Below are 115343 nucleotides of genomic sequence, written 5' to 3'. Positions count from 1 at the left end.
CGCGGGGAAGATCGGGTTCTGCAGCTCCGGCAGGACCAGCCCGACGAGCCGGGCGCGCTCGCCGCGCAGCTGGGTCGGCCGCTCGTAGCCGAGCACGTCCAGGGCGGTCAGCACGGCCTGGCGGGTGGCGTCGGAGACGCCCGGCTTGCCGTTGAGGACCCGGCTGACCGTGGCCTCGCTGACTCCCACCTTCTTTGCAACTTGAGCAAGTCGTCGCGTCATGGACGCAAGACTAGCGCAAGCCATGCAAGTGGCTTGCGCCAGTCTCGTCGACGTCCTCCTGGGGGGTGATGTTGACCTTGAAGGTGGAGGTGGTGTTCCTGATGTCCTGGGCGTTGTCGCCGAACGTCAGCCCGTTGAAGGCGACCTCGCCGACCGCGGGTCCCTGGCCGGCCTCCGGCATCTCGTTCGCCCGGAGCCCGAAGCCGGACTTGGCGTCGAAGGCGTCACCGCTCTTCCTCGCCCCGCTGACGGACACGTCGGTCAGGACGCTGTCCCTGATCGGCTTCAACGGCCGGGTGCCGTTGCACTTCGACTGGAACATGATCCCGGAATAGGTCGGATCCGTGATGTCGAGACCCGTGATCCGGATGCCCTGGAAGTCGTACTCCGCCGAGTACATCCACAGCGCCGGAAAGGTCTGGTCGCCCCAGAAGTGGCCACCGGTCCGCTCCAGCGTGATGTTCTCGAACCTCGACGGGGTGGTGCCGAAGCCCAGCGCCGGGATGGAGCCGAACTGCAGCGTGGCGATGCCGTGCCGTGTAGTTGCCGAAGAAGGCGAATCCGGAGAACGAAGAGCCGTTCGCGGTCGCCCGGACGTCGAATCCGGCGTCCGTGTTCTCCTGATCGGCCGGGGTCGCGAAGCGGCTGAACCACGGGCACGCGCCGACGACCTCGACCGGCTTTCCGTACACCTGGAACTTGTTGGACGTCTGGTACGTGCCCGGTGGCAGATACACGCCGACGAGCGTGCCCGTCGTGTCCATCCGTACCTTGTCCAGGGCGTTCTGCACGTCCTGGTGACTGGTTCCGGCCGGGACGGTGTACGCCGCCGGGTCCGGGTTCGGCGCAGCCGTGACCTCTCCAGGTCGATGAAGTCGATCGCGTACGTGTGGGGGTTCGCGGCGTCCTTCTGCAGCCTGATCCTGCTGCCGGCGGGGACGGTCTCGCCCAGCATCACGTTCGCCTCGTCGTAGATGTGGCGAGGTGCTCCCGCGCCCGGCGATTGCCGGAGCTCGCCTCGGCGCCGTACTGCCACATGTACTTGGAAGTGAGGTCGATGCTCTTGCCGAATGTCCCGTCGACGTAGATGTTGAGGGTGGAGTTGATCCCCCCGCCGCCGGGCGCGTCGGGGATGGAGAAGCGGGTGACCAGGGTGTTGGTGGCGGCCCCGGCCGTGAACTCGACGTAGTTGCCGGTGTTGTCGAGGGTGACGGCCCTGCGTCCCGACGCCTCGCCCGCGAGATCGCCGATGGTCCCCTTCGGTCCGACGACCCGGGCGCCGCCGCCCGCGACACCGTCCTCCGCCTCGTACATGTCGTAGGGCATGTTCGCGCCGCGCCCGACGAAGAGCGGCTTGGTGCTGGTGTTGTTCGCGCGTTTCACCGGCAGTTCGTTGGTGTCGTCCGCGATCACGACCTTGACGGTGTACTTGCCGTTGGCGGCCGCCCAGGTACCGAGGTTCACCGGGGCCGCGGTGGCTCCAGGGGCGATGGGTCCCGTGTGGGCGCCTGTCAGGGTCTTCACGATCGCGCCCGCCGCGTCGGTCACGGTCAGCGTGATGCCGTGACTGCCGCCCAGGGACACCACCGTGCCCTGGTTCCCGACCGACGGAGAAGCTGACGGTGTCACCGCCGGCCGGGGCGCTCGGGGACCAGTTCACCGCGGCGGCGACCAGGTCGGAGCTGTCGACCGGCTTGACGACCAGCGGAGCCGCGGCGGCGAAGGAGTTGCGGGTCTCGTTCTGCTCGATGACCGTGTTCGCCTCGTCGACCACCGCGCTCAGTGGGTAACTGCCCGCGTCTCGCGCCCCGATCCCGGCGCTGACCGTGGTGGACGCACCGGCGACGAGAGTGCCGACCGACGCCGTGGCGACCTTGGATCCGCCGAGCTGGGACGCCACGGCCGTGGCGCCGGAGGGCGCCGGGCCGGCGTTGCGCACGGTCGCGGTCAGGGTGACCGGGTCCGACTCGACCGGTGCGGCGGTCAGCACGGTGACCTGGAGGTCGGGGTTCGGCGCCGGGACGCCGATCACCTGGAACTCCGCGATCTGTCCGGCGGGGGCTCCGGTGTTGGAGGTGACCTTCAGCTGGAACTCGGCGACGCGCGCGGAGACGTCGATGGCCACCGTGTTCCCGCTCGCCGGGTCGAACGTGTAGTCCTTCGCCTGCACCAGGCTGCTGTAGCCGGCATCGTTCTGCTCCCGGCCGAGGACCTGGATGTTCCCTGGGTCGACATGCATTTATGCATGAAAGAACTTAGCTATTTGCCGTCAGAGGTTGGAGAGTTGCCGCGATCTGCCTGGAAGGCTACAGCTCCGGGCCACCTCCCGTGGCCCGTGTGAAGCGTGAGCGCAGCGGCTGCGAGGTCGGCACATCGCGCACCAGCAGCTTTCCGTGGCCTCATACGAGACATGACAACCCGCTTGCAATTCACGCAAGCTGCTTGCGTGACTTGCGGAGAGTGATGCAGAGGGATTTCCCGAAGCGTGTCCCGGCCCCTTACCGTGCATATGTATGAGCCCCGCACCGACCGGCCCCGCAGGCGCACCCGCGAGACGGCGGCAGTTCGGCTGGCCGCGGCGAGTCTTCGCACAGGTCCTGCTGATGCAGCTGGCCATCGCTTCCGGCGTCACCGTGCTGGCCACCGGCCTTTTCCTGGCCCCGCTGAGCGACCAGCTCGACGACCAGGCGATGCGGCGTGCCCTGGCGATCGCCGAGACGACCGCCTCGCCACGGGTCGCCGAGGACCTCCTCGGCTCGCAGCCTTCCGTCCGCGGCCCGGTGCAGCGGGAGGCGGAGCGCATCCGCCGGACCGCGGGCGCCGAGTACGTCGTGGTCATGGACACCCGTGGCGTGCGCTGGTCGCACACCGACCCCGGGCAGATCGGAAGGGTCGTCTCCACCGACCCCAGCCAGCCGCTCGCGGGCAGGCACGTCATGGAGATCGACAACGGCACACTCGGCCGCTCCGCCCGCGGCAAGGTCCCGCTCCGCGACGACCGGGGCCGGATCGTCGGTGCGGTCTCGGTGGGGATCGAGTACGACAGCGTCCGCGGCCGCCTCCTCGCCGCGATCCCCGGGCTGCTCGCCTACGCGGGCGGCGCCCTGGCCGTCGGTGCCCTCGCCGCGTACATGATTTCCAGACGGCTCCAGCGGCAGACCCACGACCTGGCCTTCTCGGACATATCGGCCCTGCTCGCCGAGCGCGAAGCAATGCTGCACGGCATCCGAGAGGGCGTGGTGGCCCTCGACGGGGCCGGCCGGATCCGGCTGATGAACGATGAGGCGCAGCGCCTCCTCGGCCTCGGGCCGGAGGCGGCGGGGCAGCCGCTCGACGAGGTGCTCGGCACAGGCCGCACGACGGATGTGCTGGCCGGCCGGGTCACCGGCGAGGACCTCGTGACCGTACGCGGCCACCGCGTACTGATCGCCAACCGGATGCCCACGGACGACGGCGGCGCCGTCGCCACGCTCCGCGACCGCACCGAGCTGGAGCAGCTCGGCCGTGAGCTGGACTCGACGCGCGGACTGATCGACGCGCTCCGCGCCCAGGACCATGAGCACGCGAACCGAATGCACACGCTGCTCGGGCTGCTGGAGCTGGAGATGCACGAGGAGGCCGTCGATTTCGTGACCGGGGTCGTCGGAGTGCACCGGGCCACCGCGGAGCAGGTCACCGAGAAGATCCACGATCCGCTGCTGGCCTCGCTGCTGGTCGGCAAGGCGACGGTCGCGGCGGAGCGCGGCGTCTCGCTGCGCATCGCGCCGGGGACGCTGCTGCCCGACCGGCTGGTCGACCCGCGCGGGCTCGTCACGGTCGTGGGCAATCTCGTCGACAACGCGCTGGACGCGGCCGCCGGCTCCGACGATCCGCGCATCGAGATCGAGCTGCGCGGCGAAGGGCGTACGGTCGTCCTGAGGGTCTCCGACAGCGGGCCCGGCGTCCCCGCCGAGCAGCGCGAACTGATCTTCACAGAGGGCTGGTCCACGAAGGAGCTCCCCGCACACGGAAAGCGGGGCCTCGGGCTGGCCCTGGTCCGGCGTTTCGCGGAGCGGCAGGGCGGCAGCGCCCGGGCGGGTGCGGCCATGGGCCGCGGTGCCGAGTTCACCGTCGTACTCCCCGAGGCGCTGGCCGACCCGGGGCTGGAGCCGGGACTCGCAACCGTGGGAGAGACACGATGACCGCGCTGCCCGAGGCACGACCCGAGGCGCCGATCAACGTCCTGGTCGTGGACGACGACGTCCGGGTCGCGGAGATCAACGCCGCGTATGTGGCGAAGGTACCGGGCTTCCGGGTCGTCGCCCGGGCCCACACGGCCACGGAGGCACTCGCCCGGGTCGCCGAGCTGCCTGTGGATCTGATCCTGCTGGACCACTATCTGCCCGACGAGAACGGGCTCTCGGTGGTCCGGGAGCTGCGCCGCCGGGGCCACCACACCGACGTGATCATGGTGACGGCCGCCCGTGACGTCGCCACCGTCCAGGCGGCGATGCGGCACGGCGCGCTCCAGTATCTGGTGAAGCCGTTCACCTTCGCGGGCCTGCGCACCAAGCTGGAGGCCTACGCCGGGCTCCGCAGGACCCTGGCCGGCGGCGGGGAGGCCGAACAGGCCGAGGTGGACCGCATCTTCAGAGCCCTCTCCGCCACGAGCGCCCCCGACCTCCCCAAGGGCCACTCGCCGACCACGGCCGAACTGGTCCGCAAGGTCCTCCAGGCTGCCGACACCGCACTGTCCACCCAGGAGATCGCCGAACGGGCCGGCGTGAGCCGCCAGACCGCCCAGCGCTATCTGAAGCTCCTGGAACGCTCGGGCAGGGTCCGGTTGTCGCTGAGATACGGCGAGACCGGGCGTCCGGAGCACAGGTACACATGGGCGGCGGCCCCTCCGGGGCGGTGACGCCCACAGCTCACACCGCGCCCGCGCCCGTCAGCGCGCGCACCTCCGTCTCGGCGTGCTTCGCCTTGTCCGGCTCCTCGGAGGAGGCGACCGTGCCGATCCAGCCGGCCAGGAAACCCAGCGGGATGGAGACCAGTCCCGGGTTCTGCAGCGGGAAGAGATGGAAGTCCACCCCGGGGAAGAGGGAATCGGGGCTGCCCGACACCACCGGCGAGAGCAGCACCAGCAGCACTGCGGGGATCAGCCCGCCGTACACCGACCACACCGCGCCACGTGTCGTGAAACCGCGCCAGAAGAGCGAGTAGAGCAGCACAGGAAGGTTGGCCGAGGCGGCGACCGCGAAGGCCAGGCCCACGAGGAAGGCCACGTTCAGATCGCGGGCGAGCAGGGCGAGCGCGATCGCGACCGCGCCGATGCCGACCGCGGCGACGCGTGCCACGGCGACCTCGCTGTGCTGCTTCGCGTGGCGGCGCTTCAGCGAGACATACAGATCGTGGGCGACCGAGGCCGATGAGGCGAGCGTGATCCCCGCGACGACGGCCAGGATCGTCGCGAAGGCCACCGCCGCCACGACGGCGAACAGCACCGTGCCTCCGGTGGAGCCCGCTCCCCCGCCGAGGTCGAGGGCGAGCAGCGGGACCGCCGTGTTCCCCGCGGCGTTCGACGCACGCACCTCGTCCGTGCCGAGGACGGCCGCGGCGCCGAAGCCGAGCACGATCGTCATCAGGTAGAAGCTGCCGATGAGACCGATGGACCAGACGACCGAGCGGCGGGCGGCCCGGGCGGTCGGCACGGTGTAGAAGCGGGACAGGATGTGCGGCAGGCCGGCGGTGCCGAGCACCAGCGCGAGCCCGAGGCTGATGAAGTCGAGGCGCGCGGTCCAGTCACCGCCGTAGCGCAGACCCGGCGAGAGGAAGTCCTTGCCGTGGCCGCTCTGTTCGGCGGCGGAGTTGAGCAGCTCGTTGACGTTGCCGTGAAAGCGTGCAAGGACGAGCACGGTGAGCGCGATCGCGCCCGCCATCAGCAGCACGGCCTTGACGATCTGGATCCACGTGGTGGCTCGCATCCCTCCCAACGACACATAGATCACCATCAGGGCGCCGACACCGATCACGGTCCATGAGCGCGCGGCCTCGCTCGTCCCGCCCAGGAGCAGCGCGACCAGGCTGCCTGCCCCCACCATCTGTGCCAGCAGATAGAGAACGGACACGGTGACCGAGGAAGTTCCCGCCGCGATGCGGACCGGCCGCTCGCTCATCCGCGCGGCAACGACGTCGGCGAGCGTGAACCGGCCGCAGTTGCGGACGAGTTCGGCAACGAGGAGCAGAACGACCAGCCACGCCACGAGGAAGCCCACGGAGTAGAGCATTCCGTCGTAGCCGTAGAGCGCGATGAGCCCGGAAATGCCGAGGAAGGAGGCCGCCGACATGTAGTCGCCCGCGATGGCGAACCCGTTCTCCATGGGCGAGAACAACCGTCCGCCGGCGTAGAACTCCTCCGCCGAGCCGTGCCGGTTGCGGCCGACCCAGGTGGTGATGGCCAGGGTCACCGCGATGAAGGCGCTGAAGAGCAGCAGCGCGAGGGTCTGGTGGTCGCCGGTCAACGCTCGTTCCCCCGCGTCGTCTCCGCGTCCCTGGCCGGCTCCTTCGCGCGTGTCCGGTCGAAGACCGTCCACCTCAGGTCGAGCGCGGCGCGGTCCCTGCGCAGCCGGGCGTGCCGGGCGTACGCCCAGGTGAGCAGGAAGGTGCTGAGGAACTGCCCGAGCCCCGCCACCATGGCCACGTTGACCGCGCCGGCCACCGGCCTGGCCATCAGCCCCGGTGCTGCGGTGGCGGCCACGACGTACGCCACGTACCAGACGAAGAAGGCGATGGTGGCCGGGACGACGAATCGCCGGTAGCGGCTGCGGACTTCCTGGAAGGCCGCACTGCGCTGGACTTCCTGGTAGATGTCCGTCGCGCTGTGCCGGGGCTCGGGACCTGCGGTCCCTGCGGCGGCCCCCAGGGGCGCCGCGGGCACGGGCACGCCCGTCCCGTCCAGTTCGCCCCAGCCGGAGGCCAGCGCGTCGTACCACGGGTCGTCTAGCCGCACGGCTTCGGCGTCCCGGCCTTCCTGCTTCTCCACGCTCTTGCTCTCCTTGTCGGCGGACCCGTTTCGGCCGCGTGCCCAAGGATGGACAGAACGGGGAGATCCAGGACTCTTCTCTCCTTTTCTTCACCCCATCAGGTGACGGAAAACGAGGACTCCGCCCCGCGGTGGCCGCGGGGCGGAGTCGTCATGAGCCGTCAGGAGCTGTCAGGCGTCGATGCGCGAGCGGTCCAGGGTCGCGGCGGAGCTGGTGATGAACTCCTTGCGCGGGGCGACCTCATTGCCCATCAGGAGATCGAAGACCTGCTCGGCGGCCTCCAGATCGCCGATGTTGATCCGGCGCAGGGTGCGGTGGCGCGGGTCCATCGTGGTCTCCGCCAGCTGGTCCGCGTCCATCTCGCCGAGGCCCTTGTAGCGCTGGATGGAGTCCTTGAAGCGGACACCCTTGCGCTGGAACTCCAGCAGCCTCGCGCGCAGTTCGCTGTCCGAGTACGTGTACACGTACTTGTCCTGCCCCTTCTTGGGCTGGACGAGCTCGATCCGGTGCAGCGGCGGCACGGCGGCGAAGACCCGGCCGGCCTCGACCATGGGCCGCATGTAGCGCTGGAAGAGCGTGAGCAGCAGACAGCGGATGTGTGCGCCGTCGACGTCGGCGTCGACGAGGAGCACGATCTTGCCGTACCGCGCGGCGTCGATGTCGAAGGTGCGGCCTGAGCCCGCTCCTATGACCTGGATGATCGCTCCGCACTCGGTGTTCTTGAGCATGTCGGAGACGGACGACTTCTGGACGTTGAGAATCTTGCCGCGGATCGGCAGCAGCGCCTGGAACTCCGAGTTCCGGGCGAGCTTGGCCGTACCGAGCGCGGAGTCGCCCTCGACGATGAAGAGTTCGCTGCGCTCTACGTCGTCACTGCGGCAGTCGGCGAGCTTGGCCGGCAGGGACGAGGTCTCGAGGGCCGTCTTCCGGCGCTGCGCCTCCTTGTGCTGGCGCGCCGCGATACGGGTACGGGCCGCGGCGACGGCCTTCTCCAGGACGGCCCTGGCCTGCGCCTTCGCGTCCCGCTTGGTCGACGTCAGGAAGGCCTTCAGCTCCTTCGCGACGACGTTGGCGACGATCCGGTTGGCCGCGGAAGTACCGAGGACCTCCTTGGTCTGGCCCTCGAACTGCGGCTCGGCGAGTCGTACGGTCACGACGGCGGTGAGACCTTCGAGCGCGTCGTCCTTGACGACGTCGTCCTCGGCGACCCGCAGCAGCTTCGTGGAGCGGAGCACCTCGTTGACCGTCTTCGTGAGGGATCGCTCGAAGCCGGTGACGTGGGTGCCGCCCTTGGGCGTCGCGATGATGTTCACGAACGACTTGACCGACGTGTCGTAGCCGGTGCCCCAGCGCAGCGCGATGTCCACGGCGAGATCGCGCGTGACCTCGGTCGGCGTCATGTGGCCGCGGTCGTCGAGGACCGGCACCGTCTCCTTGAAGGTGCCGTGGCCGGTGAGGCGCTGGACGTCGCAGACAGCCTTGTCCTGGGCGAGGTACTCGCAGAACTCGCTGATGCCGCCGTCGAAGCGGAAGATCTCCTCCGACTTGCCCTCGCCCTCGAGATCGCGCTCGTCGCGGACGACGATCGTGAGGCCGGGGACCAGGAAGGCGGTCTGGCGGGCGCGCTGGTGGAGCGTCTCCAGGGAGAGCTTGGCGTCCTTGAGGAAGATCTGGCGGTCCGCCCAGTAGCGCACGCGGGTGCCGGTGCGGGTCCTGGGCACCCGCTTGCCCTTGATCAGCCCGTTGGCCGGGTCGAAGGGCGCGTCGGGGCCGGACTCGGTGAAGATGCCGGGGACACCACGGCGGAAGCTGATCGAGTGGGTCGCGCTGTTCCGGTCGACCTCGACGTCGAGGCGGGCCGAGAGGGCGTTGACGACGGAGGCGCCCACGCCGTGCAGACCGCCGGAGGCCGCGTACGAACCGCCGCCGAACTTTCCGCCGGCGTGCAGCTTGGTCATGACGACCTCGATACCGGACAGGCCGGTCTTGGGCTCGACGTCGACGGGGATGCCCCGACCGTTGTCCCGGACCTCGACGGAGCCGTCGTCGTGGAGGATCACATCGATGTGGTCGCAGTAGCCCCCGAGGGCCTCGTCCACGGAGTTGTCGATGATCTCCCAGAGGCAGTGCATCAGGCCGCGACTGTCGGTCGACCCGATGTACATGCCGGGCCGCTTGCGGACCGCCTCGAGCCCTTCGAGAACCAGCAAGTGCCGCGCGGTGTAGTTGGAACCGTCACGGTCTGCGGTCAGCAGCGCACTGGACGGCACGGACGTTTCGGCGGTCACGCGGTTCGCTCCTCGCTGAATTTGGATCTGGCCCCTGTGGGGTAAAGGCCCGGCGTCGGTCGCCGGTCAGAGGGTACCGAGGCCTGGTAGAGCCGATGTAACGCCACCCTCGTGATTCGTCATGTTAGTCCAGACTCGCATGTACGTTCGATCCCTCGTTGGAGTGACGTGCACATCACGTTCCCTTCCAGGCATGAACCATTTAGGCTCCGGGCACGTCCTCATGAACAACCGGCAGCCCAGCCGGGAGGGCGAACGAGACAAGCAAGCCCAGCAAGCCAAGCGAAACCGTAGAGCGATGCAGCGATACGGCACATTCGCCGCCAACCGGCAGCAGCCAGCCACCTGGACGAAGAAGTTTCAGGGAAAAGGCCCGAGCGGGAACGTTTTCGGCCTGGTTGGATGTTGACCCTGGTACGACAGCTCGTCGAGCTAGAGAAGAGGCGACGTGACTACTGTTCTGACCCCCGCGAGCCCAATGACGGCCGCTGACCGCTGCGACCGCTGCGGCGCCCAGGCGTACGTGCGCGTCGTCCTGACAAGCGGCGGTGAGCTGCTCTTCTGCGCCCACCACGGGCGCAAGTTCGAGCCGGAACTCAAGAAGATCGCCGCCGAGATACAGGACGAGACGGACCGGCTGACCGCCGTACCGGCAACCACCGGAGACGACGAACGCTGACCTTCGCGTCCGACGACGAGCCAAGGGCCGGTCCCGGACCGGCCGATGGGCGGCCGCCCCTCTCGTAGGGGCGGCCGCCCATTCTCATGACCCAATGCATTCGCGCAGTCACCGTACGCGTACGGGCAATTGGCGCAAAAGCTGATCAACTGCCGTGCCGTCACAGCAGATCGGCCGCCGAACGCAGCGCTGCCGAGATCCGGGTGTACACCCCGGGGCTGTCCGCCCGCCCGCAGCCGCTGCCCCACGAGACCAGCCCGATCAGTCGGCCGCCCGCCACCAGCGGTCCTCCGCTGTCCCCCTGGCACGCGTCGTGCCCGCCTCGCTCGTCTCCCGCGCAGAGCATCGTGGACGATTCGTAGCGACCGCCCACGCCGCCCGGGTAGGCCTTCGCGCACGTCTCGTCCGGCAGCACCCGCACCGGCGCGGCACGCAGCGCATGGGCGTAGGTGCCGACCCCGGTCGTATCGCCCCACCCGTAGACCTCGGCGGCGGTGCCCACCTTGTACGCCGGGTCCCCATCACGCGCAGTCCCGATCACATGGCTTGCGGGGAGGGCTTTCGCGAGCGTCAGCACGGCCAGATCCGTGGTGTTCGTGTGCGAGTCGTACGCGGGCGCGATCCGCGCCTCCTGTACGGGAACCTCCTGGCCGCCCGCGCCGAGCAGTTCCTCCCGGCCCGCGATGACGCGCAGATCGGGGATCTGCTCCACGGGCATCCCCAGCACCGCCACACTGAGGCAGTGAGCCGCCGTGAGCACCTTCGTCGGCGCCACGAGGACCCCGCCGCAGAACTGCCCGGCCCGCATACCTCCGAACCGGTCACGGCTCGACAGGGCGACGACCCACGGGCTGTCCACGGACCGCGCCGGACGACCGCCGATGATCACACTGTCGGCGGACGCCGGAGCCGGGTGGGCGAGTGGCACCAGGACCGCTGCAGCCGCCAGGGCCATGGGTCCTGCCAGTGCTCGGGCGATGGGGCGACTCATACCGATCTCCTGACTCTCCGGTGGACTCCGTCCACTCAGAGTCAGCCAGCCCACGTCGGCCCGCACCCGGTGCACGCCGACAGGACCCGACGGCCGAACCCGGCAGCCGACGCTGGCCGCCGTGCCCCTGCACAACGCCGAGGGCCCGGCTCCCTCTCGGGAGCCGGGCCCTCGGTCATGCAACTGTCCTGCGCAGTGCCACGGACTCAGTCGAGATAGTCCCGCAGCACCTGCGAACGGGACGGGTGGCGCAGCTTCGACATCGTCTTGGACTCGATCTGGCGGATCCGCTCACGCGTCACGCCGTAGACCTTGCCGATCTCGTCCAGCGTCTTCGGCTGGCCGTCGGTGAGGCCGAAGCGCATGGAGACCACGCCCGCCTCACGCTCCGACAGGGTGTCGAGCACCGAGTGCAGCTGCTCCTGGAGAAGCGTGAAGCTGACCGCGTCGGCCGGAACGACCGCTTCGGAGTCCTCGATCAGGTCACCGAACTCGCTGTCGCCGTCCTCACCCAGGGGGGTGTGGAGGGAGATCGGCTCGCGACCGTACTTCTGGACCTCGATGACCTTCTCGGGGGTCATGTCGAGCTCCTTGGCCAGCTCCTCCGGGGTGGGCTCGCGGCCCAGGTCCTGGAGCATCTGGCGCTGCACACGCGCGAGCTTGTTGATGACCTCGACCATGTGCACCGGGATACGGATGGTACGGGCCTGGTCGGCCATGGCGCGGGTGATCGCCTGACGGATCCACCAGGTGGCGTACGTGGAGAACTTGTAGCCCTTGGTGTAGTCGAACTTCTCGACGGCGCGGATCAGACCGAGGTTGCCCTCCTGGATCAGGTCCAGGAAGAGCATGCCGCGGCCCGTGTAGCGCTTGGCGAGCGAGACGACCAGTCGGAGGTTGGCCTCCAGCAGGTGGTTCTTGGCCCGGCGCCCGTCCTCGGCGATGATCTCCAGCTCGCGCTTGAGCTTCGGGGCGAGCTTGTCGGAGTTCGCCAGCTTGTCCTCGGCGAACAGACCCGCCTCGATGCGCTTGGCCAGCTCGACCTCCTGCTCGGCGTTGAGCAGGGGGACCTTGCCGATCTGCTTGAGGTAGTCCTTGACCGGGTCGGCGGTGGCACCGGCCGCGGCGACCTGCTGCGCAGGAGCGTCGTCCTCGTCCTCGTCGGAGAGGACGAAGCCCGCACTCTCGGCGCCCTCGGGCTCGTCGGCACCGCCCTTGCCGGGCTGCGCCTCCTCGATCGCGTCCTCGCCCTCGAGCAGCTCGTCGCTGTCCTTCTTGGCGGCGGCCGTGGTCTTCTTCGCGGCCGTCGTCTTCTTGGCGGCCGTCTTCTTGGTCGCCACAGTCTTCTTGGCCGCGGTCTTCTTCGCGGCCACCTTCTTCTCGGGCGCCCCGGTCTCGTCGGCCGTGGCTGCCGCGATGTCTTCGGTCGTGGCCGCCGGTGCGGTGGTGGTGGCCGCGACGGTCTTCGCCGTGGCCGTCTTCGCCGCGACGGTCTTGGTGGCGGTGCGCTTTGCCGGGCTCTTAGCTGCGACGCTCTTGCGGGTGCGCTTGGGCGACTCCGCGGCACTGACCATCAGCGTCACACCCTCTTCCTCGAGGATCTGGTTGAGGCTGCGCAGAACATTCTTCCACTGGGTTGGCGGAATTTGGTCAGCCTCGAAGGCCCGACGCACGTCATCGCCGGCAATCTGCCCATCAGCCTTTCCCCGCTCAATGAGCGCCATCACAGACTCGGACTCGGCGATCTCCGGCGGGAGCGTACGGGATGTGCTGGCCGACACGAACAACCTCTCGGAACGATGGAAACGGCTTCCGGCCCCGCCCATGATCGGGCCGGAGCCGACGACCGCCGGTTGGGGATGTACCGACGGCGCGGGCTGAGCCTCAGAGCTGGACAGCGCCATGAACGACGTCTGTATTCCCTCCGTGGCTGTCACCTCTTAGGTCATCGCACTGTTTCGAGGAGTGTTACGCCCAATCCGCGTGGCCCGAGTCACACCTCATTTGCGACAAAACGAAGAAATGGGAAGTTGACTCCCCAATTGCCCCGACAATCGCCTGCCCCGGGCGTCACTGCCGGGCCGTCGCCCGCTGGCGCGCTCCTCCGACGGCGCTCGCGCGGCGTTTCGCACAGCCTTCCGCTGGAACGTTTCCATGATCGTGTCGCCGGACCCCGGGGTCCGGCGACACACGATGGGTACGCCGTGGAACACCTGCCGTGTCTGCGGTCAGTGCTCGCGCGGGGCGGGCACGACGCGCTCCACCTCGGGATGAACGGTGAGAAGTTGACGCATGGCCGCCTCGGCACCGTTCGCGTCGCCGGCGGCGAGGGCGTCGACGATGCGGGCGTGGTGCGTCAGGGACGCCTCGGAGGCACGGTCGCACCCGACGGCCGGCCCGCCCGACACCTGAAGGGCGGCGGCAACGATTCCGGACAGGTGCTCCAGCATGCGGTTGCCGGCGACCTGGATCAGGAGGGAGTGGAACTCGACGTCGGCCCGCGCGAAGGTGATCCCATCACCCTGAGTGAGCGCGTGACCCATGATCTCCACCATGTCGCCGAGGCGCTGCTGCACGTCCTCCCTGCCGTGTCCGGCGGCAAGACGGGCGGCGAGGGGCTCGATCGTCCAGCGGAGCTCGGTGAGCTCGCGGCGCTGGTCGTCGCGCTGCGGGCCGAAGGCGCGCCACTCGATGATGTCGGGGTCCAGCAGATTCCAGTCGCTGACGGGACGGACCCGGGTGCCCACGTTCGGGCGGGCGCTGACGAGGCCCTTGGCCTCGAGGACGCGGAGCGATTCCCGGACGACGGTCCGGGAGACCTCGAAGCGCTGGCCGATCTCCTCGGGTACGAGCGGACGGTCGGCCCCGAGGTCGCCGGAAACGATCATCTGGCCGAGCTGCTGGACGAGTTGGCCGTGGAGTCCGCGGCCCCGGCTGCCCGCCGCGCGGCGGCCGGCCGCCCGGCCCAGGTCGGAGTCCGAGGTGTCCCAGGCCGAGGGTCCGACGCGGTCCACACGGTCGACGCCGGGCACCTCCGGGTAGGGGTAACGGTCGAGATCGCCCGGACCGGCGAGGCCGGAGTCGGCGGGGCGGGCGGCGGTCATCATGGTGTGCGCAAGGGTACTCACGCATCCTTTGTCGGCGTGCCTCTCCCGCCCCTTGAGGTCTTTGGTGAAAAGCACACGAAAGGGTGATCGCAGCCCACTCCACAATTGACGACTTATCAGGAGAAAACGGTTATTCCCCGGGGAGTTGCGTGGCGCTCATTGCTTTCGGACGCCGTTTCTGCCACCAACGGGCCCTGCGGCGAGGGCCCGTGAGCAGATATCCGCAGAGCAGCGCGGACAGGGACAACGCGAGTGCCGCACCCACGGGTTGGGCGACGATGCGCAGTCCTGCGAGAAGCCAGCGGTCCGTCTCGTACGGCCACTGCAGCCAGACCAGCTCGCGCAAGCGGGCCGGGAGTCCGGCGATCGAGCGCGCGGATGGTCCCGCGAGCGCCTTCTGCACCAGCGGCACGACCATCAGCGGTACGGCGAGCACGGCCGCCACTCCCGCGGCGGTGAACCGGAAGATCCCTGCGGCGAGCAGCCCCGACCACGCACAGCCCACCACCAGGCCGGACCAACTCGCCGACAATGCGTCCCAGTTTTCGGGCACGGACCCCAAGTCACCTCCGTACGCGAGGCGGAGCATCTGCAGGTCGATCACGGCGACGAGAAAACCGAGCACGAGCGCTGCCACCGCCGTGACCCCGAGCTTCGCGAGCAGCAGCCCGAGGCGGCGCGGCACGGTCCCGCAACCGGACGCGAGGGCGGGGTAACGGAACTCGTCGCCGAAGGAGAGGGCGCCGAGCAGTCCGGCGCCGAGGGCGGCGGGCGGCAGCGGCAAAAGCTCCGGCCAGGCGGCGAGGAGGCTCGGCTGCGCAGTGCCGCCGGTGCGGGCGAGCAGGACCGAGATGCCGGCCGAGACGACGAGAACGGCCGCCCCGATCAGATGGGTTGCCGGGACGCCGATGAGACGGCGGAGCTCGTAGCGCACAGGCTGCAGGGGTGTGCGCGGCGGACGGAGATGGAGCGGAGGCAGAGGCGTCCCGGCATCGGTGCCGGTGCCGGTGGTGGTGGTGCCCATGTCTGCGGACTCGGAAGGTGGCAGCGTGGACGTGGAGGTGTAGGTGGGGATCACAGGGACGTCCGGCGCCGGGGCGGGCGCGGGACTCGGAGTGGGGGCGGGGGCCCCGATCTCGTCGGCGAGCTGATGGACGAGAACGCCGTGCCGGTAGGCGGTCTCGCCGATCTCGGCACAGCTGCTGCCGAAGACGGACAGCCGGTTGCCGTGTTCGGTGACCACTTCGACGGAGCGTCGTGCGGCCCGGGCCTCGCGGCTGACGATCGCGGCGAGCCGGGCGGCGTGCGGGGTCCCGACGACGACGCGCGGCCGCAGCCGAATGCGGGCGAATTCGGCGACGTCCTGGTCGGCGACGAGTCGGCCTCCGTCGAGGGTGACGACGCGATCGGCGGTCCGGGCAGCCTCCTTGGGGTCGTCGGTGGTGTACAGCACCGTGCCACCGTGCGCCGCATGGGCCCGAAGCAGCCCGAACAGCCAGCCGCTCTCCCCGGGGGACAGCCCCTTGACGGGATCGTCGAGCAGCAGTGTGTGCGGGTCCCCCAACAAGGCGCAGGCCAGGCCGAGTCTGCGGTCCATCCCGAGGGAGAGGCTGCCCAGCCTGCTGTCGCGCAGGGATCCGATCCCGACGACCTCCAGCATCTCGTCGGCGCGTGATGCGGGGACCCCGGCGGCGGCACAGAGCATACGGAGCTGACCACGCACCGTACGGGCCGGATGCCCGGGTACATCGCCGAGCAGCGCCCCCACCTCATGCTCGGGGCGGGCGATGCGGTGCAGGGGGCGGCCCCGGAAGCAGGCGACCCCGCGGCCCGCCTCGAGTTCCAGCATCAGCCGCAGGGCCGTGGTCTTGCCGGAGCCCGGCGCGCCCAGCAGTGCGGTGACGGTGCCAGGCAGCGCCTCGAAGGTCAGGTCGTCCACGGCGCGCGCAGCGTCCCGGCCGGGGGTGCTGGTGAGTCCGATGACCTTGAGCATCGCTTCTCTCGCAGGAGGTGAGACCGCTCAGCGGGCAGGGCGGGTACGCGGTCGAGTGGAGCTACCGCAGAAAGATAACCCGACATTTCCGACTTTTCGGGCAAGTTGACCCGAGTGGAGGAGGCAGGCCGACGGTCCGGGCCCACCACCTCGTCGGACGCGGTCGGCGCACGTCGGGCCGCAGCCCGGCCACGACAGAACGGCGATCCGACGGACTCAGACCTCGGGCCGCAGCATGGGCGGGTTGAGCAGCGTTGCTCCACCGGCCCGGAACAGCTGGGCGGGTCGGCCGCCCTGGCGGGTCGTCGTCCCGCCCGCCGGAACCAGGAAGCCCGGCGTCCCGGTCACCTTCCGGTGGAAGTTCCGCGGGTCCAGTGCCACTCCCCACACCGCCTCGTACACCCGCCTCAGCTCGCCCACTGTGAACTCGGGCGGGCAGAACGCCGTTGCCAGGGAGGAGTACTCGATCTTGGACCTGGCCCGCTCCACGCCGTCCGCCAGGATCTGCGCATGGTCGAAGGCGAGCGGCGCGGGCGGCTCGTCCTCGCGCCCGCCGTTCTCGGGGTTCAGCAGCGTCTCGACGGGCGCCCAGCGCGCACTGTTCGCGTCGCCGCCCGGCCGGGGCGACGGCAGATCCGGGGAGAGCGCGAGGTGGGCGACGCTCACCACTCGCATGCGGGGGTCGCGCTTCGGATCGCCGTAGGTGGCGAGCTGCTCCAGATGGGCACCGTTGCCCGGCTCGGGCGAACCGGGGTCGTGCACACACAGCCCCGTCTCCTCGACGAGCTCTCGCGCCGCAGCTGCCGACAGATCCTCGTCGGCCCGTACGAATCCCCCGGGCAGCGCCCAGCTCCCCTGGAAGGGCGGCTCCCCGCGGCGTACGACCAGGGCGCAGAGGGCGTGGCGACGCACGGTGAGCACGACCAGGTCGACGGTGACTGCGAAGGGCGGAAAGGCCGACGGGTCGTAGGGCGACATGCCGCGATCATAGTCGTCTTCCTGACGATAAACACTCCCTTCGTGATCCGTGACAACGACTTCTTCACGGACTCCGTTGCCCATGCCGATCGTCGGGGCCATCCCGCTCACCCTCCCTTTTCACGCACCCGACTGAAGTCCGTCGGCGGCTTCGTCGATCACGCGGCGACCCAGCCTGCCGACCGTTAAGGAAGATGGGCCCTCCGGCGTCCCGAAGCCCGGCCTGTGCCAGGGACCGGCTCCGGGTGCGGCCCCGTGGCACGCAATGCCCGCCCGGAGGTAGCGGCCGGCACGGAGGACCGGAGCGAGCGTGCGCGGGCACCTGGAGCCCAACCCAGGGCTGGCGCCAAAGCGGATGGCCGACCCTGGGCCGAGGACGGAAGATGATCGCCGAGGACCATGGGGACTCTGCTGCCTTCTGTGCGCTCACGACAGCCGCTGCGCGGACGGCGTCACGGGTCGAACGACACCGCCACACATATGAACGGCAGCGCACCCGGAAAGGTCACGCCCGTCATCGCTGATCTCCCGAATCGCGCCGCCCGCCGCCCTGACCGATCGTGCGTGCCCGGTTCCTGCCGACCGCCGTGCCTGAGCTCGGCGCGGGGCGCCGCCGAGCCGGGTTGGCCGCCCCGGGCGCCGAAGGGGCGGACCGCGCGATCTTCCTTTTCCTCATGGCGTGTTCCAGCGGACGTCCCGTCCCCGCGCTGGGCCGGGACGACGGCGTCGCCGTCCGGCCACCCGAATCGGACCCGGCCCCTGACCCGGCTCGGTCGGCGGCCTCCTCCGATGCGTGCTCCCCGCGCAGGCAGCGACGCAGCGACTCCGGATCCAGCCCGTCGTTGCACGCCTGGTGGAGCAGCCGCGCGAATACGTACTCCGGGTCGGCGCGCAGGGCGAGACTGAGTGCGACCCGGGCAGCGGGCTCATCGCCCGTCGACCAGGAGACCCACCCGGCCAGGGCGAGCGGTGCGGCCGCGTACTCCGCGTACCGCCTGACGCAGCGCCGGGACAGCGCCCGCCAGAGCCGCAGTGCCCGGTCCGCCTCGGGCCCCTCCATCCAGGCCGCGGCGCGGTCCCGGGTGTCGCGGTCCTGGAGCCCGAGGATGACGGCGGCCGCCTCGTCGTGCGAGAGGAGTCTGTCGTCCGTCGAGTCCGCTTCCGGCCATCCGACCCCCAGGGTGGCTTTCTCCCCCAGCCGCTTCATCAGCCGGCGGGCGAGCCGCAGCGTCTCCTCACCGACCTGCTCCCGGCTTCCCTGATCCAGAATCCTGGGCACCAGGGCGGAAGCCGTGTCGTCCAGCGCGCGCTCCTGCTCGAGCGAAAGGGACATCCGCGCCTCCAGACGTGACTCCATGTCCCGCAGCGACCCCCTGACCTGGATCCCGGCATAGGCGGCGGCCGCGGCCATCACGGAAGTGCCCTGCATCGCCATGGCCGTCCCCTCCGCCGGACAGCACCGGGAATCCGGGCAGCAGTAGGACCAGAAGCGGCCGTCGGAGATGCACAGCGCCTCGTACACCGGCACGTCGAGCGAGCCGCAGGCCGTCCGCAGCCACTGCGCAAGCGGCCGAAGCCGCTCCATCACCACGCGGCCCGTCTCCCCTTCCACTGGGTCCTGGCACAGGAAGACGACAATGCCGTCCGGCCTGGCTCCACGCCGCTCGCCGGCTTCGACGAGGCACTCCGCCAGCTGCTCGGCCACCGGCAGCCACTCCCGCTGAGTCGCGGGAATACCGACCCTGAGCCGCCCTCCGAAGCGACCTCGCGGGCCGTGGAGCGCGACCATGACCACCGAATCGGTCGGGTGAAAACCCATCAGATACGGCAGGGCATCGGCAAGCTCGGCCGGTCCACGCAGGGTGATGGACGGCTCGTCGGCGCGTCCGCCGGGCTCAGTGGCCGGGCTGAAGGGCTCACCTTCCCCGCCGTGGGGCTCACCGGCCGGCCCGTGAGGCTCGGTGGGCAGGCTGCGGGGCACGCCGGCCTGAGACTCGGCGGCCCGGCCATGGGACTCCGCGCCCCGGCCATCGGACTCAGCGGCTCGGCCGTGGGACTCTTGGGATTCATGAGACTCGTTGGGTTCGTTGCTGTTTCGCATGCCTCGACGGTCCCGTGATCAAGAAATCCCCGCCAGCCCTGTGGATAACGTTATCCACAGGCGCAGCGGCAGCGTTCGCGCATTGTCCGTGCCATCGGGTTGCATGGGGGCATGACCAACACAGACCGCGCAGATCTGAGAGCCTCCGCCGACTCCGTCCTCACGCGCCTCGTCGGAGACACCACCGGCTCCGCCAGGCTGCGCGAGGACCAGTGGCGTGCGATCGAGGCACTCGTCGCCGACAAGCGCAGGGCGCTGGTGGTGCAGCGGACCGGCTGGGGCAAGTCCGCCGTCTATTTCGTCGCCACCTCACTGCTGCGGGAGCGCGGCAGCGGTCCGACGGTCATCGTCTCGCCACTGCTCGCGCTCATGCGCAATCAGGTGGAAGCCGCGGCCCGGGCGGGCATCCGCGCCCGGACGATCAACTCGTCGAACACGGAGGAGTGGGACACGATCCAGGCGGAGGTCGCCGCCGGCGAGGTCGATGTGCTGCTGGTCAGCCCGGAGCGCCTCAACAACCCGGACTTCCGGGACCAGGTCCTGCCCAAGCTCGCCGCCGCGACCGGGCTCCTTGTCGTCGACGAGGCACACTGCATCTCGGACTGGGGCCATGATTTCCGGCCCGACTACCGGCGGCTGCGCACGATGCTCGCCGATCTGCCGCCGGGAGTTCCAGTGCTCGCGACGACAGCCACCGCCAACGCCCGCGTGACCGCGGATGTCGCCGAGCAGCTCGGGACGGGCGCGGGCACCGACGCGCTGGTCCTGCGCGGTCCGCTCGACCGGGAGAGCCTCAGCCTGAGCGTGCTGCAACTCCCTGATGCCGCACACCGTCTGGCCTGGCTGGCCGACCACCTCGGCGACCTGCCCGGCTCCGGCATCATCTACACGCTCACGGTCGCGGCGGCCGAGGAGGTCACTGCGTACCTTCGGCACTGCGGCCACACCGTGGCGTCGTACACGGGGCGTACGGAGAACGCGGACCGGCAGCAGGCCGAGGACGATCTTCTCGCCAACCGTGTGAAGGCCCTGGTGGCCACCTCCGCCCTGGGCATGGGCTTCGACAAGCCGGACCTCGGATTCGTCGTCCATCTGGGCTCACCCTCCTCCCCCATCGCCTACTACCAGCAGGTCGGTCGCGCCGGGCGAGGCGTGAAGCACGCCGATGTGCTGCTTCTGCCGGGCAAGGAGGACGAGGCGATCTGGCAGTACTTCGCCTCGGTCGCCTTCCCACCGGAGGATCTCGTGCGGCGCACCCTGGACGTGCTGGCCCAAGCGGGCAGGCCGCTTTCGCTGCCCGCGCTCGAGCCCCTGGTCGAGCTGCGGCGCACGCGGCTGGAGACGATGCTCAAGGTGCTCGACGTCGACGGCGCGGTGCGCCGCGTGAAGGGCGGCTGGATGACGACCGGCGAGCCCTGGGCGTACGACGCGGAGCGCTACGCCTGGGTGGCACGGCAGCGTGAGGCCGAGCAGCAGGCGATGCGTGATTACGCGTCGGCGGTGGGCTGCCGGATGGAGTTCCTGCGGCGGCAGCTGGACGACGAGGAGGCTGCTCCGTGCGGCCGCTGCGACAACTGCGCGGGGGCCCGCTTGGACGCCGGCGTGTCGACCGGGGCGCTGGACGCGGCTCGCGGGGAGCTCGGCCGGCCCGGTGTCGAGGTGGAGCCACGCAAGATGTGGCCCACCGGACTGGCGGCCGTCGGCGTCGATCTGAAGGGCCGTATCCCGGTCGGCGAGCAGTCCTGCACGGGTCGGGCGTTGGGGCGGCTCTCCGACATCGGATGGGGGAATCGGCTGCGCCCGATGCTTGCCCCGCAGGCCCCGGACGGAAAGGTTCCGGACGATGTGGTGAACGCGGTCGTGAGTGTGCTGGCCGACTGGGCGAAGGGGCAGGGCGGCTGGTCGTCAGGAGCCGCCGATGCACCGCCCCGCCCGGTCGGAGTTGTCACCATCGCCTCGCGGGGCAAGCCGCGGCTCGTCGCCTCGCTCGGGTCCCGGATCGCCGAGGTCGGTCGTCTGCCGCTGCTGGGCACCGTCGAATACTCGCCGGATGCGCGGGACACACATATTTCAAGGACGAACAGTGCACAGCGGGTACGGGGATTGCACGATGCGCTGATCGTTCCGCCTGCACTCGCCACGGCCGTCGAGTCGGCGGCCGGGCCGGTGCTGCTCGTCGACGATCTCTCGGACAGCGGCTGGACCCTGGCCGTCGCGTCACGGCTGCTGCGCCGAGCCGGGGCGAAGGGGGTGTTTCCGCTGGTCCTCGCGGTTCAAGCCTGAAAGGGCGTGGCACTTGGCCCGATTGGGCAGGGATATGAGCGCCATACCTGCCCATTCCAGTCAGCGGACTCAATTGCTCGTTGCCGCTCGCCCGCAGGCCCGCAAGAATTGGAGCCATCCCCGCACGGCTCGCCCGCGGTCCGCAAGGGCTGTGCTGCGGTGCGCCTCACCGACCCCTGCCCGCACTGTGGGCGCGTATGCGAAGGGAGGAACGTGACCTTCGGATTCGCTTCGTCCGCAGCCACTTCGATCAACGGATCGGCCAATTCCGCGAGCCTCGCGAGGATGCTGGAGCCCGCCGAGTGGGCGGCAGCCGGGATACCTCTGCTGCGCAATCCCCGTGACGTCGTCAGCGGCCTGCACAGCCGGCACAGGCCGACTCCGTCGACGGCCGTCGTGGCCGTGCTCGACCAGGAGGAACGACTGTCGGCCAGCGCCTCGTTCGCCCGGCGCGGCGTCCCCGCCGACGGCTGGGAGTTCCGTAACGCCCTGCTCGCCCAGCTGCGCCGGGTCATCCCGCACGATCTGCGCCGCCGCACCCCGGTCCGCACCGCCGTGTTGCTCTACTGCCGCGACGGCGACGAGCGCTGGACGGAGGAGGACGGAGCGTGGATGTGGGGACTGCGCGACGCCTGCACCCTGCACGGGCTCCGCTGCGGCGCGTACATCACGCTGACGCGCGCGGGGTGGCAGGTGCTCGGTGAGGGGCGCGGCGGGCGCCGGCCCAACTCCGAGTCCAGACCTGGCGGCTTCGGTGAAGAGGTACCGGATCCGGCGGTGCTCCCGCTGCGCACGGCGAGCGGGGCGGCCGAGGTCCTACGCCGCACGGCGGCCCGCTGAGCCACGCGGCCACGGGCGTCGGCACCGGTACCAGCACCGCTCCGGGGGTCCCGTACCTCGGGGCCGGTCCGGGCGGGTGCGTCGAAGCGACCGGCCGCGGTGCACGGCCGGCCAGGGCACGACGACCGCACCACGCACAGGGCGCGGGCGGCGCCGTGACACCGGCGCGGCGCCGCAGGCTCAGACGCCCGCGCCGAGTACGGCGTTGATGCGCTGCGGGTCGCCGCACACGATGAGCAGCGCTCCTGCGCGGCTCATGGCGACAGGCAGGGCCTGGGCGGTCACGTCGTCGCTGCCGCCATTGACGGCGACGACGACCACGGGCCGGGTCGACGCGCGGGCCGCCGAGGCGGCGTCCGCGTAGAACACGTCGTCACGAGCGTCGTGCTGCGCCCAGTAGGCGCTCTCGCCGAAGGACAGCTCGTGCGCGGCCCATGGGTGCTGCTCACCGGTGGTGAGCACCAGGACGTCGCCGGGTGCCCGGCCGGAGTCGAGCAGCAGGTCGACGGCCTCGTCGGCGGCGTCGAGCGCACCCGTGGCGGTGGCCGGGATCAGCTGGATCTGCGGTGCGGAACGTTTCTCCTGCCGCGACGACGCGCTCTGCCCGGCAGGGGCATGGGTGCGCTGCGCAGGTGGTGTGGGTCGGGCCGGGCCGGGGCCCGGGCGACCGGGACGGGGCGCGGCCGCGGTACGCGGACCGGGTACGGGACGGGGGGTCGGCGCGGTGCGGCCGGCGGCCGGAGTGGCGCGGGGACCCTGGGCACTCTCGTGAATCTGAGGCTCCTCGGGGATGAGAGGCATGGGTGGATATCTATCAAACGCCGCTGCGTCTGGCATCGGCGGGTGGGCACATGAGTGCGACCGGACTCGTAGTCCGGCTCGCACGGCGGTCGGTCGACCGGCCGGATCAGAAGTCGAAGCCGAGCTGGCCCCCGCTCTCCAGGGCGGCCGCCTCCGGGGAGATCCGGACCTTCTTCAGGTGCCGCCATTGCGGCAGCGCGTCGAGGAAGGCCCAGGAGACCCGGTGGTACGGCGTGGGGCCCAGCTCGGCGAGTGCCGCCTTGTGCACCGGCGAGGGATAGCCGGCATTCTCCGCGAACCCGAAGGATTCGCACACCGGCTCCAGCCCCAACTCGGTCATCATGGCGTCCCGCCGCACCTTGGCGATCACCGAGGCGGCCGCGACCGCGACGCAGGACTGGTCACCCTTGATGACCGTACGAACGCGCCAGGGCAGACCCAGGTAGTCGTGCTTGCCGTCGAGGATGACCGCGTCGGGACGCACCGGCAGGGCGTCCAGGGCACGCACGGCCGCCAGCCTAAGCGCCGCGGTCATCCCGAGCGTGTCGATCTCCGCCGGGGACGCGTGCCCGAGGGCGTGCGACGTGACCCACCCCTCCAGCTCTCCCGCCAGCTCCGTACGGCGCTTGGGGGTGAGCAGCTTGGAGTCGGTGAGACCGGCAGGGGGCCGACGCAGCCCTGTGACGGCGGCGCATACCGTGACCGGCCCGGCCCACGCCCCGCGCCCGACCTCGTCGACTCCGGCAATGATCTTGGCACCGGTGGTGGCCCGGAGCGAGCGCTCAACGGTGTGGGTGGGTGGTTCGTACGGCATGGCGCCAGACAGGTTACGCCGCCCGGACGTGCCGCAACACCCCGGATCCCGTTCCGAGGACGCTCCCCCGGGTTCAGCCGGCGCGAGGGCGCAGCAAGGGCACCATGACCTGATCGATCATCGCCGCGATATCCGCATCATCCCATTCGCTTCCGCACACTTTGGAGCGATACATCATCATCGCCGGGATCACGTCGCAGACCAGGCTGCCCGTGGCGTCGGCACGCACGTCACCCCGCGCGACACCCCGGTGCACCACCTCCTCGAAGAGGCGGATCGAAGGTTCGATGACTCCGCCGAGGATCAGTGCGTGGAAGCGCTCGGCCGTCGACGTATCGCATTCGTGAAGGACCGAGCGCAGCGCGTACCCCGGCTTGGAGTACATGGCCGCGCGCATCCTCCGACAGAGCTGATAGAGGTCCTCGCGGACGCTCCCGTGATCGGGCGCGTCGCCGAGGCTGGGGATTCCGGCCTGCAGGGCGTCCGCGACAAGATCCTCCTTGGACGGCCAGCGGCGGTAGACCGCGGCCTTGCCGGTGCGGGCGCCGGCGGCGACTCCCTCCATGGTCAGCCCGTTCCAGCCGACGGTGCTCAACTGCTCGAGCGCGGCGTCGAGGATCGCCCGCTCCAGCACAGGTCCGCGGCGTCGACACGACATCGACCGCGGCCGAGCGGTGGCCGCGGATCGCGAAGTATCCATCAACAACTCTCCATCGCAGCAATGCGGTAGCTCCAGTGAACGCTTGCGTTCACTGTCGGGGACTCACTACCGTTGAGGACACAGTGAACGGATCCGTTCACTAACTCAAGTGTGGGGGGACCATAGTGACAACCTCTCAGCTCCAAGCACAGCCAAAGCCGGGCGCGGCCCGCCGGGAGGGGCGTCCGGGAATAGCCCTCACCGTCATCGCCGCCTGCCAACTCATGGTGGTACTCGACGCGACGATTGTGAACATCGCGCTTCCGGATATCCAGGACGCGCTCAGATTCTCCACCACCGACCTCTCCTGGGTGCTCAGCGCCTACACCTTGACCTTCGGCGGCCTGCTGCTGCTCGGCGGTCGCGCGGGCGACATCCTGGGCCGCCGACGGGTGTTCATGGCCGGCATCCTGGTATTCACGCTCGCCTCGCTGCTCGGCGGACTCGCGCAAGAGCCGTGGCAGTTGCTCGCCGCACGGGCGCTCCAGGGCGTAGGCGGCGCGATCGCATCGCCCACCTCGCTCGCCCTGATCACGACGACGTTCCCCGAAGGACCGGAACGGAACCGGGCGTTCGGCGTCTTCGCCGCCGTGTCCGCGGGCGGTGGCGCGATCGGCCTGCTGGCCGGCGGCATGCTCACGGAGTGGCTCGACTGGCGCTGGGTGCTGTTCGTCAACGTACCGATCGGCATCCTGATCGCGTTCCTCGCGCCGCTGTACATCAGCGAGTCGGAGCGCCACCCCGGCCGCTTCGACATAGCGGGCGCACTGACCTCCACCGCCGGTATGGCCTCGCTGGTCTACGGATTCATCCGCGCCTCGGAGGAAGGCTGGCGGGACTCGCTCACGCTCGGCTCCTTCGGCGCCGCGGTGGTGCTGCTCGCAGCCTTCGCGGTCGTCGAGTCGCGGGCGCGGGAACCGATCACTCCGCTCAGGATGTTCGCCGACCGGAACCGGTCGGGTACGTACGTCATCATGCTGAGCCTGGCCGCGGCGATGTTCGGCATGTTCTTCTTCATCGTGCTGTTCGTCCAGAACGTGCTCGGCTACAGCCCGATCGAGGCCGGTCTGGCGTTCCTCCCCGTCACGGTCGCCATCATCACCGGCGCAGGGCTCTCCCAGCGGCTGCTGCCGGTGCTGGGCCCCAAACCGTTCATGGTCACGGGTTCCGCGATCACCGGGATCGGCCTGTTCTGGCAGACCCTGATCAGCCCGGACAGCTCGTACGTGAGCGGGGTCCTCGGCCCGATGGTGCTCTTCGGCTTCGGGATGGGCCTCAACTTCGTGACGCTGACCCTGACCGCCGTCTCCGGCGTCGCCCAGCACGAGGCGGGCGCGGCATCGGGGCTGCTCAATGCGACCCAGCAGGTGGGCGGATCGCTGGGGCTGTCCATCCTGGTGACGGTGTTCGGCACGGCCGGCCGGAACGAAGCGGAGAAGCAGGTTCCGTCCTTCCTGGCACAGGCGACGCCTGAGCAGCAGGCGGAGTTCGCCAAGACGCAGGAGCTGCCCGCGCCCTGGGGCCACGAGGTGCTGACCGAAGGCATCTCGACGTCGTTCACGGCCGCGGTGGCCATGGTGCTGCTGGCTCTGCTCACGGCGGTCGTGGTGATACGTGTCCGCAAGAGCGACCTGGAAGCGCTGAGCGGCACGGCGGGGGCAGCCGGCCCCGCCGCGTAGCGAGCCGGCTGAACGACGGTGTGCGGTCCGTCCGCGGAGGGACGGACCGCACACCTGTCGTCCGTCGGTCCTCAGTCCATGCCGGTACCCGGGTCGTATTCGTCGCCGCTGCCGCCGTCGCCGAACTCGGCGTCCTCGTCGTATTCGTCGCGCTCCTCGCCGTACAGTCCGTCCGCCCACGGGCAGCCGGTCCTGTCGAGCTTGGCAGGCCGCTCCTTGAAGATCGACCGGGCCCTCACCTCGCCCCAACTGGTGGCGTACCAGGGTTCGTCCTCGTGCGAGCGAGTCTGGATCGACTGCAGCGTGCAGGAGCGCACCGGCTCGGGCAGCCGGTCGAGGGCGGGCACGGCATCCGCCGAAAGATCGCGCAGATAGTCGACATCGATCTTCTTGGTCGCCTCGTAGCGCTGTACGTTCCGCTCGGCGATCAGGGCGTCCGGGGACGCGAGGCCGAAGGCCAGCACGGCGGCCGCGGCACTGCCCGCGACGGCTCGGGGCAGCCGGCGGCCGCCGAAGAGCCCCGCCGCGATGATCAGCACGATCACCAGGCCGAGCCACAGTTCCATCGCTGCCACGGATACGCGCAGCCGTGTCAGCCCGTACGCGTCGACGTACAGGTCCATCCTGCGCAGCGCGGACGCCACGACGACGAGGGTGAGCACGCACAGGGTGCCGAGCACAGCGCGCACCAGGGCGCGGTCGCGGGCGCCGTCGCGCGGGGCCCAGCGCAGGGCGAGCCCTATGACAACCAGGGTGAGCAGGGTGGCCCAGAGAAGCTGCCAGAAGCCCTGCCGGGCGTATGCCGCGTAGGTCAGCCCCGTCTCACTGAGGACCTTGTCGTAGCCGCCGAAGAGGACGGCGAGCTGGACCGTGTTGAAGGCGGCGAAGAGAAGGTTGAGGACAACGAGGGGCAGCGCCCACTCGAACCGGCCCCTGGCCTTGCCCGGGTGCAGGGTGAGGCGGTCCCAGCGCAGCGGGGCGGCGGCCGTGCGGGCCGCGGCAAGTGCGCCGACGAGGCCGACCACGAAGAGGAAGAACCGCCAGGGGCCGTCGACGAACGAGACATCGGGGATCAGCTCGCCGAGCAGGTCCGCGAAGGCCGCGTCGGCTCCGGCGAACAGGGCGCCGAACACGACGAGCAGCGCCGTCGCAACGGCAGTCGTGCGGACAATGGGGCCCCAGCGGCCGCGCGAACCGTCAGCCCGCTCACGCAGCCCTCGCCAGCCCCAAGCCGTTCCGGAGCGGATCGAGTCGAACAGGCCAACCGATCCGAAGAGCACGCCCGGCCAGCTGCGCCCGCCGTGCAGGGCCAGCGAGCCGACCGCGAGCGCGGAGACGACTGCCAGGAAGGTGGGCCAGCCCGCGTCGCGAAGTGCGGGAACGGCAAACAGGCCCAGGGTGCCCAGCGCCCAGACCGCAGTCCACGGGCGGAGCCGTCGGCCGGCCGCCTGAGCTGCGAAGAATGCGGCCAGTGCGGTCGGCACGGCCACGATCAGCAGATTGACGCCGAGCCCGTCGCCGAGCAGCAGTGCACTGAGCAGCGCGGCGGCGAGGGCACACCAGAGCGTGGCAGCGCGCACGGGTGCGGGTGGGCCGGGCCGTATCGCGTCGAGCCGGGACTTGGCAGGCGCTGCCTTCGGCGGCCAGGGCTGCGCGGGGTGGGGCCAGGGTGACGCGGGCACCTGCACCGGGCCCGGCACCGACTGCGGGCCGGGGCCGGACGGGTGCTGCGACGAAGGCGTGGCCGAGGCGCGCGGCCCGGGGGACGCCTGTCCAGGATCACTCTCCTCGGTCCGATCAGGGGCCGTGCCCCGACCCGAGTCCTGCCCCTGGCCTCGCTCCTGATCCGGTATTCGATCGCGGACCTTGTCCGGGCCAGGGCCCTGGACCACGGCGGCGCTCGGCTCCGGCTCCGGCTCCGAGCCCGAGGCGGCGCCCGGCACCGACTGCGGTCCCGAGGCAGGGTCCTGGGCCTCGCTCCGGCGCAGGCCGGACCTCTTGCCGTCGGACCGGTCCTCCGGCTCCGGCCCGAGGCCGGATGGTGTGGACGGTACGTCTGACACGGGACCCCCTCCCGGCCGGGTGCCCCGTGCCCTGCCTCGTGGCGGCGCAGCGGTCCCGGCGTCTCGTTGGCGCACGCCGGTAATGATCAACGCGGCGGCGTGGCCGACAGGCTAGCCCTCCGCAAACCGGCTCGGTCGTCCGCGGCCATGCTGTGGCAGGACCGTGACAGTGGGACTGCACTGCCAGGCGACCTGCCTCCGCGCGCCGTGCGACGCGTGGCGCTGCCGGGCCTTCCGGGCCCCCCTGGAGGCCACGCTGACCCCGCCCGGGCCCGGTCCCGCACCGCCCAACACCACGCCGGCCCCGCGGGACGCCGTGCCGCCGCCCGTCCACGCCGTGCCGCCGGTTCACCGACCAGCCGTGTCGGCCCGGGCTCAGCCCACGCGGGCAGGCAGCCAGGCGGGCAGGGCCTCGGTCCTGTCCAGCCAGACCGCCGGCGGAGCCCCGGCCTCCGTCGCGGCGACCACTCCACCGGCGATCGCGCAGGTCGTGTCGACGTCCCCGCCCACCTGGGCGGTCGTCCAGAAGGCCTGCTCGAAGTCGCCGAGCGCGCGAGCGGCCGACCACAGAGCGAACGGCACCGTGTCGTGCGCACTCGTACGCCGCCCGCTGCCGAGCACCGCGGCGACCGTGCCCGCGTCGCCGTAGTCCAGCATGTCCTGCGCTCTGCGCAGCCCTGCTCCCACCGCACTGCGCGGCACGAGAGCGACCACCCCGTCCAGCAGCTCGGTGGGCGTGGGCGGCCCTGTCGGGGAGGCGGCCAGCGCCGCGGCCGCGGCGACCGCCATGCTGCCCACCACGGCCTCGCGATGCTGGTGCGTCGTGTACGAGGAGATCTCGGCCTGGTGCGTGGCCTGCTCCGGATCGTCGGCGTACCAGGCGCCGAGCGGGGCGATCCGCATTGCCGCACCATTGCCCCACGAGCCCTGGCCGTTGAACAACGCCGCGGCGAGTTCACGCCAGTCGGCGCCCTCGCGGATCAAGCGGAGCATCCGGTTGACCGCAGGCCCGTAGCCGCGGTCGAAGTCATGGTGATCGGCGAAGGAACGGGCGAGCTCATCCTGGTCGATCCGGCCGTGGGAGGCGAGCACGGCCACCACGGAGCACGCCATCTCGGTGTCGTCGGTCCACTGCCAGGGACCGGACGGCAGCTCGCGCCGCTTCAGCAGCGGATAGTTCGCGGGGACGAAGAACTGGGAGCCCAGGGCGTCGCCCACGGACAGCCCTCGGAGGCTGGCCAGGGCACGGGCGAAGCGCCGGTCGACGGAGTCGGGCGACGCGGAAACATCGGAGGAGCCGGACGTACCGGCAGCGTCGGGAGAGGCGGGAAAGGAATCAGCGGTCATCGCTCGGCCACTCTATCCGGTGGTCCCCGTACGACTCGGGGATGCACCACCGCTCGAACGGCCTGTCCAGCGTGTAGCGCCCGTCCTCGCCGAGCAGCAGCATCCTCATCTCCCCGTTGTCCGGGTTGGAGAGCGACTCGAACTCGGCCACCGTCCAGTGGAACCACCGCATGCAGAACAGCCGCATGGTCAGCCCATGGGTGACTATCAGGACGTTGGGCGGGTGGTCGGGCGCCTCGAAACTCCGGTAGAGGCTCTCCAGGAACGCCCCCACCCTGTCGTACACATCTGCCCCCGACTCGCCCTGAGGCAAGCGGTAAAAGAAGTGCCCGTAGGCGTCGCGGTAGGTCTTCTGCAGCCGTACGTCGTCCCTGTCCTGCCAGTTCCCCCAGTCCTGCTCGCGCAGTCTGGGCTCCTCCCTGACCCGGACGAGTTCCGGGTCGAGGCGGAAAGCCCGGTACGTCTGATGGGTACGGCGGTACGGCGACACATAGACGCTGACCGGTTCCCGCCCGAACGTCTCCCGCAGCCGTTTCCCGGCCTCATCGGCCTGGAGCCACCCGCGCTCGGTGAGCCGCAGGGCGTGGTCGGGCACTCGTTCGTACACCGAGTCGTCGGCGTTCCCCTCCGACTCGCCGTGCCGGACAAGAACGATGCGCCGCGGTCGTGCCATATGACAAACCCTAGATCCGGAAGGGCCCGGTCGAGCAGTTGTCCGACCTTCGTCCGGCGTGTCATCCCGTGGAGTGCCGCCGGCCGCGATCACGTCGTCCCGTCACACCGTCCAGGAGGGTTCGAGCTCCACGACGTCCCCTGCCAGGGCCGCGACGTCGGCCTCTGTCTGCGCGCGCAACGAGAGCCGCTCCACCCGCTCCACGCGGTACTTGCCGTGCTCCGCGGCGGACTGCCACATGGACAGCACCAGGAACTCGTTCCCGGGCGCGTCGCCGAACAGTCCGCGCACCATCCCCGGCGACCCCGCCATCGCCGGGTTCCACACCTTCTCCTGCATCAGCGAGAAGTGCTCGACCTTGTGCTCGTGCACCTTGCAGTGGGCGACCCGAACGACGTCGGCGTCGGTGAAGCGGGGCTCGAAGCCCGTCTTCACATCGAAACGATGATCGAAGAGCTTGACCTGGCTGTCCTTGAACGTGCCTGACTGCGCGGCCGCCAGCCGATCGTGCGAACGCGCCATGAACGAGTCGTAGAACGCACGGGTCTCCCAGAACGCGAAGACATGGGCGACATCCGGCCGCCGCCGGCTCCATCCCCCGCCTTGTCCCCGGAATCCCGGCTCACCCAGCAGCCCCGCCCACTTCCGCTGCCCCCGCTCGAACCCTCGACGGTCCACCACGGTGCAGCGAATCCACTTGACCAGCACCGCGCCATCGTACGGCCCCGAACGTGGCCCTGGTCACTCTCCGGCAGAAGGCGCCACCCGTCGTCACACCCCATCGAGCGCCTCGTTCGCACATGAATTCGCAAGCCGATCAGCCCCTCGTTCCGCACAATGACCGACATGACCGCGCTCCATCTCAACCCTCTCTTCGCCCGCCTGGAATCCGCCGAGCGCATCCTCGTCGCGGGCGCGGGCGGCGGTTTCGACATCTACGCCGGGCTGCCCGTGGCCCTCTCGTTGCTCCACCAGGGCAAGGAGGTCCATCTCGCCAACCTGTCCTTCAGCGCGGTCGAAGGGCTGCCGCTCGAAGCCTGGCTCGCCCCGGACGTCGCGATCGTCACGCCCACAACCGCGCTGCACCAGACCTACTTCCCCGAGCGCACCCTCGCCCAGTGGCTCGACCGCCACGGCTACCCGAGCACGGTCCACGCCTTCCCACGCGTCGGAGTGCAGCCGCTTCGCGCCGCCTACCGGTCGCTGATCGAGCGGTACCGGATCGACGCGGTCGTCCTTGTCGACGGCGGCACCGACATCCTCATGCGGGGCGACGAATCGGGGCTCGGCACACCCGAGGAGGACCTGACGAGCGTTGCCGCGCTCCACGGACTCGACGTGCCCGAACGCCTGGTCCTCTCGCTCGGCTTCGGCGTGGACGCGTACCACGGGGTGAGCCACGGTCTCGTCCTGGAGAACATCGCGGCGTTGGATCGCGACGGCGCGTACCTGGGCAGCTTCTCGGTCTCCCGGTCGACCCGGGAGGGCACCCTGTTCGTGGATGCGGTAGCGCACGCCCAGGAGCACACTCCTGATCACCCGAGCATCGTGAACGGCTCCATAGCCGCAGCGGTCCAAGGTGCGTTCGGAGACGTTCAGTTCACTTCGCGCACTCGCGGCAGCGAACTCTTCATCAATCCTCTGATGTCGCTCTACTTCGCCTTCGAACTGGAGGGCGTCGCCCGGCGCTGCCTCTATCTGGAAAAGATCGAGGAGACGCAGTTGATTCGCCAGGTGAGCAGCGCCATCGCGGTCTTCCGCGAGGACGTCGCACGGCAGCGCCCGCCTCGGCGCATCCCGCACTGACCGAGCGGCGGAGCGACCGAAACTGTTCGGAGTGCGTCCTCCCGAGCGTGACAACATGGGCCTTCCACAGGGGGCGTTGACGTCCGCAACGGCGTCCACGAGGAAGGGAAGCAGGGTGGGCACTCTCAGCAAAGGGCTCCGGAAGGTCCAGGTGACGCTCAAGTGGGATCCCAGCCCCATCGGCGCACCGGCCATCGACCTCGACATCGTCGCCGCGACGTACGGCGTGGGCGATCCGCACGGCAAGCCCGCGTATCTGGTGCACTTCGGCAGCCGCTCCCCCGATGGCACCATCACGCTCAACAGGGACAGCCGGACGGGCCAGGGCCTCGGTGCGGACGAGGTGATGACCCTGGAACTGGACCGTCTGGCCGATGGATACGCGCGGGTCGTGGTGGGTGTGGTCATCCAGCAGCGCGGCCGCGGGCTGACGTTCTCCGACATCAGGAACACCGGCGTACGCATACTCGAAGGCCCCGTCGAGCTGGCGAACGAGGATCTCGCGGGTGTGCCGGAGGCCTCCGCAGCGACGGTCGCGGAGTTCACCCGTGACGGCAGCGGCGCATGGCAGCTCCGTCCCGCCGTCCGCGGCTTCGCCGCAGACCCGGCCGAGTTCGCGGAGCTGATGGGCACCACATCCTCCTGAGCGCCGGAACCGGGCGGAGCGGCCGCAGCCCGTTTGTGCCCGGTTGTCGGCCGTCCGGACGCGCGCGGAGGGCGCCGACCTCAGGTCGACGCCCTCTGTGACGAGGAGATCAGCCGGCTGCGGGCAGCCGATCAGCGGCAGCCGGCCTCCGTATCAGCTGCAGCCGCTGGTCGAGCCGCAGCCCTCGCAGATGTAGCAGGAGCCGGCCCGCTGCATCTTCGTACCGCACGAGAAGCACAGCGGTGCGTCCGCGCTGATGCCGAGCTGCATCTCTACGAGCTCCGCCGAGGTGTGCGCCTGCTTCGGGGCCGGGATCTCGGCCTTCGGCGGGGCGACGGCCTTCAGGGTCTCCTGCTGGCGCGGGGCGGACTGGGCCAGGCCCTCGACGTCCATCTCGACATCGTCGACGGACTGCTCGTACGAACCGGTCTCCAAGTGACGCTGGCGCTCCTCAGCGGAGTGGATGCCGAGCGCCGAGCGGGTCTCGAAGGGCAGGAAGTCCAGCGCCAGGCGGCGGAAGATGTAGTCGACGATCGACTGCGCCATCCGCACGTCCGGGTCGTCCGTCATGCCGGCCGGCTCGAAGCGCATGTTGGTGAACTTCGAGACGTACGTCTCCAGCGGCACGCCGTACTGCAGACCGACCGAGACGGCGATCGAGAAGGCGTCCATCATGCCCGCGAGGGTCGAACCCTGCTTCGACATCTTCAGGAAGACCTCGCCGAGGCCGTCGTCCGGGTAGGAGTTGGCGGTCATGTAGCCCTCGGCACCGCCGACGGTGAAGGAGGTGGTGATGCCGGGACGGCCCTTCGGGAGGCGCTTGCGGACCGGGCGGTACTCGACCACCTTCTCGACCGCGGTACGGATCGTCTCCTCGGCCTTCTCGGTGATCTCGGTCTTCTCCTGCTCCTTCTTCTTGGCGGAGAGGGGCTGACCGACCTTGCAGTTGTCGCGGTAGATCGCGAGCGCCTTGACGCCCATCCTCCACGCCTCGAAGTAGATCTCCTCGACCTCCTCGACGGACGCCGACTCCGGCATGTTGACCGTCTTGGAGAGCGCGCCGGAGATCCACGGCTGGATCGCGGCCATCATGCGGACGTGGCCCATCGGGGAGATGGAGCGCTCACCCATGGCGCAGTCGAAGACCTCGTAGTGCTCGGTCTTCAGGCCCGGGGCGTCGATCACATTGCCGTGCTCGGCGATGTGGGCGACGACCGCCTCGATCTGCTCCTGCTGGTAGCCGAGGCGGCGCAGCGCCTGCGGAACGGTGCCGTTGACGATCTGCATCGAGCCGCCGCCGACCAGCTTCTTGAACTTGACCAGCGCGAGGTCGGGCTCCAGGCCGGTGGTGTCGCAGGACATCGCGAGACCGATGGTGCCGGTCGGCGCGATGACGGACGCCTGGGCGTTACGGAAGCCGTTCTTCTCGCCGAGGCGGATCACGTCCTGCCAGGCTTCCGTCGCGGCGGCCCAGATCGGCGTGTCCAGGTCGTCCATGCGGACGGCCGTGCCGTTGGCGTCGGCGTGCTGCTTCATGACGCGCTTGTGCGGCTCGGCGTTGCGGGCGTAGCCGTCGTAGGGGCCGACGACCGCGGCGAGCTCGGCGGAGCGGCGGTACGAGGTGCCGGTCATCAGCGACGTGATCGCACCGGCCAGGGCGCGGCCGCCGGCGGAGTCGTACGCGTGGCCGGTCGCCATCAGCAGGGCGCCGAGGTTGGCGTAACCGATGCCGAGCTGGCGGAAGGCGCGGGTGTTCTCGCCGATCTTCTCGGTCGGGAAGTCGGCGAAGCAGATGGAGATGTCCATCGCCGTGATGACGAGCTCGACGACCTTCTGGAAGCGCTCGACGTCGAAGGACTGGGTGCCCTCGCCGTCGTCCTTGAGGAACTTCATCAGGTTCAGCGAGGCCAGGTTGCAGGACGTGTTGTCCAGGTGCATGTACTCGCTGCACGGGTTCGAGCCGTTGATCCGGCCGGACTCGGGGCAGGTGTGCCAGTGGTTGATGGTGTCGTCGTACTGGATGCCCGGGTCGGCGCAGGCCCAGGCGGCCTCGGCCATCTTGCGGAAGAGCCCCTTGGCGTCGACCTCCTCGATGACCTCGCCGGTCATGCGGGCACGCAGGCCGAACTTGCCGCCCGCCTCGACCGCCTTCATGAACTCGTCGTTCACGCGGACCGAGTTGTTGGCGTTCTGGTACTGGACCGAGGTGATGTCCTCGCCGCCGAGGTCCATGTCGAAGCCCGCGTCGCGGAGCGCGCGGATCTTCTCCTCTTCCTTGACCTTGGTCTCGATGAAGTCCTCGATGTCGGGGTGGTCGACGTCGAGGATGACCATCTTCGCGGCGCGACGGGTCGCGCCACCCGACTTGATCGTTCCGGCGGAGGCATCGGCACCGCGCATGAAGGAGACCGGGCCGGAGGCATTGCCGCCGGAGGACAGCAACTCCTTGGAGGAGCGGATGCGGGAGAGGTTCAGGCCGGCGCCGGAGCCGCCCTTGAAGATCATGCCCTCTTCCTTGTACCAGTCGAGGATCGACTCCATGGAGTCGTCGACGGACAGGATGAAGCAGGCGGACACCTGCTGCGGCTGGGGCGTGCCGACGTTGAACCACACCGGCGAGTTGAAGCTGAAGATCTGGTGCAGGAGGGCGTACGCCAGCTCGTGCTCGAAGATCTCCGCGTCGGCGGGCGAGGCGAAGTAGTTGTAGTCCTCACCGGCCTTGCGGTACGTCTTCACGATGCGGTCGATGAGCTGCTTGAGGCTCACCTCGCGCTGCGGGGTGCCCACGGCACCGCGGAAGTACTTGCTGGTAACGATGTTGACCGCGTTCACCGACCAGAAGTCGGGGAACTCGACGCCACGCTGCTCGAAGTTGATCGAGCCGTCACGCCAGTTGGTCATGACGACGTCGCGGCGCTCCCAGACGACCTCGTCGTACGGATGTACGCCGGGGGTGGTGTGGACGCGCTCGATACGCAGGCCCTGCCGGGCTGCTGCGGCCTTGGACCCCTTGGCTCGGGAGCCTCGTGCCGGGCCGCTCGTCGTCTCTGTCATGCCGCCTCCCATATACGGGCAAAAACGCCCTGAAGTGCCCAGATCTTCCCGTGGCACGGTTTTGTCTGTCGCCCCGGACGCCGCGCACAGCGCCCGTGACTGGTCCTTTTGCCGCTCTGCGGCCGATCGCCGGGCCCTTCAGAGGCCGGGCCGGTCAGTCGGCGGCTGTGGCGGGCACGGGGACCTCGGAGGTCGCACCGGACCCGCCCTCTTGTGCGGGAGGCCGCCGCCCGCGGAGCTCCGCGATGGCGGCCTCGAAGTCTTCGAGCGAATCGAACGCTCGGTACACGGACGCGAAGCGCAGGTACGCGACGACGTCGAGTTCCTGCAACGGGCCGAGTATGGCCAGCCCCACGTCGTGGGTGGTCAGCTCGGCGCTGCCGGTGGCGCGCACCGCTTCCTCGACCCGCTGGCCGAGCTGAGCGAGAGCGTCCTCGGTGACCGGCCGTCCCTGGCATGCCTTCCGCACGCCGGTGATGACCTTGGTGCGGCTGAAGGGTTCGGTCACCCCGCTGCGCTTGATCACCATCAACGAGGCGGTCTCCACCGTCGTGAAGCGACGGGAGCAGTCAGGGCACTGGCGGCGACGCCGGATCGACGTTCCGTCATCGGTGGTCCGACTGTCGACGACACGGCTGTCCGGGTGCCTGCAGAAGGGGCAGTGCATGGCTTCCCAACCCTCCTTCACAGCACGACTGAATAGCCCCGGAAGGACCAGTAGGACCCCCTCGAAGCAGCCACAAGCATAGGCGATGGCCGCGGGCTCGATGACCGGGGACCACAACTTCTGGGTGGCTGCCACAATCCAACCACTAGATCTGGGGTTTGGTCGCCTTCCATGCCCCAACGCGTGTCGCGCGGAGCGGCAGTGGACCGGGGCGGAGCACCGGGCGGAAGCGGCCGGCCACGAGGGTACGAGAAACGCCGCGCTCCCTCGATTCCGGCCCCCCGGATGACACACTGGAGACACACCCACGGGTACCCCCATGGCTTCGCGCCCGGCGGCGAAGACTACCGTCGTAGCCCGGGCCACCGGCGTGGCGGCCGGCCCGGTCGAACCCGCCCATACACCCGGTCACAGGCACACGTCAGGTGATCCGCGATTTTTCACTCGAACGTGTGTTTGGCGCAACCTTTCGAAAGCAACTACCGTTGTCCAGCTAGGGAGACCATCTCGAGAGGGGCCGACGTGACCACCACCGCAGACAGTGCCACCATCACTGCCCATGACCGCTCCCAGAACCGATTCGAGCCGGTGCATGCCATGAATGACGCAGCCACGACCCCGGAGGGGCCCAAGCCCACGCGCTCGCTGCCCGGCCGACCTCCAGGGATCCGTGCGGACAGCTCGGGGCTCACGGACCGGCAGCGGAGGGTCATCGAGGTCATTCGCGACTCCGTGCAGCGTCGGGGATACCCGCCGTCCATGCGCGAGATCGGTCAGGCGGTGGGCCTGTCCAGCACGTCGTCCGTCGCCCACCAGCTCATGGCTCTGGAGCGCAAGGGCTTCCTGCGCCGCGACCCGCACCGGCCGCGCGCGTACGAGGTGCGTGGCTCCGACCAGCCGAGCACACAGCCGACGGACACCACCGGCAAACCCGCCGCGTCGTACGTGCCGCTGGTCGGCCGCATCGCCGCCGGTGGCCCGATCCTCGCGGAGGAGTCGGTCGAGGACGTCTTCCCCCTTCCCCGCCAGCTGGTCGGCGACGGTGAGCTCTTCGTGCTGAAGGTCGTCGGTGACTCGATGATCGAGGCCGCGATCTGCGACGGCGACTGGGTGACGGTCCGCCGCCAGCCGGTCGCGGAGAACGGTGACATCGTCGCGGCCATGCTGGACGGAGAGGCCACGGTCAAGCGCTTCAAGCGGGAGGACGGCCACGTCTGGCTGCTCCCCCACAACGCTGCCTACCAGCCGATCCCCGGCGACGAGGCGACGATCCTCGGCAAGGTCGTGGCGGTGCTCCGGCGGGTGTGACCACACCTCGTCGGCTCTGACTGGGCCCCGGGAACCACTGCGCCGGTCCCGGGGCCCAGCTGTGTCCGGAGGCAGCCGTGTCCTGGGCCCAGTTGTCTCCGGGGCCGCGTTGTGTCCGGCGTCGGCTCGGCCCGCGTCCCGGCTCCGTCCCGCCGAGCCGCTGACCGGCGACCCGTCGGCGCCGCAGCCGGGCCCTCCCCCGCCCCCGCGGGCGTTCCAGCAGTTCGGCCCGCCCGCGCCGCCCCAGGCGTTCCAGCGGCCCGGTCAGCTACCCGCCGTCCTTCTCCTACCCGCCGTTCTTCTTCGCCGCGGCGTCGATCGCGGCCAGCGAGCGGCGCACCTGGTTACGGTCCGTGGTGTACCAGAAGTCGGGCAGTGACGCCTTCAGATAGTTGCCGTAGCGGGCCGTGGCCAGCCGCTGGTCCAGTACGGCCACCACACCACGGTCCCCCGTCGCCCGAACGAGACGGCCCGCGCCCTGCGCCATCAGCAGCGCCGCATGCGTGGCCGCGACGGCCATGAAGCCATTCCCTCCGGCCTCCTCCACCGCCTTCTGACGCGCGCTCATCAGCGGGTCGTCGGGGCGTGGGAACGGGATCTTGTCCATGACGACGAGTTGGCAGCTGGGGCCCGGAACATCCACTCCCTGCCAGAGCGAGAGCGTGCCGAACAGACAGGTCTGCGGGTCGGCCGCGAAGTTCTTGATCAGCTCACCGAGTGTCTCCTCGCCCTGGAGCAGGACGGGGAACTCCGGGATACGGGAACGCAGCTCCTCCGCCGCCAGCTGAGCGGCTCGCATCGAGGAGAACAGTCCGAGCGTGCGCCCGCCCGCCGCCTGGATCAGCTCGGTCAGCTCGTCGAGCATGTCACCACGATCGCCGTCGCGCGCCGGGCGCGTCAGATGCTTGGCGACGTAGAGGATCCCCTGCTTCGGATAGTCGAAGGGCGAGCCGACGTCGATGCCCTTCCATACGGGCACGTCCTCGCCTTCCGTGCCCTCCGGGGCCAGCCCCAATGACGCGCCCACACCGTTGAAGTCGCCGCCCAGCCGGAGCGTCGCCGAGGTGAGAACCACCGAGCGGTCGGCGAAGAGCTTCTCGCGAAGCAGCCCCGAGACCGAGAGCGGCGCGACGCGCAGGGACGCCCCGAAGCGGTCATGGCGCTCGTACCAGACGACGTCGTACTCGGAACCGTCGGTGATCCGCTCGGCGACGTCATGGATGGACTCGACCGAGGCCAGGGCCTGCTTGCGCACGGCGTCCTCGTCCTGGACGGACTTGTCACGGGTGGAGCCGAGGGCGGAGATGACGGTACGGGCAGCGTCGCGCAACGCCATCAGCGCGTATCCCAGGTCCTCCGGGATCTCCTCCAGACGGCCGGGGAGGGCGAGCTCCATCAACCGCTCGAAGCCCTCGGCCGCCGTCTGCAGCTGGTCGGCCGCCTTCTCGTTCACCAGCTTGGCGGCGCGGCGCACGGCGCGATTGACCTGGCCGGGGGTGAGCTCGCCCGTGGCGACGCCGGTTACCCGGGAGACCAGCTCATGGGCCTCGTCGACGATCAGCACCTCGTGCTGCGGCAGCACCGGAGCGCCCTCGATCGCGTCGATGGCGAGCAGGGCGTGGTTCGTGACCACGACGTCGGCGAGCTTGGCGCGCTCCCTTGCCATCTCGGCGAAGCACTCCGCCCCGTACGCGCACTTGCTGGCACCCAGGCACTCCCGGGACGAGACGGAGACCTGGGACCAGGCGCGGTCGGAGACGCCGGGGGTGAGGTCGTCGCGGTCGCCGGTCTCCGTCTCGTCCGCCCAGTCCCGCATACGGAGCAGGTCCTGGCCCAGCTTGCTGGTGGGCGCGGCGGCCTCGAACTGGTCGAAGAGACCGTCCTCTTCTTCCTGCGGAACGCCCTCGTGCAGGCGGTGGAGACAGAGATAGTTCGACCGCCCCTTGAGCATGGCGAACTGCGGGCTGCGGCGCAGCAGCGGATGCAGCGCCTCCACCGTCCGTGGAAGGTCGCGCTCCACCAGCTGGCGCTGCAGCGCGAGCGTCGCCGTGGCCACGACGACACGCTCCCCGTGAGCCAGGGCAGGGACCAGATAGCCGAGGGACTTTCCGGTGCCCGTCCCGGCCTGGACGAGCAGGTGGGAGCCGTCGTCGATGGCAGCGGCGACGGACTCGGCCATAGTGACCTGGCCAGGCCGCTCCACCCCGCCGACGGATGTGACGGCAGCGTGGAGGAGGTCGGGGAGGGATGGCTTCGTCATAGGCCGTCCACCCTAATCCGTCGCTCTGACAGTCCCGAACGTCACGAGATCTTGTTACGGGCTGTTCGAGCGGCGGTGCGGTCCGCCGCGGTCGGGTGCTCGGCGCTGTTCGACGCGGATCACGACGCTGCTGCACACCTGGTCGGCGAAGGTCTGCTTCGTGTGGTCCCACAGCGGCCACAGCCGGCCGAGGTAGCCGGCGAGGCTGTCCAGGAAGTGCGCGAGCCGGCGGACGAAGGCCATGCCGAAGACGAGGGTGCTGCCGTCCCTCTCCGGGTGGCGGCTGATCCCGAGGACCTTCTTGCCGATCGTCTGTCCGGTGCTGCGTTCCCCGTACAGCTGGAGGATGGCCATGCCGACGGCGTACAGCATGCCGATGACGCCGAGGACCCGAGGGCCGGACGGCGCTGGTGGCGACGTCGACGAAGGCGAGGGCGTACATGGCGTCGGCGATGATCAGGACATCGAGCAGGTACGCCGACTACCCGCAGCGGGAGCCGTACCCCTACGGCGCCCACCCGCCGGTGGGCATGCCGTGCATGCCCGGAGCCGGAGTGCCAGCGCTGGCCCCCTGGGCCTGCGCGTCGGCGTACTGCTGGGGACAGCCGTACGGCTGCTGTGGCTGGCCGTACTGCTGCGGCACACCCTGCGGGGCCTGCTGCGGGTAGCCGTAGGGAGCCGGTCCTGCGAAGGCTGCCGGCTGTAAGGGTTGTTCGGGTCGCCGACGCTGCGCGGTTCGCTCCCCCAGCGGTGCCGCACTGCTGCGCGGATCATCGTCGTGGACCGGCGGCCCTTCGTCCTGCCCGATACATGGGGAGGAAGGCGCAGCCGAGCCCAGGACCGTCGCAGGTGTGAACGCCGGTCACCACCGGCCAGGCCCTCGTCTCAACCCGCTGCGAGCGGGTTGGGGACCGCGCCGTGGACTGCGGCGTGCGGGCGCTCGGCGCGGTCGCGGTATCCGTCGAGGTGGAGTCGGTTGCGGTTGAGGCAGAGCCGCTCGATACGCGGAGTGAGCAGGTCGAACGTCTCGTAGCGGTCCTTGAGTTCGGGGAAGCGCGACTGGTGGCGCAGGATCTCGGCTCGCACGAGGGACCAGAAGTCGTCCTCCGTCACGCCGAGTTGTTCCTCGCACAGCGGGGCGAGGAAACGGAAGACGCCGACGAAGAGGCCGGAGTGGATGAACTGGGTGAGGAAGGCGGGCTCCTCGGTGAGCAGGACCGCCCGCACGTCGTCCGGCATCGTCTCCAGTTCCGGCAGCGCCTGGGCGCTGATGTTCACATCGTCGACGAAGTCCTTGATGGCGAGCCGTACCGGCACGTCGTGGTCGTCGAAGACGACGATGGCGTTCTCCCCGTGAGGGGAGAACACGGTGCCGTAGCGGTAGAGAAAGTGCAGCAGGGGCGGCAGCAGCGCGGCGAAGAGGTACCGCAGCCATGCGGTCGGGGTGAGTCCCGAGCGCTCGACCAGCTCGGCGGTGAAGGCACGCCCCTCCGGGTCGGTGTGCAGGAGCGAGGCGAGCGTGCGCGCCCGCTCGCCGGGAGGCAGCCGCAGTGGTTCGCGCCAGATGGCGCCGAGGAGCTCCTTGTACTGGTACGGGACCTCGGGCAGCCGGTCGTATTGCGGGTGCTCGACGGTGACGGAGGCGACCTCGCCCAGCAGGATGACGCCGCACTCCTCGTGCAGGAAGGGGTCGGCGTCGCGCAGGCCGTGCACCCAGGCGGTGACGGCCGGCGCCGCGAGGGTCCGTTCGGTGGGCAGGCCGCGCCAGACGAGGGTGTTGAGGACGGAGAGCGGCAGCTTGACGGTGTGCCGGTCGGGCCGGCTGACGTTGAGGAAGGTGCGGACGGACTGCTGGGGCAGCCGGAGATCGTCGTCGGGAGTGGTCAGCGGGACGATGTCGCCCTGGGCGACGGAGGCCCCGTAGAGGGGCAACAGCACCTGGTCCCACTGCCAGGGGTGCACGGGCAGCAGGAGGTAGCTCGCGGGGTCGAGGCCGCGGGACCGGAGTTCGGCCGCGTGGGTTTCGCGTACGCCGTCGTCGAGTTCCCGGGCGTAGAGAAGGTCGGGGGTGGAGAGCCCGGGGACTCCGCGGTACGTCGCGAGGGACGTGCTGACGGCGATCCAGGGCAGCCGGGCCGGCGTGCGGGCCTCCGGGGCCCAGCGGGCGGTGTCGCCGGCGGAGAAACCGATGCGGCCCTTGTTGAGGACGAGCCACGGGTGGCCGGTCTGATGGCCTTCGAGTGCGGCGTAGTCGAGGTCGGCGAGCCGGGCTGCAGGCAGTGCGGTGCTGTCGAGCCTGCAGTCGGCCGCGAGTGTCGTGCTCAGTTCGCGGAGGAGATGGCCGAGGGTGGCCCCGTCGAGGGCGAGGAGGCGGCGGGCTCCGACGAGGAACCGGAGAGGATCGGTGAAGGGCGCTCCGCCTCGTTCGATCGAGTCGGGCGCGACGCGCCAACTGCCGTACGCGCCGCGCCGGGCCCGGAAGGCTAGGGTCTCGCCGTCGTCGAGGCGGAGGGCGTACCGGTCCCCGCGGCCCTTGCCGCCGCTGTGCGGGAGCGGCTCGACGAGCTCTTCGTACGCGAACTCACCGATCATCTTGGCGAGGAGGCGACGCCCTGCGCGACGCCACGTCTCCGGGTTCAGTTCGGACGGGGCGAGAAGGGCGGGCGGCTCGTCGGAGTCTGGGGCGGCAGAGGGCTTCGGCACGGGGACTCCTCGAGTGGAACCGATGCGGGGCGAGCGGTGTATGTAGAGCAGCGGGTCTTTCACAGCAGCTTGCCCAGCGCGCGGTCGCGGACCATCAGGGCGGCTCGCTTGTCGGGGAGGTCGACTTCCGCGGAGAAGCGGAAGCCGGCGCTCAGGAAGGCGGACACGGAGGGGGTGTTGCGCAGGTCGGGTTCTGCGACGACGCGCGCACAGCGCGGGCGGTTGTCGAGGACGAGATCGGCGACGGCACGGAGCAGTGCGGTGCCGACGCCACGGCCGCGGTCGGCGACACCGCCGATGAGGATGTGGACACCGGTGTCATGAGGCCGGGCCGGATAGTGGCGGGCGAGCGGATCGAGATCGGCGCGATAGACCTCGAAATAGCTCATGGGTGTGCCGTCGAGCACGCCGAGGCAGGGGATGCTGCGGCCGTCGCCGTCCAGCTGGGGGCGGAGGTGGGCGTCGGTGACCGACTCGGGTCCGGCCAGTTCCCAGAAGGCTGCGACAGCGGGGTCGTTCATCCAGCGGCTGATCAGCTGGAGGTCGCGCTCGACACGGACGGGGAGGAGCTGGAAGGAACCGAACGGTGTGGCGGCCGTGCCCCATGCGGCGAGGGCGTCGAGGAGGTCCTCGCCGTCGAGAACCGCACCGACGGCATCGGCGGCGGTCCGCTCCACCTGGGCCCGGAATCCGTCGTCCGACTCGTCCTGTCCGAACAGCGCGAGGAGTTCGTCGGGCAGCCGAAGATCCAGCGTGTCCTCGGTGCTCTCCGCCGAGGGGGCGGCGGGAGACGGTCCGCTGCCGGTGCTCGTGCTCGAGTCGGTGGGAGGCATGGAAGGGCGCTCTCCTCTCAGCGGTTCGGAAGGGTCGATGTCGTTCAGGAGTGAAGGGGGTTGGTGATCGTGACGTAGACGGACTGGGTGTCCACGGGGCCGACGAGTTCGTCGAGGCCGTGGAGCCGGGTGAGCAGATTCGCCTTGCAGCGCAGGGTGGGAGTCCCGAGCAGCTGCTCCGGCAGGGGTGAGCCCAGTGCTGCGGAGGAGGCGAGGAACTGGCGGAAGGCGGCGATGAGTACGCGCTCGTCCGCGAGCCGCTGGGCTCCGAAGGCCCCGATCAGGCCGAGGACATTGTTGATGCCGAGGTAGTAGGCGAAGCGCTCGTCCGTGACCGCGTCCGGGACGAAGGTGTCGCTTGCGCTGCCGATGCCGGGGAGCCTGCGTTCGAGAGCCGCGCGGTGGGACTCTCGGAAGTAGTAGCCCTGGTTGTCGCGGTAGCGGCCGCCGACCGGCCAGCCGTCGGGGCTGAGGATCACCAGCGTGTTCTGCTGGTGGGCTTCGAGGGCGACTCCGGCCGTGGCGTCCAGCCAGAGCACCGGGCGCACCACCTGGTCGAGGTAGCGCAGGAACCACTCGGCGGCGACGGCACCCCTGGGCCGGCCTGTGCGGACCGACAGCCGGTCCACGATGTCGGCGAGGCGTGAGTGCATCCCGGGCCGCCCCGGCCAGGGCCGGGGCGAGGTGAGACCGGCGATGCAGACGGCGTCGTCCCCGGGGCCGAAGGGGTTGTGGCGCATCATGACGTCGAGCCCCGGCACGGCCGGACCGTCGGGCGCGTCGACGGCGAGCCAGGCGGGGTCACGGACGATGTCGAAACCGGGATGGGCAGCCCTCCACTGGTCGGCCAGTCCGCTGCGGAGCAGCCGGTGGACCTCCACGCCGCGGTGGAGTTCCTTGCGGAGGTTTTCCCTGCGGGAGTTGGTGATGCGTACGCCGAGAGAGAGCTTGAGCATGGCGGGGGCGCCGGGCCGGTGGACGGTGCGGACCGATGAGGTGGGGTGCCAGGGGGCACCGCTGGGGCCGAGATCGTGGAGCAGGCCGGCGTCAAGCAGTCGGACGACGGCGGGGCGGTGGCCGAGATCGCGGGCCTGCCACGGGTGGAGCGGCAACGGCACGGTGTCGGGCGGGAGTCGGAGGTCGCCGGCCAGGCGGTGGATGAGGCGCTCGGCGGGGACGGCACGACCGTCCTCCGTCCAGGCCGAGTCCGTTGCCAGGACGCTCCGGTCGACGGCCATCCAGTGGAGCGGGAAGGAACCGTACAACTCGGGTGAGTAGAGGTGCACCTCGGCCTCGGAGAGCCCCTCCCGGCTCTTGGGCGTGGGGTGGAGCGGGTGTCCGAGGATCAGCGACTGTTCGGCGGTGAGGAACATGTCGGCATCGGGGCGCGGGCCGGGGCGCTGCCGTCGGTCGGCGATGAAGCCGGCGGTGCGGCGGAGCGAGTCGGCGACTCTGCCGACGAGGTCGGCACCCTCGGACAGCCGCCCGCGACCGGGCTCCGGGGGGCCGAACGGGGGCCGGTCGAGCTCAGGGCGGGCGAGGTCGGCCCTGGCGGTGTCGGGGAAGGCAGGTGACCGGCCGGTGCTGCCCGGCTCACGGGTGAGCAGGGTGGCGACCGTGACCGCGTCGGCCGGCGGGGCATCGTGGGGAGCGCCTTCGAGGGCAGGCACGCCGAAGCGGTGCCAGCCGGTGGCAGACCAGTAGAGAACGGGAACAAGGAGGGCGGTGCCGCTGGCATCGAGCGGAATGCGCAGGGTGCGGCCGTCGGGCCGGGAAAGGTCGTTCTCGCGGACCCAGCAGCGCAGCAGGCTCTCCACCGCGGCCGCGTCCCCTGCTACGTGCGGGTCGGGATGGTCGAGCGGATCGGACGTCCGGGCACCGGTCCGGGCCGGGGCCGGGGCCGGGGCCGACGCGCGCGTCGTGGCCGACATCGGCTCCGATCTCGACGCGGCGGGGGCGGGGGCAGGGGCGCTCAGGACGGCAGCCGGGGCGGTCCGCCCGCCGGGGGACCCCGACAGCTGTCGCGGCACCGTCGCCTGCTCGACCGTGAGGGGGCCGCGCGTGCCGCTCTCCACTCCGGGGTGGGCTGTGGGGCGGCCGTCGTGCTCGGGGGCGTCGGGTGCGGGATTGGGGTTCACGGGGGACTTCCTTGCGATGTCGTCCGGGATCTCGAGACGGGATCAGTGAGCCGGTCCGGTGGGGTTCCGGCGGTGGGGGGAACGTTCGGCCGCTGCCAGGGCATCGGCGAAACGGTCGAGGACCGCCATGGCCTGTTCGTCGGTGAGGGTGAGAGGAGGGAGCAGGCGGACCACGCCCGAGTGGCGGCCGCCGAGTTCGACGATGAGCCCGCGGCGCAGGCATTCCTGCTGGACCGCGGCGGCGAGCGCGGTGTCGGGCGGCGGGGCAACGGCATGCGGGATGTCGAGGTCCGGGTCGACGAGTTCGACGCCGATCATGAGGCCTCGGCCGCGTACGTCGCCGATGCAGCGGTGGGTCGCAGCGAGGCCCTGGAGCCGGCCGAGCATACGGGCGCCGAGGGTGGCGGCCCGTTCGGCGAGACGGTTCTCGCGAACGTAGGCGAGGGTGGCGGCGCCTGCGGCCATGGCGAGCTGGTTTCCGCGGAACGTCCCGGCGTGGGCTCCTGGTTGCCAAGCGTCGAGGTCCGAGCGGTAGACGATGACGGCCAGGGGAAGGGAGCCGCCGATGGCCTTGGACATGACCATCACATCGGGCACGATCCCGCTGTGCTCGACTGCCCAGAAGGTCCCGGTGCGCCCTACACCGGTCTGCACCTCGTCGGCGATCAGCGGGATGTCGCGGGACGCGGTGATGTTGCGCATCCGTCGCATCCAGGCGTCGGGCGCCGGGATGACGCCGCCTTCGCCCTGCACCGGTTCGAGGACCATTCCGGCCGGGGCGGGGACGCCTCCCTTGGGGTCGTCGAGGAGGTTCTCGGTCCAGCGGGCGGCGAGTTCGGCGCCGCGCTCGCCGCCGATCCCGAACGGGCAGCGGTAGTTCTGCGGGTACGGCAGCCGGGTCACACGAACCTCGGTCGCGCCGCCCGAGGCGTCGAGGGCCCCGGCCGTCATGCCGTGGTAGGCGCCGGTGAAAGCGAGCAGTCCCGTGCGGCCGGTGGCGGTGCGGACGAGTTTGAAGGCCGCTTCGACCGCGTCGGTGCCGGCCGGTCCGCAGAACTGGATGCGGGCGTTGTCGGCGAGCGCGCGCGGTAGGGTGGCGAACAGCTCTGTGGTGAAGGCGTCCTTGACCGGGGTCGCAAGGTCGAGGACATGCAGGGGCGCACCCGAGTCGAGGACCTTCCTGATCGCCTCCAGGACGACGGGATGGTTGTGACCGAGGGCCAGGGTGCCCGCGCCCGAGAGGCAGTCGAGGTAGCGCCGGCCGTCCGCCCCCTCGATCGTCAGCCCTCTGGCCCGTACGGGAACGATCGGTAGCGAGCGCGCATACGTACGGGCCGCCGACTCGCGGAGCGACTGGCGCCGGAGGATCCCTTCGTGCGCGGAGGGCTGCGCCACCGGGGCAGGTTCGGTCACGGCCACGGGTCTGTGTCCTCCAGCTGTCACAGTTGCGTTCCACGTCGGTACGGTGCTTCTCCGCCGCACCGCGGGGCTGAACGCTGACCTTGTGTCGCCCGTACGTACCAACGACGGCGGCACCAAGGGATCACGGTTCTCGGAAAGATCGTTGCGGCGGGGGAACCACGCCCCTGCCGCACACCGTCCCCATCGGCACCGGCATAGTGGAGGGCTGCACTTCCGGCGCCGAAGAGGCTCACCGGGGGTGCGACGCAACTCGTCTCAACAGGTACGGAATTCATGAAGTCCCAGGGGGATCTCGACATGCGACTCAATCGCCCGACCTTCGCAGCACGCCGTGGGAGGAGTGCCGGTCGCAGAACTCCGGCGCTCGCTGCTGCCGCTGTCGCCGCGGCGCTCGCGCTGACGGCCACGGCCTGTGGTCCGAGCGAGGACAACGCGGGGGGCACGCCCAGCGCGAGCGTCCCGACCGCCGACGGCAAGATCACGATCCCGGACGATCTCAAGGACCGGCTCAAGGAGCACGGGATCGACCTGGACAAGTGGAAGAACGGCGAGTGGAAGAACTGGGACAAGGAGACCTGGCTGCGTGAGGCCAAGGACTTCGTGAACCCGATCATCGAGGACCTCTGGGACCCGGACCGGATGCGGGACGCCCAGCAGCCCGACCAGCCGGTCGAGGAGGAGGACATCTCCGGCGACGAGGGTGTCACCGACCCGACGCCGCAGCCGGTCGAGGCGCAGGCCGTGAAGGCGCAGTACCACGACAACGTGCCCGAGGCGGGGAAGGTCTTCTTCGACGGACCGCAGGGCTCGATGGTCTGCTCGGCGACGGTGGTGAAGGACCCGGCGAACCCCGGCAAGTCCAACCTGGTGTGGACCGCCGGCCACTGTGTGCACGCGGGCAAGGAGGGCGGCTGGTTCCGCAACATCGCCTTCGTTCCCTCGTACAACAACGACGCCAAGTCGGCCGCGGAGCAGGGGAAGCCGACGAAGGAGGAGCTTGCTCCGTTCGGTGTCTGGTGGGGCGACTGGGCACAGACCTCCGAGCAGTGGATCGCCCAGGGTGCCGCGACCGGCGGACAGGGCGCGCCGTACGACTTCGCCGTGATCCATGTGACACCGGAGAAGGGCAGCACCGGCAAGTCGCTGGAGGAGACGGTCGGTTCGGCACTTCCGGTGGAGTTCAACGCCCCGGCCGCGCCGAAGATCAGCAGCATGACGGCGACGGGGTATCCGGCCGCGCCGCCGTTCGACGGTGAGCGGATGTTCCGGTGCGAGGACCAGCCGGGCCGACTGTCCCTCAAGGCGGACCAGCCGACGATGTACCGCATCGGCTGCACGATGACCGGCGGTTCGTCGGGCGGCGGCTGGGTCGCGGCAGGCCGGGACGGGAAGCCCGCCCTGGTGTCGAACACGTCCATCGGCCCGGTGACGGCCGGCTGGCTGGCGGGGCCGCGGCTCGGCCCCGAGGCCAAGGGCATCTACGACGCGGTCAGCGAGAAGTTCGCGGGCCGGTAGCGGGGAGCCGGTAGCGCGCCGCGCGAAGCCTGTCCGAAGGGGCCTCCGAAGCGAGTCCGGAGGCCCCTTCGCGTTCCCGTTGCCGGGTCCGCGCGACGTCCGGACCGCCGCCCCGTGGCGCGCGCGACATCCGCTCGGTTGCCCGTGGCGCGCGGAACATCCGCTCGGCTGCCCGGATCCACGCTCGGCGGCCGGCGCGTGGAGACTCCGTGCAGGAGGACGGCCCGTCAACTGGGCGTGCACAGCCCGGGCTTAGAGTGGAGGCGCACCACGGGCGGTCCGCTGACGACCGCCCTTTCGCGCGCCTGTCACGTGACACGCTCATGGCAATTCACATCAGGGGGACTCGTTTCCATGCGATCCATACGTCCGCTGCTGGCCGTCACCGGCCTTGCCGCGGTCCTCTCGCTGTCGGCCACGGCCTGCGGCCCGACTGAGAACGGCGCGGCCGACAAGCCCGCCGCATCCGCGACGGCGGGGAACGGCAGTGGTGACGCCGCCCTCCCCGCCGACCTGGCCGACAAGCTCAAGGAGCACGGCGTCGACCTGGACAAGTGGAAGAACGGCGAGTGGAAGAACTGGGACAAGGACACATGGCTGCGTGAGGCCAAGGACTTCGTCAACCCGGTGATCGAAGGCCTGTGGAAGCCCGAGCGGATGAAGGAGGCCAAGTCCCCTCAGAAGACCATGGCCGCCGCTGACATCTCGGGCGACCAGGGCGTCACGGACCCGGAGCCGGCGCCCGTGAAGGCAGTGCCGGAGGCGAAGCCGTACCACAAGAACGCGGCGCCGGTCGGCAAGGTGTTCTTCGACGCTCCCGAGGGCACGATGGTCTGCTCGGCCACCGTGATCAAGGACCCGAAGGCCCCGGGCAGGTCCAACCTCGTCTGGACCGCCGGGCACTGCGTGCACGCGGGCAAGGCGGGCGGCTGGTACCGCAACATGGCGTTCGTCCCGGCCTACAACGACCTCGGCAAGTCGTCGGCCGAGCTGGAGAACGCGAAGGCGCAGGAGATCGCACCGTACGGTGTCTACTGGGCCGACTGGGTCGCGACCTCCGCCGAGTGGATCACCCAGGGCGGCCCGACGGGCGGCGAGGGCGCTCCGTACGACTACGCCGTGATGCACGTGAAGCCTGAGAAGGGCAGCAAGTCCATCGAGGAGACCGTGGGCGTCGCCCTCGACGTCGATTTCGACGCCCCCGAGGCGAAGGACATCGACGCGATGGGCGCCTGGGGCTACCCGGCCGCGCCGCCGTTCGACGGCCTGCTCATGCACAAGTGCGTCGACCGCCCCGGGCGGCTGTCCATCAGCCCCGGTACGCCGACGATGTGGCGCATCGGCTGCACCATGACCGGCGGTTCCTCCGGTGGCGGCTGGTTCGCCGAGCAGCCGGACGGCAAGCTGGCGCTCGTGTCCAACACGTCCATCGGCCCGGTGACGGCCGGCTGGCTGGCCGGACCGCGCCTCGGCGAGGGCGCCGAGCAGATCTACACGACGATGAGCGACAAGTTCGCGGGCCAGTGACCCCGGACGCTCGTCGGCGCATGTGAACGGCCGAAGGCCCGCCCCCTCATCCGGAGGGAGCGGGCCTTCGTTGCGTCCTGCGCCGCCGGCCGGCGTGTGTCCTGCGGCGGCGCGCAGGTCAGCGCGCCGCCAGTACGTACGGACCGAGTGCCGCGGCCAGCTCCTCGTGGACGCGCGCCTTGAGCAGCGTGCCCTCGGAGGTGTGTTCCTCGGAGAGCACCTCGCCCTCGGCGTGCACCCGCGACACGAGCGCACCCCGCGTGTACGGCACGAGGACCTCGATCTCGACCTCGGGCCGCGGCAGTTCGGCGTCGATCACCGCGAGCAGTTCGTCGATGCCCCGGCCCGTCCGGGCCGACACGGCGATCGCGCGCCGCTCGATCCGCAGCAGGCGTTGCAGCACCAGCGGATCGGCCGCGTCCGCCTTGTTGATCACCACGATCTCGGGCACGTCCAGCGCGCCGACATCGCGGATCACCTCGCGCACGGCGGCGAGCTGCTCCTCCGGAGCCGGATGCGAGCCGTCCACCACGTGCAGGATCAGATCGGCGTCGCCGACCTCCTCCATGGTGGAGCGGAACGCCTCGACCAGGTGGTGCGGCAGATGCCGGACGAATCCGACGGTGTCCGCCAGCGTGTAGAGCCTGCCGCTCGGAGTCTCGGCCCGGCGCACGGTCGGGTCGAGGGTGGCGAACAGCGCGTTCTCCACCAGGACGCCGGCGCCGGTGAGGCGGTTGAGCAGCGACGACTTGCCCGCGTTCGTGTAGCCCGCGATCGCGACCGACGGGACCTTGTTCCGCCGGCGCTCCTGGCGCTTGATCTCGCGGCCCGTCTTCATCTCCGCGATCTCCCGGCGCATCTTCGCCATCTTCTCGCGGATCCGGCGCCGGTCCGTCTCGATCTTGGTCTCACCGGGGCCTCGGGTGGCGAGGCCGCCGCCCTTGCCGCCGCCCATCTGCCGGGACAATGACTGACCCCAGCCCCGCAGCCGGGGCAGCATGTACTGCATCTGTGCCAGCGCCACCTGCGCCTTGCCCTCTCGGGACTTGGCATGCTGCGCGAAGATGTCGAGGATCAGGGCGGTGCGGTCGACCACCTTGACCTTGACGACGTCCTCGAGGTGGATCAGCTGGCCGGGGCTCAGTTCGCCGTCGCAGACGACAGTGTCGGCCCCGGTCTCGAGCACGATGTCGCGCAGCTCCTCCGCCTTGCCCGAGCCGATGTACGTGGCCGGGTCCGGCTTGTCACGGCGCTGGATGACACCGTCGAGCACGAGTGCGCCCGCCGTCTCCGCGAGCGCAGCGAGCTCGGCCAGCGAGTTCTCCGCGTCCTGGGCGGTGCCCGAGGTCCAGACGCCGACCAGCACCACGCGCTCCAGGCGCAGCTGCCGGTACTCGACCTCGGTGACGTCCTCGAGCTCGGTGGAGAGGCCCGCCACACGTCGCAGCGCGGCACGCTCGGTGCGGTCGAACTGCTCGCCGTCCCGTTCTCCGTCGATCTCGTAGCTCCAGGCGACGTCCTCTTCCATCAGGGCATCGGCCCGAAGGCTCTCGGTGCGGTTCGTGTCCGCGAAGCTCTGCGCGTTCCTGGAAGGGGATGAAGAGGAGGTCATTGGATCCTTACGTCGATGGAAACACGGTACGGGAAGTACAGTACGCCGGTCACAACGCGTGACGGGCCGGAAAGATTCCCAATGGACTCCGGCACCGGCCCTGTGAGGGTCATCGCCCGGCGGCACCGCCCGATGTGTCGATGGTCGCACGGTGCCCACACGGCCGTCACCCCGGTTTTACGGCTTCGCCTCCGGTGCCGCGCTGCGCCAGTCGGCGTGTCCGGGCATCTTCGGGGTCTTCCTCCCGTACAACCACGCCTTGAAGAAGCCGGACAGGTCACGGCCGGCCACCCTTGATGCGAGCTGCGTGAAGTCCGCCGTCGTCGCCGTCGCATCCCTGTGCTCGGCGACCCAGTGGCGCTCCAGCCGCTCGAACGCGCTCTTGCCGATCTCCTGCCGGAGCGCGTACAACACCAGCGCACTGCCGTCGTACACCACCGGCCGGAAGAGCCCGATCTGCCGGCCCGGCTCCGACGGTGCGGGTGCGGCGGGCGGCCCGCCCGCCGCACGCCAGGCGTCCGACTGCGTGTACGCGTGACGCATCCGCTCCTCCACGGGCCGCTTCGCGTGCTCCTCCGCGTACAGGGCCTCGTACCAGGTGGCATGTCCCTCGTTGAGCCAGAGGTCCGACCAGCGGCGCGGCGTGACGCTGTTCCCGAACCACTGGTGGGCCAGCTCGTGCACCATGATCGAGTCGACGTACCACTCGGGGAATTCGGGGCGTGTGAACAGCGACCGCTCGAAGAGCGAGAGCGTCTGTGTCTCCAGCTCGAAGCCGGTGTCGGCGGCGGCGACCAGCAGGCCGTAGTTCTCGAAGGGGTAGGGCCCGACCTTGCTCTCCATCCACTCGATGTGCCCGGGCGTCTTCTTGAGCCAGGGTTGGAGGCTGTCGCGGTCGGCCGTCGGTACGACGTCCCGCACGGGCAGTCCGTGCGGGCCCTGGCGGTGGAGGACGGACGACTTGCCGATGCTGACCTGGGCGAGCTCGGTCGCCATCGGGTGCCGGATCTGGTAGAGCCAGGTGTTGGTCGATCCGACCCGGGCTTTCGCCGTCAGCAGTCCGTTGGCCACGGCCGTCAGCTCGGCGGGAGCTGTGATACGGAACGTGAAGTAGGCCTTGTCGGCGGGGTGGTCGTTGCAGGGGAAGACGCGGTGGGCGGCATCGGCCTGGTTCGCCATCGCCAGCCCGTCCTCGGTACGGACCCAGCCGCCGTCCCCCTTGCCCTTCGGGTCGCTGGTGTGGGAGATGGTGATGCTCATCGGCGCACCCGCTGCAATCGCCCCGCCGGCCGGCGCGATGACGAGGTCCTCACCGGCGGTCGCGAACTCGGCACTGCGGCCGTTCACCTGTACCGTCCGCACCGCGCCGCGGGTGAAGTCGAGATTGATCCGCTCCAGGCGCTCGGTCGCCCGCGCGTCGATCTTCGTGACGGCGTCCAGGGGCTTGTTGTTCGAGCCGCCATAGGTGAACGCGATGTCGTACGTGAGGACGTCGTACCCCGGGTTGCCGAGGTGCGGGTAGAGCGGATCGCCGATGCCGAGCGGTACGGGTTCGGGCACGGGCAGGGCGGCGGCCACCAGGGTGACCGAGGCGGCGGCGAGCAGTGCGCCTCGAAGGCGTCGAGAGGTGAGCGGCATGCACCACCGTTACCAGCGTGATCGTTCTATATGACGACGACGCGCTCCGCGCCCCACCCGAACGGGCTCCACCGGCGGCGGGCCGGCCGCGACGGGCATGCGGCTGGCGTCCGCGCGGGCCGCCCGCAGCATGTGCCCGCACCTGCCGATCAGGTCGCGGCCGCCGGATGCTGGGCGCGGCTCACGTCGTACACTCCGGGCACGTCCCGCATCGCCCGCATCAGGGTCGGAAGCCCGGCCGCGTCCGGGAGCTGCAGTGTGTACGTGTGCCGTACGCGCTGCTCGCTCGGCGGCTCGACCGTGGCGGAGACGATCGCCGCGCCCGCCGTCGCGATGACCTCGGTGAGATCTGCGAGCAGTCGCGGCCGTCCGAACGATTCGGCGACGAGCGTGACCCGGCACTCGGCCGCGTCGCCCCAGTGCACACCGACGGGCACCCGCCCGAGCCCTCGCATCCGGGACACCGCAGGGCACTCCACGCGGTGCACGGTGACGGCGCCGCCGCGCACCGCGAAGCCGGTGATCGCATCGGGTGGTACGGGGGTGCAACAGCCGGCAAGGCGTGCGCTCGCGCCCGGCAGGTCGGTGACCGCGTTCGCGGCGGCGCGCCGGCCCGCGGTGACGGCCGCGGCCATGGGCGCGCGAGGGGCGGCGGCCGGCGGCTTCGCGCCCTCCGGGTGCTCGGCCAGCCAGCGGCTGATGGCGATCCGCGCGGCGGGCGTGCGGGCGTGGTCGAGCCATTCGGGCGACGGCCCCGATGCGGCGTCCTGGGTGAGCAGCAACTGGACGGTGTCGCCGTCGCCGAGCTGGGTGCTGAGGGTGACGAGCCTGCCGTTGACGCGGGCCCCGATGCAGGCGTGCGCCTCCTCGCCGTACTGCGCGTACGCGGCGTCCACGCAGGTCGCCCCGGCGGTGAGGCCCAGCGTGCCGCCGTCGGCGCGGAAGACGGTGATCTCGCGGTCCTGAGCGAGGTCCGCCTGCAGCGAGGTCCAGAAGGTGTCGGGGTCGGGGGCGGATTCCTGCCATGCCAGCAGTCGCGAGAGCCAGCCGGGCCGGGTCGGGTCGGCACGCTCGCCGTCGGCGTGCTCCACCTGTTCCGTGCGCCGGGCCTCGTCCGGCCCGTGGCCGCCCGTCGTCCCCGGGCCGACCGTCTCGGGGCCGTCCGCCGCCGCGTACGGATTTCCCAGGGCGATCACGCCTGCCTCGGCGACCTTGTGCATCTGGTGCGTCCGGATGAGGACTTCGGCCACGGCACCGTCGGGGCCGGCGACGGCGGTGTGCAGCGATTGGTAGAGGTTGAACTTCGGGGCGGCGATGAAGTCCTTGAACTCCGAGATCAGCGGGGTGAAGCAGGTGTGCAGCTCGCCGAGGACCGCGTAGCAGTCGGCGTCCTCGCCGACCAGGACGAGCAGTCTCCCGAAGTCCGACCCGCGCAGCTCGCCGCGCTTGAGCCTGACACGGTGCACGGAGACGAAGTGGCGGGGCCGGATGACGACTTCGGCCTGGATCCCGGCTTCCCGCAGCACCGTGCGCACGCTCTCGGCGATGGCGCCGAGGGCGTCGGCCGCATCGGCGTTCTCCGCGATGAGGGCGCGCGTGCGTTCGTACTCCTCGGGGTGGAGGATCGCGAAGACCAGATCCTCCAGTTCCGTCTTGAGGGCCTGTACGCCGAGCCGTTCGGCGAGCGGGATGAGCACGTCCCTGGTCACCTTGGCGATGCGGGCCTGTTTCTCGGGGCGCATCACGCCCAGCGTGCGCATGTTGTGCAGCCGGTCGGCCAGTTTGATCGACATGACGCGGACGTCGTTGCCGGTGGCGACGAGCATCTTGCGGAAGGTCTCGGGTTCGGCCGCGGCCCCGTAGTCGACCTTCTCGAGTTTGGTGACGCCGTCGACGAGGTAGCAGACCTCGTCGCCGAACTCGGCGCGCACCTGGTCGAGCGTCACCTCGGTGTCCTCGACGGTGTCGTGGAGCAGCGACGCCGTCAATGTCGTGGTCTCCGCGCCCAGTTCGGCGAGGATGAGCGTCACGGCGAGCGGGTGCGTGATGTACGGCTCGCCGCTCTTGCGGAACTGGCCGCGGTGCGAGGACTCGGCGAGGACGTACGCCCGGTGCAGGATGGCGAGATCGGCGTCGGGGTGGTGGGCGCGGTGCGCGTCGGCGACATGGCCGATCGCGTCGGGCAGCCGGTCCCGTGCCGCAGGGCCGAGCAGCGCGGCCCTGCCCAGCCGGCGGAGGTCGATCCTCGGGCGGCCGCGCCGGCGACTGGGCGCATCAGGATTGGTGGCCTCTGCACTCATGGGGCACCTCCGGCAGCGTCGACCGGCGGCGGGAGGGGCAGGCTTGCCCTCCGGGCCGGTGCTTGATGCTACCGAGCCCACCACGTGGCGGAGTCCGGCTCTCGCTCAGCGTGAACCGGATCACCCATTCGAGCGAAGCTCTATGCGACTGCCGTTTGGCTGTCCGACCCATCCGGACCGCGCCCGCGGGTCGATCGGGCCGTGTCGGTCAGGCCGGGGGCACGGCAGCCCGGGAGCGCGTCAGGCCGGGTTCATCAGGCCGGGGTCGATCCGTCCCTCGGCGACGATCACGGCCGGGCCGGTCATCTCGACCTCGCCGTCGGGGTGTTCGGTGATCACCAGGCGACCGCCGGGAAGATCCACCGTGTACGTCACCGGGGTCCCGGTGACGGCCGGGTCGGCGCCGTCCCTGCGCGCCGCCGCGACGGCGACGGCGCAGGCACCGGTGCCGCACGAGCGGGTCTCGCCGGAGCCGCGCTCGTGCACGCGCATGGCGACGTGGCGCGGGCCGCGGTCGACGACGAACTCGACGTTCACCCCTTCGGGATACACCTCGGGCGGGGAGAAGGGCGGTACGGAGAGCAGGTCGCCCGCGTGGTCCAGGTCCTCGACGAAGGCGACCGCGTGCGGATTGCCCATGTTCACGTTGCGGGCCGGCCAGCTGCGGCCGCCGACGCTGACCGTGACGCCTTCCTCGGGGAGGACGGCGCGACCCATGGAGACCGTGATGTCGCCCCCGGCGGAGCCGCTGTCGGACACCGCCTTGTCGATGTGCACCCGCTTCACGCCGCCGCGCGTGGCGACCGCGAGATCACCCGCGTCGGCCAGGCCGGCGTGCTGCAGATAGCGGGCGAAGACGCGCACGCCGTTGCCGCACATCTCCGCGATCGAGCCGTCCGCGTTCCAGTAGTCCATGAACCACTCGGCGTCGCCTGCCCGGGAGCGCGCCTCGGGGTGCGCGGCTGAGCGCACGACGCGCAGCAGGCCGTCCCCTCCGATGCCCGCGCGGCGGTCGCACAGCCTGGCGACGACGGACGCGGACAGTTCGATCACGTTGTCCGGGTCCGGGACGATCACGAAGTCGTTCTCGGTGCCGTGGCCCTTGAGGAAGGTGATCGGCGGGGTCTCGGAGATGGTCACTTCCCCATCGTACGGGGCGGGGCCGGTACCGGGCGCGGAACTCCGGCACTCGGCGCAGCCTGGTAGCGCGCGGTCCGGGTTCAGCGGAGCCGGGCGACCCGCCAGACGGCAAGCGCAACCAGCGCGCCGACGACGACGACGTAGAGCGCGATCACGCGCCAGTCGGGTCGCTCGCCCGAGCCCCGGGCGGGCAGCCCCGGCCAGGTGTGGCCGACGCGGCGGGCGGCCATCATGCCCCAGCCGGCGGCGCAGCTGCTGATCAGGAGTCCGAGCATGGCGACGACCGCGCCGCCGTCGCCCGAGCCGAAGGCGAGGGGGAACGCGAACATGAGCGAGCCGACGGCCGCGAGTCCCACGATGGGGGCGAGCTGCCAGATCCTCAGGCGGCGCTGCGGGCGGAGCTCGACCTCGACCTCCGCGCCGACCACGACCCCGGTCCCGGCGTCGTCCGCCGGCAGGTCCAGCCTGACGTCCAGAGCGTCGTCAGGACCGTCCGGGCTCAGACGCGCCGCGTCCCGCCGTGCTTCCTGATCTCTTTCGCGAGGGCCGGCCTCCATCGCCACGCGCCCTCCCAACTCGGACTCCACTGGTGGATCGATGCTTGATGATGGCATGACGCCGGGCGCCTGAATGACGAGCAGGGCGTCCCGATGCCATCACGTGATCAGGCTGTGACCGCTCGTTCGACCAACGCCAGGGCATGCTCAGCGAGTTCCTCCCGGTCAGCGGCGGCCCCGCTCAGCCAGTGGACGCGCGGGTCGCGGCGGAACCACGAGTCCTGGCGGCGCGCGAAGCGTTTGGTGGCGCGTACGGTCTCGGCGCGCGCCTCGTCCTCGGTGCACTCCCCCGTGAGCGCCGCGAGCACCTGCTGGTAGCCGAGGGCGCGTGATGCGGTGCGCCCCTCACGCAGTCCCTGTGCCTCCAGGACGCGCACCTCGTCGACGAGCCCCGCCTCCCACATGCGGTCCACGCGCAGGGCGATGCGCTCGTCGAGCTCGGGGCGCTCGACGTCGACGCCGATCTGAACCGTGTCGTACACGGCGTCATGGCCGGGGAGGTTCGCGGTGAAGGGCCTGCCGGTGATCTCGATGACCTCCAGGGCGCGGACGATGCGGCGCCCGTTGCTCGGGAGGATCGCACGGGCCGCGTCGGGGTCGGCGGCGGCAAGGCGGGCGTGCAGGACGCCGGAGCCGCGCTCCTCGAGCTCGGCCTCCAGGCGTGCCCGGACCTCGGGGTCGGTACCGGGGAACTCGAGGGCGTCGATCGCCCCGCGTACGTACAGTCCGGAGCCGCCGACGAGGACGGGCGTGCGGCCTTCGGCGAGCAGCCGGTCGATCTCCGCGCGGGCCAGCCTCTGGTATTCGGCGACGCTCGCCGTCTCCGTGACGTCCCAGATGTCGAGGAGGTGGTGCGGGATGCCGCCGCGCTCCTGCGGGGTCAGTTTGGCGGTGCCGATGTCCATCCCGCGGTACAGCTGCATCGAGTCGGCGTTGACCACCTCGCCACCGAGCTGCTGGGCCAGATGAACGCCCAGATCGGACTTTCCGGCCGCTGTGGGACCGACGACGGCGATGACCCGCGGTGCGGGAGCTGCACTTCTCACTTCCCCAGTCTCGCAAACCTCACGGACCGTCCCCGAACGAGCTAGGTGACGGCACACGATCGGGGTCGTTGCCTGTTGCGAGGCTCCGGCCGTCGCCTTCCGAACCAGCGGCCCCGGGCGGGGCAATGGGACGCCCCGGGCAGGGCGGAATTTCACCCACACGAGTACGCTATGGAGTAGTTATGGGCGTTTTTGCAAGGTTTCGTCGGAAGGGCAAGGGAACTGCCGAGGCGTCAACCGAGGAGGGCGCGGCCGGCACTCCGACGGCCGCATCCGATTCCGAGGGCGGGGCCCCGGCCGGCACCGGGTCCGATACCGGGGCGGTGCCCGCTGAGGCGACCGAGACGGCTGCGGTCACTTCGGATTCCGCGTCCGAGGAGGCGGGGGAACCCGCCGCGGAGAGCGTGGAGATCCCGAAGCAGCAGTCCGCCGAGGAGGCCGCGGACAACGAGGCCGGAGAGGGCGCCCGCACATAGATCCGCACGAGCGAAGGTGACCCATGGGCTTCCTGGACACGCTGAAAACCAAGCTCGCCCCCGCCAAGGAGAAGGTCTCCGACTTCGCGCACCATCACGGGGAGAAGCACGGGGACAAGATCGAGAAGCTTGAGCACGGTCTGGACAAGGCCGCGCGGAAGGTCGACCAGCGGACCAAAGGCAAGTACAGCGACAAGATCGAGTCGGGCACCGGCAAGGCCAAGGAGGCCCTCGATCGTCTCGCCCACAGGGACGAGGGCACCGAGCGCAAGGACGAGGGGACGATGCCGCCGGCCTCCTGAGACGGTGACACGCCGACGCAACGATGCGCGGGCGGAGGCGGACGGCCGCGGAGCGTTTCACTCCGCGGCCGTCCGCCGTCCACCGCCGATGGCCACCGCCCACGGTCAGAACGTCGACCGGACCTGTCTGCCGTCGACCGGACCGTGCGCCGCGCTGGGCGCGGTCGCTGTCAGGACCAGGCGGCGACGAAGTAGCCGACGCCGTACGGAGCGTCCTCGTAGAGCAGCTGCCCGGCCGGGTCCGCGCCCTCGGCGGCGCCCGCGAGCACCTGCCAGGGGGCACGTCCTGCCACCTTCAGTTCGTAGGCGAGCGAGGCGTCCAGCGCCGTGAGCGCCGTGGTGTCCGCCGCGCCCAGGGCACGGGCCACTCCGGCATCGAAGGCGGCGGCCCGCTCGTCCAGGTAGCCGGGCGCCTTCAGCGTCCGGCAGGCGCTGCCGTCACCCATGACCAGCAGCGCGACGCGCGGCGCCAGGGCGGCGAGCTCACGGCCGGCCTCCGCGCAGCGCTCCGCCGCCAGCCTCTGGTCGACGCCGAGGCCCTCGACCGGGGCGTCGGCCCACCGCACCCGCTCGAGCAGCCAGGCTGCGACGGCCAGCGACGCGGGCAGCGCGCGCTCGGGCGCCGCGGAGCCGGGACCCTCAGAGCCGGGCTCCGCGGCACCCGGTGCCCCGAGGCGTACTCCGACATCGACGCCGAAGCCCTTGAAGGAGCCGCGCGCACCCTGCGGATACACCCACGGCTCGTCGACCTCGGCGGGGCCGACCACGACCAGCCGGTCCGGGCGCGACGCGGCGAGGACGCTCAGCGCATCCGCGCACGCGGTCCTGGCTGCGTCGAGTTCGGGCGCGGCGCCGGCGGCCACGTCGGGCACGAGGAGCGGAGGGCAGGGGCAGACGGCGGCGGCGACGAGCATGATCGCAGCCTAGTGGCTGGGGACCTGTCCCGTGGATCGGGCCGGACAAGGGATCGGGGTCCGGTGCGAGCAGCCGCGAGGCACACGCGGACATCGACGCGGTGGGATACCACCCGTGCCGCAGGGCGACGGGAGGAGTCGGTGACCGACGCCGACGCGGCTGGGGGTACCTCCCCGGACGTACTCCAGGGGAACGCGTGCCACGGAACCCGCGAGCCCCGCAGGACGGGCCCCAGGGCGTGGCCGCCGTCAGCCGACCGCCGAGCAGCCGCCCGTCGCGGCCGAGAGCGGCGCCGGGACGCCGATCGCCGGGATGCCCAGCATGACGCCCGCCGGCCGGTCCGGGGCCGCGTTGCGCTTCTCCCACGCGTCGCCGGCGCGGGTGCGCCGTACCCCCGTCGTCGGGCCCTCGGCCAGCAGGTGGTGGGGCGCCGCGTACGTGATCCCGACGGTGACGACGTCGCCCGGACGCACCTCGGCCTCGGGCTTCGTGAAGTGCACCAGACGGTTGTCCGGGGCACGGCCCGAAAGACGGTGGGTGGCGCCGTCCTTGCGACCCTCGCCCTCCGCCACCATGACCTCCAGGGTCCGGCCGACCTGCTTCTTGTTCTCCTCCCAGGAGATCTCCTCCTGGAGAGCGACCAGCCGCTCGTAGCGCGCCTGTACGACCTCCTTGGGAATCTGGTCCTCCATCTCGGCGGCCGGGGTCCCGGGTCGCTTGGAGTACTGGAAGGTGAAGGCCTGCGCGAAGCGTGCCTCGCGCACGACGTGAAGGGTCTGCTCGAAGTCCTCCTCGGTCTCGCCGGGGAAGCCCACGATGACGTCGGTCGAGATCGCGGCGTGCGGAATCGCAGCGCGGACCTTCTCGATGATGCCGAGGTACCGGTCCTGCCGGTACGAGCGGCGCATCGCCTTGAGCACCGTGTCCGAGCCGGACTGGAGGGGCATGTGCAGCTGTGGCATCACGTTCGGCGTCTCCGCCATCGCCGCGATCACGTCGTCCGTGAAGTCGCGCGGGTGGGGTGAGGTGAAGCGGACACGCTCCAGGCCCTCGACCTTCCCGCAGGCCCGCAGCAGCTTGCTGAAGGCCTCGCGGTCACCGATGTCGGAGCCGTAGGCGTTGACGTTCTGGCCGAGCAGGGTGATCTCGGAGACGCCCTCGGCGACGAGCGCCTCGACCTCGGCCAGGATGTCGCCGGGCCGGCGGTCCTTCTCCTTGCCGCGCAGGGCGGGGACGATGCAGAACGTGCAGGTGTTGTTGCAGCCGACGGAAATGGAGACCCAGGCGGCGTAGGCGGACTCGCGGCGCGTCGGCAGGGTCGAGGGGAACGCCTCCAGCGACTCGGCGATCTCGACCTGCGCCTCTTCGAGAACGCGGGCACGCTCCAGCAGCACCGGCAGCTTGCCGATGTTGTGCGTACCGAAGACGACGTCGACCCAGGGCGCCTTCTTGACGATGGTGTCGCGGTCCTTCTGGGCCAGGCAGCCGCCGACCGCGATCTGCATCCCGGGGCGGGCGGCCTTCATGGGGGCGAGCCGCCCGAGGTTGCCGTACAGCCTGTTGTCGGCGTTCTCCCGCACCGCGCAGGTGTTGAAGACGATGACGTCCGCCTCGCCCTCGCCGGTGCCTTCGGGCGCACGCACATATCCTGCGTCCTCCAGCAGGCCCGACAGCCGCTCGGAGTCGTGGACGTTCATCTGGCACCCGTAGGTGCGCACCTCGTATGTTCCCTTGACGTCCACTGCTTCGCTCCGGTCGCTGCTGGTCATTCCTCCAGGGTAAAGGGGCGCCGGGGCAGCTCTTCCCCCGAGCCGGTCGGCGGGATCGGGGCGGCCGGGGTCCGGATCAGGCCTCCGCGGTCGCGGGTTCCTCGCCCGAGCTTTCCGGGCCCGCGATGGAGCAGGTGAGCTGGCCGTCCCGGATGTCGCAGACGACCGTGTCGCCGGGGTTGAGGGTCCCGTCGAGGAGCATGTTCGACAGCCGGTTGTCCAGCTCGGACTGGATCGTGCGGCGCAGCGGCCGGGCGCCGAACTCGGGCTGGTAGCCGCGGTTGGCCAGCCACTCCTTGGCCGTCTCGGTGACCTCGAGACCGATCTTCTGCGCGTGCAGCCGTCGACGGCTGCGTTCCAGCAGGAGGTCGACAATCCTGATCAGGTCGGCCCGGGCCAGGGCGTGGAAGACGACGATCTCGTCGATCCTGTTGAGGAACTCGGGCCGGAAGTGCGCCCGCAGCTCGGCCATGAGGTCGTCCCTGATCTCGTCCACCGAGCCCTCATGGTCCAGGATGTGCTTCGACGCGATGTTGCTGGTCATGATCACCACGGTGTTGCGGAAGTCGACCGTGCGGCCCTGCGCGTCCGTCAGCCGCCCGTCGTCCAGGACCTGCAGCAGCAGGTTGAATACGTCCGGGTGCGCCTTCTCGACCTCGTCGAAGAGCAGGACGCTGTAGGGCTTGCGGCGTACCGCCTCGGTGAGCTGCCCGGCCTCCTCGTAGCCGACGTACCCGGGAGGGGACCCGACGAGCCGGGAGACCGTGTGCTTCTCCTGGAACTCACTCATGTCGAAGCGGACCATCCGGTCCTCCTCGCCGAACATCAGCTCCGCGAGCGCCTTGGCGAGCTCGGTCTTGCCGACACCGGTGGGGCCGAGGAAGAGGAAGCTGCCGGTGGGACGACCGGGGTCGCCCATGCCCGCACGCCCGCGGCGTACCGCCTGGGCGACGGCGGTGACCGCCTCGTCCTGGCCGATCACGCGCTTGTGCAGGGCCTCCTCGAGCTTCAGCAGACGTTCGCGCTCGGTCTCGGTGAGCTGCGAGACGGGAATGCCGGTGCGCCGGGAGAGGACCTCGGCGATGTCCTCGGCGGTGACGGCGCCGACCTGCTCCCGCTCCTCGCCGAGATCGGCGAGCCGGCGCTCCGCCTCCTGGATGCTCCGCTTGAGCTCGGCCGCTCGCTCGAAGTCCTCGTTGCTGACCGCCTCGTCCTTCTCCCGGTTGAGCTTGGTGAGGCGTTCCCGGAGGTCGCCCGCCTCGGTGCTGCCGCCGCCTGTCCCGCGCAGCGCCACCCGCGCCCCGGCCTGGTCGACGAGGTCGATGGCCTTGTCGGGCAGGAAGCGGTCGGTGATGTACCGGTCGGAGAGCGCGGCCGCCGCATCGATGGCCTCGTCGGTGATGCGCACCTGGTGGTGGGCCTCGTAGGAGTCGCGCAGTCCGTGCAGGATCTCGATGGTCTCGTCCACCGTGGGCTCAGGCACCATCACGGGCTGGAAGCGGCGCTCCAGGGCGGCGTCCTTCTCGATGTTCTTGCGGTACTCGTCGATCGTGGTCGCCCCGACGAGACTGAGGTCTCCGCGGGCGAGGGCGGGCTTGAGGATGTTGCCGGCGTCCATGGCCCCCTCGCCACCGCTCCCGGCGCCGACGACCGTGTGCACCTCGTCGATGAAAAGGATGACGTTCTTCTCCGCCGCAGTGACCTCGTCGATCACCTTCTTCAGCCGTTCCTCGAAGTCGCCGCGGTACCGGGACCCGGCTACGAGTCCTGCCATGTCGAGGCCCACGACCCGCCGGCCCTGCAGCGCCTTGGGCACGTCACCGGAGACGATCCGCTGCGCCAGGCCCTCGACGATGGCGGTCTTGCCGACGCCGGGATCGCCGATCAGCACGGGATTGTTCTTCGACTTGCGGGAGAGGACCTCCACGGTCTGCTCGATCTCCTCGGCGCGGCCGACGACCGGGTCGAGCCGGCCGCTGCGGGCCTCCTCGGTGAGATCGCGGCCGAACTCGTCGAGCGTGGGGGTGTCGCTGTGACCGCCCCCGGCCGCCCGCTGCCCTCCCGTGCCGTCCCGCAGCGCGCCGACCGAGGCTCCTTCGGAACGCAGCGCCCGTGCGGCCTCGGAGCGCGGGTCCTCCAGCAGTGCGGCGAGGATGTGCTCCGGCCCGATGTACGAGGCGCCCGCCGCCTGGGAGCGAGCGTGGGCAGCGAGCAGGGCCCGCTTCGCGGCAGGCGTGAGTGCGGGATCCCCGGACCCGGTGCCGGAGGGCAGTTGCTCCTGCAGGTCCTCCCCCAGCTTGTCCGGATCGGCACCGACCTGTTCCAGCACATGGCGAGCGGACGGTATCTGCGTGGCGGCCCACAGCAGATGGACGGTGTCCAGGTCGCAGCCGTCCTCCGCCGCGCGGCCCCCTGCGGCTGCCAGCAGTTCGTGCGAGGAGTCGCTGAGCAGGCGGCCGATGGGCACCCGTTGCACGGCGGGCGGGGAGGCCCCGGGGCTCATACCGAAGAAGCGGTTGAAGAGGTCGGAGAACGGGTCGCCTGACCCGAAGGGCGAAGTCGTCACAGTAACCACCCGATCCGGCGCGGCCCACCGCGGGCTTCACTCGACCGCGTGCACCGTCTGCCGTCGTCGAACTGCCCGTACAGGCCCAGTCTTCGCTGCGACGGTCCATCGTGCGACCGGAGGCGACCGGCGCAGGGACCGTCCCGGAAGGCCTGAGTCACCACGCGGACAGCGGCGCCGACCCGTCGGTGAACGATCAACCACCACTCGTCCCGTGCCGGGCGAGAGGCTGGTGAACTCCCGTGGGAAAGGGCCCCAGGGCCGCCGTCGCACCTCCAGCATGTGGGCGATCCCCGCACTGGAGGTGCTCATGTCACGGTGGAGTTCCGCTCTCACCGCACTGCCCGCAGCCGCCCTCGCCGTCGCCGCCCTTCTGGTCGCCCCCGGCCCCGCCCATGCCGCCCCCGCCGATCCCGAACTCGCCCACCGCTGGGCCCCGATCCACTACCAGGACTCCTCGTCCGCGTACTACACGGCCGACTACCTCGCCCCGGTCGACTACGACGGCGACTGGAACACCCTCGACAACTGGGAGGAGCTCGACGCGAACGCCGGCCGGCTGACCGGCACCGTGTACTACTCCGTCGCCGAGACCGGCACGCACTGGTATCTGACCTACGCCTTCTTCCACCCGAGGGACTGGAAGGACCATCCCCTCAACTGGTTCTCGCACGAGAACGACATGGAGGGGCAGCTGGAGGTGATCCGCAAGGACGGCAGCACCTACGGGAGCCTGGAGGCCGTGGTCACCCTGGCCCACGACAACTTCTACTCCTACACCCCGCCGGGAAGCCCCTTCACCGCCGGCCAGGAGAACATCGACGGCACCGTCGTCATGCAGGACTTCGAGGGAGCGGGCCACCCGACCAGCTTCCAGGAGGCCCGAAGCCACGGCGCGTACGCCTGGGACGGCGCGGAGTTCCCGGGCGGCGACGGGATCGTCTACCGGCCAAGCCGCGGCGCGGGATCGGTGCCGAGCGACGGGAACGACCGCAACGCGACGTACCAGCTCGTCGACATCACGGCCGGCGGGGGCCTCTGGGAGCGGCGCAACAACGCGGAGACGTACGCCTCGTGGGGCGCCTTCCGGGGCGACAACGGCAGGGACAACGCGGCGCACGCCCCCTGGGCCTGGGACGACTCGAACGACGGCAGCGCGCTCCAGCCCGGCGCGATCGTCACCGACCCGGCGCTCCTCGTCTCGCGGTACTTCACCAACACCGGCAGCCTGGACCGCACTTACCTGCGCAACCCCTACCGCTCCTGACCACCTCCCGGCACCGGAGCGGCGCCGCACCCGCACGGACAGCGTGCGGCGCCGCACGGTGTTCGCGGGTCCTACGAGGCGACCGCTCGCTCGCCACCCGGTGGTGGGCGCCCAGCGCCAGCGCTCAGCCCTCCGGCAGCACGATCTCCTGCGTACTCGGCGTGCCCTTGATCAGCCGGAAGCTGCCGTGGGCCGGGGGCCTCGGCGACCGCTTCCGTGGCCGAGGCCCCCGGCTCGTCCGCATGCGTCCCCCGTCGCCGAAGACCACCAGGCGGGCGGTGGCCATCGCGGCCACGGTCGGTCGCCATGTCGGTCTTCTCACATCCGGGCCTCTCCGTGTCCTGCCGTGTCTGCCCTCGCGTGTGGAGTTCTACGGGCGTTCACGTACACGACGAGAACGACGCGGAGTGCGACGTTGAGCGTGGGACCGCACGGTCCGCAGGTGGGCCTGGCCTTCACGGGGAGCGAGCTGGCAGGATCGCGGCCATGCCCCCTGCACTCCCCCGCCTCACCCGACGCCGACGCCGCGCCCTCCAGGGGTCCGCGGTGCTGGCCGTGGTGTGCGGGCTGCTGCTGTGGTGGCTGCTGCCCGTCGGGGAGAGCACTCCGAGCGGGAAGCTCACCTTCAGTACGGGGGTGAAGAGCGGCGTGTACCAGCGATACGGCGAGCTCCTGAAGGACGCGCTCGCGCGCGATCTGCCCCGGGTCTCGATAGATCTGCGGACCAGCGAGGGCTCTCAGCAGAATCTCGCCCGGGTGGCGAGCGGCGAGGCCGACTTCACCATCGCCACCGCCGACGCCGTGGCGAAGTACCGGCGTGACGGCAGGCTCGGCGCGGACCGGCTGCGAGGCTGTGCCCGGCTGTACGACGACTACGTGCAGCTCGTGGTCCCGCAGAGCTCGCTGGCGCGGACGCCGGCCGACCTGCGCGGCAAGCGGGTGGGCGTCGGTCAGGCCGGATCGGGTGTCCGGCTCATCGCCGAGCGGGTGCTGAAAGCGGCGAAACTGAACCCCGCGAAGGACGTCACTCCGGTCGCCGCCGGCATCGACACCATGCCGGAGTTGCTGGAGCAGGGCGAGCTGGACGCCTTCTTCTGGTCGGGCGGGCTCCCGACCAGTGCCGTACAGACGCTGTCCGAGCGCTTTCCCGTCCGGCTGGTCCCGCTGGGCGAGGACCTGATCGACCGGCTCCACAAGGCGGGTGCGACGACGCGCTACTACCGCTCGGCAGTGGTGCCCGCCGACGCCTACCCGAGCATCACGGGTGCCACCGCTCCGGTGGAGACCGTTGCCGTCACGAATCTGCTGGTCACCACGACCGGAGCGGATTCCGAGCTGATCGAGCGCGTGACCCGCACCGTGATCAACAGCCGGGACCGGATCGGGCACGAGGTGCACCCGGCGCAGTTGGTGGATCTGCGGACGGCGATCTACACCGACCCACTGCCGCTCCACGAGGGCGCGCGGCGGTACTACCGCTCGGCCAAGCCGTAAACCTCGGCCTCGCGGCGGCCCGGCTGGACCCGCCCGGCCGCAGGCCGCCCCGTCAGGCCGCGGGACCGGCCTGTGACCGACTGACCGCCCGCCCCACCCCGTAGGAACGGGTCACGCCGCGGGGCCCGGTCCCGGTCACACCGCGGGTGCCTCCGCGGGATCCGCCGGAACACGCCCCGTCGGCGACGTACGCGGGAGCGTGAGCGTCACGCGCAGGCCGTGCGGCTCGGCGTGCGCGAACGAGATCGAGCCGCCGGCCGCCGAGAGCAGCGCGCGGGTGATCGAGAGGCCGAGGCCGGAGCCCTTCACGTTCTGATGACGGGTGCTGCGCCAGAACCGGTCGCCGACCCGGTCGAGCTCCTCGTCGGTCAGCCCCGGGCCACGGTCGGTGATCACGATCGTGGAGCTCTCGCCGTCCGCCGAGACCGCAACGGTGACCTCCTTCCCCCGGGGCGTGAACTTCAGCGCGTTGTCGATCACGGCGTCGAGCGCGCTGGAGAGCGCTATGGGATCCGCCCACGCGGTCACCGCCGGGTTCTCGCCGGTGAGCAGGACGCCCTTCTCGTCGGCGAGCGGTCGCCACGCCGCGACCCGCTCGGCGGCCAGTTCACCGACGTCGGTCAGCCGGAGGTCCGCGGACGCGTGCTCGGCCAGCGCCAGGTCCAGCAGATCGTCGAGGACCTGGGCGAGGCGCTTGCCCTCGGTGCGCACGGAGGCGATCTCCTCGTTCGCCTCGGGGAGTTCCAGCGCGAGGAGCTCGATCCTCAGCAGCAGGGCCGCGAGCGGGTTGCGCAACTGGTGGGAGGCGTCGGCGACGAAGGCGCGCTGCTGTTCCAGCACCTCTTCGACGTTGTCGGCCATCTCGTTGAACGAACGGGCCAGTCTGCGCAGTTCGGGCGGCCCGCCGGCGGCGGCGACGCGCGAGTTCAGCCGGCCGGTCGCGATGTCGTGCGTGGCGGCGTCCAGGACGCGCACGGGCCGCAGCACCCAGCCGGTGAGCCGCACCGCGGCGCCGAGGGCGAGGAACATCGCCGCGGACTCTCCGGCGGCGATGAGCAGCCAGCCGGAGAGGATCCGTGAACGCAGCTGGCCGGTGGGCGAGTCCGTGACGACGACCGCGACTACGTCACCGTCCCGTACCACAGGTGAGGCGACGACGAGCCTGGCGCCCTCCTGCCAGGGCCACACCTGGGGCGGGTCGTGGCTGCGGCGCCCCAGCAGCGACTCCTGGAAGGCCCGGCGGCCCTCGCCCTCCTGCGGGAGATCCCAGTACTCGGGCGCGCGGGCCATGGCCGCGTCGCTGCGGTAGAAGACGCCCGTCCGCATCCCGTACACGTCGTGGTAGCGGCTCAGCTCCTCCTCGAGCATTTCGCGGCGTTCGTTCTGGCCGGAGATCCCGTCGGTGACGAACTGGGCCTGCGCCGCGAAGCGAGCGGTGTCGTCCAGCCGGTCGACGACGACGCCCTGTTGCTCGGCGGCGGCAAGACTCACGGCGAGCGGGAAGCCGAGCGCGAGCAGCACGCCCGCCATGAGGACGATGAGGAGCGGAAGGAGACGGGTACTCAACGGAAGCGGCCGCCCTTACGCGGCGGGCGCGACCAGGCGGTAGCCGACGCCGCGCACGGTCTCTATCAGGGCGGGCATACGGAGCTTGGAGCGCAGCGAGGCGACATGCACCTCGAGCGTCCGGCCGGTGCCCTCCCAGCTCGTGCGCCACACCTCACTGATGATCTGCTCCCGGCGGAAGACCACACCGGGGCGCTGGGCGAGCAGCGCGAGCAGGTCGAACTCCTTGCGGGTCAGCTGGACGGCCTCACCGTCGACGCTGACGCGGCGGGTGGCGAGCTCGACGGTGACGGAACCGAGCCTGAGGGCGCTCTCGGCGGCCGGAGCCGCGTCCTCACCGGGCGCGGTGCGCCGGCTGACGGCGTGGATGCGGGCGAGCAGCTCGCCCGTGTCGTACGGCTTGACCACGTAGTCGTCGGCGCCGAGGTTCAGGCCGTGGATCCGCGACCGCACGTCCGCGCGCGCGGTGACCATGATCACCGGGGTCGAGGTGAGCTTCCGTATCTTTCCGCAGACCTGGTAGCCGTCCTGGTCGGGCAGCCCGAGGTCGAGCAGGACGACACCGAACGGCGGCTTGCCCTCTGAGGCCGTCGGCAGCACGGCCTGCAGCGCCTCCTCGCCGTTGCGGGCGTGCGTCACGGAGAAGCCGTGCCTGGCGAGCACCGCGGACAGAGCGGCGGCGACATGGTCGTCGTCCTCGACGAGCAGCAGTCTCATGGCCCCCCTCCGGCGTGGCTCTGGCGGTCGTAGCTCTTGCGTGTGTACAGGGCATGAACGCCGATGGCCGCCCGGTCAGTCAAGAGGCATCCCGTTACACCCGGGTTTCCGTTACCCACCCGGTACGGCAACCACCGCCCCGTTCACCCAGAGTGTCCGGTTGCAGCCGTATCGTTATGCTCAATTTCCGCTCAGATGTACTGACGCTGATCGCAATGCGTGCTTAGGGTCCTCCCAACCGAGGAGGACGGAGCAAGAAGCCGATGAGCGGAGTATCAGTGACCAAGGGCGCGGAGGATGCCGTACCGGCGGCGGCCGACCTGGTCGTACTGAACAACGTCAACAAGCACTTCGGCGCGCTGCATGTGCTCCAGGACATCGACCTGACCATCGCGCGCGGCGAGGTCGTCGTCGTGATCGGGCCTTCCGGGTCCGGCAAGTCCACGCTGTGCCGCACCATCAACCGGCTGGAGACGATCGACTCCGGCGTCATCACGATCGACGGCAAGCCGCTGCCCCAGGAGGGCAGGGAGCTCGCCCGGCTGCGTGCCGATGTGGGCATGGTCTTCCAGTCGTTCAACCTCTTCGCGCACAAGACCGTGCTGGAGAATGTCATGCTGGGCCAGCTCAAGGTCCGGAGGACGGACAAGAAGGCCGCCGAGGAGAAGGCGCGCGCGCTGCTCGACCGGGTGGGTGTCGGCTCCCAGGCCGACAAGTACCCGGCGCAGCTCTCCGGCGGTCAGCAGCAACGCGTCGCGATCGCCCGGGCGTTGGCAATGGGTCCGAAGGTGATGCTCTTCGACGAGCCCACCTCCGCCCTCGACCCCGAGATGATCAACGAGGTGCTCGAGGTCATGCAGCAACTGGCTCGTGACGGCATGACCATGGTGGTCGTCACGCACGAGATGGGCTTCGCGCGGTCGGCCGCCAACCGGGTCGTGTTCATGGCGGACGGCAAGATCGTCGAAGAGGCCACGCCCGACCAGTTCTTCAGCAACCCGCGCAGCGACCGGGCGAAGGACTTCCTGTCGAAGATCCTGCACCACTGAACCGGGCCATTTGAACCCGGCCGGTCCTGGGCATCGTTGGCCCTGGACAGGGTTCCGCTGATCGCCCACATCACGCCTAACCAAGGGAAGTTCACCATGAAGCTCCGCAAGGCCTCCGCCGCAGCAGCCGCCGCCGTCGCGCTCGCCCTGACCGTCACCGCCTGTGGCTCCGGCAAGAAGGACGACGCCGCCGGCAGCGGTTCCGCTGGTGGCGGCGACAAGATCACGATCGGCATCAAGATCGACCAGCCGGGCATCGGCCTCAAGACCCCGGACGGCAAGTACACCGGCTTCGACGTCGACGTCGCCAAGTACGTCGCCAAGGAGCTCGGCTACGAAGAGGGCGACATCGTCTTCAAGGAGACGAAGAGCGCAGACCGTGAGACGGCGATCGAGCGCGGCGACGTCAAGTTCATCGCCGCCTCCTACTCGATCAACGACAAGCGTCTGGCGAAGGTCGACTTCGCGGGTCCGTACCTGCTGGCCCACCAGGACCTCCTGGTCCGCGCCGACGACAACTCCATCACCAAGGCCGAGGACCTGAACAAGAAGAAGCTCTGCTCGGTCGCCGGCTCGACCTCGGCGCAGAACGTCCATGACACGCTCGCCCCGAAGGCGCAGCTGCTGGAGTTCGGCGGCTACTCCGAGTGCCTGACCGGCCTGGAGAACAAGACCGTCGACGCGCTGACCACGGACGACTCCATCCTCGCCGGCTACGCCGCGCAGGAGGCGCACAAGGGCAAGTTCAAGCTCGCCGGCCTCAAGCTGAGCAACGAGAACTACGGCATCGGCCTGAAGAAGGGCGACGCCGAGCTCAAGGACAAGATCAACAAGGCGCTGGAGAAGATGGTTTCCGACGGCTCCTGGCAGAAGGCCGTGGACGCCAACTTCGGCCCGGCCGGCTACAAGAGCGAGCCCGCGCCGAAGATCGGCAACATCGTCAAGTGACCTGCGGGGCTGACGAGGCGCGCCGCCGCTGACGGCGGCGGCGCGCGCCGAGCCCTTCCCACACGCATACGCGGAAGCGCGGGAGATCGTGTTCGACTTTCTTGATGTGAACGAGCTACTGGGGGCCTTCTGGGTGACGGTGAAGCTCACCGTCTACTCGGCCCTCGGCTCCCTGATATGGGGAACACTGCTGGCCGGCATGCGGGTCAGCCCGATCCCGCTGATGCGGGGCTTCGGTACCGCCTACGTGAACGTGGTGCGCAACATCCCGCTCACCGTCGTCATCGTCTTCACGTCGCTGGGCCTCTTCTCGACGCTGGGTGTCACGCTCGGCGGGGGAGACGACTTCACGGTGATCAACTTCAGGCTCGCCGTGCTCGGTCTGATCGCCTACACGGCTGCCTTCGTGTGCGAGGCACTGCGGTCCGGCATCAACACCGTGCCCGTGGGACAGGCGGAGGCGGCGCGTGCCCTGGGCCTCAGCTTCGTCCAGGTATTGCGGCTCGTCATCCTTCCGCAGGCCTTCCGTTCGGTCGTCAATCCGCTGGCGAACGTGCTGATCGCACTGACCAAGAACACGACCGTGGCGTCGGCCATCGGCGTCGCCGAGGCCGCGTTGCTGATGAAGGAGTGGATCGAGACCTACGCCGCACTCCTGCCGATCGTCGCCGTATTCGCGTTCGGGTTCATCTGCCTCACGCTGCCGACCGGACTCGTTCTCGGCTGGGTGAGCAAGAAGGTGGCGGTGAAGCGATGAGTTCCGTTCTCTACGACGCCCAGGGGCCACGCGCCAAGCGGCGCAACATCCTCTACACGGTGCTGTTCACGGTCGGTCTCGCGGCCGTCCTGTGGTGGGTGTACGACAGCCTCAACTCCAAGGGCCAGCTCGACTGGGTCAAGTGGGAGCCGTTCTTCACGAGCTCCCAGCCGTACACGACGTACATCTGGCCCGGCCTGCAGAACACCCTCCTCGCCGCGAGCCTCTCGCTCGTCATCGCGCTGCCGCTCGGTGCGGTTTTCGGCATCGCCCGGCTCTCCGACCACCGGTGGGTCCGCGGTGTCGCCGGCACGGTCGTGGAGTTCTTCCGCGCCATCCCCGTGCTGATCCTCATGCTGTTCGCCAACCAGGCGTACGTCGACTTCACCGACATCGACAGCGAAGTCCGTCCGCTGTACGCGGTGGTCACCGGCCTGGTGCTCTACAACGCCTCGGTGCTTGCGGAGATCGTCCGGGCCGGCATCCTGTCCCTGCCCCAGGGGCAGACGGACGCCGCCAAGGCGATCGGTATGCGCAAGGGCCAGACGATGCGGTACGTGCTGCTGCCGCAGTCGGTGACCGCGATGCTCCCGGCGATCGTCAGCCAGATGGTGGTCATCGTGAAGGACACCGCCCTCGGCGGCGCGATGCTCACCTTCAGCGAACTGCTGTCCTCGGTCCGCCCGATGAGCGCCAACTACGGTGCGAACACCATTGCCAGCTTCACCGTCGTCGCCGTGATCTTCGTGGCTCTGAACTTCGTGCTCACCTCGGCCGCGAGCTGGCTGGAGCGCAAGCTGCGGCGTGGCAAAAAGAGCACGGGCGCCGTGGTGCACGCCGGCCCCGGCGGTGGGCTGGAGACCATCGGCCCCCCGACGATCCACATCGACGACGGCCGGGCGGTCTGAGCAGTCGTCAAGGATTGACTGTGCGAGGGGCGGTGGCCGCAGGGCCGCCGCCCCTCGCCGCGCTCCGGTGGCGCTTGACGGGGGCACCGGCAGTGGGTTGCATACGTTCTGTGATCGCGCACCGGGCTTCGGCCAGCCCATCCCCACTGTTCCCTCTGTCCCCGCGGGCCTCAGGAGCAGCGCCGTGGACCCGGTGATCGTCGTCGGCGTCGGCCCCGTCGGGCTGGCGCTGTCGCTCGCTCTGTCCGTACAGGGCGTTCCCTCCGTCGTCCTGGACGAGGGGGCGGGCAAGGACGAGCCGCGTCCGGCCCGTACGGTCGTGCTGCGTGCCGACACCGCGGCTCTGATGGAGCGGCTCGGCTGCGCCACGGTCCGTGACGAGGGCGCCCGATGGGTCGGCTGGCGATCGCTCCGGCGCAAGCAGGAGATGCGCGTGCTGGAGCTCGGCGGGGATGCCCTCCCGGCGCCGGTGCACATCCCGCAGCATGCTCTGATGCGCGGGCTGCGGGACGCCGTCGCGGATGCCGAACTGGTGCGGGTCGTCGCCCACAGCCGTCTCGACACACTGGAGCAGGACAACGGTGGAGTCACCGCGCACACCCGCGAGCCCGAGGCGACCTGGTGGCGCGGGAGCTATCTGGTCGGCTGCGACGGGGCACGGTCGACGGTGCGCAAGCTGCTCGGCGTCCGGTTCCCCGGCCGTACCGCCGTGGAGCGGCATGCCGTGGCCGCTCTCCGCGCCGAGCTGCCGTGGCCTGACGAAGCGGTGCTGCACCGGCTGCCGCCGTGGCGCTCGGGCGGCGAGGAGGTGACCGCGCGTCCGCTGGTGGAAGGCGCCTGGCGGCTCGACTGGCTGCTGCCCGCCCGCGGCGAGCTGGTGACACCGGACGCGCTGGTGTCACGGGTGCGGGACACCCTGTCCGGCTGGTGCGAAGGGCCCCCGCAGTACGAGCTCATCGACACGGGCGTCTACACCCTGCACCACCGGCTCGCCCGGCGCTGGCGCGTCGACCGGGCCTTTCTCGCAGGGGACGCGGCCCATCTCCTCGGCGCGGTCGGTACGCAGGGCCTCGACGAAGGGCTGCGCGACGCCGACAACCTGGCCTGGAAGCTGGCGCACGCCTGGCACCACGGCGCTTCGGAGACGCTGCTCGACAGCTATCAGGCGGAACGGCGCACCGCCGTCGCCGCGCGGCTGCGCGCCGCCGACCAGTCGCTGCCGATACTGCGGGGCAGCGGAGGACTGCGGACCTATCTGCCGGGTGCAGGGCGCGGGCACGACACTCTGCTGACCGACGGGCATCTGGGGCTGGGGCCGCTGGGCGCGCCACCCTCGTACCAGCACTCCCCCCTCGCACCGCAACACACCGACGCGCACACCGCGGTCGGCACCCCGTTCGGAGCACCGGTGGACGACGTACGGGTCATGGCACCGGACGGCACGACCGTGCGGCTGTGGGACCGGCTGGGTCTGGGCCGGCTGCTGGTGGTGCTGGTGGCACCCGGCACGGGGGTGTGGGACCGGCGGCACTGGGTGAGCGCAGGTGTGATGCCGCGGCTGGCCTCGGCCGTCGAGACGCTGCCGGTGCAGGCCGAACTGCTGGTCACCGAGGGCTATCCCGGGGCTTCGGCGCACACGGTGCTGCTGGTACGGCCCGACGGGCATCTCGTGGCGGCCTTCGGCGGGGTGCGCCCTGCCGAGCTGTACGCGGCGGCGGACGCGGCGCGCGGGGGCGCTCCCGACTCCTCGCCGGTCGGTGCTGACCGCACTGCGGACATCAATTGACCGACATGGGCGCACATGGTGTACTCCGGATCGTGGCCGACATCGATGTGCGCCTGTGGCGGAGGGTTCATATGGACCTGCTCCGCTATGCGGGCTGCGTGTGTCGTCCGTCCTGCTGAATTCGCCTTCCCCTCCTCCGCGCGGCCGCGCTCGTCCAACCGGCGCTTCGTACGCCTTCGTACTCGATACGCCGTTTTTCTCCGTACGCCGGGCCGCGTGCACCTCAGCGAACTCCCAGGACGGTTCTTGTGCCTCAGTCTGTCCCCGTACGTACGGAAGCCGCCGTCCCCACCGCGGCCGACCTTCTCGACTTCGTCCGGCGCACCGCCGCCGACCCCGAACTCACCGGGTCCCTTCCGCTCGATCCGGAGGGCCGCACCTGGGTGCGGCTCGAAGGGCCGGGCGGCAGCGAGGCCTGGCTCATCAGCTGGCCTCCGGGCACCGGAACGGGCTGGCACGACCACGCCGAGTCGGCCGGCGCGTTCGCCACGTCCTCCGGCGAGCTGAAGGAGAACTCGCTCGCGGTGCGGCTCCCGGCCGACGGCTGGAAGACCCTGGAGCTGGCCGAAGGAGTCGACCGCGAGCGGCGGTTGGGCGCGGGCCAGGGCCGGGCGTTCGGGCAGCACCATGTGCACGAGGTACTGAACGAGTCGGCGACCGAGCACGCGATCTCGGTCCATGCGTACTATCCGCCGCTGCCGCTGATCCGGCGCTTCAGCCGGTCCGGAGCGGTGCTCCGTCTTGAGCAGGTCGAGCGTCCGGAGGACTGGCAGTGAGCGAACATCGTGTGGGCATCGACGCGTTGCTGGAGCAGGTCCGCGAGGGCCTGGACCGGGTCGGTCCCCGCGAGGCCTTCGATGCCGCGGCGAGCGGGGCGCTGCTGGTGGACATCCGCTATGCCGCGCTGCGCGACCGGGACGGGCTGATCCCCGGTGCGCTGGTGGTGGAGCGCAATGAGCTGGAGTGGCGGCTGGACCCTCAGGGCAGCCACCGCGCGCCCGAGGCCACGAGCCACGACCTGCACATCGTGGTGATCTGCAACGAGGGATACGCCTCGTCGCTCGCGGCCGCCTCGCTGAAGCAGCTGGGGCTGCACCGGGCAACCGATCTGGTGGGCGGCTTCCAGGCATGGCGCACGGAGGGCCTCCCCGTGCGGGTGCCAAGAGCAACGGCGTAGGTCCTCATGAGCCCGTCCGGCATGTGAGGACGGACACCCGGCGCCGGTGCCCGTCACGCGTCGCGCCCCGTCCGGGTTGAGGGCGGACACCCCAGGACCAGGACCCACGGACGGTACCGGGCGTACCGTCAGGGGCCCAGGGCGGAGCCCTCAAGAGCAGGGCACCGCGTCAGTACAGGCCGTCGTCCAGGCCGCCCTCGCCCAAGCCCTCGGTGTCCTCGCCCTCTTCCTCCAGGGCCTGGCGGACCACCCGCAGGGCCATGCCCTCCGGGTATCCCTTGCGGGCGAGCATGCCCGCAAGACGGCGCAGCCTGCGGTCCCGGTCGAGACCGCGGGTGGTCCGAAGCTTGCGGTCGACCAGCTCGCGGGCCGTCGCCTCCTCCTGGTCCGCGTCGAGCTGACCGACCGCCTCGTCGATCAGTGCCGAGTCGACGCCCTTGGTGCGCAGCTCGCGTGCGAGAGCGCGACGGGCCAGGCCCCGCCCGTGGTGCCGGGACTCCACCCAGGCGTCCGCGAACGCCGCGTCGTCGATGAGGCCCACGTCCTCGAAACGGGACAGGACCTCATCGGCGACATCCTCCGGGATGTCCCGCTTGTGCAGCGCATCGCGAAGCTGATTCCGCGTGCGCGGGGTTCCGGTGAGCAGGCGCAGGCAGATCGCCCGCGCCCGCTCAGCCGGATCCCTGGGCGACAGCTCCTTCTCGGCCCTCGACGAGTCGGGGCTGTCGCCCGGCCATTCGGTGCGCCGGGTCACGAGTCGGCTCAGCTCTTGGCCGAGGCCGCCGCCTTGGTGGCCTTGGTGGCCTTCGCGGCAGGTGCGGGCACCGACTTCGCGGGCTCATCGCCGGAGGCCGCAGCGCTCGCCGCGTCCGCGCCCGGCTCCGCCGGCGGAGCCTCCGGGCGGACACCGACGCCCAGCTTCTCCTTGATCTTCTTCTCGATCTCGTTGGCCAGGTCGGGGTTGTCCTTCAGGAAGTTCCGCGCGTTCTCCTTGCCCTGGCCGAGCTGGTCGCCCTCGTACGTGTACCAGGCGCCCGCCTTGCGGACGAAGCCATGCTCCACGCCCATGTCGATGAGGCCGCCTTCGCGGCTGATGCCCTGGCCGTACAGGATGTCGAACTCGGCCTGCTTGAAGGGCGGCGCCACCTTGTTCTTCACGACCTTGCAGCGGGTGCGGTTGCCGACCGCGTCCGTGCCGTCCTTGAGGGTCTCGATACGACGGATGTCGATACGCACCGAGGCGTAGAACTTCAGCGCGCGGCCACCGGTCGTGGTCTCCGGCGAGCCGAACATCACGCCGATCTTCTCGCGGAGCTGGTTGATGAAGATCGCGGTGGTCTTGGACTGGTTGAGCGCGCTGGTGATCTTCCGCAGCGCCTGGCTCATCAGCCGGGCCTGGAGACCCACGTGCGAGTCACCCATCTCGCCCTCGATCTCCGCCCTCGGCACGAGCGCGGCGACGGAGTCGATGACGATCAGGTCGAGGGCGCCGGAGCGGACGAGCATGTCCACGATCTCGAGCGCCTGCTCGCCGTTGTCGGGCTGGGACAGGATCAGGTTGTCGATGTCGACGCCGAGCTTCTTCGCGTACTCGGGGTCGAGGGCGTGCTCGGCGTCCACGAAGGCAACCTGGCCGCCGGCCTTCTGCGCATTGGCCACGGCGTGCAGGGTCAGGGTCGTCTTACCGGAGGACTCGGGTCCGTACACCTCCACCACACGGCCTCGCGGCAGGCCGCCGACGCCGAGGGCGACGTCGAGCGCGGTCGACCCTGTGGGGATGACCTCGATGGGCTCGTTCGGCCGCTCGCCCAGGCGCATCACTGCGCCCTTGCCGAACTGCCGTTCAATCTGTGCGAGCGCGGCGTCGAGCGCCTTCTCGCGGTCGGTTCCTGCCATGGGTTCCACCCGGGTTGCTTGAGTCGATCGCTTCACGTCAAAGACGCTAACCCCTGCCACTGACAATGCGCCCCGACGTCCGTCCAGCCTGTGGAAAACTCGGCGACAAACCCCGGAGTTCCAAGGGCCGGAGCTCCATAAGAATGGATGTTCGATTTTCGTGTCAAGGCGGACCCACGGACCCCGCCCCCGGATTCCGAGCGGGCGCCGGGGCCGGCGGGGATCCGGAGGAACCCGCAGCGGCACGGCCGTGGCTTGCCTTCGAGCGCACTTCAATCCGTGGCGTCGAAGCATGACCACTCCTCAGCACAAGATCGGTTCGGGCTTCGGAGCCCTGAGCACCACGCTGGAGGTCGTACGGGGAGTCGACCTCACCGGAAAGTTCGCGATCGTCACCGGCGGCTACTCGGGCCTCGGGCTGGAGACGGCGCGGGCGCTCGCCGGCGCCGGCGCCCGCGTCGTCGTGCCCGCCCGGCGGCGCTCGGCGGCCCAGGAGGCAGGGCGCGGCGACGCAGGTGTGGGCCGCAACCTCCCCGCAGCCGGCAGGCGTGGGCGGCGTCTACTGCGAGGACTGTGACATCGCTGAGCCCTCGGACGAGGACGATCACGTGGGAGAGCTCACCCGTGGGGTACGCGCCTACGCGATCGACCCCGCGCAGGCGGCGCGGCTGTGGAGGCTCTCGGCCGACTCACGGGAATCGACGCGTTCGCGGCGACACCCTGACAACGTCCTGGCAGACGACATCGCCGACATGCACGCCGGGCGCCGCCGGCGTGGCGACTGCACGCCGGCAGGAGCTGTCACGTCCCTGAGCACGCCTATCCTTCCGTCATGGCTCTCCCCTCCCGCGCCTCCGGCGGCCGTCCGTCCGCGCGGGCCACCGACACCGCGCTGACGCTCGTCGTCACCGCGGTCGTGGTCGCCTGGACGGTGGTCGCCATGCAGTACGAGGACGAGCCGCTGAGCAGCACCCTGGTCGGCTGGGCGCTCATCGGTGTGGGCTGCGGGGCGCTGCACTTCCGGCGCCGCCACCCCGTCGCGGTCGCCGTCGTCACCCTGGCCGTCTCGACCGTCTACTACCCGCTCAGTGCATACGACGGCCCGCTGATGGTCACGTTCGCGCTGGCGCTGTACACCGCGAGCGCGGAGGGCCGCTTCACCGCCGCGGTCGCGCTCGGTGTGATCACGCTGCTCGCCGTCGGCTTCGGCGAGGCGCACCAGACCGGGGGCAACCGCCAGATCGACGACACGTCCCTGTTCATGCTGGCGGGATGGCTGATCAGCCTCGTGGCCATCGGCCGCGCGCAGCGCACCCGTACCGCCTATCTCCACGAAGTGGAGCAACGGGCGCTGGCCGCCGAGCGTGAGCAGGAGGCGCGGGCCCGGGAGAGTGCCACCGAGGAGCGGCTGCGGATCGCCCGCGAGCTGCACGACGTGCTCGGCCACAGCATCTCGCTGATCAACGTCCAGTCCTCCGCCGCGCTGCACAAGCTGGGCAAGAAGCCCGAGCCGTCCGCCGCGCTGACCACCGCCGAGGAGGCGCTGGAGGCGGTCAAGGCCACCAGCAAGGACGCCCTGCGCGAGCTGCGGGCCACCCTCGGCGTGCTGCGTCAGGCCGACGAGGCCGCTCCCACCGCGCCGACCTCCGGGCTCGACCGGCTCGACGAGCTGGTCGAGCGGGCACGGTCGACCGGCATCGAGGTCCGCACGAGGACGGAGGGCACACCGCGCCCGCTGCCGCCGCCGCTCGACCTGGCCGCGTACCGGATCGTGCAGGAGTCGCTCACGAACGTGACACGGCACGCGCAGGCGCAGAGCGCACTGGTCACCATCGCCTTCACCGACGCGGACATACGCGTGAGGATCGACGACGACGGGCGGGGCTCGGCGGACGAGCAGGCGGTCGGCAGCGGCATCCGCGGGATGGCCGAGCGCGCGAAGGCGTTCGGCGGCGAACTGACCGCGGAGAACACCGCGGACGGCTTCCGGGTCAGTGCCCGGCTGCCGCTCACCACCATCGGGGGGACCCAGGGATGATTCGTGTCGTGCTCGCGGACGACCAGACGTTGGTACGGGCCGGCTTCCGCTCGATCCTCGACGACGAGACGGGCATAGAGGTCGTCGGCGAGGCCGCCGACGGTGAGCAGGCCATCGCGCTCGCCCGCGAACTGCGCCCCGATGTCGTGCTGATGGACATCCGCATGCCGGGGCTGGACGGCCTGGAAGCCACCCGTCGCATCACCGCCGACGAACGCCTCGCGGACGTACGCGTCATCATCCTCACCACCTTCGACGTCGACGACTACGTCTACGGCGCGCTGCGTGCGGGGGCCTCGGGCTTTCTGGTCAAGGACACCGAGCCGATGGAACTGCTCCACGGCGTACGGGTGGTGGCACGCGGCGACGCGCTGATCGCGCCCGCAGTCACGCGCAGGCTGATCGCCGATTTCGCGGGCCGCGGCAGGCAGCCCGACCCGAGCCCACGGCTCAACGCCCTGACCGAGCGCGAGCGGGAGGTGATGGGCCTCGTGGGGGCCGGGCTGTCGAACGACGAGATCGCGCAGCGGCTCGTCCTGTCCCCCGCCACCGCGAAGACGCACGTCAGCCGGATCATGACCAAGCTCGACGTACGGGACCGGGCGCAGCTGGTGATTCTGGCGTACGAGTCCGGGATGATCACGCCGGGCTGGCTGGGCTGACGCCACGGGCGGCCTCGACCCCTAGGGGGCCGAGGGCCCGGCCCGCAACCGAGGGGGTACGCGGCGGGCCCGCCCCGCAACTCATGGGGTAGACGGGGTGTCACCCGTCGGCCGACGCCCCGGACCGAGCCGTACGCCGACGCTGACGGGGTGGCAGTCTCCAGTGAAAGCACAGAGGTCCTCGATCTCGCCCGGCTCCAGTTCGCCCTCACGGCTGGGGGCCACTTCCTCTTCGTCGCCCTGACGCTCGGGCTGGCGACGGTCGTCGCCTGCATCCAGACCCGGGCGACGTTCAGCCGCAAGCCCCTGCACGCGCGGATGGTGCGCTTCTGGGGGCAGCTGTACATCATCAACTACGCGGTCGGGATCGTCACCGGCATCGTGATGGAGTTCCAGTTCGGGCTGAACTGGAGCGGGCTGACGCACTACGCGGGCAATGTGTTCGGCGCCTCGCTCGCCGTCGAGACCATCGTCGCGTTCTTCGTCGAGTCGACGTTCCTCGGCCTGTGGATCTTCGGCTGGCACCGGTTCAACCGGTGGGTCCATCTCGCCATGATCTGGATCGTCACGCTGACCGCCTACCTGTCCGCGTACTGGATCCTCGTCTCGAACGGCTTCCTCAACAACCCGGTGGGATACCGCGAGGAAGGCGGGAAGCTGGTCCTCGCGGACGCCGGGGCCGTGCTGACCAATCCGAGTGCGCTGTCGGCCTTCGGGCACATCGTGGCGGGGGCGCTGCTGACGGCGGGCTTCTTCATGGCGGGCGTCAGCGCGTACCACCTGTTCCGGAGGAATCCGGAGTGGGAGCTGTTCGGAAGCGGTCTGCGTACGGGCGTGTTCCTGTCGCTGCCCGCGCTCTTTGTGACGGCGGCGTTCGGCGGGGTGCAGCTGGCCTCGCTCGCAGCCCTCCAGCCCATGAAATCGGCCGTGTTCGACCAGAAGAAGGCCGAGATCGCCCAGATCCAGGCGGACATGGTCGCGAGATTCGGTCCTGGCGACTACGTGCCGTCCGAGGCATGGACCCGCGGCGGCGCGATCGTGATGCTGCTGTGCTTCGCGCTGATGATGTACCTCGTCCTGCCGGGCTTCGTCATGGCGCTCTTCAGGACCGCGGTGTACCGCTTCCGCGCCTGGCACGTCGTGCTCATCGCCGCCGTACCACTGCCGTACGTCGCGATGATCAGCGGCTGGGTGTTCCGGGAGGCGGGCCGTCAGCCCTGGGTCGTGTACGGGCTGCTCACGACCGAGGACGCGGTCTCCAGCCTCTCCCCCGGCGCGATGCGGGCCTCGCTCATCACCTTCACCACCCTGTTCGCCCTGCTGGCGGCCCTCAATGGGTGGCTGCTGGTGCGCTTCGCACGGCGCGGTCCCGTCGACGACGGTCTCGGCCACGACGACCGCACGGACGCCGGCGACGACGGGCGCGACGCGGCCGGCACGCTCGCCGCGCCCAGCTACTGAGGAGCCGTTGTGGAAACTCTTGCCATCGTCCTGCTCGGCTTCTTCGCCGCCGGGTACTTCGCGCTCGCCGGAGCCGACATCGGCACCGGGATGGTCGCCCCTCATCTGGGCCGCGACGAACGGGAACGCCGACTGGTCCTCGCCTCCTTCGCGCCGTTCTTCCTGGGCAACGAGGTGTGGCTGATAGCCACCGCGGGTCTGCTCGTGGGCTGCTTCCCCGATCTCGAGGGGGAGTTGCTGAGCGGGCAGTTCGCGGTGGTCGTACCGCTGCTGGCCGGCTGGATCACCCGCGACACGGGCCTGTGGCTGCGGGGCCGCGGCGGCGGGCGCGGCTGGCGCGCCGTGTGCGACGCGGCCGTGGTGTGCGGGAGCTGGGTGGTCGCGCTTGCCTGGGGCTGGCTGCTGGCCGCGCTGTCCACAGGGCGGCCGGGCGAGCTCGCCACCGGTCCCGTCGCGGTGCTCACGGCGACCGCGGTCGCCGCACTGTTCGCCGTGCACGGGCTCGGATTCGCCGCGATGCGGCTGACCGGAGCGCCGTACGAACGGGCTCGCCGGCTGGTCGGGCGGACCGGGCCCGGGAAGTCGTTCGCACTGACCGCGCTGCTGATGGGCGCCCTGCCGCTGTTCGCGGGGTCCGGGCTGGAGCTGGGCTCGTCGGCTGCGGACGGCGCGACGCTCGCGCTGCTCGTGCCCGCGCTGCTCGTCGTCACTCCGCTGCTGGTCGCCGCACAGGCCTGGACGTGGCGGACGTTCCGGCACCGGGTGACCCGCCCCTCGTACCTCTGACCTCTGAAGCCGGGCCTCGCCCCTCTGGGCCCTCGCACCCTCGCATCGCTTGAACCCCCGTACCTCTGAAGCCTCGTACGTCCGATCCGATGGGAGATCGATCATGACCCTCACGCGGGACACCGACCGCGCGATCCGGCGGCGCGAGAGCGTCTTCGAACGCCTGGCCGCCTTCTCGTTCCGGAACCGCTGGCGGGCCCTGCTCCTCTGGGTCGTGGTCGTGGCAGGGATCACCGTGGCCTCGACGGCCGCCGGCAGCGCGTACCACAACGACTTCTCGTTGCCCGGCACGGACTCGCAGCGGGCCGCGACAGTGCTGGAGCGGCACGGCTCGGCGCAGGCCGACGCGACGGTGCAGATCGTCGTGAGGGCTCCGGATGGGATCCGCGACGGTGCGGTCGAGCGGCGCGTAAAGGGCATGCTCGGCGAGGTGTCCGGACTGCCCAGTGTCACGGCCGTGCGCGGCCCGTACGAGGACGCTGCCGCGGTCTCCCGGGACGGCACCGCCGGCTACGCGACCGTGACCCTCGACGGCGAGGCCGAGAACGTTCCCAAGGAGCACGTACGAAAGATCATCGACACCGCCGGCTCGATCGAGGGCGACGGACTGGAGACGGCCGCCGGTGGTGACGCGGTCCGCGGTGCCGAGGAGAGCGAGGGCGGCGCGGCCGAGGGGGCGGGCATTCTCGGTGCGCTGGTGATCCTGGTCTTCCTCTTCGGGTCGCTGGTGGCCGCGAGCCTTCCCGTTGTCACCGCGCTGTTCGCCGTGGGCAGTTCGATCGGCCTGATCGCGCTCGCCTCGCATCTCGCGGATGTCGCCGACTTCACCCCGCCGATCATGATGCTCGTCGGTCTGGGCGTGGGGATCGACTACGCGCTGCTGATCTTCTCCCGCTACCGGGGCGAGCTCCTGCGCGGTGCGACGTCCGAGGACGCGACCCGCAGGGCGCTGGACGCCGCAGGACGGACGGTCTTCTTCGCGGGCTGCACAGTGATCATCGCGCTGATGGGGCTGGTCGCGCTGGGGCTGGGCTCACTGCAGGGCGTGGCGCTGGCGGTCGCGCTGACCGTGCTCGTCACGATGGCGGCTTCGCTGACCCTGCTGCCCGCCCTGCTCGGCCTCTGCGGCTACCGTCTGCGCAGGCAGGTCGAGAAGCGGGCCGCGAAGGCCAGGGCAAAGGGGCGGACCGAGGGCGCGAGGTGGCGGCGCTGGGCGACCGGCGTGCAGCGCCGTCCGTGGGCGGCCCTGCTGGTGTCGGTCGTGGCGCTCGGCGCACTGGCCGCGCCCGCGCTCGACATGCGGCTCGGCTTCGCGGACGCGGGCAACGACGCGGAGACGAAGACCAGCCGGCAGGCGTACGACATGCTGGCGGAAGGATTCGGGCCCGGTTTCAACGGACCGCTGATCGTGGTCGTGGACGGAAGTGACGCCGGGAAGTCGACCGGAAACGGAGCCCGCCGGACGGCGGGCACGGGAGCCGCGGACACCGCGAGCCAGGTGCGGGACGTTCTGGAACGGACGCCGGGGGTCGCGGCCACCACCCCGCCCGTGCCCACGGAGGACGGTTCGGTCGCAACCGTGATCGTGTTCCCGGACTCGGCGCCGCAGGCCGTCGAGACTTCCCGGCTCGTGGACCGGCTCCGTGACGACGTGCTCCCGCCACTCGAGCAGCGAACCCGTACGGACCTGTTCGTCGGCGGCTCCACCGCGGCGACGGAGGATTTCGCGTCGACCGTCTCCTACCGGATGCCGCTGTTCGTCGCGATGGTCGTCGGTCTCTCGGCGCTGCTGCTGCTCGTGGTCTTCCGGTCGGTGCTCATTCCGGTGAAGGCGGCGATCCTGAACCTGGTGTCCATCGGGGCGGCACTCGGCGCGATCACGCTGGTCTTCCAGCACGGCTGGTTCGGGGTCGAGCCCGGTCCGATCGAGGCGTTCATCCCGGTCATGATCTTCGCGATCGTGTTCGGACTGTCCATGGACTACGAGGTCTTCCTCCTCTCCCGGATCCATGAGGAGTGGGAGCGCACGGAGGACCCGCAGGGTGCGGTGCGTGAGGGCCTCGCGGCGACCGGGAAGGTCATCACGGCCGCCGCGGCGATCATGATCGTGGTGTTCGCGGCATTCGTGCTCAGCCCCGACCGGATGCTTCAGCAGTTCGGGCTCGGGCTGGCGGTGGCGATCCTGCTGGATGCCGTCGTGATCCGCTGTCTGATCGTCCCTGCGGTCATGCAGCTCCTCGGACGCAGCGCATGGTGGCTGCCGTCCTGGCTGCGCCGGGCGCTGCCGAAGGTGGAGCTGGAGCACCACTGACGAATGACGGACCCTCAGGCGTCGCCCTTCTCCGAGGGCGGCGCCTCGTCCCGATTGCTGCGCAACGCACGCTGGACCCGGCCGAGCACCGCCTCGCCCTGCCGCCGGTGGCCGTGGACCCGCGGGTCATCCGTCACGGCGTACCGCCGCACGTAGGCGCCGAGGAAGGCCTGCAGCGTCGCGACCGCGGGGATCGCGATCAGCGCGCCGACCGCTCCCAGCAGCGCGGTGCCGACGATGACGGAACCGAACGCGACCGCGGGGTGGATGTCCACCGTCTTGGAGGTGAGCTTGGGCTGCAGCACGTAGTTCTCGAACTGCTGATAGATCAGCACGAACCCCAGCACCCACAGGGCGTACCAGGGCTCGATCGTGAACGCGATCAGCATCGGCAGGGCGCCGGCCAGATACGTACCGATCGTGGGGATGAACTGCGACATCAGCCCCACCCACACGGCCAGCGCCGGGGCGTACGGCACGCCCAGAAGCGCCAGCAGGATGTAGTGCGCGACGCCGGAGATCAGGGCCATCAGTCCGCGCGAGTAGAGATAGCCACCGGTCTTGTCGACCGCGATCTCCCAGGCGCGCAGCACCTCGGCCTGCTTCGACGGTGGCAGCACCGAGCACAGCGCGCGCCGCAGCCGGGGCCCGTCGGCCGCGAAGTAGAAGGAGAACAGGAAGATCGTCAGCAGTTTGAACAGCCCGCCGAGCACGGTCGCGGAGACGTCGAGCACACCGCTCGCACTGTTCTGCACGTATTTCTGCAGCCAGTCGGAGCGCAGCATGCTGTCCTGGATCGCCACCCGGGACAGTTCGCTGTGGAACGTCCTGTTGATCCAGTTGATCACCTGGTCGAGGTACTTGGGGAAGTCCTCGACCATCTCGACGATCTGGCCCGCCAGCATCGAGCCGAGCAGCACCACGAAGCCGACGCCGACGATCAGCACGGCGAAGAAGACGAGGAAGGTGGCGATGCCGCGGCGCATACCGCGAGCGGCCATCCGGCCCACGGCGGGCTCGATCGCCAGCGCCAGGAAGAACGCGATCAGCACGTTGATCAGCAACCCGATGAGCTGGTGGAAGGCCCAGCTGCCGAGCTGGAAGCAGCCATAGAGCGCCAGCGCCAGCACCATGGCGCGGGGCAGCCAGCGCGGCATCCGCGCGGGCTCGCCGGCGGTGACGGCACGCCCGCCGGCTCCGCCCCCGCCGTCCGGCGCGGTGGCGGGCGCGGGAACCCTCACCGGCCCGTCGGCCCCGGCCGACCCGCGTCCCGCATCGTCGTCGAACCGCCCGGCCTCCGCGTATTCGGCGGTCGAGCGGCTTTCGTCCTGGGTGGTCTCGTCTCTCGCTGCCACGGAGCAAGTCTCGCCTACCGCGGCGACAACCGGACGCAGGCCTGTGGACAACTCGCGGATCCGGGGCTCACCGCTTGTCCGGAGGGATGCCCACGGCGGCGCAGACCCCGCGCCAGACGTCCTTCGTCTCCCAGCCGGCGGCCAGTGCCTCCTGCACCGTACGGCCGCCGAGTTCGGCCATCACATGGTCGCGTGCGAAGGAGTCGGCGTACGCCGCGCCGAAGTGCTCGTGCATCCGCTCCCAGAAAATCGTCAACCTCATGCCCTCAGTATCCCGCTCCTGAGAGTGCAGCCGAGTCCGTCCGCCTTGCCGAAAGCCGTTTCCGCCCTACCGTCGGAACATGGCTGGAACACCCTTGTCACGGGCCGAGCACTTCATCTGGCTGACGGCCCGCGTGCTCGAGCAGCGCCGGTTCGCGTACCACTTCCTGGGCGCGGACGCGGAGCCGGTCGAGTCCGCGCTGAGCGCGTATCTCAACGACGACGGCGGCTACGGACACGCCCTGGAACCCGATCTCCGCGGCCCGGTGAGCCAGCCGCTGCACACGGCGCACGCACTGCGCGTGCTCGACTCCATCGGTCGCTGCGGCGGGCTGCGGGTGGAGCGGATGTGCCGCTATCTCACGGGAGTGTCCACCCGGGAGGGCGCGCTGCCCGCGGTCCATCCCTCGCAGCGCGGCTATCCCGCCGCACCGTTCATCCCGATCGTCGACGATCCTCCCGGCGAGCTGCTGGCGACAGGCCCCGTCGTCGGGCTGCTGCACCGCAACCGGGTGTGGCACGCGTGGCTGTTCCGTGCGACCGACTTCTGCTGGGCGGCTGTCGACGCGCTCGAGAAGTCGCATCCGTACGAGATCCAGGCTGCGGTCGCCTTCCTGGACGGTGTCCCGGACCGGGCCCGCGCCGAGGCCGCGGCGGACCGGCTCGGCCGTCTCGTGCGCGAGCAGCGCCTGGCGGTCCTCGACCCCTCGCGGCCGGACGCGTACCCGGTCGCCGACGGGTACGCCCCGGACGAGCGCCACTTCCCGTACGACTACGCACGCGTGTCCGACTCGCTGGCCCGCCGCTGGTTCACCGACGAGGAGATGGGGCGCTCGCTCGACCACCTCACGGCGGAACAGCAGGAGGACGGCGGCTGGCCGATCAACTGGCGTAAGTGGGCGCCGGGCACGGCCCTGGAGTCGCGCCCGATCGTGACGATCGAGGCGCTGCGGACGCTGAGGGCACACGGACGCGCTGTGCGCTGAGGCACGGCCCCTGTCCGCCCGGGAGCAGGCGTGCCGACCGGTGAGGGGCCCGGTAGCGCACTGATCCGGCCGATCCTGGCAGAGACGCGGTAAGGGGCTCGATCAAGAGACCGGGCCCCTTGCCGCGGCATCGGCTCGTCTCAGCCTCCGGTTGCCCTCAGGCCCGCGGTGACAAGCACGGCAGCGGCCACGACGACGAGGAAGGGCGCGCGCAGAACCAGGGCGACCGCCGCCGCCGCCAGGCCCGCGGCCCTGGCGTCGAGGACGAGTGCGCTGTCGGTGCTGAACGTCTGCTGCGCCGTGAGGGCGGCGAGCAGCGCCACCGGGAGCAGCGCGGCGAGCCGCTGCACGAGCGGGCGCTCCAGCACTCCGGCAGGAACCAGGAGACCGGCCAGTTTGACCATGTAGCAGGCGACCGCGGTCACGCCGATCGCGATCCAGACGTTCAACGGTCCGTTCCCTTCCGCTTGTTGCTGATCCTGCGGCCTTCGAGCCAGAGGACTGCGGGCGCGGCGAGCGCCGCGACCAGCACCGGCACTCCGGCAGGGAGCACCGGCAGCAGCCCGAGCCCGAGGACGACCGCGACACCGGCGACGACCCGCTCGGTCGTGGTCCGCAGCATGGGTGCGAGCAGGGCGAGGAACACCGCGGGCCCGGCAGCGTCCAGGCCCCAGGCGTTGGTGTCGCCGATCGCCTCGGCACCGAGCGCGCCGAGCAGGGTGGTCAGGTTCCACAGCACATAGAGCGTGAGGCCGGTGACGGTGAAGCCCAGACGTGCGGCGCGACGGGTGGGCTGCGCCAGGGCGACGGCCGTGGTCTCGTCGATGACCCAGTGGGCGGCGAAGGGGCGTACGGACCGCGGCAGGGCGAGGAGCTGGGACAGCCGCAGACCGTAGAAGGCGTTGCGGGTCCCGAGGAAGAAGGCACCCGCGGCCGCGGTGAACGGGTTGCCGCCCGCCGCGAGGGCGCCGACCAGCGCGAACTGCGACGCGCCGGTGAACACGAGCAGGCTGAGTGCACATATCTGCAGGACGTCGAGTCCGGCGCCCGCCGCGGTGACGCCGAAGGCGAAGCCCGAGAGGCCGACGGCGAGACCGACGCCGAGGGCGTCCCGTACGACGGCGGAGTCGGCCTTCACCGGAGCGCCAGGGCCGCCGACGGTGCCGGGTGCGCCGGGCACGCCGCGTCCTGAGGGCTCACGGGCGGCCGCCGGTCCTTCGCCGATGGGTATGTCTGCGGATGCTGTCTGTTCTGCCACGTCGTGGACGTTACGGGGACGAGCCGCACCCGGTCTTGTACGTTCTTGCACTCCCCGCCGGCCGGTCGGCCCCCGGCCAGGACACCCGCGACGTCAGGTTCGGGTGCCGCCTGCCCGCTGCTCAGCCTGCTGCCGGCTGCTCAACGGGATCCGCCGACCCCGCGCCCCCGCTGGTACGCGCCAGGCGGCACCCCCACGATCCGGGCGAAGTGCCGGTTGAGGTGAGGCTGGTCGGTGAAGCCGACCGCCACGGCCGCCTCCGCCGGGGCGGCGCCGGAGTCCAGCAGCCGACGGGCGCGGCGGACCCGGGCGTCGGTGAGCCAGGTGTGCGGCGGCATGCCGTAGCTCTCGCGGAAGGCCCGCAGGAGTGCGAACGGGCTGGTGCCGAGCTCCTGGGCCAGCCGGTCGAGGGAGGGCGGGTCGGCCATGCGCTCCTCCAGCAGGGCACGCGCGCGGGCCGCGTTGCGTGCGCCTGCCGAGCGTGGTCGGAGAACCGGCAGTCGGCCTCCGTGGCTGCGCAGCATCCGCGCCGTCACCAGCCGCAGCAGGCTGTCGGCGGCCAGCGCGTTGCCTTCCTCGGCAGCCCGGTGGATCTCGACGACGAGCCGGGCGGCGTACGGATCGTCCACGACGGGGCTGGTGAATCCCACCGGTCCGCGCAGCGAGGTGGTGTCGGCGGCGATCGACTGGATCAGCCCGGCGGCCGGATAAAGCGTGCGGTAGGTCCATCCCTCGGGGACGCCGGCATGCCCGGTGTGCGAGGTGTCGGGGTTCACCAGGGCGATCTGCCCGGGCCCCGCCCGAACCAGGTCGTTGCGGTAGTGGAAGGCTTCGACGCCTTCGGTGATCGCGGCGAAGACGAATGTCTCGTGCGAGTGCCGCGCGAACGCCTTCCGGATGTAGTGCGCGTGCAGCAGGTCGACCCCGGGCAGCTCGGGGTACTGCCAATATCGCGCCTTCTCCCCCGCCACGACTCCGTCTGCCGCCATGACTCCATTCTGCGCCGTCTCTCCGCGTGGCCCGCACAGGGCCGGGACAGCGATTTCCCCAGGTCGGGACTGTTGTCAGTGGTCGGGTGCAGGATGGGTGCATGTCCAGGACAGCGCTCGACTCCTTCTCCCCCGCGACCCGCGGCTGGTTCACGGGGGCGTTCAGTGCGCCCACCGCGGCCCAGGAAGGCGCGTGGCAGGCCATCGGGCAGGGTGCGGACGTGCTGGTCGTGGCCCCGACCGGCTCCGGCAAGACCCTCGCGGCCTTCCTGGCGGCGCTCGACCGGCTCGCGTCCGCTCCGCCGCCCGCGGACGCGAAGAAGCGCTGCCGCGTGCTGTACGTGTCGCCGCTGAAGGCGCTCGCGGTCGATGTCGAGCGGAATCTGCGCAGCCCGCTGACGGGTATCCGGCAGGAGTCGGTGCGGCTCGGCCTTCCCGAGCCAGAGGTGCGGGTCGGGATCCGCTCCGGCGACACTCCCGCCGCCGAGCGGCGGACGCTGGCGACCCGTCCGCCGGACATTCTCATCACGACCCCCGAGTCGCTGTTCCTGATGCTCACGTCCTCGACCCGCGAGGCGCTGACAGGCGTCGAGACGGTGATCCTGGACGAGGTGCACGCGGTCGCGGGGACCAAGAGGGGCGCGCACCTCGCTCTGTCGCTGGAGCGGCTGGACGAGCTGCTGCCGCGCCCGGCCCGCCGGATCGGTCTGTCCGCGACCGTCCGGCCCGTCGACGAGGTGGCGCGCTATCTCTCGCCGCAGCGCAAGGTGGAGATCGTCCAGCCGCCTTCCGGCAAGGAGTTCGACCTCTCCGTGGTCGTCCCGGTCGAGGACCTCGGCGAGCTCGGCGGCTCCCCGGCTTCCGAGCCGGACAGCCCGGCCGAGAAGCCGTCGATCTGGCCCCATGTCGAGGAGCGGATCGCCGACCTGGTGCAGGCCCACCGCTCGACCATCGTCTTCGCCAACTCCCGCCGCCTGGCCGAGCGGCTGTGCAACAGGCTGAACGAGATCGCGTACGAGCGGGCCGTCGGAAGTGTGCTCGATTCGCGCGGCTCCGCCACGACTCTTCCCGAAAGCGCTCCCCCGGCCGAGATCATGGCCCAGTCCGGTGCCGCACAGGGCGCCCCGCCCCTGCTCGCCCGCGCGCACCACGGTTCGGTGTCCAAGGAGCAGCGCGCCCTGGTCGAGGAGGACCTGAAGGCGGGCCGGCTGCCCGCGGTCGTCGCCACGTCCAGTCTGGAGCTGGGCATCGACATGGGCGCGGTCGATCTGGTCGTCCAGGTCGAGTCTCCGCCGTCCGTCGCGTCCGGCCTGCAGCGCGTCGGCCGGGCGGGACACCAGGTGGGCGCGGTCTCCACCGGCGTGGTCTTCCCCAAGTACCGGGGCGATCTGGTCCAGGCCGCCGTGGTCACCGAGCGGATGCGCACCGGCTCCATCGAGTCGCTCCGCATCCCCGCCAACCCCCTGGACGTCCTGGCCCAGCAGCTCGTCGCGATGGTCGCCCTCGACACCTGGCAGGTCGACGATCTGCTCGCCCTGGTGCGACGCGCCGCACCCTTCGCCTCGCTCCCCGAGTCGGCCTTCACGGCCGTGCTGGACATGCTCGCGGGACGCTATCCGTCCGACGCCTTCGCGGAGCTTCGCCCGCGCGTGGTGTGGGACCGGGTCGCCGGGACGGTCACGGGGCGTCCCGGCGCCCAGCGCCTCGCCGTCACCTCGGGCGGCACGATCCCGGACCGCGGACTCTTCGGCGTCTTCCTCGCCGGGGCGGACCCGAAGAAGGGCGGCGGCCGGGTCGGCGAGCTCGACGAGGAGATGGTCTACGAATCCCGCGTCGGGGACGTCTTCACGCTCGGCACGACCTCATGGCGCATCGAGGACATCACGCGCGACCGGGTGCTGGTCTCCCCCGCTCCCGGTGTGCCGGGCCGGCTGCCGTTCTGGAAGGGCGACCAGCTGGGCCGCCCGCTCGAACTGGGGCGTGCGGTGGGCGCGTTCCTCCGTGAGGTCGGCTCGCTCTCCGAGGAGGACGCGCGGCTCCGGCTGCTGGCCGCCGGTCTCGACGCATGGGCGGCGGGCAATGTGCTCGCGTATCTGGACGAGCAGCGCCGCGCCTGCGGCCATGTGCCCGACGACCGCACGATCCTCGTGGAGCGGTTCCGTGACGAGCTGGGCGACTGGCGGGTCGTGGTGCACTCCCCGTTCGGCGCGCAGGTCCACGCCCCGTGGGCGCTGGCGCTCGGCGCCCGGCTGGCGGAGCGGTACGGAATGGACGCGCAGGTCATGCATGCCGACGACGGCATCGTGCTGCGGCTGCCCGACGCCGATCTGATGGGCCTGGACCTGCTCGACCAGGACCCGATGCACCTGGACACGACGTACGACAGCGAGCAGGCCCCCGTCGGTGCCGCCGACACCCTCTTCGACAAGGGCGAGATCGGCCAGATCGTCACCGATCAGGTCGGCGGCTCCGCGCTGTTCGCGTCCCGGTTCCGTGAGTGCGCGGCGCGCGCCCTGCTGCTTCCGCGGCGCAACCCCGGCAAGCGCACGCCGCTCTGGCAGCAGCGCCAGCGCGCGGCCCAGCTGCTCCAGGTGGCGAGCGAGTTCGGCTCGTTCCCGATCGTCCTGGAGGCCGTACGGGAGTGCCTCCAGGACGTCTTCGACGTCCCGGGGCTCCAGGAGCTGATGGGCGACATCGAGTCCCGCCGGATCCGGCTGGTCGAGGTCACCACTCCCGAGCCTTCCCCCTTCGCCCGCTCCCTCCTCTTCGGGTACGTGGCGCAGTTCCTCTACGAGGGAGACTCGCCGCTCGCCGAACGCCGCGCCGCCGCCCTGTCCCTGGACTCGCGGCTCCTCGCCGAGCTGCTCGGTCAGGCCGAGCTGCGCGAGCTGCTCGACGCGGACGTGCTGGCCGAGCTGGAGCGGGAGCTCCAGTGGCTCACCGACGACCGCCGAGTCAAGGACGCCGAGGGCGTCGCCGATCTGCTGCGCGTCCTCGGGCCGCTCACGACCGCCGAGCTGGAGGAGCGCGGCGCCGATCCGCAATGGCCCCAGGAGCTCGCCGCGGCCCGCCGGGCCATCCGGGTCCGTGTCGCGGGCGCCGACCACTGGGTGGCGATCGAGGACGCGGGACGGCTGCGCGACGCTCTGGGCACGGCGCTCCCGGTGGGCGTGCCCGAGGCGTTCACAGAGCCCGTGAAGGACCCCCTGGGCGATCTGCTGGCCCGCTACGCCCGCACCCACGGGCCGTTCACCTCCTCCCAGGCCGCTGCCCGCTTCGGCCTGGGCGCGGCCGTCACCGACGGCGCGCTGCAGCGGCTCGCGGCGAGCGGGCGGGTGGTGCAGGGCGAGTTCCACCCCTCGGGCATCGGCCAGGAGTGGTGCGACGCCGCCGTGCTGCGGCGGCTGCGGCGCCGCTCCCTGGCCGCGCTGCGCGAGGAGCTGGAACCGGTCCCTCCGGCCGCGCTCGCCACCTTCCTCCCCCAGTGGCAGCACCTGGGGAACAACAGCCTCCGCGGGATCGACGGACTGGCCCGTGCCATCGAGCAGTTGCAGGGCGCGCCGGTGCCCGCCTCCGCCCTGGAGAAGCTGATCCTTCCGTCCCGCGTCGCGGGCTACTCCCCCGCCCTCCTCGACGAGCTGACGACGACCGGCGAGGTGGTGTGGGCCGGAGCCGGTGCGCTGCCCGGTAAGGACGGCTGGGTCTCCCTCTATCTCGCCGAAGCCGCTCCGCTGCTGCTCCCGCAGCCGCATCCACTGGAGCTGACCGCCCTCCACGAATCGGTGCTCACGACGCTGTCCGGCGGATACGGTCTGTTCTTCCGCCAGATCTCCGACCAGGTGCGCGCCACCACGCACCCCGAGGTCACCGATCCCCAGCTCGCCGACGCCCTCTGGGACCTGGCCTGGTCCGGGCGGCTCACCAACGACACCCTGGCGCCGCTGCGTTCGCTCCTCGGCTCGGGCCGCACCGCGGGCTCGACGGCGCACCGCGCCAAGCGCACCGTCCCGCGCGGGCGCTACGGCTCCCTGACGGCGGCCGCCCGTCCGGTGTCCCGCACGGGCCCGCCGACCGTCTCCGGGCGCTGGTCGCTGCTGCCCTCCCAGGAGCCGGACCCCACGCACCGCGCCCATGCCCAGGCACGCACCCTGCTGGACCGCCATGGCGTGGTCACCCGGGGAGCGGTCGCAGCCGAAGGGGTCGAGGGCGGCTTCTCGGCGACGTACCGCATCCTGTCCGCCTTCGAGGACAGTGGGCAGGCCCGGCGCGGCTATGTCGTCGAGGGCCTGGGTGCCGCCCAGTTCGCGATGGACGGCGCGGTGGACCGGCTGCGCGCCGCGGCCACCGCCCGCGACCGGGCCGACGCACAGGCGCCACCCCGCGCTGTGGTGCTGGCCGCGGCCGACCCGGCGAACGCGTACGGGGCGGCGCTGTCCTGGCCCGAGCCCCCGGCCGGCGCGGGCCACAAACCGGGGCGCAAGGCGGGCTCCCTGGTCGTCCTCGTCGACGGCGAGCTCACCCTCTACATGGAGCGCGGCGGCAAGACCCTGCTGTCGTGGCCCACCGAGCCGGACGCCCCCGCGCTCCGGTCCGCCGCCGAGGCCCTCGCCGCGGCAGCTCGGGCGGGCACGCTCGGCACGGTCACCGTGGAGCGGATCAACGGCGCCACGGCCCTGACCTCGCCTCTGTCCCGGCCCTTGGAGGAGTCCGGCTTCCACGCCACCCCGAGAGGCCTCCGGATACGCCCTTAGCGACCCGGCAGCGCCGCCCACCCGTCCTCCCGCATCATGGATGCCATGCCCGAAGGAGACACCGTCTGGCTGACCGCCCGGAAGCTGCACGTCGCCCTTGCCGGACGCGAGCTCACCCGCTCCGACCTACGGGTTCCACGGTTCGCCACCGCGGATCTCACAGGCCGGGAGGTCCTCGACGTCACCCCGCGAGGCAAACATCTCCTCACCCGGATCGAGGGCGGCCTCACCCTCCACTCGCACCTGCGGATGGACGGCTCCTGGCGGGTGTACGCGGCCGGAGAACGCTGGCGCGGCGGCCCGAGCCACCAGATCCGGGCGATCCTCGGCAATACGGAGCACACCGCCGTCGGCTATCGCCTCCCGGTCCTCGAACTGCTCCGGACCAAGGACGAGGAGCAGGTCGTCGGACACCTCGGCCCCGATCTGCTCGGCCCCGACTGGGACCCCGTCACCGCCGCGCGCAACCTGCTCGCCGACCCTGTCCGCCCGCTCGGCGAAGCGCTGCTCGACCAGCGCAATCTGGCCGGCATCGGCAATGTCTACAAGTCGGAGCTGGCCTTCTTGGCCCGAGTCACGCCCTGGCTTCCGGTCGGCGACCTCGCCGCCGACGTTCCCGAGCGGCTCGTCGCCACGGCCCATCGGCTCCTGGAGGCGAACAAGGAGCATTTCGACCGCCGTACGACGCCCACCGCACATGGCACCACGGAACGCCGCGCCGAGCAGCGCCTGTTCGTCTACGGCCGTGCGGGCCACCCGTGTCTGCGCTGCGGCACCCCGATCCGCAGGGCAGGCCAGGACGACCGCGTCACGTACTGGTGCCCGGCCTGCCAGTCCGGACCCACCGACCAGCCACGCCAGGATAGTTGACGCTCCGTCAGATACGGTCGTACGGTCACCGGCATGCCCCTCACCGCGTACGACCTCACCGGCCGCACCGCGTTCGTCACCGGTGCGGCGAGCGGCATAGGCCGCGCCACCGCCGTCCTCCTGGCCCGGGCGGGCGCCACCGTCCACTGCGCGGACGTGCACGAGAAGGGCCTCCACGAGACCCGGACCCTGATCGACGACGCCGAGGGCACCGCCCACACCCACCTCGTCGACGTCAGCGACCGCGACCGTCTCCACGCGGCCGTGCGAGCGGCGGTGGATGCGACGGGACCGCTGCACATCATGGCCGCGGTCGCCGGAATCATGCATTCCAGCCCGGTCCTCGAGACCCGCGACGAGGACCTCGACCGGGTCCTCGCGGTGAACTTCAAGGGCGTGCTCCACGCCTGCCAGGCCGCCGCCCGGTCCATGATCGACGCAGGGGTCAGGGGCTCCATCGTCACCATGGCCTCCGGTGCGGTCGATGCCGCGAACCCGGGCCTGCTCTGCTACAGCGCCGCCAAGGCGGCCGTCGTACAGCTCACCAAGACCCTCGCCGCCGAGCTCGGACCGCACGGCATTCGGGTGAACGCGGTCGCACCCGGCTGGATCCGCACGCCCATGACCGACCGTCATGATGCGGGCCTTCAGCAGAAGGCGGAGGCCGCCATGGTCCGGCTGTCACCGCTCGGCCGGGTCGGCGAGCCCGAGGACATCGCGCACGCGGTCCTCCATCTCGCCTCCGACGCGTCGTCGTTCACGACGGGTCAGATCCTCCGCCCGAACGGGGGCGTCGCGATGCCGTGGTAGCCGCGGTCGTTCCCCCGGCCGCACCGGTACCCCCGGCCCGCGACGTGACATGCACCGGCAACAGGCTGAGCCCCCACCCGCCTGCCGCCACTGCCCCCTCGACGAGTCCCGCATGCTCCGGCACCAGCGCCAGCCGCAGAACGGCCCACCACCACAGTGCGCCCAGTGCGAGCGCCGGCAGCAGGACCCATCGCCGTACCATGGCCGCCTCCTCCGGTCGACGCTAGACCGGACCGATCACTCGGCGGGAGGGCGCACCGGATGCACACCGGGCGCGCCCGCAGCGTATGCGCCAGGCGCCCCAGCGGTTCATGCACCGGACCATGCGCCCGCGCACACCCCACACCCCAGCCACCGGAGCCCCCTGAGCCACCGATGCCACCGATGCCACCGGCCCGACAGCGACCACGGCCCCAGCACCCACAGCCACACCCCCGGGCGCAGCATCCCGAGCGCCCGCGACCACGGCGGCGCGAGTTCCCGCGCTCACAGCGGTACGAGCGGCTGCGACCGAGCCCTCAGAAGGCCTCTCGGGCAGCCCTGGAGGCCCTTGGGACACGGTCACCACCGGACGCCCGCCACTCGGCTAGACGCTCTCCGCCTGGAACATCCAGGCATGCTTCTCCAGGTCGCGCGTGAGCCCGATCAGGATGTCCTGGCTGACCGGGTCGGGCTCCTCCGTGGCGTCGATACGCTCCCGCATCTTCCCGATCAGCGCGCCGAGCGCCTGCACCATCGTGCTGACCACGTCCACGTCCTGGATCCAGCCCTCCGGCACCTTCCCGATGGCACTCGTCGACGCGACGGTCCCGGCCCGCCCGTCCGGCGTGACACCGATCGCCGAGGCCCGTTCCGCCACCGTGTCGGAATGCTGCCGTGCCGTGGCGACGACCTCGTCCAGCTGGAGATGAACGGAGCGAAAGCGCGGGCCGACCACGTTCCAGTGGACCTGCTTGGCCACCAGCGCCAGATCGACCAGATCCACCAGCGCGCCCTGGAGCGCCTCCCCGGTGACCTTCCGGTCCGCCTCGGACAGCGGGCTCTTCACGACAGACATGCGTGACCTCCTTGCGATGGCACCGCCCCCCACGATGGCACAAATGGTGAGAAAACGTTCATTCGACGGCAGAGTGAAGCCCCGGCCGGGTACCCGCCCGACCGGGGCTCACAGATGCACATACGCCGAGACTCAGCGCACGGACGCCATGCGGCTCCTCGCCGCCATGCTGCAGTTCCTCGCCGTCACGCGGCGACGACGTCCACCGCTTCCGCGGGCGCCTTGATCGTCACCCGCTCGGTCGGCACGCCCGCCACCGACGTCACGGACACGGAATTGAGCATCGGGCGTACTGGCGCGGGCACCGGCTCACTCGCCGCTGCCGACTCGGCCAGCTCGGCCAGCGACAGCTCGTCGCTCACTTCACGCATGAGCTCGGACATCCGTACGTCAAGCGCGTCGCAGATCGCGGAGAGCAGCTCGGAGGAAGCCTCCTTCTGCCCCCGTTCCACCTCGGAGAGATAGCCGAGCGAGACTCGGGCGGACGAGGAGACTTCGCGCAGAGTACGGCCCTGGCGCTGGCGCTGCCGACGCAGCACGTCACCCAGCAGGCGACGGAGCAGAATCATCGGTGGCTCCCTCCTCGGACCGCGAACCGCATCCTTCACGCCCCACCGTACCGCCTCGCGCTGCGGCCGTGCGGGGAGCGATGACGTGTTCACTCATGGCTGCAAACATCAAGTCCCCCCGTTCTGTTCCGTATCCTGTGCCCGCTCATACTCCGAGAGTTCGCCCAAGCGTTCGCCGACGAGCTCTGTCGCGAGCAGTTCCAGCACGCTCCGTACACTCTCTCTACGGATTTCCGCGCGGTCACCGTTCAATCGCAGCGCGGACACTTTCCGTGTCCCGTCCGGCCCGGCGACCGCCACGAAAACCGTTCCGACGGGCTGCCCGTCCTGCGGCTCGGGCCCCGCGACGCCCGTGGTCGCGATTCCCCAGCCGGCCCCGAGCCTGGTCCGCACCCCTGCCGCCATCTGGGCCGCGACGTCCGGGTCCACGGCGCCGCGCGCGGCCAGCAGGGTCCCGTCGACACCCAGAATGTCCTGCTTCAGGCCCGTCGCGTACGCCGTCACGGAGCCGCGGAAGGTCTTCGAGGATCCGGGCACGGCGGTCAGCTCGGCGGCCACCAGACCGCCGGTGAGCGACTCGGCGACGGCCAGTGTCTCGCCACGCGCCTCGAGCAGCGCGAGCACTCCGGCCGCGGCGGCGGGCACGACGCTCATCGCGAGCGCTCCGCTCCGCCCCGTCCGGTGGTCTGCGCCTCTGCGGCGGCCCGCTCGGCCCGCTCGGCCGCGAGCCCCTTGCGCCGCAGGACCACCGCCTGGCGCACATAGTCGAGCCCGGTGACCACGGTCAGCACGACCGCCACGGCCATCACCCACCATCGCAGGGTGGCCAGCGGACCGGTCAGCACGAGTACGTACATGCCGACCGCCGTGCCCTGGGCGAGCGTCTTCATCTTGCCGCCGCGGCTGGCCGGGATCACCGCGTGCCGGATCACCCAGAAGCGCATCAGCGTGATCCCCAGCTCACGGAAGAGGATCACTCCCGTCACCCACCAGGGCAGATCACCGAGTGCCGAGAGACAGATCAGACCGGCCGCCATGATCGCCTTGTCGGCGATCGGGTCCGCGATCTTCCCGAAGTCGGTGACCAGGTTGTACGCCCTCGCCAGATGCCCGTCGAAGATGTCCGTGATCATGGCGACGGCGAACGCCGCCCAGGCCCACGCGCGCCAGACCGGGTCGTGGCCGCCGTCCTGGAGCAGCAGGATCACGAACGCCGGTACGAGCAGCAGCCGCACCATGGTGAGGATGTTGGCGATGTTCCACAGGCTGGCCTGATTGACGGCCGCAGCACCCAGCTTGCCCCCGGGCGCCGGCCTTCCGGTCCCGCCCGCTGCGGATGCCGGGACTCCCGTCATCTGGCTGCCTCCTCACGACATTCCGTAACGATGTCGGCCACCAGGTCGACGCCCTCCGTGCCCACCACCTTGGCCTCGACCATACGGCCAGGTACCAGGCCGTCGGCACTCGTGAAGATCACCTGACCGTCGGTCTCGGGTGCCTGGTGCGCGGCCCGGCCCACCGCCGCGTACTCGTCCTCGTCCTGCTCCTCGTCCAGATCCGCGTCGAAGACGGACTCGACCAGTACTTCCAGGGTCTCTCCGATCCGCTCTTCCGCGCGCTGGGCGGTCAGCTCCTCGGCGAGCCGCGACAGCCGCGCGAGCCGCGCGTCGACGATGTCCTGGTCCAGCTTGCGGTCGTACGTGGCGGCCTCGGTGCCCTCCTCGTCGGAGTAGCCGAAGACACCGATGGCATCCAGCCGCGCGGCCGTGAGGAAGCCCTCGAGCTCGGCGAAGTCCTCGTCGGTCTCGCCGGGGAAGCCCACGATGAAGTTGGAGCGCACACCGGCCGTCGGGGCCTTCGAGCGGATCGTCTCCAGCAGCTCGAGGAACCGCTCGGTGTCGCCGAAGCGCCGCATCGCGCGCAGCACGCCAGGCGCACTGTGCTGGAAGGACAGGTCGAAGTAGGGCGCGACCTTCTCGGTCGACGTCAGGGCGTCGATGAGGCCCGGGCGCATCTCGGCCGGCTGCAGATAGCTGACCCGGACGCGCTCGATCCCGTCGACGGCCGCCAGCTCCGGCAGCAGGGTCTCGAGCAGCCGGATGTCGCCGAGGTCCTTGCCGTACGAGGTGTTGTTCTCGGAGACCAGCATGATCTCCTTGACGCCCTGCTCGGCGAGCCAGCGCGTCTCGCCCAGCACATCGCTGGGGCGCCGCGAGATGAAGGAGCCGCGGAAGGACGGAATGGCGCAGAAGGAGCAGCGCCGGTCGCAGCCGGAGGCCAGCTTCACCGAGGCGACGGGGCTGGTGTCCAGGCGGCGGCGCAGGGGGGCGCGCGGCCCGCTGGCCGGCGCGAGGCCCTCCGGCAGGTCCACAGGCACGTTCTCGGGGGCCTGGGCGTGCCCGGGGAGGGCCACGTCGGCCGACTGGCGTTCGGCCGGGCTGATCGGCAGCAGCTTGCGCCGGTCGCGCGGGGTGTGCGGGGCGTGGACGCCGCCGTTCAAAATGGTCTGGAGGCGGTCGGAGATGTCGGCGTAGTCGTCGAAGCCGAGCACGCCGTCCGCCTCGGGCAGGGCCTCGGCGAGTTCCTTGCCGTACCGCTCGGCCATGCATCCCACGGCGACGACGGCCTGGGTCCTGCCGTGGTCCTTCAGATCGTTGGCTTCGAGGAGCGCGTCGACGGAGTCCTTCTTGGCGGCCTCGACGAATCCGCAGGTGTTGACGACCGCGACATCCGCGTCGGCGGCTTCCTCGACGAGCTCCCAGCCGTCCGCTGCCAAGCGGCCTGCGAGCTCCTCCGAGTCCACCTCGTTACGGGCGCAGCCAAGAGTGACAAGGGCGACGGTACGGCGTTCGGGCATGGGCTCAAGACTACTTTGTCCTGGCCCACACCCGTTCCGCGAGGTGAACAGTCGGGAACGCCCCCGCCCCGGGTCAGCCGGCCTCCGGGTCGCCCTTCGAGTACGACAGCCGCTCGACCTGCCCGGGCTCGAACTTGTCCTCGACCTTCTTGCCGTTCACGAACAGTTCGATCGCGCCTGCGTTGCCGAGGATCAGGTCCAGGCGCTCGTCGTCCTGGAACGTCTTGGACTCGCCCGCGAGGAGCAGCCCGTCGAAGAGCAGCTTTCCATTGGCGGACTTCGCGGAGATCCAGCTCTTGTCGTCGATGGCGGTCAGCTTCACCGTCACCTTGTCCTGCGGAACAGCGGCGATCGCGCTCTCCGAGGGCGCCGGCTTGGGGGCGGCGGGCTGGGACGGGGTCGGCTTCGGGGTGGTCTTCGCCGGGGCCGGGCCCTCGGCGACCTGCTTTCCGCTCTTGGCGTCGTCCCCACCGTTGAAGAGCGTGAAGCCGGCGAACCCGACGACAGCGACGATCGCCGCGACCATCGCGGCGGTCCAGTTCGGCCGCCTGGGCTCTGGGCGGATACGTTCCGCCTCGAAGAGCGGAGCAGCGGAGGTGGGCGCAGGCCGGCCGCCGTGCTCGGCGTCGTACTGCGCGACGAGCGGGGCGGGATCCAGTCCTACGGCGCGCGCGAGCGTCCTGATGTGCCCGCGTGCGTACACATCGCCGCCGCAGCGGGAGAAGTCGTCCTCCTCGATCGCCTGCACGATGGGGACACGGACACGGGTGGAGGTACTGACCTCGTCCACGGTCAGACCTGCATCGATCCGGCCCTGCTGGAGCGAGCGGCCGATCGAAGGCAGATCGTCTCCGATCGAGGGCCGGTCGTCCTCGGTGGAAGGCCGGGCGTCTTCGGGGGAGTTGCCGATGGACACGGGGGCGCCTTTCGAGCGTGTAGCCACCTGCTGGATGTTCAGTCTAGGGGTGGTACGAAAGGGTGGGGCAACCGGGCGGGTGCCGTTTGTACGCCATCTGTATGGCCGGACAGCACGGCCCGACAGCGAGAGGGTCGGACACGAACCCGTCCCTCCACCCAACTTGACGTACAACCAGGGGAAACGGTTGCCTCACAATCCCGTACGTCATCCTTTATGACATCTCTTACGAGTCAGACTCCCCACGGATCACGGCAAGCACTCCATCCAGCTCATCAGGTTTCACCAGAACGTCGCGCGCCTTGGACCCCTCGCTGGGTCCGACGATGTTCCGTGACTCCATCAGATCCATCAGCCGGCCGGCCTTCGCGAAGCCGACGCGCAGCTTCCGCTGGAGCATGGACGTCGACCCGAACTGGGTGGACACGACCAGCTCGGCGGCCTGGCAGAGCAGATCCAGATCGTCGCCGATGTCCTCGTCGATCTCCTTCTTCTGCTTCGACCCGACCACCACGTCGTCCCGGAAGACGGGGGCCATCTGGTCCTTGCAGTGCTGGACGACGACCGCGACCTCCTCCTCGGTCACGAAGGCGCCCTGCATACGGGTCGGCTTGTTGGCCCCCATGGGGAGGAAGAGGCCGTCGCCCTTGCCGATCAGCTTCTCGGCGCCGGGCTGGTCGAGGATGACGCGGCTGTCGGCGAGCGACGAGGTCGCGAAGGCGAGCCGGGAGGGCACGTTGGCCTTGATCAGACCGGTGACGACGTCCACCGACGGCCGCTGGGTGGCCAGGACCAGATGGATGCCGGCCGCGCGCGCCAGCTGAGTGATCCGGACGATGGCGTCCTCGACGTCCCGCGGGGCGACCATCATCAGGTCGGCGAGCTCGTCGACGATCACCAGCAGATACGGGTACGGCTGGAGGTCGCGCTCGCTGCCCTCGGGCGCCTTGGCCTTGCCGTTCCGGACGGCCTGGTTGAAGTCGTCGATATGGCGGTAGCCGAACGCCGCAAGGTCGTCGTAGCGCAGGTCCATCTCGCGGACGACCCACTGGAGCGCCTCGGCGGCCCGCTTGGGGTTGGTGATGATCGGCGTGATCAGGTGCGGAATGCCCTCGTACGCGGTGAGCTCGACCCGCTTGGGGTCGACGAGGACCATCCGGACGTCCTCCGGGGTCGCCCTCATCATCACCGAGGTGATGAGGCAGTTGATGCAGGACGACTTTCCGGAGCCGGTGGCACCGGCGACCAGGAGGTGCGGCATCTTCGCCAGGTTGGCCATGACGTAGCCGCCCTCGACGTCCTTGCCGAGCGCCACCAGCATCGGGTGGTCGTCCCCCGCCGCGTCCGCCAGCCGCAGCACGTCGCCGAGGTTGACCATCTCGCGGTCGGAATTGGGGATCTCGATGCCGACGGCGGACTTGCCGGGGATCGGCGAGATGATCCGTACGTCGGGGCTGGCCACGGCGTACGCGATGTTCTTGGTCAGCGCGGTGATCCGCTCGACCTTGACCGCCGGGCCCAGCTCCACCTCGTAGCGCGTGACCGTCGGCCCGCGGGTGAAGCCGGTGACGGCGGCGTCGACCTTGAACTCCGCGAAGACGTTCGTCAGCGAGGCGACGATCGCGTCGTTGGCGGCACTGCGGGTCTTGCCCGGTCCGCCCCGCTCCAGGAGATCGAGCGACGGCAGGGAGTAGGTGATGTCACCGGACAGCTGGAGCTGCTCGGCGCGCGGTGGGAGCGGCTGCGGCTCCTCGGGCGCGGACTTGGTCAGATCCGGTACGGAGACACCCGGATCCGGTAGGGGCACACCCGGCTCGGGCCGCCCGGTCCGCGCGCCCGGCACGGGGCCGACGGCGCGCTGCCGGTCGGCGGTGAGATCCCGGGTCAGATCGGCGACGACCGGTGAAGGGGGCATTCCGTTGAGCACGGCCCCGTCCAGGGCCGCCGCGGCGGCCGCGGCGACGTCGACCGCGTCCATGGACCGCTCCGGGGCGGCGGGCCGCACGGAGGTCCTGCGCCCCCGGCGCCGCGAGAGCGCCTCTTCCTCCGCGAGTTCGGCGTCGTACACGTCTGCCCCGGAGGAGGGTCCACGACGGCGCGAGGACCTGGCAGGCACGGCGTCGCGCCACTGGTCGTCGTACCGCGCGTCGTCGTCCCCGCCGTCCTCGCCGGCCCCGGGCTCGTGGGGCGCGTCGATGAGGCCGAGCCTGATCCCGAGCCCGCGCAGCCGTTGCGGGATCGCGTTGACGGGGGTCGCGGTGACGACGAGCAGACCGAAGACGGTGAGCAGCACCAGCAGCGGTACGGCGAGGACCGTGCCCATCGCGAAGATCAGCGGCTTGGAGGCGGCCCAGCCGATCAGCCCGCCCGCGTCCTGCATCGCCTCCGAGCCCTGGCCGCGGCCCGGTGAACCGCAGGCGATGTGGACCTGGCCGAGCACGCCGATGACGAGGGCCGAGAGGCCGATGACGATGCGCCCGTTCGCCTCGGGCTTCTCGGGGTAGAGGATCAGCCGTACGGCGATCGCGGCGAGCAGTATCGGCACGAGCAGGTCGAGCCGTCCGAATGCGCCCGTGACGAGCATTTCGACGAGGTCGCCGACCGGGCCGCGCAGATTGGACCAGGTACCGGCGGCGACGATCAGGGCGATGCCGATCAGGAGGAGCGCGAGGCCGTCCTTGCGGTGCGCCGGGTCGAGTCCCTTGGCGCCGCGCCCTATGCCGCGGAGCATCGCGCCGAGGGCGTGCGCGACGCCCAGCCACACGGCGCGTGCGAGCCGGTACACGCCGCCGGTGGGGCTGGGCGCGGACCTGGGCGCGGTCTTCTTCGCCGCCGTCTTCCTGGCGGGCGCCTTCTTCGCGGGCGTGGTCTTCTTCGCCGCGGGCTTCTTGGCGGGCGCCGCCTTCTTCGCGGCGCCAGTCGTACGGCCGGCGCGCGGCTTTGCGGTGCCCGCCGTGCCCTGGGAACCCTTGCCGGACGTACGTGAGGCCATGGTGGTGAGGTTACCGGTGTGAACGGCGGCGGACACGTGTGCCCACCGCTTCACCCGTTCGTGTCGCCCTTCCTGGACCCTGAACTGACGTTTCCTCAAGCGGCAGGCGTACAACACGCGTCCACGCGGCAATCCGGTCCCGCCCGGCCGATGATCCGTCCGGCCGATGGCGCCGAGGTCGCACCGGAACGGCCGGACAGGATGGAGAGGCCCGTCCTCCGGATCAGGCCTGGCCCTGTCGGGGATCCCTAGCTCTGCGAGGGAAGCGTGGGCGCGCCGCTGCCCGCGCCCGGCTCCAGGGCGTCCAGCGCCCTGCGCAGGCCGGTGAGTTTGCGCTCGAGGTGAGCGGCGGTGGCGACCGCCGCGGCGTCCGCCGATTCGTCGTCGAGCTGCTTGGACAGCGCCTCGGCCTGCTCCTCGACGGCCGCGAGCCGGGCCGAGAGCTCGGCGAGGAGGCCGGCCGGCTCCTTGCTGTCACCGGCGCCCGCGTGGCCGCCCTCGAGCTGGAGCCGGAGCAGCGCGGCCTGCTCGCGCAGCTGGCAGTTCTTCATGTACAGCTCGACGAAGACGGAGACCTTCGCGCGCAGCACCCACGGGTCGAACGGCTTGGAGATGTAGTCCACCGCGCCCGCGGCGTACCCGCGGAAGGTGTGGTGCGGGCCGTGGTTGATCGCGGTCAGGAAGATGATCGGGATGTCCCTGGTCCGTTCCCGCCGCTTGATGTGCGCAGCGGTCTCGAATCCGTCCATTCCCGGCATCTGGACGTCCAGCAGAATGACCGCGAAATCGTCCGTCAGCAGCGCTTTGAGCGCTTCCTCCCCGGACGATGCCCGTACCAGCGTCTGATCGAGCGCAGAGAGGATGGCCTCCAGCGCCAGCAGATTCTCCGGCCGGTCATCGACCAGGAGGATCTTGGCCTTCTGCACCATGCCTCGCCCTCCTCGCCCCGGCTTGGGGTCACCCCAGCTCGACGAGCCGGGGGAAGCACCGGGCGCCGCCCCAGGGGGCGACTCCCTTGCGTCGCCCGTCCTTGTGCCGGTCATGGTAGCCGCACCCCGCCCGTCGCCACACCCTGTCACCGCGATGTCACTGTGCACGTAGCAGAAACGCGGTGGGAGACCAGAAGGTTCCCCGGACAGCGCCTTCTCACACGCCTTCGGCCACAGCCAGTCAGCAACTCGCGGACACTCGCACAGCCTGCAATCAGACCGTGATGCACCCGCGACCAACCATCGTCACTTTCCGCGCATCCACTGCTCCATCACCGACAGCAGATGATCGGGGTCGACCGGCTTGGTGACGTAGTCGGACGCGCCCGACTCGATCGCCTTCTCCCGGTCGCCCTTCATCGCCTTCGCGGTCAGCGCGATGATCGGCAGTCCGGCGAACTGCGGCATTCTGCGGATCGCCGTCGTCGTTGCATATCCATCCATCTCGGGCATCATGATGTCCATCAGTACGACCGTCACATCGTCGTGCTGCTCGAGGACTTCGATGCCTTCGCGCCCGTTCTCCGCGTACAGCACGGACAGCCCGTGCTGCTCCAGCACGCTGGTGAGCGCGAAGACGTTGCGGATGTCGTCGTCGACGATGAGCACCTTTTCGCTGTGGAACTCGAAGGTGCGCCGCGGCTCGCCCCCGGCCTCCTGCGGATGCTGCCCGGCCCACGAGTCCTGCACCAGGCCCGGCGATCCGGCCGGCTGGCCGGGCAGAGCGGACCTCAGATCCATGCCGCCCAGCGCCTTGCGGCGGCGCCGGAAGAGCGTCGCCGAGCCGGCGGCGTGCCCGTCGGCGTTCGACGGCGGCACGCTCGCGGTGCGCTGCGAGTGCGAGGACTGCGGTTCCTGCGGACCGGCCTCGACGGCCGCCAGGTCGTCGAGCGGGGCGAACTGCGAATCGGCACCGGGAGCGAGCTGCGGGTAGCCCTGCGGGGGCAGTTCGCTCGGGTGGAGCGGCAGATACAGCGTGAACGTCGAACCGCGGCCCGGCTCGCTCGCCGCATGGATCTCGCCGCCCAGCAGCCGGGCGATCTCCCGGCTGATCGACAGCCCCAGGCCCGTACCGCCGTACTTGCGGCTGGTCGTACCGTCGGCCTGCTTGAACGCCTCGAAGATGACCCGCATCTTGCTGGCGGCGATCCCGATACCGGTGTCGGTGACCGAGAAGGCGATCAGATCACCGTCCGCGTCACGCAGCGAACCCGCCTCCAGCAGCTGCTCCCGGATCGACTGCGGCACGTCGGCGTTCGCCGGCCGGATCACCAGCTCCACCGCCCCGGTGTCGGTGAACTTCACCGCGTTCGACAGCAGATTGCGCAGCACCTGGAGCAGGCGCTGCTCGTCGGTGTGCAGCGTGGCCGGCAGCTCGGGCGAGACCCGCACCGAGAAGTCGAGCCCCTTCTCCGCCGTCAGCGGCCGGAACGTGGCCTCCACGTAGTCGACGAGCTGTACCAGCGCGATACGGGTCGGGCTGACGTCCATCTTGCCCGCCTCGACCTTCGACAGATCGAGGATGTCGTTGATGAGCTGGAGCAGATCGGATCCCGCGCCGTGGATCGTCTCGGCGAACTCGACCTGCTTCGGCGTCAGGTTGCTGTCGGCGTTGTCGGCGAGCAACTTGGCGAGGATCAGCAGTGAGTTGAGCGGGGTGCGCAACTCGTGCGACATGTTCGCCAGGAACTCGGACTTGTAGCGCATGGAGACCGCGAGCTGCTCGGCCCGCTCCTCCAGCACCTGCCGCGCCTCCTCGATCTCGGTGTTCTTCACCTCGATGTCGCGGTTCTGCTGGGCCAGCAGCTCGGCCTTGTCCTCCAGTTCGGCGTTGGAGGACTGGAGTGCCTTCTGCCGGTTCTCCAGCTCCTCCGAGCGCTCGCGCAGCTGCTCGGTCAGCTCCTGCGACTGCTTGAGCAGCACCTCGGTCTTGGTGTTGACACTGATGGTGTTGACGCTCGTCGCAATCATCTCGGCGATCTGGTTGAGGAAGTCGCGCTGGATCTGGGTGAACGGCTGGAACGACGCCAGCTCGATCACACCGAGGACCGTCCCCTCGAACAGCACCGGCAGCACGACCACATGCGCGGGCGAGGCCTCGCCGAGACCCGACGAGATCTTCAGATAGCCCGGCGGCACATTGACCTGAATGGTCCGCTTCTCCTCGGCGGCCGTCCCGATCAGGGTCTCCCCCGGTCGGAAGGACGTGGGCATCGAACCCGCCGAGTAGCCGTAACTGGCGCGCATCACCAGCTCGTACGAGCCGTCACCGTCCGCGCCGAGCTCCCCGCCGCCCGTCGGCATCGCCAGGAAGAACGCGCCGTGCTGGGCCGAGACCACCGGCGTCAGCTCACTCATGATGAGCGAGGCGACGTCCTCGAGGTCGCGGCGGCCCTGCATCAGACCGGAGATACGGGCCAGGTTGCCCTTCAGCCAGTCCTGCTCCTCGTTGGCGAGGGTGGTGTCGCGCAGGTTCGCGATCATCGTGTTGATGTTGTCCTGGAGGACCTGGATCTCGCCCGCCGCGTCCACATCGATCTTGAGGTTGAGATCGCCGCGGGTCACCGCGGTGGCGACGGCGGCGATCGCGCGCACCTGCCGGGTCAGGTTCCCGGCCATCTCGTTCACGGACTCGGTGAGGTCGCGCCACGTGCCGTCGACGTCCCGCACCCGCGCCTGGCCGCCCAGCATGCCGTCCGTTCCCACCTCGCGGGCCACTCGCGTGACCTCCTCGGCGAACGACGACAGCTGGTCGACCATCGTGTTGATGGTGTTCTTCAGCTCCTGGATCTCACCGCGGGCGTCGATGTCGATCTTCTTGGTGAGATCGCCCTTGGCGATGGCGGTGGTGACCGTGGCGATCTGGCGCACCTGACCGGTGAGGTTGGACGCCATCGAGTTCACGGACTCGGTGAGGTCCTTCCACGTACCGGAGACGCCCGGGACGCGGGCCTGGCCGCCCAGTTCGCCCTCGGTGCCCACCTCGCGGGCCACCCGGGTCACCTCGGCCGCGAACGACGACAGCGTCGTCACCATCGTGTTGACGGTCTCGGCGAGTTCGGCGACCTCGCCGCGCGCCTCGACCGTCACCTTCTTGGTCAGATCGCCGTTGGCGACCGCGGACGACACCCGGGAGATGTTCCGCACCTGGCTGGTCAGGTTGGCGGCCATCGTGTTGACGTTGTCGCTGAGGTCCTTCCAGATGCCCGTGGCGCCGCGCACGCGGGCCTGGCCGCCGAGGATGCCCTCGGTGCCCACCTCGCGGGCGACTCGCGTCACCTCGTCGGCAAAGTTGGACAGCTGGTCCACCATCGTGTTGACGGTCGTCACCAGCTCCAGGATCTCGCCCTTGGCGTCGACGGTGATCTTCTTGGACAGGTCGCCCTTGGCGACCGCTGTCGTCACCTCGGCGATGTTGCGCACCTGAGAGGTGAGGTTGTTCGCCATGAAGTTGACGGACTGGGTGAGGTCCTTCCACGTACCGGAGACGCCCTGCACCTCGGCCTGGCCGCCCAGGATGCCCTCGGTGCCCACCTCGCGGGCCACCCGGGTCACCTGCTCCGCGAAGTTCGAGAGCTGGTCCACCATCGTGTTGAGGGTGTTCTTCAGCTCCAGGATCTCACCGCGCGCGTCCACGTCGATCTTCTGCGACAGATCACCGCGCGCCACGGCCGTGGCGACCTGGGCGATGTTGCGCACCTGGGCGGTGAGGTTCCCGGCCATGCCGTTCACCGAGTCCGTCAGATCGCGCCACACACCGGCGACGCCCGGCACCTGCGCCTGACCGCCGAGCCGCCCGTCCGTGCCCACCTCGCGGGCCACCCGGGTCACCTGCTCCGCGAACGCCGACAGCTGGTCGACCATCGTGTTGATGGTGTTCTTCAGCTCGAGGATCTCGCCGCGCGCGTCCACGTCGATCTTCTGCGACAGATCACCGCGCGCCACGGCCGTGGTCACCTGGGCGATCTGCCGCACCTGCGAGGTCAGGTTCCCCGCCATGAAGTTGACGGAGTCGGTGAGTTCCTTCCACGTACCGGACACACCGTCGACGCGGGCCTGGCCGCCGAGTCGGCCCTCCGTGCCCACGTCCCGCGCCATCCGCGTCACCTGGTCGGCGAACGACGACAGCTGCGCCACCATCGTGTTGACGGTGTTCTTCAGCTCCAGCATCTCGCCGGCCACGTCGACCGTGACCTTCTGCGTCAGGTCGCCGTTCGCCACCGCCGTCGTCACCTGCGCGATGTCCCGCACCTGACCGGTCAGGTTGCGGAACGCCGTGTTCACGGAATCCGTGAGGTCCTTCCACGTCCCGGCCGCGCCCGGCACCTCGGCCTGGCCGCCGAGCCGGCCCTCGACGCCGACCTCACGGGCCACCCGGGTCACTTCGGAACCGAACGACTGGAGTTGGTCCACCATCGTGTTGACGGTGTTCTTCAACTCCAGCATCTCGCCCGCGACATCGACGGTGACCTTCTGCGACAGATCGCCGTTCGCCACCGCCGTCGTCACCTGCGCGATGTCCCGCACCTGCGTCGTGAGGTTGCGGAAGACGGTGTTGACCGAGTCGGTCAGGTCCTTCCAGGTTCCCGCGGCGCCCGGCACCTGCGCCTGACCGCCCAGCAGGCCCTCGGCGCCGACCTCGCTCGCCACCCGGGTCACCTCGTCCGCGAACGTACGAAGGGTCTCCGTCATCTGGTTGATGGTCTCGGCGAGCTGCGCCACCTCGCCGCGCGCGCTGACCGTGACCTTCTGCGACAGATCGCCGTTCGCGACCGCCGTGGTGACCTCGGCGATGCCCCGCACCTGCGAGGTCAGATTGCCCGCCATCGTGTTGACGGAGTCCGTGAGGTCCTTCCACACACCCGCGACACCCGGGACGACCGCCTGGCCGCCGAGCTCGCCCTCCGTACCCACCTCGCGCGCAACCCTCGTCACCTCGGAGGAGAACGAGGACAGCTGGTCCACCATCGTGTTGACGGTGTTCTTCAGCTGGAGCATCTCGCCGTCCACATGGACGGTGACCTTCCGCGACAGATCGCCCTTGGCGACCGCCGTCGTGACGAGAGCAATGTCACGCACCTGAGCCGTCAGCCGGTAGGCCATGGTGTTGACCGAATCCGTGAGATCCTTCCACGAACCAGACATACCTCGCACTTGCGCCTGGCCGCCGAGCTTGCCCTCGGTGCCGACCTCCAGTGCGACCCGCGTCACCTCGTCGGTGAACGCCGACAACTGGTCGACCAGATTGTTGACCGTGCGCGCGACCTTCAGGAACTCACCGCGCAGCGGCCGCACCGAGCCGTCGCTCTCGGACCCGTGCGACCGGAGCTCCATGCGCTGCTGCAGATCGCCATCGGCGACCGCGGACAGCACCCTGCCGACCTCGGACACCGGCCGGGCCAGATCGTCCACAAGGGCGTTGGACGCGTCGATGGCGGCGGCCCAGGAGCCCTCGCAGGCCCCGGGCTCCAGCCGCTCCGTGAGCTTTCCCTCACGTCCGACGACCCGGCGCACCCGCGCCAGCTCACCCGTGAGATGCAGATTACGGTCGGCGACCTCGTTGAACACCGCCGCGATCTCGGCCATGACGCCGTCGTCGGAGACGGTCAGCCGCTTGCGGAAGTTCCCGTCCCGCATCGCGACGAGCGCCGCCAGTAGCCGGTTCAGAGCGGCCGTGTCCACCGCCGTCGTCCCCCCACGTGGCTGATTCCTCCGGGACTGTCCGCCTTGTGCGCGCGTGCCAGTGACCCGCGCTGCTGCACCAGACTCCACCGTGTCCCTCCCACAGGGGTCGACCGTCATGCTCGTGCTGTCTCAGGAAGCTTGCCCAGTGTTTCACCACAGCCGAACCAGGCCATAACAGTTCGGCAGCTTCGCATAGCGTCCCCGCCCTTTGTGGGCGGAAACGGCGGTGACCGGCATCCGCTCGGACAGTGAAGGTAAGTAACCTGGCATCCGGCTGTCCAACCGCCCCGGTAGCCCGGCGCGGACGGGACGGAGCGAGGGACTACCACCGGGCACCGGGAGGGGCAGGCACCGACCATGGCAGAGCCGGGCGTCGAGACGCGTACGAGGACTTCTGTGATCACCGCGCGGGCGGCCGCCAGCTTCGACCCCGTGGGACGGTCCGTCGCGACCGCCCGCGCCTTTGTCAGAGACACCCTCCAGGGCTGGGGGTACTCCGACGTCGTCGATGACGCCGTGGTCCTCACGAGCGAGCTCGTCACCAACGCGGTCATCCACGCCGGAACCGCCGCGGACGTGCTGTGCCTGCGGACCGACGAGGGCGTACGGGTCGAGGTCGCCGACCGCTACCCCGAGCGCGAGATCCCCCTCCAGGGCTCCGGCAGGACCCTCGCCCACCCCGACCGCGAGAACGGCCGGGGACTGCTGCTCTGCGCCGCCCTCGCCGCCCGCTGGGGCGTCGAGTACACGCCGACCCACAAGCAGGTCTGGTTCCAACTCGACATGCCGCAGCGCCAGGTCGGTACCCGCTCGGCGGGCCCGGTCCTCCCTGCCGACCTCCTGCCCGTCGCCGACGAACGCGTCCGTGTCGCCGTCGTCCAGATCGACCGGAACTGCGCGATCAGCTCCTGGAACGACGATGCCGAGCACCTCTTCGGATACGCGGCCGACCAGGTCCTCGGCAAACCCCTCGGCGACTTCGCGGCCTGGCCGCACACCCCCGGCACCGGCACCGGCATCGCCGAGGCCCTCCAACTCTCCCGCTGGGAGGGCAGTTACGGACTCCGCGACGCCGACGGACGCGTCGTTCCCGTGTACGCCTCCCACCTCCGCGTCCGCGACACGCAGGGCGAGCCATCGACGGTCTGCCTCCTCGTCCGCGACTACGAGCGCGCGGTCCTGCAGACGCCCCTTCGCACCCCTTCCGCCGACGGCGGATCCGAGAGCCGCAGCTCGGACCCGTTCGAACTGTTCATCGGTTCTCCCGCCCCCGACGACCTCGACGGACTCCTCCAGCGCACGGTGGAGCGCGCCCGCGACATGCTCGACGGCGACTCCGCGTTCCTGCTGCTGGCCACCGACGACGAAACGGAGCTCGAGGTACGGGCCACCACCGGTCTCCCCTCCGCCCGCCAGCGCTTCGCCCGCGTCCCCGTCGAGGCCGGCACCGGCCGCTACGGCTCGGCGCGCATGCCGGCCGTCCACGAGGACCTCACCGCCGTACCCGGCGCCGTCCCGCTCCTCGCCGGCACGGGCATGCGTTCCGTCGTCACCGTGCCGCTCAAGGTCGAGGGCCGCCTCACCGGCTCGCTCGGCGTCGCCGCCGAATCCGCGGGCCGCTACTCCAACGAGGAGGCCCTGCGTCTCCAGTTCGCGGCCGACCGCATCGCACTCGCCGTCGAGTCCGCCCGCCTCGGCGAGCTGGAACGGCTCCGCCGAGGCTCCCTCAGCTTCCTCGTCGAAGCCTCCGACCTGCTGGCCGGCACGCTCGACCGCGACCAGACCCTGGCCCTCATGGCCCAGATGACGGTGCCCACTCTCGCCACCTGGTGCGCGGTCTACACGATCGCCGACCAGGCGTCGGACCCGTACCTCTCGTACGTCCTCCACGAGGACGAGGATCGCATCGACGGCCTCAAGGCACTCCTCTCCAGGATCGCGCCCCCGGACCCGGTACCGACCCCGGGCGCCCGCGTCTGGACCGCCCCGGCCGAAGCCGCCCACAAGGCCGCCCTGCGCACCTCCATGCGCGAACTGGGCCTCGGCACCACCTATCTGTCCGCCGGCAGCAATGCGACCCTGGCCACCGCATCCGCGGTGGGCGGCGAGACCGTCGTCCTCCCGCTCGTCGCCCGTAACCGCGTCATCGGCATGCTGACCCTCGGCAAGCCCTCCGACGACCACTTCCGCCAGGAAATCCTCGAACTCGCCGAGGACCTCTCCCGCCGAGCGGCCCTCGCCCTCGACAACGCACGCCTCTACTCCGAGCGCACAGCCATCAGTCAGTCGCTGCAGCGCAGCCTGCTCCCGCCCGGCCTCCCCCAGATCCCGGGCGTCGAGGTCGAGGTCATCTACCGCGCGGCGGGCGAAGGCAACGAGGTCGGCGGCGACTTCTACGACCTCTTCCCCATCCGCGACGGCGCGTACGGCTTCGCCATCGGCGACGTCTGCGGTACGGGCCCGGAGGCCGCAGCGGTCACCGGCCTCGCCCGCCACGCCCTGCGCCTGCTCGCCCGCGAGGGATTCGGCGGACCGGCAGTGCTGGAGCGACTGAACGCGGCGATCCTCGACGAGGGCGCCCGCAGCCGCTTCCTCACGCTCCTGTACGGCGAGCTGTGGCCCCAGGAGGACGGCTCGGCACTCCTCAAGGTCGTCTGCGCCGGCCACCCTCTCCCCCTGCGCCTGCGCCAGGACGGCACCGTGGAGCCCGCAGCAGAGCCCCAGCCGCTGCTGGGTGTGATGGACGACCTGGAGCTGTACGAGCAGACGGTCACCCTCGACCCGGGCGATGTCCTGCTCTGCGTCACCGACGGCGTCACGGAACGCCGCGAGGGCACACGCATGCTCGGCGACGACGGCCTCGTCGATGTTCTGACGACCTGTACGGGCCTGACGGCCGGCGCGGTCGCGGCACGCATCCTGCGCGCGGTCGAGCGTTTCGCGGCCGAGCCTGCTTCGGACGACATGGCCATCCTCGCGATGCGCGTCCCGGAGCCGCAGAAGATCTGAGCTTGCGTCAGGGTACGCAAAAGGCCCCCGCCGTGAGGCGGGGGCCTTTTGCACTCTTGAGCCCCCAAACGGAATCGAACCGTTGACCTTCTCCTTACCATGGAGACGCTCTACCGACTGAGCTATAGGGGCCTGTTGCACTCTCGCGGTCTCCCGTGCGGCAACGGAACAGAGCATACCCCGAACTGACGTGTGCACCAAGCCTCGTCTGGCAGGGCATCACTTCGGAGGAATCCGGGCGAGTTGGGTCCTGAACGCAGAAAAGCCCCGGACCAAAAGGTCCGGGGCTCCCCGCAATAATTGTTCGGCGGCGTCCTACTCTCCCACAGGGTCCCCCCTGCAGTACCATCGGCGCTGAAAGGCTTAGCTTCCGGGTTCGAAATGT

General features: G+C 70.6%; 88 protein-coding genes, 1 tRNA gene, 1 rRNA gene and 2 pseudogenes (1 of these 92 running past the window's edge). 35 read left to right on the top strand and 57 right to left on the bottom strand.

Annotation, left to right across the window (positions count from 1 at the left end):
* Window positions 1-222, bottom strand: the 5' end (the start) of a protein-coding gene (locus ABT078_RS19605) for a LacI family DNA-binding transcriptional regulator (RefSeq protein WP_351229303.1). The gene continues 786 nt to the left of window position 1, outside the view; the window shows 222 of its 1008 coding nt (coding positions 1-222); it begins with the start codon at window positions 220-222; its stop codon lies beyond the left edge, outside the window.
* A 10-nt stretch (window positions 223-232) separates the two neighbouring features.
* Window positions 233-2392: pseudogene (locus ABT078_RS19600) on the bottom strand (CARDB domain-containing protein).
* A gap of 343 nt (window positions 2393-2735) precedes the next feature.
* Here ABT078_RS19600 and ABT078_RS19595 point away from each other — a divergent pair.
* On the top strand, window positions 2736-4403 hold the full coding sequence (locus ABT078_RS19595; protein WP_351229301.1) for a sensor histidine kinase: 1668 nt from the start codon (window positions 2736-2738) through the stop codon (window positions 4401-4403).
* The gene (locus ABT078_RS19590; RefSeq protein WP_351229300.1) at window positions 4400-5119 is read left to right on the top strand and encodes a response regulator; all 720 of its coding nucleotides are present in this window, start codon (window positions 4400-4402) and stop codon (window positions 5117-5119) included. The genes ABT078_RS19595 and ABT078_RS19590 overlap by 4 nt, the downstream gene beginning before the upstream one ends.
* 10 nt (window positions 5120-5129) lie before the next feature.
* Here the strand turns inward: ABT078_RS19590 and ABT078_RS19585 are convergent, their stop codons facing one another.
* From ABT078_RS19585 to ABT078_RS19575, 3 genes are all read right to left on the bottom strand, one after another.
* Window positions 5130-6722, bottom strand: coding sequence for a monocarboxylic acid transporter (locus ABT078_RS19585; RefSeq protein ID WP_351229298.1), 1593 nt, complete (start codon window positions 6720-6722; stop codon window positions 5130-5132).
* Window positions 6719-7243 carry a DUF485 domain-containing protein gene (locus tag ABT078_RS19580; RefSeq protein WP_351229296.1) on the bottom strand — a complete coding sequence of 175 codons (525 nt, stop codon included), beginning with the start codon at window positions 7241-7243 and terminating at the stop codon, window positions 6719-6721. Before ABT078_RS19580 ends, ABT078_RS19585 begins: the two co-directional genes overlap by 4 nt.
* Before the next feature lie 171 nt (window positions 7244-7414).
* The gene (locus tag ABT078_RS19575) at window positions 7415-9532 is read right to left on the bottom strand and encodes a DNA gyrase/topoisomerase IV subunit B (protein ID WP_351229294.1); all 2118 of its coding nucleotides are present in this window, start codon (window positions 9530-9532) and stop codon (window positions 7415-7417) included.
* A 448-nt stretch (window positions 9533-9980) separates the two neighbouring features.
* Here ABT078_RS19575 and ABT078_RS19570 point away from each other — a divergent pair, with 448 nt between their 5' ends.
* On the top strand, window positions 9981-10211 hold the full coding sequence (locus tag ABT078_RS19570) for a DUF7455 domain-containing protein (protein ID WP_351229292.1): 231 nt from the start codon (window positions 9981-9983) through the stop codon (window positions 10209-10211).
* 160 nt (window positions 10212-10371) lie between these two features.
* On the opposite strand, the gene ABT078_RS19565 is transcribed toward ABT078_RS19570, so the two are convergent.
* The 6 genes from ABT078_RS19565 to ABT078_RS19540 form a co-directional block, all read right to left on the bottom strand.
* Window positions 10372-11202 carry a S1 family serine peptidase gene (locus ABT078_RS19565; RefSeq protein ID WP_351229290.1) on the bottom strand — a complete coding sequence of 277 codons (831 nt, stop codon included), beginning with the start codon at window positions 11200-11202 and terminating at the stop codon, window positions 10372-10374.
* A 206-nt stretch (window positions 11203-11408) separates the two neighbouring features.
* Window positions 11409-12983 (bottom strand): RNA polymerase sigma factor, encoded by a 1575-nt coding sequence (locus ABT078_RS19560; RefSeq protein WP_351229288.1) that lies wholly within the window; start codon window positions 12981-12983, stop codon window positions 11409-11411.
* Window positions 12984-13430: 447 nt separating this feature from the next.
* Entirely contained in the window at window positions 13431-14384 is a 954-nt protein-coding gene (locus ABT078_RS19555; RefSeq protein ID WP_351229286.1) for a FadR/GntR family transcriptional regulator, read from the bottom strand.
* A gap of 55 nt (window positions 14385-14439) precedes the next feature.
* The gene (locus ABT078_RS19550; RefSeq protein WP_351229284.1) at window positions 14440-16302 is read right to left on the bottom strand and encodes an ATP-binding cassette domain-containing protein; all 1863 of its coding nucleotides are present in this window, start codon (window positions 16300-16302) and stop codon (window positions 14440-14442) included.
* A gap of 216 nt (window positions 16303-16518) precedes the next feature.
* Window positions 16519-17280 (bottom strand): NUDIX hydrolase, encoded by a 762-nt coding sequence (locus ABT078_RS19545; protein WP_351229282.1) that lies wholly within the window; start codon window positions 17278-17280, stop codon window positions 16519-16521.
* A 514-nt stretch (window positions 17281-17794) separates the two neighbouring features.
* Entirely contained in the window at window positions 17795-19381 is a 1587-nt protein-coding gene (locus tag ABT078_RS19540; RefSeq protein WP_502981254.1) for a DUF4192 domain-containing protein, read from the bottom strand.
* Window positions 19382-19492: 111 nt separating this feature from the next.
* Between ABT078_RS19540 and ABT078_RS19535 the strand changes: the two genes are divergently transcribed.
* Both ABT078_RS19535 and ABT078_RS19530 read left to right on the top strand, forming a co-directional pair.
* Window positions 19493-21664, top strand: coding sequence for a RecQ family ATP-dependent DNA helicase (locus ABT078_RS19535; protein WP_351229280.1), 2172 nt, complete (start codon window positions 19493-19495; stop codon window positions 21662-21664).
* Between the two features lie 213 nt (window positions 21665-21877).
* Window positions 21878-22504, top strand: a complete 627-nt coding sequence (locus ABT078_RS19530; protein WP_351229278.1) for a hypothetical protein — start codon at window positions 21878-21880, stop codon at window positions 22502-22504.
* A 180-nt stretch (window positions 22505-22684) separates the two neighbouring features.
* Here ABT078_RS19530 and ABT078_RS19525 read toward each other — a convergent pair whose 3' ends face one another.
* The 3 genes from ABT078_RS19525 to ABT078_RS19515 all read right to left on the bottom strand — a co-directional run bounded on the left by ABT078_RS19525 (window position 22685) and on the right by ABT078_RS19515 (window position 24819).
* The gene (locus tag ABT078_RS19525; protein ID WP_351229277.1) at window positions 22685-23305 is read right to left on the bottom strand and encodes a hypothetical protein; all 621 of its coding nucleotides are present in this window, start codon (window positions 23303-23305) and stop codon (window positions 22685-22687) included.
* Window positions 23306-23411: 106 nt separating this feature from the next.
* Window positions 23412-24119: a ribonuclease HII gene (rnhB, locus tag ABT078_RS19520; protein ID WP_351229275.1), complete on the bottom strand. Its 708-nt coding sequence runs from the start codon at window positions 24117-24119 to the stop codon at window positions 23412-23414.
* Between the two features lie 73 nt (window positions 24120-24192).
* A complete protein-coding gene (locus ABT078_RS19515; RefSeq protein ID WP_351229273.1) occupies window positions 24193-24819 on the bottom strand; it encodes a TetR/AcrR family transcriptional regulator in 627 nt (208 codons plus the stop codon).
* A 125-nt stretch (window positions 24820-24944) separates the two neighbouring features.
* On the opposite strand from ABT078_RS19515, the gene ABT078_RS19510 reads away from it, so the two are divergent.
* Window positions 24945-26498, top strand: coding sequence for an MFS transporter (locus tag ABT078_RS19510; RefSeq protein ID WP_351229271.1), 1554 nt, complete (start codon window positions 24945-24947; stop codon window positions 26496-26498).
* A 71-nt stretch (window positions 26499-26569) separates the two neighbouring features.
* Here ABT078_RS19510 and ABT078_RS19505 read toward each other — a convergent pair whose 3' ends face one another.
* The 4 genes from ABT078_RS19505 to ABT078_RS19490 form a co-directional block, all read right to left on the bottom strand.
* The gene (locus ABT078_RS19505) at window positions 26570-28561 is read right to left on the bottom strand and encodes a DUF4153 domain-containing protein (RefSeq protein ID WP_351229269.1); all 1992 of its coding nucleotides are present in this window, start codon (window positions 28559-28561) and stop codon (window positions 26570-26572) included.
* A gap of 375 nt (window positions 28562-28936) precedes the next feature.
* Window positions 28937-29908 carry an ADP-ribosylglycohydrolase family protein gene (locus tag ABT078_RS19500; protein ID WP_351229267.1) on the bottom strand — a complete coding sequence of 324 codons (972 nt, stop codon included), beginning with the start codon at window positions 29906-29908 and terminating at the stop codon, window positions 28937-28939.
* Window positions 29898-30581, bottom strand: coding sequence for a histidine phosphatase family protein (locus ABT078_RS19495; protein ID WP_351229265.1), 684 nt, complete (start codon window positions 30579-30581; stop codon window positions 29898-29900). Before ABT078_RS19495 ends, ABT078_RS19500 begins: the two co-directional genes overlap by 11 nt.
* A 102-nt stretch (window positions 30582-30683) precedes the next feature.
* Window positions 30684-31289, bottom strand: coding sequence for a YdbC family protein (locus ABT078_RS19490; RefSeq protein ID WP_351229263.1), 606 nt, complete (start codon window positions 31287-31289; stop codon window positions 30684-30686).
* A gap of 138 nt (window positions 31290-31427) precedes the next feature.
* On the opposite strand from ABT078_RS19490, the gene ABT078_RS19485 reads away from it, so the two are divergent.
* Both ABT078_RS19485 and ABT078_RS19480 read left to right on the top strand, forming a co-directional pair.
* On the top strand, window positions 31428-32387 hold the full coding sequence (locus ABT078_RS19485) for a DUF1152 domain-containing protein (protein ID WP_351229261.1): 960 nt from the start codon (window positions 31428-31430) through the stop codon (window positions 32385-32387).
* Between the two features lie 115 nt (window positions 32388-32502).
* Window positions 32503-33033: a TerD family protein gene (locus ABT078_RS19480; RefSeq protein WP_351229259.1), complete on the top strand. Its 531-nt coding sequence runs from the start codon at window positions 32503-32505 to the stop codon at window positions 33031-33033.
* A gap of 153 nt (window positions 33034-33186) precedes the next feature.
* On the opposite strand, the gene ABT078_RS19475 is transcribed toward ABT078_RS19480, so the two are convergent.
* Both ABT078_RS19475 and nrdR read right to left on the bottom strand, forming a co-directional pair.
* Window positions 33187-36087: a vitamin B12-dependent ribonucleotide reductase gene (locus tag ABT078_RS19475; RefSeq protein WP_351229257.1), complete on the bottom strand. Its 2901-nt coding sequence runs from the start codon at window positions 36085-36087 to the stop codon at window positions 33187-33189.
* 154 nt (window positions 36088-36241) lie between these two features.
* On the bottom strand, window positions 36242-36754 hold the full coding sequence (gene nrdR / locus ABT078_RS19470; protein ID WP_351229255.1) for a transcriptional regulator NrdR: 513 nt from the start codon (window positions 36752-36754) through the stop codon (window positions 36242-36244).
* 522 nt (window positions 36755-37276) lie between these two features.
* On the opposite strand from nrdR, the gene lexA reads away from it, so the two are divergent.
* A complete protein-coding gene (gene lexA / locus ABT078_RS19465; RefSeq protein WP_351229253.1) occupies window positions 37277-38062 on the top strand; it encodes a transcriptional repressor LexA in 786 nt (261 codons plus the stop codon).
* Between the two features lie 286 nt (window positions 38063-38348).
* Here the strand turns inward: lexA and ABT078_RS19460 are convergent, their stop codons facing one another.
* Together ABT078_RS19460 and ABT078_RS19455 are read right to left on the bottom strand one after the other, a co-directional pair.
* On the bottom strand, window positions 38349-40322 hold the full coding sequence (locus tag ABT078_RS19460; protein WP_351229251.1) for an ATP-dependent DNA helicase: 1974 nt from the start codon (window positions 40320-40322) through the stop codon (window positions 38349-38351).
* A 54-nt stretch (window positions 40323-40376) separates the two neighbouring features.
* Window positions 40377-40694: an RDD family protein gene (locus tag ABT078_RS19455; protein ID WP_351229249.1), complete on the bottom strand. Its 318-nt coding sequence runs from the start codon at window positions 40692-40694 to the stop codon at window positions 40377-40379.
* A 4-nt stretch (window positions 40695-40698) separates the two neighbouring features.
* Between ABT078_RS19455 and ABT078_RS19450 the strand changes: the two genes are divergently transcribed.
* A complete protein-coding gene (locus ABT078_RS19450; protein WP_351229247.1) occupies window positions 40699-41028 on the top strand; it encodes a hypothetical protein in 330 nt (109 codons plus the stop codon).
* Between the two features lie 179 nt (window positions 41029-41207).
* Here ABT078_RS19450 and ABT078_RS19445 read toward each other — a convergent pair whose 3' ends face one another.
* From ABT078_RS19445 to ABT078_RS19430, 4 genes are read right to left on the bottom strand one after another with little or no spacing between them, the layout of a single operon-like run.
* Window positions 41208-43025 carry an IucA/IucC family protein gene (locus ABT078_RS19445; protein WP_351229245.1) on the bottom strand — a complete coding sequence of 606 codons (1818 nt, stop codon included), beginning with the start codon at window positions 43023-43025 and terminating at the stop codon, window positions 41208-41210.
* A 59-nt stretch (window positions 43026-43084) separates the two neighbouring features.
* Complete coding sequence (locus ABT078_RS19440) at window positions 43085-43858, bottom strand: GNAT family N-acetyltransferase (RefSeq protein WP_351229243.1); 774 nt, start codon at window positions 43856-43858, stop codon at window positions 43085-43087.
* Window positions 43859-43902: 44 nt separating this feature from the next.
* Window positions 43903-45996: an IucA/IucC family protein gene (locus ABT078_RS19435; protein ID WP_351229241.1), complete on the bottom strand. Its 2094-nt coding sequence runs from the start codon at window positions 45994-45996 to the stop codon at window positions 43903-43905.
* Window positions 45997-46038: 42 nt separating this feature from the next.
* The gene (locus ABT078_RS19430; protein ID WP_351229239.1) at window positions 46039-47415 is read right to left on the bottom strand and encodes a diaminobutyrate--2-oxoglutarate transaminase family protein; all 1377 of its coding nucleotides are present in this window, start codon (window positions 47413-47415) and stop codon (window positions 46039-46041) included.
* A gap of 300 nt (window positions 47416-47715) precedes the next feature.
* Here ABT078_RS19430 and ABT078_RS19425 point away from each other — a divergent pair, with 300 nt between their 5' ends.
* The gene (locus ABT078_RS19425) at window positions 47716-48933 is read left to right on the top strand and encodes a trypsin-like serine peptidase (RefSeq protein WP_351229237.1); all 1218 of its coding nucleotides are present in this window, start codon (window positions 47716-47718) and stop codon (window positions 48931-48933) included.
* A 354-nt stretch (window positions 48934-49287) separates the two neighbouring features.
* On the top strand, window positions 49288-50460 hold the full coding sequence (locus ABT078_RS19420) for a trypsin-like serine peptidase (protein WP_351229235.1): 1173 nt from the start codon (window positions 49288-49290) through the stop codon (window positions 50458-50460).
* 118 nt (window positions 50461-50578) lie between these two features.
* On the opposite strand, the gene hflX is transcribed toward ABT078_RS19420, so the two are convergent.
* The 6 genes from hflX to miaA all read right to left on the bottom strand — a co-directional run bounded on the left by hflX (window position 50579) and on the right by miaA (window position 58753).
* Complete coding sequence (hflX, locus tag ABT078_RS19415) at window positions 50579-52072, bottom strand: GTPase HflX (protein WP_351229233.1); 1494 nt, start codon at window positions 52070-52072, stop codon at window positions 50579-50581.
* Between the two features lie 177 nt (window positions 52073-52249).
* Window positions 52250-53710: a M1 family metallopeptidase gene (locus ABT078_RS19410; protein WP_351229231.1), complete on the bottom strand. Its 1461-nt coding sequence runs from the start codon at window positions 53708-53710 to the stop codon at window positions 52250-52252.
* A 149-nt stretch (window positions 53711-53859) separates the two neighbouring features.
* Complete coding sequence (locus tag ABT078_RS19405; protein WP_351229229.1) at window positions 53860-56010, bottom strand: RelA/SpoT family protein; 2151 nt, start codon at window positions 56008-56010, stop codon at window positions 53860-53862.
* A 240-nt stretch (window positions 56011-56250) separates the two neighbouring features.
* Complete coding sequence (dapF, locus tag ABT078_RS19400) at window positions 56251-57150, bottom strand: diaminopimelate epimerase (RefSeq protein ID WP_351229227.1); 900 nt, start codon at window positions 57148-57150, stop codon at window positions 56251-56253.
* Window positions 57151-57230: 80 nt separating this feature from the next.
* Complete coding sequence (locus tag ABT078_RS19395) at window positions 57231-57707, bottom strand: hypothetical protein (protein ID WP_351229322.1); 477 nt, start codon at window positions 57705-57707, stop codon at window positions 57231-57233.
* A gap of 107 nt (window positions 57708-57814) precedes the next feature.
* Entirely contained in the window at window positions 57815-58753 is a 939-nt protein-coding gene (miaA, locus tag ABT078_RS19390; protein ID WP_351229225.1) for a tRNA (adenosine(37)-N6)-dimethylallyltransferase MiaA, read from the bottom strand.
* Window positions 58754-59076: 323 nt separating this feature from the next.
* On the opposite strand from miaA, the gene ABT078_RS19385 reads away from it, so the two are divergent.
* Both ABT078_RS19385 and ABT078_RS19380 read left to right on the top strand, forming a co-directional pair.
* Window positions 59077-59229, top strand: coding sequence for a gliding motility protein (locus tag ABT078_RS19385; protein WP_351229223.1), 153 nt, complete (start codon window positions 59077-59079; stop codon window positions 59227-59229).
* A 23-nt stretch (window positions 59230-59252) separates the two neighbouring features.
* Entirely contained in the window at window positions 59253-59531 is a 279-nt protein-coding gene (locus ABT078_RS19380; RefSeq protein ID WP_351229221.1) for an antitoxin, read from the top strand.
* A gap of 170 nt (window positions 59532-59701) precedes the next feature.
* Here ABT078_RS19380 and ABT078_RS19375 read toward each other — a convergent pair whose 3' ends face one another.
* The 3 genes from ABT078_RS19375 to ABT078_RS19365 form a co-directional block, all read right to left on the bottom strand.
* Complete coding sequence (locus tag ABT078_RS19375) at window positions 59702-60445, bottom strand: class III extradiol dioxygenase subunit B-like domain-containing protein (protein ID WP_351229219.1); 744 nt, start codon at window positions 60443-60445, stop codon at window positions 59702-59704.
* Between the two features lie 249 nt (window positions 60446-60694).
* Entirely contained in the window at window positions 60695-62215 is a 1521-nt protein-coding gene (gene miaB / locus ABT078_RS19370) for a tRNA (N6-isopentenyl adenosine(37)-C2)-methylthiotransferase MiaB (RefSeq protein WP_351229217.1), read from the bottom strand.
* Between the two features lie 76 nt (window positions 62216-62291).
* A complete protein-coding gene (locus ABT078_RS19365) occupies window positions 62292-64781 on the bottom strand; it encodes an ATP-dependent Clp protease ATP-binding subunit (protein ID WP_351229215.1) in 2490 nt (829 codons plus the stop codon).
* A 310-nt stretch (window positions 64782-65091) separates the two neighbouring features.
* Between ABT078_RS19365 and ABT078_RS19360 the strand changes: the two genes are divergently transcribed.
* On the top strand, window positions 65092-66048 hold the full coding sequence (locus ABT078_RS19360; protein ID WP_351229213.1) for a hypothetical protein: 957 nt from the start codon (window positions 65092-65094) through the stop codon (window positions 66046-66048).
* Window positions 66049-66172: 124 nt separating this feature from the next.
* Here the strand turns inward: ABT078_RS19360 and ABT078_RS19355 are convergent, their stop codons facing one another.
* Entirely contained in the window at window positions 66173-66334 is a 162-nt protein-coding gene (locus ABT078_RS19355) for a hypothetical protein (protein WP_351229211.1), read from the bottom strand.
* Window positions 66335-66534: 200 nt separating this feature from the next.
* On the opposite strand from ABT078_RS19355, the gene ABT078_RS19350 reads away from it, so the two are divergent.
* A complete protein-coding gene (locus ABT078_RS19350; protein WP_351229209.1) occupies window positions 66535-67542 on the top strand; it encodes a TAXI family TRAP transporter solute-binding subunit in 1008 nt (335 codons plus the stop codon).
* A gap of 135 nt (window positions 67543-67677) precedes the next feature.
* Here ABT078_RS19350 and ABT078_RS19345 read toward each other — a convergent pair whose 3' ends face one another.
* Both ABT078_RS19345 and ABT078_RS19340 read right to left on the bottom strand, forming a co-directional pair.
* Window positions 67678-69108, bottom strand: coding sequence for a sensor histidine kinase (locus tag ABT078_RS19345; RefSeq protein ID WP_351229207.1), 1431 nt, complete (start codon window positions 69106-69108; stop codon window positions 67678-67680).
* Between the two features lie 15 nt (window positions 69109-69123).
* On the bottom strand, window positions 69124-69825 hold the full coding sequence (locus ABT078_RS19340; RefSeq protein ID WP_351229205.1) for a response regulator transcription factor: 702 nt from the start codon (window positions 69823-69825) through the stop codon (window positions 69124-69126).
* 263 nt (window positions 69826-70088) lie between these two features.
* Between ABT078_RS19340 and ABT078_RS19335 the strand changes: the two genes are divergently transcribed.
* The 8 genes from ABT078_RS19335 to ABT078_RS19300 all read left to right on the top strand — a co-directional run bounded on the left by ABT078_RS19335 (window position 70089) and on the right by ABT078_RS19300 (window position 76450).
* Entirely contained in the window at window positions 70089-70874 is a 786-nt protein-coding gene (locus ABT078_RS19335; protein ID WP_351229203.1) for an amino acid ABC transporter ATP-binding protein, read from the top strand.
* Between the two features lie 96 nt (window positions 70875-70970).
* The gene (locus tag ABT078_RS19330; protein ID WP_351229201.1) at window positions 70971-71822 is read left to right on the top strand and encodes a glutamate ABC transporter substrate-binding protein; all 852 of its coding nucleotides are present in this window, start codon (window positions 70971-70973) and stop codon (window positions 71820-71822) included.
* A gap of 88 nt (window positions 71823-71910) precedes the next feature.
* Window positions 71911-72579 carry an amino acid ABC transporter permease gene (locus ABT078_RS19325; RefSeq protein WP_351229199.1) on the top strand — a complete coding sequence of 223 codons (669 nt, stop codon included), beginning with the start codon at window positions 71911-71913 and terminating at the stop codon, window positions 72577-72579.
* Complete coding sequence (locus ABT078_RS19320) at window positions 72576-73487, top strand: amino acid ABC transporter permease (protein WP_351229197.1); 912 nt, start codon at window positions 72576-72578, stop codon at window positions 73485-73487. The genes ABT078_RS19325 and ABT078_RS19320 overlap by 4 nt, the downstream gene beginning before the upstream one ends.
* A 184-nt stretch (window positions 73488-73671) precedes the next feature.
* Window positions 73672-75273 (top strand): FAD-dependent monooxygenase, encoded by a 1602-nt coding sequence (locus ABT078_RS19315; RefSeq protein ID WP_351229195.1) that lies wholly within the window; start codon window positions 73672-73674, stop codon window positions 75271-75273.
* 5 nt (window positions 75274-75278) lie between these two features.
* The gene (locus tag ABT078_RS19310; RefSeq protein WP_351229193.1) at window positions 75279-75392 is read left to right on the top strand and encodes a putative leader peptide; all 114 of its coding nucleotides are present in this window, start codon (window positions 75279-75281) and stop codon (window positions 75390-75392) included.
* 129 nt (window positions 75393-75521) lie between these two features.
* Entirely contained in the window at window positions 75522-76049 is a 528-nt protein-coding gene (locus ABT078_RS19305; RefSeq protein WP_351229191.1) for a cupin domain-containing protein, read from the top strand.
* The gene (locus ABT078_RS19300) at window positions 76040-76450 is read left to right on the top strand and encodes a rhodanese-like domain-containing protein (protein ID WP_502981255.1); all 411 of its coding nucleotides are present in this window, start codon (window positions 76040-76042) and stop codon (window positions 76448-76450) included. Before ABT078_RS19305 ends, ABT078_RS19300 begins: the two co-directional genes overlap by 10 nt.
* 169 nt (window positions 76451-76619) lie before the next feature.
* Here ABT078_RS19300 and recX read toward each other — a convergent pair whose 3' ends face one another.
* The gene (gene recX, locus ABT078_RS19295) at window positions 76620-77204 is read right to left on the bottom strand and encodes a recombination regulator RecX (protein WP_351229187.1); all 585 of its coding nucleotides are present in this window, start codon (window positions 77202-77204) and stop codon (window positions 76620-76622) included.
* 8 nt (window positions 77205-77212) lie between these two features.
* Window positions 77213-78346, bottom strand: coding sequence for a recombinase RecA (gene recA / locus ABT078_RS19290; protein WP_351229185.1), 1134 nt, complete (start codon window positions 78344-78346; stop codon window positions 77213-77215).
* Window positions 78347-78638: 292 nt separating this feature from the next.
* Between recA and ABT078_RS42720 the strand changes: the two are divergent.
* The 6 genes and pseudogenes from ABT078_RS42720 to ABT078_RS19260 all read left to right on the top strand — a co-directional run.
* Window positions 78639-78866 (top strand): annotated as a pseudogene (locus tag ABT078_RS42720) (SDR family NAD(P)-dependent oxidoreductase); the annotation flags it as partial.
* A gap of 312 nt (window positions 78867-79178) precedes the next feature.
* Entirely contained in the window at window positions 79179-80384 is a 1206-nt protein-coding gene (locus ABT078_RS19280) for a sensor histidine kinase (protein ID WP_351229183.1), read from the top strand.
* Window positions 80381-81046 carry a response regulator gene (locus tag ABT078_RS19275; RefSeq protein ID WP_351229181.1) on the top strand — a complete coding sequence of 222 codons (666 nt, stop codon included), beginning with the start codon at window positions 80381-80383 and terminating at the stop codon, window positions 81044-81046. The genes ABT078_RS19280 and ABT078_RS19275 overlap by 4 nt, the downstream gene beginning before the upstream one ends.
* A 150-nt stretch (window positions 81047-81196) precedes the next feature.
* Entirely contained in the window at window positions 81197-82507 is a 1311-nt protein-coding gene (locus ABT078_RS19270; protein ID WP_351229179.1) for a cytochrome ubiquinol oxidase subunit I, read from the top strand.
* Window positions 82508-82516: 9 nt separating this feature from the next.
* Window positions 82517-83293 (top strand): cytochrome d ubiquinol oxidase subunit II, encoded by a 777-nt coding sequence (locus tag ABT078_RS19265; protein ID WP_351229177.1) that lies wholly within the window; start codon window positions 82517-82519, stop codon window positions 83291-83293.
* Window positions 83294-83396: 103 nt separating this feature from the next.
* Window positions 83397-85604 carry an MMPL family transporter gene (locus ABT078_RS19260; protein ID WP_351229175.1) on the top strand — a complete coding sequence of 736 codons (2208 nt, stop codon included), beginning with the start codon at window positions 83397-83399 and terminating at the stop codon, window positions 85602-85604.
* A gap of 14 nt (window positions 85605-85618) precedes the next feature.
* On the opposite strand, the gene ABT078_RS19255 is transcribed toward ABT078_RS19260, so the two are convergent.
* Together ABT078_RS19255 and ABT078_RS19250 are read right to left on the bottom strand one after the other, a co-directional pair.
* Window positions 85619-86761 carry an AI-2E family transporter gene (locus ABT078_RS19255; RefSeq protein ID WP_351229320.1) on the bottom strand — a complete coding sequence of 381 codons (1143 nt, stop codon included), beginning with the start codon at window positions 86759-86761 and terminating at the stop codon, window positions 85619-85621.
* A 265-nt stretch (window positions 86762-87026) separates the two neighbouring features.
* Window positions 87027-87221 (bottom strand): DUF3046 domain-containing protein, encoded by a 195-nt coding sequence (locus ABT078_RS19250; RefSeq protein ID WP_351229174.1) that lies wholly within the window; start codon window positions 87219-87221, stop codon window positions 87027-87029.
* Between the two features lie 79 nt (window positions 87222-87300).
* On the opposite strand from ABT078_RS19250, the gene ABT078_RS19245 reads away from it, so the two are divergent.
* Entirely contained in the window at window positions 87301-88206 is a 906-nt protein-coding gene (locus ABT078_RS19245) for a hypothetical protein (protein WP_351229172.1), read from the top strand.
* A gap of 140 nt (window positions 88207-88346) precedes the next feature.
* On the opposite strand, the gene ABT078_RS19240 is transcribed toward ABT078_RS19245, so the two are convergent.
* The 3 genes from ABT078_RS19240 to ABT078_RS19230 form a co-directional block, all read right to left on the bottom strand.
* Entirely contained in the window at window positions 88347-88655 is a 309-nt protein-coding gene (locus tag ABT078_RS19240) for an AzlD domain-containing protein (protein ID WP_351229170.1), read from the bottom strand.
* The gene (locus ABT078_RS19235) at window positions 88652-89464 is read right to left on the bottom strand and encodes an AzlC family ABC transporter permease (protein WP_502981253.1); all 813 of its coding nucleotides are present in this window, start codon (window positions 89462-89464) and stop codon (window positions 88652-88654) included. The genes ABT078_RS19240 and ABT078_RS19235 overlap by 4 nt, the downstream gene beginning before the upstream one ends.
* 140 nt (window positions 89465-89604) lie before the next feature.
* On the bottom strand, window positions 89605-90453 hold the full coding sequence (locus ABT078_RS19230) for an AraC family transcriptional regulator (RefSeq protein ID WP_351229168.1): 849 nt from the start codon (window positions 90451-90453) through the stop codon (window positions 89605-89607).
* A gap of 101 nt (window positions 90454-90554) precedes the next feature.
* On the opposite strand from ABT078_RS19230, the gene ABT078_RS19225 reads away from it, so the two are divergent.
* The 3 genes from ABT078_RS19225 to ABT078_RS19215 are packed head-to-tail and all read left to right on the top strand — an operon-like array spanning window position 90555 to window position 96884.
* Window positions 90555-95204 carry an ATP-dependent helicase gene (locus ABT078_RS19225; protein ID WP_351229166.1) on the top strand — a complete coding sequence of 1550 codons (4650 nt, stop codon included), beginning with the start codon at window positions 90555-90557 and terminating at the stop codon, window positions 95202-95204.
* Between the two features lie 45 nt (window positions 95205-95249).
* Window positions 95250-96074, top strand: coding sequence for an Fpg/Nei family DNA glycosylase (locus ABT078_RS19220; RefSeq protein WP_351229164.1), 825 nt, complete (start codon window positions 95250-95252; stop codon window positions 96072-96074).
* A 33-nt stretch (window positions 96075-96107) separates the two neighbouring features.
* A complete protein-coding gene (locus tag ABT078_RS19215) occupies window positions 96108-96884 on the top strand; it encodes an SDR family NAD(P)-dependent oxidoreductase (RefSeq protein WP_351229162.1) in 777 nt (258 codons plus the stop codon).
* Here the strand turns inward: ABT078_RS19215 and ABT078_RS19210 are convergent.
* The 10 genes from ABT078_RS19210 to ABT078_RS19165 form a co-directional block, all read right to left on the bottom strand.
* Entirely contained in the window at window positions 96832-97086 is a 255-nt protein-coding gene (locus ABT078_RS19210; protein WP_351229160.1) for a hypothetical protein, read from the bottom strand. The two genes, ABT078_RS19215 and ABT078_RS19210, sit on opposite strands and share 53 nt — an antisense overlap.
* A 384-nt stretch (window positions 97087-97470) precedes the next feature.
* A complete protein-coding gene (locus tag ABT078_RS19205) occupies window positions 97471-97941 on the bottom strand; it encodes a Dps family protein (RefSeq protein ID WP_351229158.1) in 471 nt (156 codons plus the stop codon).
* 185 nt (window positions 97942-98126) lie between these two features.
* Complete coding sequence (locus tag ABT078_RS19200) at window positions 98127-98510, bottom strand: helix-turn-helix domain-containing protein (protein WP_019889909.1); 384 nt, start codon at window positions 98508-98510, stop codon at window positions 98127-98129.
* A 108-nt stretch (window positions 98511-98618) separates the two neighbouring features.
* Entirely contained in the window at window positions 98619-99164 is a 546-nt protein-coding gene (locus ABT078_RS19195) for a CinA family protein (protein ID WP_351229156.1), read from the bottom strand.
* Window positions 99161-99865 carry a CDP-diacylglycerol--glycerol-3-phosphate 3-phosphatidyltransferase gene (gene pgsA / locus ABT078_RS19190; RefSeq protein ID WP_351229154.1) on the bottom strand — a complete coding sequence of 235 codons (705 nt, stop codon included), beginning with the start codon at window positions 99863-99865 and terminating at the stop codon, window positions 99161-99163. Before pgsA ends, ABT078_RS19195 begins: the two co-directional genes overlap by 4 nt.
* Window positions 99862-101367, bottom strand: coding sequence for a 30S ribosomal protein S12 methylthiotransferase RimO (gene rimO / locus ABT078_RS19185; protein ID WP_351229152.1), 1506 nt, complete (start codon window positions 101365-101367; stop codon window positions 99862-99864). The genes pgsA and rimO overlap by 4 nt, the downstream gene beginning before the upstream one ends.
* 73 nt (window positions 101368-101440) lie before the next feature.
* Window positions 101441-102283 carry a helix-turn-helix domain-containing protein gene (locus ABT078_RS19180; protein ID WP_502981252.1) on the bottom strand — a complete coding sequence of 281 codons (843 nt, stop codon included), beginning with the start codon at window positions 102281-102283 and terminating at the stop codon, window positions 101441-101443.
* A gap of 226 nt (window positions 102284-102509) precedes the next feature.
* Complete coding sequence (locus ABT078_RS19175; RefSeq protein WP_351229150.1) at window positions 102510-105275, bottom strand: DNA translocase FtsK; 2766 nt, start codon at window positions 105273-105275, stop codon at window positions 102510-102512.
* Between the two features lie 248 nt (window positions 105276-105523).
* A complete protein-coding gene (locus ABT078_RS19170; RefSeq protein WP_351229148.1) occupies window positions 105524-106204 on the bottom strand; it encodes a response regulator in 681 nt (226 codons plus the stop codon).
* A gap of 306 nt (window positions 106205-106510) precedes the next feature.
* A complete protein-coding gene (locus ABT078_RS19165; RefSeq protein ID WP_351229146.1) occupies window positions 106511-112036 on the bottom strand; it encodes a HAMP domain-containing protein in 5526 nt (1841 codons plus the stop codon).
* A gap of 270 nt (window positions 112037-112306) precedes the next feature.
* On the opposite strand from ABT078_RS19165, the gene ABT078_RS19160 reads away from it, so the two are divergent.
* Window positions 112307-114958 carry a SpoIIE family protein phosphatase gene (locus ABT078_RS19160; protein ID WP_351229144.1) on the top strand — a complete coding sequence of 884 codons (2652 nt, stop codon included), beginning with the start codon at window positions 112307-112309 and terminating at the stop codon, window positions 114956-114958.
* A 59-nt stretch (window positions 114959-115017) separates the two neighbouring features.
* Here ABT078_RS19160 and ABT078_RS19155 read toward each other — a convergent pair.
* A tRNA-Thr gene (locus tag ABT078_RS19155) sits at window positions 115018-115090 on the bottom strand.
* 170 nt (window positions 115091-115260) lie between these two features.
* Window positions 115261-115343: ribosomal RNA gene (rrf, locus tag ABT078_RS19150) — 5S ribosomal RNA — on the bottom strand; the annotation flags it as partial.

Origin of the sequence: Streptomyces sp. NPDC002133 (assembly GCF_040296405.1) — a bacterium.
In the GTDB taxonomy this organism is placed as follows: Bacteria; Actinomycetota; Actinomycetes; order Streptomycetales; family Streptomycetaceae; genus Streptomyces.
This window is presented reverse-complemented; position numbering and strand designations above follow the sequence as displayed.

What these genes read in the sequence shown, in the direction of transcription:
- ABT078_RS19545 (WP_351229282.1), bottom strand. Translation starts at nt 17,280, where the DNA reads ATGTCGCCCTACGACCCGTCGGCCTTTCCGCCCTTCGCAGTCACCGTC.
- ABT078_RS19220 (WP_351229164.1), top strand. Translation starts at nt 95,250, where the DNA reads ATGCCCGAAGGAGACACCGTCTGGCTGACCGCCCGGAAGCTGCACGTC.
- ABT078_RS19450 (WP_351229247.1), top strand. Translation starts at nt 40,699, where the DNA reads ATGACGCCGAGGACCCGAGGGCCGGACGGCGCTGGTGGCGACGTCGAC.
- ABT078_RS19380 (WP_351229221.1), top strand. Translation starts at nt 59,253, where the DNA reads ATGGGCTTCCTGGACACGCTGAAAACCAAGCTCGCCCCCGCCAAGGAG.
- ABT078_RS19335 (WP_351229203.1), top strand. Translation starts at nt 70,089, where the DNA reads ATGAGCGGAGTATCAGTGACCAAGGGCGCGGAGGATGCCGTACCGGCG.
- ABT078_RS19205 (WP_351229158.1), bottom strand. Translation starts at nt 97,941, where the DNA reads ATGTCTGTCGTGAAGAGCCCGCTGTCCGAGGCGGACCGGAAGGTCACC.
- nrdR (WP_351229255.1), bottom strand. Translation starts at nt 36,754, where the DNA reads ATGCACTGCCCCTTCTGCAGGCACCCGGACAGCCGTGTCGTCGACAGT.
- ABT078_RS19340 (WP_351229205.1), bottom strand. Translation starts at nt 69,825, where the DNA reads ATGAGACTGCTGCTCGTCGAGGACGACGACCATGTCGCCGCCGCTCTG.
- ABT078_RS19350 (WP_351229209.1), top strand. Translation starts at nt 66,535, where the DNA reads ATGCCCCCTGCACTCCCCCGCCTCACCCGACGCCGACGCCGCGCCCTC.
- ABT078_RS19500 (WP_351229267.1), bottom strand. Translation starts at nt 29,908, where the DNA reads ATGACCGCTGATTCCTTTCCCGCCTCTCCCGACGCTGCCGGTACGTCC.
- ABT078_RS19460 (WP_351229251.1), bottom strand. Translation starts at nt 40,322, where the DNA reads ATGACGAAGCCATCCCTCCCCGACCTCCTCCACGCTGCCGTCACATCC.
- ABT078_RS19410 (WP_351229231.1), bottom strand. Translation starts at nt 53,710, where the DNA reads ATGCCGCTCACCTCTCGACGCCTTCGAGGCGCACTGCTCGCCGCCGCC.
- rnhB (WP_351229275.1), bottom strand. Translation starts at nt 24,119, where the DNA reads ATGCCGTACGAACCACCCACCCACACCGTTGAGCGCTCGCTCCGGGCC.
- ABT078_RS19405 (WP_351229229.1), bottom strand. Translation starts at nt 56,010, where the DNA reads ATGAGTGCAGAGGCCACCAATCCTGATGCGCCCAGTCGCCGGCGCGGC.
- ABT078_RS19225 (WP_351229166.1), top strand. Translation starts at nt 90,555, where the DNA reads ATGTCCAGGACAGCGCTCGACTCCTTCTCCCCCGCGACCCGCGGCTGG.
- hflX (WP_351229233.1), bottom strand. Translation starts at nt 52,072, where the DNA reads ATGACCTCCTCTTCATCCCCTTCCAGGAACGCGCAGAGCTTCGCGGAC.
- ABT078_RS19275 (WP_351229181.1), top strand. Translation starts at nt 80,381, where the DNA reads ATGATTCGTGTCGTGCTCGCGGACGACCAGACGTTGGTACGGGCCGGC.
- rimO (WP_351229152.1), bottom strand. Translation starts at nt 101,367, where the DNA reads ATGCCCGAACGCCGTACCGTCGCCCTTGTCACTCTTGGCTGCGCCCGT.
- ABT078_RS19565 (WP_351229290.1), bottom strand. Translation starts at nt 11,202, where the DNA reads ATGAGTCGCCCCATCGCCCGAGCACTGGCAGGACCCATGGCCCTGGCG.
- ABT078_RS19250 (WP_351229174.1), bottom strand. Translation starts at nt 87,221, where the DNA reads ATGAGGTTGACGATTTTCTGGGAGCGGATGCACGAGCACTTCGGCGCG.
- ABT078_RS19195 (WP_351229156.1), bottom strand. Translation starts at nt 99,164, where the DNA reads ATGAGCGTCGTGCCCGCCGCCGCGGCCGGAGTGCTCGCGCTGCTCGAG.
- ABT078_RS19210 (WP_351229160.1), bottom strand. Translation starts at nt 97,086, where the DNA reads ATGGTACGGCGATGGGTCCTGCTGCCGGCGCTCGCACTGGGCGCACTG.
- ABT078_RS19455 (WP_351229249.1), bottom strand. Translation starts at nt 40,694, where the DNA reads ATGCTGTACGCCGTCGGCATGGCCATCCTCCAGCTGTACGGGGAACGC.
- ABT078_RS19395 (WP_351229322.1), bottom strand. Translation starts at nt 57,707, where the DNA reads ATGGAGGCCGGCCCTCGCGAAAGAGATCAGGAAGCACGGCGGGACGCG.
- ABT078_RS19495 (WP_351229265.1), bottom strand. Translation starts at nt 30,581, where the DNA reads ATGGCACGACCGCGGCGCATCGTTCTTGTCCGGCACGGCGAGTCGGAG.
- ABT078_RS19485 (WP_351229261.1), top strand. Translation starts at nt 31,428, where the DNA reads ATGACCGCGCTCCATCTCAACCCTCTCTTCGCCCGCCTGGAATCCGCC.
- ABT078_RS19595 (WP_351229301.1), top strand. Translation starts at nt 2,736, where the DNA reads ATGAGCCCCGCACCGACCGGCCCCGCAGGCGCACCCGCGAGACGGCGG.
- ABT078_RS19535 (WP_351229280.1), top strand. Translation starts at nt 19,493, where the DNA reads ATGACCAACACAGACCGCGCAGATCTGAGAGCCTCCGCCGACTCCGTC.
- ABT078_RS19525 (WP_351229277.1), bottom strand. Translation starts at nt 23,305, where the DNA reads ATGCCTCTCATCCCCGAGGAGCCTCAGATTCACGAGAGTGCCCAGGGT.
- ABT078_RS19320 (WP_351229197.1), top strand. Translation starts at nt 72,576, where the DNA reads ATGAGTTCCGTTCTCTACGACGCCCAGGGGCCACGCGCCAAGCGGCGC.
- ABT078_RS19330 (WP_351229201.1), top strand. Translation starts at nt 70,971, where the DNA reads ATGAAGCTCCGCAAGGCCTCCGCCGCAGCAGCCGCCGCCGTCGCGCTC.
- ABT078_RS19230 (WP_351229168.1), bottom strand. Translation starts at nt 90,453, where the DNA reads ATGGCGGCAGACGGAGTCGTGGCGGGGGAGAAGGCGCGATATTGGCAG.
- ABT078_RS19215 (WP_351229162.1), top strand. Translation starts at nt 96,108, where the DNA reads ATGCCCCTCACCGCGTACGACCTCACCGGCCGCACCGCGTTCGTCACC.
- ABT078_RS19590 (WP_351229300.1), top strand. Translation starts at nt 4,400, where the DNA reads ATGACCGCGCTGCCCGAGGCACGACCCGAGGCGCCGATCAACGTCCTG.
- ABT078_RS19425 (WP_351229237.1), top strand. Translation starts at nt 47,716, where the DNA reads ATGCGACTCAATCGCCCGACCTTCGCAGCACGCCGTGGGAGGAGTGCC.
- ABT078_RS19200 (WP_019889909.1), bottom strand. Translation starts at nt 98,510, where the DNA reads ATGATTCTGCTCCGTCGCCTGCTGGGTGACGTGCTGCGTCGGCAGCGC.
- ABT078_RS19515 (WP_351229273.1), bottom strand. Translation starts at nt 24,819, where the DNA reads ATGGATACTTCGCGATCCGCGGCCACCGCTCGGCCGCGGTCGATGTCG.
- ABT078_RS19355 (WP_351229211.1), bottom strand. Translation starts at nt 66,334, where the DNA reads ATGGCCACCGCCCGCCTGGTGGTCTTCGGCGACGGGGGACGCATGCGG.
- ABT078_RS19175 (WP_351229150.1), bottom strand. Translation starts at nt 105,275, where the DNA reads ATGGCCTCACGTACGTCCGGCAAGGGTTCCCAGGGCACGGCGGGCACC.
- ABT078_RS19475 (WP_351229257.1), bottom strand. Translation starts at nt 36,087, where the DNA reads ATGACAGAGACGACGAGCGGCCCGGCACGAGGCTCCCGAGCCAAGGGG.
- ABT078_RS19440 (WP_351229243.1), bottom strand. Translation starts at nt 43,858, where the DNA reads ATGCCTCCCACCGACTCGAGCACGAGCACCGGCAGCGGACCGTCTCCC.
- ABT078_RS19280 (WP_351229183.1), top strand. Translation starts at nt 79,179, where the DNA reads ATGGCTCTCCCCTCCCGCGCCTCCGGCGGCCGTCCGTCCGCGCGGGCC.
- ABT078_RS19255 (WP_351229320.1), bottom strand. Translation starts at nt 86,761, where the DNA reads ATGCCGCGCTGGCTGCCCCGCGCCATGGTGCTGGCGCTGGCGCTCTAT.
- ABT078_RS19550 (WP_351229284.1), bottom strand. Translation starts at nt 16,302, where the DNA reads ATGCTCAAGGTCATCGGACTCACCAGCACCCCCGGCCGGGACGCTGCG.
- ABT078_RS19170 (WP_351229148.1), bottom strand. Translation starts at nt 106,204, where the DNA reads ATGGTGCAGAAGGCCAAGATCCTCCTGGTCGATGACCGGCCGGAGAAT.
- ABT078_RS19540 (WP_502981254.1), bottom strand. Translation starts at nt 19,381, where the DNA reads ATGCGAAACAGCAACGAACCCAACGAGTCTCATGAATCCCAAGAGTCC.
- miaB (WP_351229217.1), bottom strand. Translation starts at nt 62,215, where the DNA reads ATGACCAGCAGCGACCGGAGCGAAGCAGTGGACGTCAAGGGAACATAC.
- ABT078_RS19360 (WP_351229213.1), top strand. Translation starts at nt 65,092, where the DNA reads ATGTCACGGTGGAGTTCCGCTCTCACCGCACTGCCCGCAGCCGCCCTC.
- ABT078_RS19420 (WP_351229235.1), top strand. Translation starts at nt 49,288, where the DNA reads ATGCGATCCATACGTCCGCTGCTGGCCGTCACCGGCCTTGCCGCGGTC.
- ABT078_RS19260 (WP_351229175.1), top strand. Translation starts at nt 83,397, where the DNA reads ATGACCCTCACGCGGGACACCGACCGCGCGATCCGGCGGCGCGAGAGC.
- ABT078_RS19375 (WP_351229219.1), bottom strand. Translation starts at nt 60,445, where the DNA reads ATGCTCGTCGCCGCCGCCGTCTGCCCCTGCCCTCCGCTCCTCGTGCCC.
- recA (WP_351229185.1), bottom strand. Translation starts at nt 78,346, where the DNA reads ATGGCAGGAACCGACCGCGAGAAGGCGCTCGACGCCGCGCTCGCACAG.
- ABT078_RS19160 (WP_351229144.1), top strand. Translation starts at nt 112,307, where the DNA reads ATGGCAGAGCCGGGCGTCGAGACGCGTACGAGGACTTCTGTGATCACC.
- ABT078_RS19245 (WP_351229172.1), top strand. Translation starts at nt 87,301, where the DNA reads ATGGCTGGAACACCCTTGTCACGGGCCGAGCACTTCATCTGGCTGACG.
- pgsA (WP_351229154.1), bottom strand. Translation starts at nt 99,865, where the DNA reads ATGACGGGAGTCCCGGCATCCGCAGCGGGCGGGACCGGAAGGCCGGCG.
- ABT078_RS19310 (WP_351229193.1), top strand. Translation starts at nt 75,279, where the DNA reads ATGGGCGCACATGGTGTACTCCGGATCGTGGCCGACATCGATGTGCGC.